The organism is Gordonia alkanivorans NBRC 16433 (genome assembly GCF_000225505.1).
In the GTDB taxonomy this organism is placed as follows: Bacteria; Actinomycetota; Actinomycetes; order Mycobacteriales; family Mycobacteriaceae; genus Gordonia; species Gordonia alkanivorans.
The window spans coordinates 1-115,343 of the sequence record NZ_BACI01000056.1 but is presented as its reverse complement, the minus strand read 5'-3'; the positions used below and the strand labels follow the sequence as shown (position 1 = coordinate 115,343).

The following is a 115,343-nucleotide window of genomic DNA, read 5'->3' as shown; positions in this document are numbered from 1 at the left end:
CAGTTCGCGGTTCAGTTGAACCGCAAGGGGATTCCGGGACAGGCGGTCTACCGTCCGTCCGGCACGCACACCTGGCCGTACTGGGAGTTCGAGATGATGCAGGCGTGGCCGCAGGCCGCGGCCGCACTCGGTCTCTCGCGCGACGCGGTGGCCTGCCGTGTCGACGGCGCCTTCCGCAAGCTCTGGGACGCCAACAAGGGCGATCTGGGCGGTTGCCTGACCCCGTCGTACGGCGTCCCCGGTGGCAAGGCCCAGGACTTCGCCAACGGCCGCATCTTCACCGGCCCGAAGGGCCCGAAGATCGTGACCGGTGCCATCGGCGGTGCCTACGTGGCCGCCGGCGGTCCGGGCGGGCGTCTCGGCAAGCCGCTGAGCAACGAGGAGCCGACCCGCGACGGCAAGGGCCGGGTCAACTACTTCGAACACGGCCGCATCACCTGGACGGCCAAGGACGGCACCAAGGTTCTGAAGTGACTGCCCAACCTCGACCGCACGTGTGCGGGCGCTGAGACTTCGCTGAGGAATCGAGGCGTTCGTGCAGGTCGCGCCGGTGGGCGGGATCGTCGAGGTGCGTGGGGACGGTAGCCTGACGGAGCGTGCGGTGCAGTGTCCGGCTGTGCCGCGTCCGGCGGGATAGAGGTTCGACAGGAAGTGGCGATGACAACGAAGTGTGCTCGGCTGGTGTTGCCCTTGGCGGGGCTCGCACTCGCGCTCGGTTCGGTCTCGGCGTGCTCCGACGACTCGACGGCCAGTGCACCGATCACCAACAACCCGGTCACCACCACGTCGCTGTACTCGGCCGCGGGATCGTCCACACCCGCGTCGGGTTCGGCGTCGGCCGAGCCGACCACCGAGGTCTCGGCCGCGCCGTCGGGCAATACCTCGAAACTGCCCGAGACCGAGCCGAACCCGAGCACCAGGGTCCCGGACAACTTCCCGGGCCCCAGCGGCGCTCCGCTCGACGCCAAGGCCAAGGCCTACCTCGCGGCGCTGAAGGCGGACAACGTCACCTTCATGGGCGACAGCGACAACTCCGTCTCGCTCACCATGGCGAAGTACGTGTGCGGCGCCAAGCAGAAGGGCACCGACCCGGGCATGGTGAAGGCCTTCGTCACCGCGTCGGTCGGACCGGGCACCAAGACCGTCGAAGAGGCGAACACCAAGGCCGACAAGGTGATCCGCGCGGCAGAACGGCACTACTGCTGACGTGATGGCCAGACGTGCCGCGGGCCGCGCTCGGAAGAGCCCCGCCCGGCGGCTGGGGAAGTTCTCCCTGTTCCTCCTCGCGCTCGCGATCATCGCGATCGTCCTCATCGTGCTGCTCATCCTGGTGTGGCTGAGGCCCGGGCCGACCCCGCCGATCGGGCCCGGGGTGCCGTCGACGCCGTCGAAGGAGCGGCCTGAGGCGCAACCCGCGGATTGTCCCGACGTGCTCACCGTGGTGATCCCCGGCACCTGGGAGTCGAGTGCGACCGACGATCCGTATACGCCCACGGCCAACCCGAACTCGTTGATGTTGCGTGTCTCGAGCGCACTGGGCAAGCAGTTCGACTCGTCGCGGACCGAGATCTACACGGTGCCCTACACCGCTCAGTTCCGGAATCCGACGAACCTCGCCGACCGGCAGGCCGACTACAACGTCTCGCGCACGCAGGGGTACAAACGCGCGGCCGGAAAGATCATCAACACCAACAAGCGCTGCCCGCTCACCGGCTACGTGCTCATGGGCTTCAGCCAGGGGGCGGTGATCGCGGGCGATCTCGCCAGCAACATCGGCAACGGCCGGGGCGTGCTCGCCGACGGTGACCAGGATCTCGTTCTCGGGGTCGGGCTCATCGCCGACGGACGACGCCAGCCCGGCAAGCAGAACGACGTGGACCCCAGCCCCGACGGCGTCGGTGCCGAGATCGCGCTGGGCGGCATGGGCAAGATCGTCCCCGGCATCACCATGACCGGCCCGCGCAACGGTGGATTCGGTGACCTCGAGGACCGCGTGCAGTCCATCTGTGCGCCAGGCGATCTCATCTGCGATTCGCCGACGGTCGTCAATCCGCTCGCCGCCGTGTCGAAGTTGGCCAATGCGGCGAGCAACCCGATCCACGCGATGTACGGCACGCCGCGGTACTGGGAGAAAGACGGGCAGACCGCGACGCAGTGGATGTACTCGTGGGCCGAGCGCCTCATCGACGAGGCCCCGCGTCCGAAGCACAGCTGACCCGTCGGCGTCCCGCGGTCGGTCAACTTGCGGTAACCCTGTCGCCAACACCACCGATTCGTTTTGCGGGGCCGTCACGCTGCATTAACGTGTTGGGCTGGCCCGGGGTTCACCCGGGCGAACGAACACACGGGATGCCGCACGGCGTCCCCGACGGCCGGACACGAGGAGAGGACAGCGATGACGCAACCCCCCAATGATGCGGGTGGCAGCTCCTCCGGTCTGCGCAAGTTCCGCTTCGGCGCGGGTGGTGAGGGCAACAAGGACGAGGGTGGTGCCCGCAAGTTCGTCAAGCTGGCCCAGACCGCCGAGGAATACGGCTACGACACCTTCGCGGTGCCCGATCACCTGGGCAACCAGGTCGGTCCGCTGGCCGCGCTCGGTGCGCTGACCCAGGCCACCAGCACGATCCGCCTCGCGACGTCGGTGCTGGCCAACGGCTGGCGCCACCCGGCTCTCCTGGCCAAGGAGGCCACCACGATCGACGTGCTGAGCAAGGGGCGACTCGAGCTCGGCATCGGCGCAGGCTGGATGAAGGAAGAGTTCGACAAGGCGGGGATCGAGTTCGAGTCCCCGGGCGTCCGTATCCGCCGTCTCGACGAGGCGCTGACCATCCTCGACGGACTCATGCGCGGCGAGACCGTCGACTTCGACGGAGAGTTCTACAAGATCAACGGCCTCGAGGGCAGCCCGCGACCCCGCCAGGGACCGCGACCGCCGATCGCGGTCGGCGGTGGCGGACCGAAGATGCTGGCGCTCGCCGCCAAGCACGCCGACATCATCTCCGTCGCCCCGGGCACCACGCCCGACGGCAAGATGAAGCTGTCGGACATGACCATCGAGAAGACGGCCGAACGTGTCGACCGCATCCGCCAGGCCGCGGGTGACCGGTTCGACGACATCGAGCTGAACTGGACCATCGCCGTCATCGTGATCACCGACGATCGCGTGGCAACCGCCGAGATGGCGCTGAAGGCCCTCGAGCAGGGCTACCCGCCGAACATCGCGCACGACACCGAGTTCACCGTCGACGACGTGTTGTCCTCGCCGTACATCGCGATCGGCAGTTTCGAGGAGATCGCGGATCAGATCCGCGAGGTCCGTCGCCGGACGACCATGTCCTACGTCGGGGTCTTCCCGACCCAGATGGACGCCTTTGCGCCCGTTCTGGCCCAGTTGAAGGGGGAGTAGGATGACCGTCTGTCTCGCGTGTGAACGACGAGGTGGTGGGTGTTGACCCGAGGGTGTACGTCGATGAACCGACGTACGCTCTTTCGAAGCTGAACTTGACGATCACAAGTTTTTCGTTGTGTAACTGGACGTGCGCTACCGTATCCCGCGGTCGGCACAGGACGTGGATGGCAGAAGCGCCGGGTGTTGTCGCCGAAGGACGTCACCGGGAACTGCACTCGCGTGGGGGAGTCCACGAGGGGGCCACAGGAGTAATGAATGCTGAAGACTGAACTCGAAGACTTTCTCGATGAGACGGGAAACATCTCCTTCACCGAGGAAGCGACGCTTGTCGACTACGTCGAACAGAACGTGCGTGAGCAGGCCGACACGCTGGCTTACCGGTTCATCGACTACAGCCGCGAGCGCGACGGCGAAGCCCAGGACCTGACCTGGGCGCAGTTCGGCAAGCGCCTGCGCGCTGTCGCCGCACGCCTGCAGCAGGTGACCAAGCCCGGTGATCGTGTTGCGATTCTCGCGCCGCAGTCGCTCGAGTACGTGATCGGTTTCTTCTCCGCGCTGTACGCCAGCAACGTCGCGGTGCCGCTGTTCTCGCCCGACGAGCCCGGCCACACCGATCGACTGCACGCCGTCCTCGACGACTGCAAGCCGACGGCGATCCTCACCTCCACCAAGTCCGCCGAGGCGGTCCGCGACTTCTTCGCGCCGCTGCCGGCCAAGGAGCGCCCGCGCGTCATCGCCGTCGACGCGGTGCCCGACTCGGTGGGTTCGAGCTGGGTCGCCCCGATCGCGGGCAAGGACCACAACAAGGACACCGTCGCTTACCTGCAGTACACGTCCGGTTCGACCCGCGTCCCCGCGGGCGTGGAGATCACCTACCAGGCGGTCGCCGCGAACGTCCTGCAGATCTCCGACACCATCCAGATCGACCGCAACGCCCGCGGCGTCACCTGGCTGCCGATGTTCCACGACATGGGCCTGCTGACGGTGATCCTTCCGGCGCTCGGCGGCCGGTACATCACGATCATGAGTCCGCAGGCGTTCGTCCGCCGGCCCGGCCGCTGGATCAAGGAACTCGCCGCGGCCGCCGACGGCGCGGAAACCTACGCCGCGGCCCCGAACTTCGCCTTCGAGCACGCCGCCGCACGCGGTCTGCCGAAGGAGGGCGAGGAACTCGACCTGTCGAACGTCATCGGCCTGATCAACGGCTCGGAGCCGGTCACGGTCAGCTCGATGAAGAAGTTCAACGAGGCCTTCGCGCCCTACGGCCTGCCGAAAACCGCCATCAAGCCCTGCTACGGCATGGCCGAGGCCACCCTCTTCGTCTCCGCGACCCAGCGTGAGAACGAGGCCAAGGTCATCTACGTCGACCGCGACGACCTGAACGCGGGCAAGCTGACCGTTGTGGAGGAGGGCACGCCGAACTCGGTCGCGCAGGTGTCCTGCGGCCAGGTCGCGGTGAGCCAGTGGGCGGTCATCGTCGACCCGGAGACGGCATCCGAGCGTCCCGACGGCCACGTCGGCGAGATCTGGCTGCACGGCCTCAACATCGGCGCCGGCTACTGGAACAAGCCGGCCGAGACCGAGGAGACCTTCCACAACAAGCTCGTCACCCCGCTGTCGGAGGGCAGCCACTCCGAGGGCGCCCCGGCCGACGGCCTGTGGATGCGGACCGGCGACTACGGCGTCTGGCTCGACGGTGAGCTCTACATCACCGGTCGCGTCAAGGACCTGGTGATCGTCGACGGACGCAACCACTACCCGCAGGACCTCGAGTACAGCGCCCAGGAGGCCAGCACCGCGCTGCGTCCGGGCTTCGTCGCGGCCTTCTCGGTGCCGGCGAACCAGCTGCCCGCCGTGGTCTTCGAGTTCGCCGGCAGCGGTCTGACCCCCGATCCCGACGACGCTTCCGAGCAGCTGGTCATCGTGGCCGAGCGCGGCCCGGGCCGCAAGGCCGACCCGCAGGAGGTCGCCGACACCGTGCGTGCCGCCGTCGCGCAGCGCCACGGCGTCATGGCCCGCGACGTCCTGCTGGTTCCCGCCGGTTCGATCCCGCGCACCTCGTCGGGCAAGATCGCGCGCCGGGCGACTCGTACCGCCTACATCGACGGCAGCCTGCGCGGCGGCTACAAGCAGACGGCGTTCCCGGACGCGGCGGAATAGCGCGTCCACAACAGTCACCCGGCACCCGGTTTCGGGTGCCGACGAGAGCAGTAGTCTGGAAGCGATGTCTGAACTGAATACCGACGAGTCACGCGGCACCGATCTGCCCGACGACTCGTCCCTCGAGACCCCCGGTTCGGTAGACGGAGCAACCGCCGACGCGACCAACGCGACGTCGAACGGTGAGGCCACACCAGGCGAGACCGCCGGTGACCTCACCGTCGACGAGCTGCGGGACTGGCTGCGCGAATGGGTGTCGCAGGCGACGGCCGTGCCGGTCGCCCAGATCGACGTCGACCGCCCGATGGAAGAACTCGGACTCTCCTCGCGCGACGCGGTGGCGCTCGCCGCCGACGTCGAGGACAAGACCGGGGTCATCCTGACCGCGACCGTGGTCTACAACCACCCGACGATCTCGTCCCTGGCACAGCGCATCATCGACGGCGACCCCGACGAAGGTCTCGACGACACCGCCGACACCTTCTGGCGGCGTGAGCGCAGCACGGACGACGACATCGCGATCGTCGGCCTGTCGACCCGCTTCCCCAAGTCCGGCACCACCCCGGAGTCGACGTGGGAGGCGCTCGTCGGCGGCGTCGACGGCATCTCCGATCTGCCCGAGGGCCGATGGACCGAGTTCACCTCCGATCCGCGGTTCGCCGAGATCCTGGAGTCCTCGAACATCAAGGGCGGCTACCTCGACGACGTGCGCTCGTTCGACGCCGACTTCTTCCAGATGAGCCCGCGCGAGGTCGAGATGGTCGACCCGCAGCAGCGGCTCGCCCTGGAACTCACCTGGGAAGCGCTCGAGCACGCCCACATCCCGCCGAGCGACCTCAAGGGCGCACCGGTCGGTGTGTTCATCGGTACGTCGACCAACGACTACCAGCTGCTCGCCACCCTCGGACTCGGCGAGGGCGCCGAGGACACCGCGGCCTACGCGCTGACCGGTACCTCGACGGCCATCGTCGCCAACCGCGTCTCCTACTTCTACGACTTCCGCGGACCGTCGATCGCCATCGACACCGCGTGTTCGTCGTCGCTGGTGGCGATTCACCAGGCGGTTCGCAGCCTGCGCACCGGCGAATCCGACGTCGCCCTCGCCGGCGGCGTCAACATGCTGATCACGCCCGCCGCGACCCTCGGTTTCGACCGCATCGGCGCGCAGGCCAAGGACGGCCACATCAAGGCCTTCTCCGCCGACGCCGACGGCATGATCCGCGCCGAGGGCGGCGGTCTCGTGGTGCTGAAGCGCATGGCCGACGCCCGCCGCGACGGCGACGAGGTCCTCGCGGTCATCGCCGGCTCGGCCGTCAACTCCGACGGACGTTCGAACGGCCTGCCGGCCCCGAACCCCGAGGCCCAGGTCGAGGTGCTGCGTTCGGCGTACACCGACGCGGCGATCGACCCGCGCACCGTCGACTACGTCGAGGCCCACGGCACCGGCACCATCCTCGGCGACCCGATCGAGGCCGACGCCCTCGGCCGCGTCGTCGGTCGCGGCCGCACCGCCGACAAGCCGATGCTGCTCGGTTCGGTGAAGACCAACTATGGACACATGGAGTCCGCTGCCGGTGCGGGTGCGATCGCCAAGGTCGTCCTCGCGCTGAAGAACGGGATCATCCCGGCGTCGCGCAACTACAGCGGTCCCAACCCGTACATCCAGTTCGACGCGACCAACCTCAAGGTGATCCCGGAGGCCACCGAGTGGCCCCGCTACTCGGGTCACGCCGTCGCCGGTATCTCCGGCTTCGGCTTCGGCGGCACCAACGCGCACGTCGTGGTCCGCGAGGTCCTGCCGAGCGACCTGAAGCCGGAGACGGTTCCGGTCGATGCCTCGGCAGCAGAGCTCCCGGCCACGGAATCCCTTCCGGGCGAGCCGGATCTCGACGATGACGAGGACGAGTACCTGACCGAGGCCGAGCGGGCCGTTCTGGCCGCGCAGGCCGCGAATGTCGAGCCGGCGCTCGCCGAGACCGCGGCCGACCCGGCCGAGGGTTTCGCGCCGTGTGCCGTCGAGGGTTCGGTCGTCCCGCTGGTGATCTCCGGCTTCCTGCCGTCGCGCCGCCGCAAGACCGCCGCCGACCTGCTCGAGTGGCTCGAGTCCGACGAGGGCCGGGCCACCCCGCTCGCCGACATCGGCCGCGCGCTCGCGCACCGCAACCACGGCCGTTCACGTGCCGTCGTGATGGCCCGCACCCATGACGACGCCATCACCGGTGTCCGGGCGATCGCCGACGGCAAGGGCAATCCCCTGGTGTACTCCTCGGATTCGCCGGATGCGGCGTCGGCCGTGTGGCTGCTGTCGGGCTTCGGTTCGCAGCACCGCAAGATGGCCAAGCAGCTCTACACCGAGAACCCGATATTCGCGAAGTACGTCGACCGCGTGGACGCGCACATCCAGAACGAGCTGGGTTACTCGATCGCCGACATGTTCCTCGACGACGAGCAGACCTACGGCATCGAGACCAGCCAGGTCGGCATCTACACCATCCAGGTCGCGCTCGCCGACACGCTGCGCCACCACGGTGCGGAACCCGGTGTGCTGGTGCCGCATTCGATGGGCGAGGCGTCGGCCTCCTACATCAGCGGCGGCCTGTCGCTGGAGGGCGCGACCCGCGTCATCTGCCAGCGTTCGCGGCTGATGGGCGAAGGCGAGTCGATGCTGCAGGGCGACGACATCCGTCTGATGGCGCTGGTCGAGTACAGCGCCGAGGACATCAACGACGTCCTCGTCGACTACCCCGACCTCGAGATCTGTGTCTACGCGGCACCGACCCACACCGTCATCGGCGGTCCGGAGTCGCAGGTCGACGCGATCGTCGAGCGGGCCGAGGCCGAGGGCAAACTCGGCCGCAAGCTGGCGACCAAGGGGGCGAGTCACACCTCGCAGATGGACCCGATCCTCGGCGAACTCGCCTACGAGCTCACCGGCATCGAGCCGCGGCGGCTCACCACTGGGTTCTACAGCTCGGTCGACCGCGAGGTGTTCTACCGCGCGGGCCACGAGCCGGTCCACACCATCGACTACTTCCTGAAGGGTCTGCGCCACAGTGTGTGGTTCAGCCAGGCCATCTCGAAGTCCGTGGAGAACGGTCACCGCACCTTCCTGGAGCTTTCGCCCAACCCGGCGGTCCTGATCTCCGTTGCGGCCGTCACCTTCTCGGCCGGCCTGCACGACGCCGAGCTCATCGAGACGCTGCGTCGCAAGGAAGACGAGAGCTTCGGTCTGGTCAACGCGCTGATGAAGCTGTACGTGCACGGCCACCCGGTCGACGTCGCGTCGCTGTTCGGCGCGGGTGGCTATGCGGCCGTTCCGCGAACCCGCTTCGAGCGCAAGGAGTTCTGGCTCAAGGCGAAGCTGTCCTCGGGCGGCTCGGCCGGTTCGGTCCCCGGATCGCATGTCGCGCTGCCCGACGGCCGTCACGCCTGGGAGGTCAATGCCGCAGCCGTCACCGACCCGCGCGCTTTGGTGCACGCCGCCGCCGCTCAGGTGCTGAAGAACGCCTCGGTGGGTGCGGCGGTGTCGCACGGTGAGGTCCCGACGACCGGCACCATCACCACCACGTTGAGCCCGCATCCGGGTGGCGCGTCGGTGAGCCTGCACGTCAAGGCGGACAAGAGTTTCCGCCTGTTCTTCGAGGCCGCTGTGACCGGCGACCTCGACGAGACCGCCGCGACGGCGTCCGCGCCCGCTGCGGCTCCCGAGTCCGGTGCCGCGGCGTTCGCCGACGACAAGGTCGTCGTCGAGGACGAGATCGTCGACGACATCGGCAACAAGTGGAATCCGGAATCCGGTGAGACCGTGGGCGATCGCCTCGCGATCATCGTCGGCGAGTCGATGGGTTACGACCCCGAGGACCTGCCGCGCGAGATCCCGCTCATCGAGCTGGGCCTGGATTCGCTGATGGCCGTGCGGATCAAGAACCGCGTCGAGTACGAGTTCGACATCCCGCAGCTACAGCTGCAGGCGATGCGCCAGGCGAACCTGGCCGACGTTCAGAAGTTCGTCGAGTTCGCGGTCACCCACCGCGACCAGCTCGACGATCTCGCCGAGAACGCCGCCAGCGGAGGCGAACTCGACACGGCAGCGCTCAACGCCTACATCGACGAGCAGAACGCCCAGGGCGCGACCCCGGGCGTGCCGGCCGTCGAGGAGTCCCCGGAGCCCAAGCAAGAGGTGGCCCGGGATGTCGTGGACGTGGAGGACGCCGTCGCGACCTCCCCGGGCACCGATCCGGAACCGGTCGCGGCCGCCAAGCCGGCCACCGACATCACCTCGCAGAAGGCGGTCGCCGAGGCCGCGGGTTCGGATGTCCCGCCGCGTGATGCGGCCGAGCGCCTGACCTTCGGCACCTACGCGGTCGTGACCAAGAAGTCCGCGGGCGGCATCTTCAACAAGCTGCCGGTCCTGTCGGAGGAGACGGCCCAGCAGCTCACCGACCGCCTCAACGAGCGCACCGGTGGCGACATCGACGTCGAGGACATCCTCGACTCGGAGACCATCGAGGAGATGTCGAACTACGTTCGCGAGCACCTCGATGCCGGGGCGTCGACCGACGGATTCCTGCGCTACCTGCGTCTGGTTCCCGAGGGCAAGAAGGTCTACGACCCCGCTGCGGGCGACCCGACCCCGATCCTGCTGTTCCACCCGGCCGGCGGCAACACCTCGGCCTACGAGGCGCTGCTCAAGCGGCTGCCCGACGACCAGCCGGTCATCGGTTTCGACCGCGGCGTCGAGGGAACGATCGAAGACCGTGTCCGCGAGTACATCCCGCGTCTGCGCGAACTGCAGCCGAACGGGCCGTACGTGCTGGTGGGCTGGTCGTTCGGCGGTGCCCTCGCCTACGGCGTCGCCCAGGTTCTCCGCGAAGCCGGCGAGGAGGTCGCCTTCGTCGGCCTGATCGACGTCGTGCGTCCTCGCGAGGACATGACCGAGACCCCCGAGACCAAGCGCGCCCGCCTGGAACGGTGGAAGGACTTCGCGATCCGCAACTACGACCTCGACCCCGAGGTGCCGATCCCGATGGAGAGGCTCGTCGAGGCCGACGACGAGGGTCAGTTCGCGATCATCATGGAAATGATGTCGATGTCGGGCACCAAGATCCCGGGCGGCATCATCGAACACCAGCGGACCTCGTTCATCGAGAACCGCGTGCTCAGCAACATCGCGCCGGAACCGTACGACGGCAAGGTCGTGCTGTACCGCGCGGACAAGATGCATGCCGGGGCGATCGAGCTCGAACCGCAGTGGGCCGAGATCGACGAGGACGGCCGGTGGGGCGAGGTCGTCGACGACCTGGAGATCATCCACATCGGTGGCGACCACCTGTCGATCGTCGACGAGCCCTACATCGCCAAGATCGGCGCCGATCTGGCCATGCGTCTCGGACGGCTTGGTAAGAAGTAGCCTCACGAGACATCGTGGTCGCGTAGAAAGTGAAGGACCGTGACTGACACCACCGCAGGCAAGCTCGCCGACCTCCGGCAAAAGCTGGAGGCCGCTCGCGAACCCGGAGGGGAGAAGGCAGTCGCCAAGCGTGCGGCGAAGGGGATCTGCTCCCCTCGCGAACGCCTGGCCATGCTGTTCGACCCCGGGACGTTCGTCGAGATCGGCGCGCTCGCCAAGATGCCGGGCGCCGCGGAGAGCGGGTACGGCGACGGTGTGGTCACCGGCCACGGCCTCGTCCACGGACGCCCCGTCGCCGCGTTCTCGCACGACCAGACCGTCTTCGGCGGCACCGTCGGCGAGATGTTCGGCCGCAAGGTCGCATCGCTGATGGAGTGGGCGGGCAAGATCGGCTGCCCGATGGTCGGCATCAACGACTCGGCGGGCGCCCGCATCCAGGACGCCGTCACCTCGCTGGCCTGGTACGCAGAAATGGGCCGACGCAACGATCTGCTCTCCGGTCTCGCACCGCAGATCTCGGTCATCCTCGGCAAGTGTGCGGGCGGTGCCGTCTACACGCCGGCCAACACCGACATCCTCGTCGCCGTCGAGGACAAGTCGTACATGTTCGTCACCGGCCCGGACGTGCTCAAGCAGGTCAACGGCGAGGAGATCTCCGCCGAGGATCTGGGCAGCGCCCACAACCAGGCGCGCTGGGGCAACATCCACCACATCGCGCCCGACGAGAAGGCCGCGTTCGACTGGGTCCGCGAGTACCTGCAGTACATGCCGTCGAGCGCGTACGAGGAACCGCCGGTGATCAACCCGGGACTCGAACCCGAGATCACCGAGTCGGATCTGTCGCTCAACGACTTCATGCCGGACAACGACAACGCCGGCTACGACATGAAGGACATCATCATCCGGCTGTTCGACGACGGTGCCTTCCACGAGGTGGGAGAACTGTTCGCGCCCAACATCATCACGGGTTACGCACGTGTGGACGGCCGGTCGGTGGGCGTCGTCGCGAACCAGCCGAGCGTCATGTCCGGTGTGCTGGACACAGATTCGTCGGAGAAGGCGACGCGTTTCGTCCGGATCTGCAACGCCTACAACATCCCGCTGGTGTTCCTCGTGGACACGCCGGGCATCCTCCCCGGCCTCGCCGAGGAGCAGAAGGGCACCATCCGCCGGTCGGGTCGCTTCCTCTACGCCTACGTGGAGGCCGACGTCCCCAAGGTCACCGTGGTGCTGCGCAAGGCCTACGGCGGCGCCTATGCGGTGATGGGCTCCAAGCACCTCGGTGCCGACGTCAACTTCGCCTGGCCAACAGCCAAGATCGCCGTCATGGGTGCCGAATCGGCCGCCGCCGTGCTGACTCGTCGTCAGACCGAAGGGCTCTCGGCTGCCGAGGCCGACAAGGTTCGTCGTGACTTCATCGACTTCTACAACACGATGATGGCCACGCCCTACCTCGCGGCCGAACGCGGCTACGTCGACGCGGTCATCGAGCCCGCCGAGACCCGCCTGCAGCTCCGAAAAGCGTTGGCGCAGTTGCGCGACAAGCAGGTCCTCAAGACCCCGCGCAAGCACTTCCTGATGCCGATCTAGCGCACCCCCACCCCTTTTCCGTAAACCCTCCCCTTCACGAGGTGGCGGGTTTACGGAAAAAGGGAGGGTTTGCGGAGGGTGTCAGTTGCCGATCGCCCGCATCGGCCCCGGTGTCCAGAGGCCGTTGTGGGTCTCGGTGGTGATGATCAGCTCCGCGTCCTTCTGCGGCAGGATCGGGGTGAGGCCCTGGAGCGAGCCCCAGTCCTTCGCCCAGTCGTTGCGCAGGTACGACGGGTAGACGCGGCCGCGCACCTCGTTCTCGATGATGCCCAACGGACCACCGGCGTCGCCGGCCATCCAGCGCTGCGAGTTCACCCGCTCGCCCTCGCGGTCGGGGGAGATCCGCCAGACCGGCGTCTCGAGGACGCCGTATTTGACCTGAGCGGGTCGCTGGCACGGGAACGCGAGTCCGGCCTCCCAGTCGATGAGGACGGGATCCTCGCTGCCCACGAGCTTGTTGAGCGTCTCCATCGACGACACCCGCGGCGGGGTGACGGCGAGCCACTGATCGCGCAGCGGAGAGGTGTCCTCGGCGAGCACGCGGACCACGGAGGCGCCCGGAGGTGCCTGATCCAGCGGGAAACGCAGGTTGCGCCACTCGGGTGCGCCACCGATGTCGAGCGGCATCATCTGACCGGCGGGGGCCACCGTGCCGTCCGGTGCGACGCGGCCGAACTGCAACCGCACATTCTGGCCCGGCCGGACGACCGCGAGATCATCGATGTACTCGACGTAGCCGGCCACGGACATGGTGATCAGCGGCTGGGCGTCGGAACGCCCTTGGGGCAGCTGGTACCAGTCGGAGGTGAGGTTCCCGGTCCCGGTGGGGGAGTTGTAGGTGCCCAGCACCGGGGTCTTGGACGGTGACAGTCCGAACGGCAGCTTCACCGTCGAGCCGTTGACGCCCGCCTGCGCGGTACGACCGCCGCTGGTGTCGGTCGACGACGTGGTGGTGTCGTCGGAGCTGCTGCCGTCCTCGGTCGGATCGGTCTGCGTGCGATCGACCTCGGCGGTCGAGGTGCCCGCGGAGTCGTCGGACTCCTCCTCGGTGTCCTCGGAGAGATCCGACGCGACGCCGTTGGGATCGAAGCCCGCCATGCCCGCGCCCGCGAGGGCCGCACCCGGCGACGGATTGTTCTGTCCGGCAACGCGTGCCGGGGCGAGGAGTCCGGCGGTCGGGTCGCTCTCCACGAGCACGGCGTCGGCGAGCGCACACGGTTCGCCCTTGAGCGCGTTCACGTTCGAGCTGAGCCACGACCACGAATTGCGCTGCGTCCAGTCTGCTTTCGCGAACGAGACCAGGGTGAACACCAGCATGATCGCCGACACGATGATGATCGACGGACTCCGCAGGCGTGAGAACAGCGACGTCGACGAGCCCGCACGGACCGCCTCGTCGACGTAGTCGTCGCGGAAGTGCTGCCAGAGGCCCAGCAGTGTCAGTGCGACCGCAACGGCGAGGATGCCGGTCCACAGCGGGATGCCCTTGACATCGGGAACGGCGTCGCGCCAAGGGATTCCGTAGCTGCCGACGTACCACCACTGGTTGCGTCCGGAGAACGCCAGGGCGAGGACGTAGGCGCAGGCGGCCGCGAACAGCGTGCGATTCCGGCGGCGCCGCATGATCGTCCGGTCCGCACACGCGGTCGCCACCGCGGCGAGCGCACCGCCGATCGCCGCGTACACACCCATCTGGTGGGTCCACTTGGTGGGCAGGAACGCCATCAGCACAACCGAACCCGCGACCATGGCCAGCAGACGCCACGTCGGTGCCGTCGCGATGCCGGGCAGATGCCGCCGGTTGAGCAGCATGATCACCACGAGGACGAAGCACGTGAACACGATCAGGACACCGAAGCGTCGGGCGATGCCGCCGTCCGCGGTCGGGTTCATCAGCATGTAGTAGCGCATCGGTTCTTCCCACCACTTGTTGGTGGGACCGACCTGACCGTTGACCGACACCGCTTCCAGGATCGGGGCGAGCGGCTGGTCGGCGAAGATCTCGAACATCACCGCCAGACCCGCGGCCAGGATCGGCAGCAGCAGCGGAAGGGCGCCATCGCGCTTGCGGCGCACCATGAACCGCTTGAGCAGCGGCCGGATACCGGCGATGAGCGCGATCGCCGCGATGACCCCGGTGGGGTGGATGGTCAGCGTGAACGCCGCCGAGATGATGGCGACCGTCAGCGGGAAGAACCGCCCGGTGGCGATGGCCCGTTCGACGCAGACCCACGTGAACAGGGTTCCGAGTGCGATCAGCGGTTCGACGCGCAGACCGTTGTTGTACGGCATCCACACGGCGAGGAAGACCAGGGCGGCGGCCCAGATCGCGGGCGTCGACTCGCGGACCGCACGACCCAGGCGGGGGATCGCGGCACGGGAGATCAGCCACCACGACGTCATCGCGAAGATGAACGGCAGCAGGCGGAGCCACGGGGTGGCCGTGCTGACGTCCATCCACACCGACAGGTACTGGTAGTGCCAGCCGAACGGATCCTGCGGCACGCCGAAGTAGCGGTAGTAGTTGTCGAGATAGCCGGCCTCGCGGGCGATCCGGCCCACCGTCACCTGATATCCGTCGTCGGCGGTGTTGCCGCCGACGAACAGCCAGATTCCCAAGATGAGTGCGACGAATCCGTCGACCGGGCGGACCCGCCACCAGCCGGCCGGGAAGATCTTGTGGTGCCCGCGGGCGTCACGGGCGTCGAGAACCGCCAGGGCGGCCAGCGACAGAATGGTCGCCGCCACGCCCAGCACCAGCAGCCAGAACTTGAGACTCGTGGGGGTGGAGACGAATCGGGTGTCGATGGTCGACCGGAAGGACAGTCCCTCGGTGGACACGGTCGACGGCAGTCCCGAGTAGACGCCGATGATCTGCGGACGCGCGTTCGGGTCCTGGAGATCGAACTCGTGGATCGCACTCGCGGTCTCGGGCACGCCCTGGATCGAGCCGCGGCTGCCGTCGGTGTCCGCGTCGACGACGATGCGGCAGTCCGGGGCGTTCTGGGCGGCCGTGCGAGGAGTGTTGAGCAGCACCACGTTTCGCTGGACGACCTGCAGGGAGTCGGCGGTGGCCCGGATGAACAGGCCGACCTTCCCAGCCTCCGCACCGCCCTCGGGCACCGTGGACAGCAGGACGCCGCCGGTGCGCGGGAGCGACGCACCCAGCGCACACGGGACGGAGACCTCCATCGACACCGGCACGAACGACACGTTCGGTGCGGCGACGTTGGCGACCGAACCCTGCTGCGGCCAGACGAGTTCGGACTTCGTGTAGTCGACCGGCAGGAACGGGCTCAGCAGCGCCAGCAGGATGCCGAGCGCGCCCGCCGCCATGGCGACGATGCGCGCCTTGCCCGCATGGCGTTCGGAGAAACTCTGCTCCCGTTTCGCCGGCGGCGAGTCGTCGTGCTCCGCTTCGATGGGAGCGTCAACGCGGTCAGTCATCTTCGGGCACCACCCTGATCGGGCCGGGTCGTGACCATCCCCATGTGGTCGCCGACCCGGTTGTCACGTCCGCCGGCCGCGCCTGCGGCACCAGCGGGTTGAGTCGCTGCAGGTTGCCCCACTCGCGATACCAGTCGTTGTCGAGATACGTCGCCACCGTCGACGGCCGGGTCAGTGCCTCGACGGTCGTCAGCAGGCCGCCGTCCTCGGCGGCCATCCAGGTCTTGGATTGCGAGTTGGCGATCCAGGATTCCGGCAGGATTCGCCAGTCGGGGACGTCGAAGACGCCCTCGTGGGCGGTCATCGGCCGCTGGCACGGGAACCAGGCGCCGGCGGCGAAGTCGATGAGAACCGGATCGGTCGAACCGACCACCTGCTGCAGGGTCTCCAGGACCGGAGCACGCGGCGGCGTGATCGCGAGCCACTGGTCGGCGTCGAGGTTGTTGTCCTTGGCGACGAGGCGCATCACCGTGGCATCGGCGGGCACGCGGTCCATCGGGATTCGGAGATTGCGCCACGGCCGGTTCGACCGCTCGGCGTCGATCGGGACCGCGGGTGCGCCGACCTCGACGAACTCGCCGTCGACCTCGCGGCCGAACTCGACCTGCAGCGTCTGCCCGAAGATCGGGACACCGTCGCGGTCGTAGGTGAACACGGCACCCGCGGCGGTGACGGCGATCAGCGGCGAGGCGTCGCGATCCGGGAGGCGATACCACCCGGTGGTCAGCGTGGCCTGTCCGTCACTGGTCTCGTGGCTGCCCATGACCGGCGTGGTGGCCGGGTCGAGGCCGTACGGGAGCGCGGCGGTGCTGCCGTTGACCCCGCGCGGGCCCACGCCGCCCGCGGTGCCGGGGTTGGAACCGTAGACGATGAAGGTCTTGGAGAGGTCCGCGGAGGTGTTCATCGCGCCGGGCTTCTGGGCACCGGCCTGCGGTGTCAGGTCGGGCTTCACGCCGTTGGGGCTGAAGCCGTGCGAGTCGCCCTCCAGGGTCTTCGACGCCGATCCGCCGTCAGCGGGGGCGAGTGTGCCCTTGTTGGGGTCCGGCTCGACGAGCACCGCGTCGGCCATGGCGCACGTGTTGCCGCGCAGGGAGTCGAGGTTGGCCGACAGCACGGTGAACGTGTCGGACCGGCTGACCGCGGCCTTGGCGAAGACCGCGAGCTCGCAGACGACGATGAGGACGGCGATCACCGCGATCGGTGCCGAGGCGACGCCGATGCGCCAACCGGCCGGAGCGGCGCCCTGGTCGTGGGACAGGCCGGTCTCGTCGACGTAGTCCATGCGCAGGTGCTGCCAGACGGCGAACACTAGCGCGACGACGGCCAGCGCGAGCAGCACCGTGGACACCTGCATCCCGGCGATGACCGGTGCCTTGTCGAACCAGGCGATGCCGAAGTTGTACGGCCACGGCCACGCGTTCTTGCCGGCCGCGGCGGCGGCACACGCCACGAGCAGGCCGGCGATCAGGATCGACAGGTTGCGCAGCGTTCGGCTCGCCGCCTGGCCGATCGCGACACAGGCGACGGCGGCCAGCGCCGCGCCGAGGCCGGCGAAGATGCCGAACTGGATCGTCCACTTGGTCGGCGTGAACGACAGCAGCAGGATCGTCAGCAACGATGCGCCCAGGACGCGCCACACGGCCCCGGGGTCGACTCCGTCGATCCGCTTGCGACGCAACATGATCGCGAGTACGAGGAACATCGACACGGCGAACAGCAGCACCGGGATGCGTCGTGCGAGTGCACCGTCGGTGTGGTTCACGGCCAGGAAGTAGTAGCGCAGCAGCTCCTGGTACCAGGCCAGCGTCGGTCCGACCGAGTAGCGGATGCGGATCGCCTCGAAGACCGTCGCCAGCGTCTGGTCGCGGAAGACGACGATGACGACGAGCGCACCCGCACCGAGGACAGGTGCGAGGAGCGGCAGCAGACCGTCTTCACGACGGCGGCGGACAAGGATGCGCAGCAACGGCCGGGCGCTGGCGATCAGCAGAGCCAGCGCGACCAGGCCGTGCGGGGCCAGTGCGAGCGTCAGCAGCGCGGTGAGCGCGGCGAGTGCTGCGGGGAGCATCCGGCGCGTCGAGACCGTGACCTCGACCGCCCACCAGGTGAGGAGCGTGCCGAGCACGATGATGCCCTCACTGCGCAGACCCGAACACATCGGCAGCCAGAACGCCAGGAACACCGCTGCACCGGTCAGCATCGCCCACTGGGACCGGCGGACGGCGCCGCCGAGACGCGGCAGCAGCACCCGGCTGAGGATGAACCAGGCGGCAAGGCCGGCGATCAACGAGGGCAGACGCATCCACAGGCCGGTGGTCGAGATCGTCGACCAGTAGGCGAGGAAGTTGTAGTACCAGTCGAACGGCGCCTCGGGGATGCCGTAGAAGCGGTAGTAGTCGGCCAGGTAGCCCGCGTCCGCGGCGTTGCGGCCCATGTTGAGGATGTAGCCGTCATCCGGCGACCCGGCACCCAGGAAGTGCCACACGACGAGCGTCAGGGTGACGCCGATGTCGGTCGGCGTCGGCCGCAGCACCTTTCCCCAGCGGAGCCTGCCGCCCACCCGGCGGTGGTAGCCGTGGATGCGGTCGAGTCGGCCCACCGCGATCAGCGCGACGATCGCCGCGACGACGCCGATGATCATGACCAGCCACTTGATCACCGACGGCGAGGAGTCGAAGCGGTCGTCGATCTCGATCCGCACGTCGATGCCCGACGCCCGGACCTGCTCGGTGGTCAGGCCGGTGAACACACCCGCGATCTGCGGATTCGACGACGGCTCGGCCAGGCCCACATCGCCGCCACCGGCGCTCGCCGCACCCGGGGGCAGGCCGACGAACTGGGCGCCGGTCGTGGTGGCGTCGGAGAAGATGCGTAGGTCGTCGCATCCCGCCAGAGCGGAACGCGGTACCGAGGCCAGGGTCTTGTTGCGGACCGACACCGTCACATTCGCGGCGTCGGCCACCACGAAGAGACCGTTCTCACGCGCCTTCGTGGCGCTCGCCGGCATGGTCGACAGCACCGTCGTGGTCGCATCGCCCGGCGTGGCCGCCAGCACCCGGCACGGGATGGTGATCTGCACATCGCGTGCGGTCTGTGCGACCAGCGGTGCGGTGACCGACGCCGACTCCGCGCCCAGCTCTTGGCTCTGCGGCCACGTGATCGACGCCGTCGAGGTGGTGACCGGCAGGAACGGGGTCAGCACACCGGCGGCGAGGGCGACCAGTCCGGCCACCGCGGCCACGATCGCCACGGGCCGCGAGGAACGATCGGAAGACTGCGCTACGGGGGTGTCGGCGCCGACGGTGGGCTCGTCTGATTCGGACACTCCAGGCGACTTCGGCACAGGCGCATCGTAGTCAGCGATGCTGTGACAATCCCAAATCGAGCTCCCGTCGGGAACTCAGGCGAACCTGGCCAGGATCGAGTGAACGGCCTGCGTGACGGTCATCCGGTCATAGGTCTGGACGAACTCGAAGGTGCGCGCCAGGTCGGGGCCGGCGTCGTGCTGGTCGCGCGCGGAGAGCAGTGCGGCGAAGTGCGGGCCGAGGACCGCGACGTTCCACTCGTTGATCAGGTCGTCCTCGGGATCGAGGGGCGCCCGGTGCACGTTGCCGTCCCGCACATCGGGGAGCCCGACGCCGTAGACGCCGGCCAGGCCGGTCTGGGTCGACATCTCCCGCCACCGCTTGGCGGTGCGGGGAGTGAAGTGCTCGGCGAACTGGAAGGTGCCCAGCACGATGGCGGCGCCCCCGATCGCGGCCTGGTGTTCCAAGGCCTTGCTCATCTCGATGAGCAGGCGCTTGTTGCCCATGCGCGGCTCGATGGAGGTCGATGCGATGCGATACGGGGTCGACTTCTCCGAGTCCGGGGTCGTCCACACCGGCATGTCGGGCAGCGGGACGATGGTCCGCGTCGCCAGAGTCGACGGGTCGGACACCGGCGGGTACAGATCGCCGATACCGAAGGCCGCGCCCATCGTCTGGGCGGTCACCCGGGACGACTCGTCGTCGACGCCCTCGGCGATCACCACGGCATGACTGCGTTCGGTGTGCGCGGCAAGGGCGTGGACGAGCTGTGCGGCATCGGCGGTGGCCTGCTTGGCGAGGAGCTCGGCACCGGTCACGATGATGTCCGGTTCGACGAGCGACAGCAGGGTGGCGGCGTGTTCGCTGCGGACCAGGCCGTCGACACAGATGATCTTGCCCGCGGCGCGGGCCCGCGCGACCCGGGCCAGCGTGCGCTGGGGACTGCGTTCGACGGAGTCGGGCAGGATCACCATGACGTGGCGCTCGAGCGTGTGAGTGGTCTCCTCGTCGAGATTGTCGATCAGTTCCAGATCGAGGTTGACCAGGAGGGGAAGGATTTTGGCCAGCGACTGCGCGCGCGGGCTGGCGGCCATCTTCCGCTTACGTTCGTCCAGCACCGGGTGCTCTTCGACGAGCCGTGCGGCCCGCTTGAGGGCGGCGGCGGTGGCGAGGCGGGTTCCGGCGGGTCCACGGAGCTGTAGTTCGACGGCAGCCAACGCTCCGTCCGACAGCCGGCACACCGGCGCGAACTGCATGTGGAGCTCCAGATCGTCGAACAGCGTGAATGATCGTGTTTCAGCCACACGTACCTCCCCGTCAGAGCGAGGGCGCCCCGATCGATCCGGCGGACGCAATTGTCTTCACATCCTGTTCACGGCCTAAGCCTGTGCCCAGAGTAACAGTGCGTCGACGGTTGGACGTGCGACAACACCCGTACCACATCGAGAGATCAACTCTCGCAACGTGTTCGGGTCAAGAGGGGGGAAACCGCGGCCGCGAGCTGGTGGTGGGGGCGGTCGCGACCGCGGTTTAAGTGCGGGACCGGGCGATGGCCCCGCACCCGGTCTAGCGGTCAGCGTGCGGCGTCGGCGGCTTCCTTCTCGCTGCTGGCGCCGGCGTGACTCAGCTCGCCCGTGTAGCTCTCGAGATGGGCGCGGACGAACCACTGGAACTTCTCGAGTTCAGCGGTCTGCCCGATCAGGACGTCCTCGGTGATCGGGTCGATCTCACCGATCTTCTCGATCGCGTCTCGGTGCGAGGTGATGAAGCCCTCGTAGACGAGGTCGAGGGCTCCGAGGTGTGCCTGTGCGGTGTCGCGACCGATGGAGTAATCGCTCCACGAGCGGTCGGTCTCGATCGCCTTGGCCGTGCCCTTGGGCGACGAACCCAGGGTCGCGATGCGCTCGGCGACGGTGTCGGCGTAGCCGCGGACGAGTTCGACCTGCGGGTCGATCATCTCGTGTACCCCGATGAAGTTCGCGCCGACCACGTTCCAGTGGATGTGCTTGAGGGTGAGATGCAGGTCGTTCAGTGCGCTGAGGCGCTCCTGCAGGATCCCGGCCACCTCATCGGCCGATTCCGTGCTGAGTCCTGGTGCCGTGAATTTACTCATGACACGACGCTAGGCCGCGGTCACGGCGGGATCGAGGGTCGCGCGGGATGAGTGACGCGACCGAGATTGGAGGTCACGGTGCGGTAACGAACGGAGGTCGCCTGGTTTCGACGAGGGTGTTGCGGGTAGCACCGCGACACCCTCGTCGGACCAGGTCAGAGCCTCAGTACCCGCTGGAACGCATCGGGGCGGGGTCGTACAGCCCCGACCGTCGTGCCTCCCCGAGTTCGATCTCGGCAGGCGGGGCCGGGATGATCTCGGTGAACCGCTGCAGGCCGCCCCAGTCGCGGCCCCAGTTGTTGCGCAGGTACGTCGGTAGCAGCGTCGGACGCAGCATCGCCTCGGTGATGCCCAACGGTCCGCCCGCGGTGCCCGACATCCAGGTCTGGCTGTTCTTCCGGGTGGCCTCGGCGTCGGGCATGATCCGCCACTTCGGCACCTCGAGTACACCGTGCCGGACCTTCATCGGCTGCTGGCACGGGAAGACCAGACCGGGCAGCCAGTCGATGAAGACCGGGTCGGTCCGGCCGACGACATCGTCCAGGGTCGCCAGCCTGCTGACGCGCGGCGGGGTGATGGCCACCCACTCCGACGACGCCGCTGCGGTGTCCTCGACCAGGATGCGCACCACGGTCGACTGTGCCGGCGAATCGGCCAGCGGGAACCGCAGGTTGCGCCAGGTCGGGACCTCACCGATGTCGATGGGGAACATCTGTCCCGTCGGCACCACCCGGCCGTCGGCGCCGACACGACCGAACTGCGCGATCACCTTCTGGCCGGCGTGGACGACGCCGATTCCGTCGACGGCCTCGACCGACCCGGCGACCGCCATGGTGAGCAGCGGGGCGTCGTCGGAACGTTCGGGCAGCTGGTACCAGTCCGTCGTCAGGGAGGCGGAGCCCGACGGCGAGCCGTAGCTGCCGAGAACCGGTGTCGCAGCTGGGTTCAGCCCGAACGGCAGACGGACCGTCGACCCGTTGATCCCGCGCGCACCCTGTCCGCCCTCGGTGCCACCCTGCGCCGACGACGAGTCGGCGGACTCGTCCGCACCGGCGCCGGTCTGCGCGGTGTTCTGGGCGGTCGTGGTGGACGAGGTGTCGCTCTCGGTCGCGTCCACCGACAGCTTGTCGGGGACGCCGTTGGGCGTGAAGCCGGTCGAGTCCGAACCCGAGAGTGCCTGTGCGACAGCGGGTGCCGGACGTCCGTTGACTGCCGCCGGAGAGAGCAGGCCGGCGGTCGGATCGGCCTCGACGAGGACATCATTGGCCAGACCGCACGAGTTGCCGGTCAGGGCACGGGCATTGGACTTCATCCAGGACCAGGAGTCCCGTTGCTCGTAGGCGCCCTTCAGGAACGAGGCGACCATGAACAGCACCATCAGGCCGGAGATCACCGGCAGCGGTGAGAACTTGAGCTTCGAGTACCACCGGTCGCCACCGAGGGTCCGGGTCTGCTCGTCGACGAAGTCGTCGCGGAAGTGGAACCACAGACCGGCCAGGGCGGTGACCACCGCAGCGAGGAGGATGAACCACGCGACGTTGATCCCGCCGACGGCCGGCGGGCGGTCCCACCACGGCACGCCGTAGCTGCCGACGAACCACCAGCCGTTGGTGCCGGCGAAGGAGATCCCGGTGATCGCGAGGACGGCGGCCGCGAAGAAGGTGCGGTTGCGACGCGACCGGAGGACGGCCGGCGCCATCATCGCGCCCGCCGCGGCGGCGATACCGGCGGCGATACCGGCGTAGACGCCGAAGTGGTGGGTCCACTTGGTCGGGGTGAACGCGATGAGGAACATGGTGCCGAGCGTGACCGCGATCAGTCGCCAGATCGGGGCCCGTGCAACGCCGTTGGGATGCTCGCGACGGAGCAGGCGCAGGAGCACGACGAACAGGCAGAGGATCATCGCCAGCACGCCGAAACGACGCGCGAGGGTGCCGTCGGCGGTCGGCAGGATCAGGTAGTAGTACCGGATCGGTTCCTGCCACCACTCCAGGGTCGGCCCCACGTCGGAGGCGACCTTGTTGCCCGCGATCAGCGGGGCCAGGGGCTGGTCGAAGAAGATCTGGAAGAGCACCGCGGTACCGGCGGCCAAGATCGGCGCGAGCATCGGCAGCAGCCCGTCGCGGCGACGCCGGGACACGAGCGTCTTGACGATCGGCCGGATGCCCGCGAGCAGCGCGGCGACCGCCATCAACCCGCCGGGGGCGAGGGCGAGGGTGAAGGCCGCGGTCACCACCGCGATCGCGTACGGCAGCAGGCGCCGCGTCGCGATCGCCCGTTCCACGCAGCACCAGGTGAGCAGCGCGCCCACGGCCTCGGCGGGTTCGGGACGCAGACCGTTGTTGAACGGCAACCAGATTGCGAGGAAGACGAACGCCGCCGACCAGACCGCGGGCGTGCTGTTGCGGACGGTGCGGCCCAGACGAGGGATCACCTCGCGGCTGATGAGCCACCAGCCGAGAAGGCCGAGCAGAAAGGCGGGCAGGCGCATGAACGGCGCGGCGACGCTGATGTGCGACATCGCCGAGATGACCTGGAAATGCCAGCCGAAGGGATCCTGCGGGACACCGAAGTAGCGGAAGTAGTTGTCCGCGTAGCCGGCCTCGCTGGTGATGCGGCCGACGGTGAAGTTGTAGCCGTCGTCGGAGGTGTTGGCGCCGGCGAACCACCAGAAGGCCAGGATCGCGAACACCGCGACGTCCGGCGGGCGGATGGTCCACCAACCGGTCGGCAGGAAACGCTTGTGCGCCCGCCCGTCCCGGCTGTCGAGAACACCGAGAGCGATGAGCGAGAGGATCGTCATCACGATGCCGATCACGATCGCCGCGAGCTTCACCGGCGTCGGCGAGGTGACGTAGCGCGTGTCGATGGTGGCGCGCAGCGACAACCCGTCGCGGGACACGTCGGCGGGCAGATCGCTGTAGATGCCGACGATCTGCGGTCGCATCTCGTGGTCGGGGATGGCGAACTCGTTGAGACCACCATCGGCGGCGTCCGGGGCGGGCAGGCCCTCGAAGCGGCCGTCGACGCCCTCACCGTCGGCGTGCATCACGATCCGGCAGTTCGGGTTGGCCTGCGCCGCCGCACGGTCGGTGTCGAGGAGCACCACGTTGCGGTCGATCATCGTCAGCGTGTCGGCGGTGGCGCGGACGAAGAGGCCGCGAGCGGAGTCGTCCTGTCCACCCTCCGGCGTCGTCGAGAGGAGGACACCGCCTTGCGCGGGCAGGCGGGCGGCCAGCGAACACGGCACGGACATGTCCATGTCGATCGGGACGAAGGCCACCAGTGGTGCGGCCACATCCGAGACCGAATCGCCCTGTGGCCATTCGAGTTCGGCGGTGGTCTGGTTCACCGGCAGGATCGGCGTGACGATCGCGAGCAGGAAACCCAGCAGGCCGGTGACGACCGCGACGATCTTCGCGGTGCGATAGTCGCGTCCGGGCCGCTCGTCGGCCTGCGGGGCCGTGCTCGTGGGGTTGGGTTCACTCATCGGATTCGGGCTCCACCCTGATCGAGCCGGCGCGTGACCAGCCCCATTGCGTCGTCTGTGCGGTGTCGATCTGTGCGTTCGGTGCGTCGGGTACCAGTGGCGTCAGCTTCTCCAGGGCGCCCCATTCGCGGACCCAGTCGTCCTTGAGGTAGGTCGACACGGCCTGGGCCGAGGTCGTCGTCTCCGAGATGGCCAGCAGGCCGCCGTCGACCCCGGCCTGCCAGGTCTTGGACTGCGAGTTGGTCAGCGGGTAGTCACCCAGGATCCGCCACTGCGGGACCTGGGCGACGCCGTGCGAGACACCCATCGGCTGCTGGCACGGGAAGTGCGAGGCCACCCCGAAGTCGATCAGGGTCGGCGCCGTCGTCCCGACGACCTCCTGCAGGGTCTGCAGCTGCGGCGCGCGCGGCGGGGTGATCCCGATGAACTGCTTGTCGCCGAGGTTGTTGTCCTGCAACGACAGTCGCATCACGGTCGCGGCCGGCGGTGCGGCCGCCATCGGCACCCGCATGTTGCGCCACGGGCGGTTGAGGATCACCGGTCCGGGGTCGATGGGCAGGATGTCCGGGCCGACCTGCTGGAACGAGCCGTCGGGGCCGGGACGGCCGAACTGCACGACCATCTTCTGCCCGAAGTTGCGTACCCCGAAGGTGTCGATGGTCGAGACGGCGCCCGCGGTGCTGAACACGAGCAGCGGCGACGCGGCACGGTCGGCGGGCAGGTCGTACCAGCCCGTCGTCAGGCGCGCCTCGCCGTTGTATCCGTAGCTGCCGAGCACGGGCGTGGTGGCCGGGTCGAGTCCGTAGGGGAGCTTGGCGTTCGACCCGTTGACGGTTTCGGGTCCGCGGCCGCCGGTGGTCCCGGAGCCGAGTCCGCCGGTGATGGCGAACGGGCGTGCCATGCTCGCCGACACGTTCATCTGGCCCGGGCGCTGGCTTCCCGGTTCGGGCTGCAGGTCGCCGGGGATGCCGTTGGGGGAGAAGCCCACCGGGTTCTCGCCGCGCAGTGCCTCGGTCGCCGACGCACCGCCGGCGGGGGTGAGCATGCCGGTGTTCGGGTCGACTTCGACGAGCACCTCGTCGGCGAGGCCGCACGGGTTGCCGCGCAGGGTGTTCAGGTTCTCGGTGAGCACCGTCGGTGCCGGATACCGGGTGACGGCGGCCTTGACGAACAGCAGCATCTCGACGACGACGAGGAGTCCGGCGATCACCGCGATCGGCGAGGACGCGAGGAACAGGCGGCGACGATCCGCGCGGGTCTCGCCGGGGCCGGTGTCGCTGTGAGCGAGTCCGCGATTGGTGACGTAGTCGAGTCGCAGATGTTGCCACACCGCCAGGGCGGCGGCGAGGACGGCGAGGATCAGGAACAGCGTCGACGCCCCGTAGCCGGCGATGACGGGCGCCCGGTCGAACCAGGAGATGCCGTACTCGTAGGCGAACGGCCAGGAGTTGTAACCGGCCATCGCCGCGGCCATCGCGAACAGCAGACCCGACACGAAGACGGTGAGGTTGCGTGCCGATCGTGCTGCGGACTGGGCGACGGCGAGGGTCGCGGCCGCGGCGATCGCCGCCGCGAGACCGGCGAGCACGCCGAACTGGATCGTCCACTTGGTCGGGGTGAACACGAACAGCAGCAGGGTCACGCCGACGGCGCCGACGAGACGCCACACCGGGCCGGGGTCGACACCGCGAATCCTGGTGCGCCGCAGCATCACCGCGACCACGACGAACAGGCCGGCGAGAAGCAGCAGCAGTGGCACCCGCCGGGTCAGCGAGCCGTCGTCGGTGACGACCGAGATGAAGTAGTACCGCAAGAACTCCTGGTGCCAGGAGATCACCGGGCCGACGGTGTAGCGGAGCTTGATGGCCTCGAGCACAGTCGCGAGCGTCTGGTCCCGGAACACGATCACCAGTACGACCATCCCGGCGGCGACGATCGGCGCGACGAGCGCCGCGGTCGACGTCCACGTCGAACCGCCGAGCTCGCTGCGTCGTCGGAGCAGGATGTGCAGCAACGCGCGGGCGGCGACGAGCAGGATCGCGACACCCACGACGCCGTGCGGGGCGAGCGCGAGGGTGAACCCGGCGAGCGCCGCGGCCAGCGCCGCCGGCAGCAGGCGTCGGGTGGAGATGGCGTATTCGGCTGCCCACCAGGTCAACAGGGAGCCGAGGACGATGATGCCCTCGCTGCGCAGGCCGCTGCAGAACGGCAGCCAGAACGCCGTGAAGGTTAGGGCGGCAGCCCAGGTCGACCACGAGCTGCGACGCACCGCCGGGCCGAGACGCGGCAGCAGCACCCGGCTGAGCACGAACCACGACACGAGGCCGGCGACGAGTGCCGGGATGTGCATCCACAGGATCGACGGCGAAATCGACGACCACATCGAGAGGAAGCTGTAGTACCAGTCGAACGGCGCCTCGGGGATGCCGTAGTAGCGGTAGTAGTTGGCCAGGTAACCGAACCCGTCGGCGGTGCGGCCCATGTTGAGGACGTAACCGTCGTCGGGCGACCCGGCACCCAGGAACAGCCAGATCAGCAGGATCGTCGTCACGACCAGGTCGGCGGCGCGCGGCTTCAGTGAGTGCCACCAGGCGTGGGTGCGGGCCCCGATCCGCCGGTGGTAGCCCTGGATGCGGTCGAGAAGGGCCAGGGCGACCAGGGCCACGATCACCGAGATCACGGCGAGGACCATCACGATGATCTTCAGGACCGTCGGCGAGGACTCGTACCGGTTGTCGATGTCGATCGAGACCGACATCCCGGCGTCGGCCGCGGCGCGGGCCTGCTCGGCACTCAGCTCGCTGAAGATGCCGGCGACCTGCGGTCGCTTCTCCGGCGGCAGGACCGTCGATTCACCGAGGCCGACGAACCGGGCGCCGGGTCCGCTCGGGGCGGAGAAGATGTGCAGCTCGCGGCAACGGTCGAGTTCGGCGCGGGCCGCGGTGGCCGCGACGCTGTTGCGGAAGGTGACGGTGACGGCCTGATCGGACTTCGTCACCCACAGCGACGAGCCCTTCGACTTCGGCGCGCTCACCGGCATGGTCGAGAGGACGATGCCGTTGCGAGCGCCGGTAAGCGTCGAACACGGGATGCGGGCGTCGAGTGTCTGCGGGGTCTGCGCGATGAGCGGCGCCATCACCGATGACGTCTCCGCCGCGAGCTCCTGACCTGCGGGCCAGGTGATGTCGGCGTCGGTGGCCTTCACCGGCAGGAGCGGGGTGAGAGCGCACAGCACGACGCCGAGAACACCCGCGACGATCGCGATCAGACGGGCGGTACGTGCGGAAACACGGGACGTCGGGGCTGTCACAGGCACGGTGCTTGATCGTATGCGACCGGCACCCGCCCACCTAGCGCCCACCCTGAGCTGCGCCGCTCCTCAGTGTCGGATCGGCGCCGGGCTCCAGAGGCCGCTGCGGGTCTGGGTGCCAGTGTCGATGTCGGCGAGGGTGTCCACGCCGCCGTACGGCTCGTAGCGCTCCAGCGCGCCCCAGTCGCGACCGATGTCGGCCATCAGGTACGTCGGCAGCGCGGTCGCCTGCTGGGAGACCTCGATCCAGCCGAGCGGTCCACCGCCGAAGCTGTTCTGCCACGCCGACACCGCTGCGGCGAGATCGGCTCCCGGCTTGATGCGCCACTTCGGGATCTCGGCGATACCCGCGTCGTGGGTGAACGGTCGCTGGCACGGGAAGCCGAGCCCCGACGTCCAGTCGACGTGTACCGGGTCGGTGCTGCCGACGACGTCCTGCAGGGTGTCCATCTGCGGAACCCGTGGCGGGGTCAGCACGATGAAGCGGTCCTCGTTGAGATTGTCGTCGGTGGCCACGATGCGGACCGCAGTGGTGTCGGCGGGCAGCTCATCGGTGTTGTACCGCAGGTTGCGCCAGGCCGGGCGCGGTCCGGGGTCGATGAGTTCGGTCTCACCGGCGGCGGTCAGGTCGGCGTCCCCGGTGTCCGGTCCGATCGGGTCGGCGGTGTATTCGAGCATCACGTTCGGGTTGTCGTACTCACCGGCCACCGACATCGTCAGCAGCGGACGGTCACGCCAGTCCTTCGGGAGCGCGTACCAGCCGGAGGTGAGGCGCGCCGGAACCTGGTCGAGCTTGGAGTAGCTGCCCATCACGGGCGTCGTCGCGGGGTCGAGGAAGAACGGCAGGGCCGCGGTGCTGCCGTTGACGCCGGGTTCGGGCAGTTCGCCGCCGCCGGTGCCGCCGGGGTTGGAGTTCAGGATCTTGGGGTCGGCCCAGACGTTGCCGGACAGCACGCCAAGCGAGCCCTCGCTGGCGGTCGACGCCAGGTCCAGCGGAACCCCGTTCGGTGAGAAGCCGGACGTGGTGGCCGACGCGCCGGGGGCGGGCGGCGGCCCGGCGAGCGGATTGGTGAGCGAGGAGTCGACCGGGCGCAGCATGTCGCGGTTCGGGTCCGCCTCGACCCACACCTTGTCGGCCATCGCGCACGGCTTTCCGGCGACCGCGGCCAGGTTGGACCGCGGTACCGAGAAGGACGAGCTCTGGTGGATGCCGGCGAAGATCGCGGTGATGATCTGGAAGACGACGACCGCCATCGCGAGGTAGGCGAGGGGGGCGGCCGCCACCGAGGCGAACAGTCGCCGATACCACCGCCGGTCGGAGGTGTCGACGGGTTCCGCGGGATGCGGATCGGTGCCGGTGAACGGTTCGCGGAAGTGGAACCACAGTGCGACGAGCAGCAGCGCGAGCGACGCGTACAGCAGGACGCTGCCCAGCATCACGCCGCCGATCGTCACCTGCTGGATGCCCCAGGGCATACCCCAGGAGGAGTAGTAGTAATAGGAGTTCGGCGCGGTGAACGCCAGACCGCCGATGAACAGGACGAGCGCGCAGAACAGGGTGCGGTTGCGTCGTGAGTGCATCGACTGCTGGCTCGCGGCGATCGCGGCGATGGCTGCCAGTGCGGCGGCGATACCGGCGAAGACGCCGAAGTGGTGGGTCCACTTGGTCGGCGTGAACATGAGGAACACCAGCGAGGCGAAGGTGATCGCGACGATGCGCCGGGTGGGTCCGATGGCCGTTCCGGGGATGCGGTTCTTGCGGATCAGGACCGCTGCGGACACCACGAGACCGAGGATCATCGCGAGGACCGCGAAGCGTCGAGCGATCGAGCCGTCGGCGGAGAAGGCGAACAGCGCCGAATAGCGACCGAGCTCGTTGTACCAGTTCATCGACGGTCCGAGCGCGGTCTTCATGCTCGACGCCTCGGAGAACGAGCGCAGGGTCAGGTTCGAGAACACCACGAAGACGACGAAGCTGCCGGCGGCCAGGATCGGTGCGATCAGCGCGACGAACGACCATCGCAGCGCGCGGGGCGAGGTCGAGTCACCGGTGATCACCCGGGCACGTTTGATCAGCGCCATGATCATCGGACGTGCGCCGGCGATCAGTGCCGCGACTGCGAGCAGGCCGGTGGGGCCGGCGGCGATGCTGAAGGCACCGACCAGGCAGGCCACCGCGGCGGGTAACAGGCGGCCGGTCGCGATGGCGCGCTCCACCGAACACCAGGTGAGCAGGGCGCCGAGGCAGATGATCGGCTCGGGACGCAGGCCGTTGTTGAACGGGAACCAGCAGGCGAGGAAGGTGAAGGCCGCGGTCCACGCGACATACGGGCGCGCGATCGCGGCGCGGCCGAGCCGCGGGATCACCTCGTGACTCACGATGAGCCACACCAGGATCCCGCAGGCGAGCGCGGGTAGCCGCATCCACGGACTGGCCACCGAGACATGGCTGAGCAGTCCGAAGACCTGGTAGTACCAGCCGAACGGCGCTTCCGGCGCGCCGTACCAGCGGAAGTAGTTGGCGGTGTAGTCGCTGTCCTGCGCGACCCGCGACATCGTCAGCAGGTAACCGTCGTCGGAGGTGTTCGGGCCGATCATGTGCCAGAGGATCAGCGCACCGATCACCACATAGTCGCGCGCGTTGAGGCGCCACCAGCGGGCCGGGAAGATGCGTCGATGACGGCGGCCGTCGGTCGCGTCGAGAGCGGCGAGTGCGGCCAGCGAGAGCAACGTCGAGGCGACACCGACGATGACGACGAGCCACTTCGAGATCGTCGGGGCCGTGTTGTACCGGGAGTCGACCGTGACGTGCGCGTCGAGACCCTCGATGGCGGCCGCGGGTCCGGACAGGTCGGTGAAGAGGCCGGTGACCTGCGGTCGCTGATCAGGCGAGTTCTTGAAGGCCTCTTTGTCCTCGGTGGTGCCCTCGAGCGGGTCGCCGGCGTCGTTGGTCATGCCGACGAACTCGGCGGTCACCGCGTCGGAATCGGCGTGGACGACGATCTCGCGGCAGTCCTGCGTGCGCATGTCCTGGAGGCTCGCGGAGATCAGCGGGACGTTGCGGATGACCACCTCGACGCCCTGGCGGTCGGCGGGGGCGGCGGCGGCGCCCGTCTTGCGGATGAACAGGCCGCGTTCGGCGGACTTCTCCGCCTGCTTCGGTGTGGTCGACAGCAGCACCGAACCACCGGGAGGCAGGTCGTCGACCGCGGCGCACGGGATGGTGACGTCGAGGTCGACGGGGGTGTAGCCGATGAGCGGGGAGGCGACGGAACCGATCTGTCCGTTCTGGGGCCAGTTGATCTCCGCGGTCTTCTGCTCGACCGGCATCAGCGGGGTGGCGAGCGCGAGCAGAAAGCCGAGCAGGCCGGTGACGATGGCGACGATCCTCGCTCGTCGGACGGTCTGCGCTGGCACAAAGAGAGATGGTAGCCGCTGAGGTGTCTCGCCCCGGTCGGCGAGGCGGCTGAGACTATGGTGAACCCATGTCCGACTCCACGTCCGATACGGCCGGTGCGCAACCGCTGCCGATCCTGCTGCTCAACGGGCCGAACCTGAACACCCTGGGTACGCGTGAGCCGGCGATCTACGGCTCCGAGACACTCGATGATGTCGTCGACCTCGCCGAGCGGACCGCGTCGGAACTCGGTTTCGGCCTGCGTGCGGCGCAGACCAATCACGAGGGACAGATGATCGACTGGATTCACGAGTCGGTCGGGAAGATCAGCGGCATCGTCATCAACCCCGGCGGGTGGACCCACACGTCGGTGGCCCTCGCCGACGCCCTGGTGGTGCCCGGCGTGCCGATCTTCGAGGTGCACATCAGCAATGTGCACAAGCGCGAGGCGTTCCGGCACCACTCCTATGTCTCACCGCTCGCGGCCGGCGTCATCGCGGGTTACGGCATCCGCGGCTATGAGTTTGCGATCCGACGACTCGCGGAGATCGTGGACTGAACCCGATTGCTGCAACCCAGGGGTTGCAAGTCACGAGCCGTGATGCAACCATTGGGTTGCATCATTCGAAGTGACCCAGGAGGCGTCATGAGTGCGACCGATCCCGAAACAGTCAGTGCGGCAACCGATGAGAACTTCGATCGGGTCGAGCGGGAGATCGCCATCGAGGCGACCGCCGAGCGCGTGTGGCAGCTCGTCAGCGAACCCGGCTGGTACATCAACGACAGCGTGATCACCGAGCACCGGATCGACCGCGACGGAGATCTGTCGACGGTGCACGATCCGGTCCACGGCGCCTTCGTCTTTCGCACCGTGAAACTCGACGAGCCGCGCTACGCCGCCTTCCGTTGGCTCGCCGACGCATCCGATCCCGACTCGGAGTCGACGCTCGTCGAGTTCTGGATCGCCGACTCCGAGTCCGGGGTGATCCTCAAGGTCGTCGAGTCGGGATTCGCCTCGCTGTCCGGTTCGGAGGCGGAGCGACGCGCCCGGTTCGACGGCAACGCCGAAGGGTGGAAGCTCGAGCTCGAACTGGCACGCACCCACCTGACGAGCAGATCCGATGCCTGAGGTTGCTCCGGTCGAGATCTTCGGCGCTCTCGCCGACGAGAGTCGCTGGCAGATCCTCGTCAGATTGGGAACCGAACCGGCGTCGGCGTCGACCCTCGCCACCGAGTTGCCGATCAGCCGTCAGGCGATCGCCAAACATCTCAAGATACTGACCGATGCGGGCCTGGTCACAGCGACCCGTGCCGGCCGCGAAATACGTCACGAGGCAGCCGGTTCGGAGCTCTCGCGCCTCGCACGACATCTGGACACGATCGCGCGCGGATGGGATCGGCGACTGGCCGGTATCAAGAAGGCCGCCGAACGCGACTGACCCGCGAGAGGTTGCTCGTGGAGAGACCTCTCAGAACGGCGGTGGACCGTCGGCCTGCTCACGTCGTTCACGTTCTCGCTGGTTGCGGGCACGTTCGGCCCGCCGGCGTGCGTGTTTGTGCGCGAGCCGGTTGCTGCTGGGCGGGGTGTCGTCCCCCGTGATGACCCGTGGGGACGGTGGGGCCTGGGGTGGCTGTTCGTAGCGGATACGACGCAGGTTGGGGAAGGAGTCCTCGAGGTTCTCGGCGTCACCAGGGATGACGACGCCTTCCGGGGTGCGGTACTCGGTGACCAGGTGGCCGTCGTCGTCGCGGTACTGGACGTCGATCCAGTCGCCGAACGTCTTGTGCAGGTGCCCGAACCGGCACTTGGCATTGAGGTTCTCACTCGATGTGGCCCCACCCTGGGCGGGATTTGTGTGGTCGTACTCGGCGACGTGGTCCAGATCGCTACCGAAAGCGGACTGGGCGCAGCCGGGTTCGGTGCAATAGCCGTCACGCACCCGCACGAAGTCAGCACACGCGGTGGTGGGCCGGTACGGGTCAGCGGCTTGCGCACCGGGATAGACGATCACGACGTCGTTCGACGGGACGTCCTCGACGACGATGCGGGCCGGTGGTGTGCGGACCGGGGTGACGGGTGTGATGGTGGAGTCCGCCCGTTCGGCGAGATCACGCACATGCTCGTCGGAGACGATCCCGTGGCCGTCGACCCAACCGATACCGGGTGCCCCGGCGAGAGTGGCGGCATCGGTGACCACGTGGATGACGACCTCGGTGCTCACCGACCGGACCACCTCGGCGGGGTCGGGGATCTCGGCGTCACAATTCTCACGCTGGCATTGGCAATCGAAAATGGTGCCGGTCAACAGCGCGAACATGGCATCGGAGTTGCGCTGGTTACGGTTCCGGCCGTCGTGCGCACACACGGTATCGGCCAACGCTTTCACCGCTCTCGCGGCGATGCGAATGTTCTCCGCGGCCATCACGCCGGTGATCTCACCGGTCCCGTCGGTGAAGTTCTCGGTCCACATACCGCGCTTGTCAAGGGCCTCCTTGCGCCGTTCCCGTACCGCGTCAGGATCGTGACGAAAGACGAGGCGATCGACCATGTCACGCAGCTTCGGCGGGGTCCACGCGCCCTTGCGATTACGCACGATGCGTTCGATCTCGGTATCGAGGTCCGCGATGACCGCGTCATCGGAAATGAGGTCGGTGCGGGAGATGACCGTCTGGATCAACTGGCGCGACAGGATGCCGTCGCGCAGGGTGGTCAGCACTTTCGGTAGCCGGTCCCGCAGGGCGAGCGCTTCACCCACCCACTGATCGGCCTGGTAGCGGGTGATGGCGGCTTCGCGGCAGACCCGGGTCACCATCTCGGTGTAGCGGTCGATGAAGAATCCGCCCTGAGTGTTGACCACGAGCTGGTCGTAGACGGTGATGATCGACTCATACCGGCACCACGCCAGATACGCCTCACCATGGCGGATCGAACCGAACCGTTCCATATGGGTTGCGGTGTCGGACAATTCGGGGTGGGCAGCATCGACCCCGGCGAGGAACCCGCTCGGAAGATCGGTCCATGCACGCGACACGCTGCCCCCACAACGTCTACAGCCCAACCTGGATGGCTGAATCTGTTACCAACCAATGTAGATCAACCCACCGACAAACGCGGGTCTTCCTCCACAAGGTCGGGAAATAGAAACGTTGTGGGGCAGACGGTTTGATCGGAATGAAGTCTGGCAGACAAGTTCTAACCTGCCGCGCGCTCCAGGATCTCCTCTATCGCCCTTGCGGTCTCGGTGGCGTGCGGAGCGCGGATCATCGAGATGTGGTCGCCGTCGATGTCGAGGAACTCGACCTTCCCCGACGTGAAGTGGCCCCAGAGGGCGGGATCGTCGGTGTTGGTGCGTGCCTTGACGACCGTGATCGGACCCGAGTAGGGGCTGGGCCGGTGCCGTCGGATCATCTTGGTGCCGAGGCGGAAGAAGACGACCCACTGCACCGGCGTCGACAACGGGACGAGTCCCGCGGTGAGAACCAGTGCCTTGAGGGCGATTTCCTGCACGACGCGCTGGACCGGTGAGCCGGTGGGCTTCTTCGCGTCGGTTCCGGTGCGGTCCGGCAGTGTCTCGCTCGTCATCGTCAGCGAGCGCAGCGAGTTGCCGATGCGCTGCACGACGTTCGGTCCGCTCCCGGAAAGGCGTTGTGCCAGAATCGGGTCGATGACCGAATCGAGCACGGCGACCGGATGGCAGGTCTCGCCGGCCCGGGTGAGGCGCGCGGCGACCTCGACGGCGATGAACCCGCCCAGCGAGTAACCGCCGATCTGATACGGGCCGTGGGGCTGCACCGACCGGATGTCGGCGATCGCCCGACGTGCCGCGGCGCGCACAGAATGATCTGCACGGCCGCGCTTTTCGACGCCACGGGACTGGATGGCGTACACCGGACGGTCGCCGGAGAGTGCACGGACGACCGGCGTCAGGCTCGTCGCGAGACTGCCCGCCCCGGCGATGAGGAAGACCGGGTCGCCGGCGCCCTTCCGCAACGGGATCAGCGTGGCACCGGTGGCGTTCTTGGAGCGCTCCTTCGCGGCCGCCTCGATCCGCTGCGCGAACTGCGCGATCGTCGGTGCCTCGGCGAGCATGGCGGTGTTCACCTCCAACTGGAGGTGGTGCTGGACCTCGGAGAGCATCTTGGCTGCGGCGAGGGAGTCACCGCCGAGCTCCACGAAGTCGTCGTGACGACCGAAGGACTGGGGTTCGAGACCCAGGATCTCGCTCCAGAAGCGGTGCAGCGCCATCTCGGTCAACCCGCGCGGACGCTCGGGCGTCGGGCGCGGTGGGGGAGGCGGCAGCGCTCCGCGGTCGACCTTGCCGCGCTCGTTGCGCGGGATCTCCGAGACCACGACGATGTCGCGCGGGATCATCCACGGGGTCAGCGTCTTTCCGAGTTCGTGCCGGATCTCCGCGGGCGACGGCGACCACTTCAACGGGTCGACGGCCACGTGCGCGGTGAGCCGGCCCTCGTCCCGATCGGCGGTGACGACGGCGTCGGTGGTCCAGGGCAGCGACCGCAGCGCGGACTCGACCTCGAGGGGTTCGACGAGATAGCCGCGGATCTTGATCGCGTCGTCGCCACGACCGAGCAGTGCGAGCTCACCGTTGTCGTCGAGACGGCCGAGATCGCCGGTGCGATAGCGTCTGCGGCCGTCCGGCAGCGAGGTGAAGCGGGCCGCGGTCAGCTCCGGATCCGCGTGGTACCCGAAGGCGATGTGTGCGGATTCGACGATGACCTCACCGGTGGTCCCCGGCGGCAGATCGTGACCGTCCTCGTCGACGATGCGGACGACCTTGTCCGATGCCGGGAGGCCGACCGGTATCGCGCCGTCGGTGACCTCGCGTTCCGGCGGGAAGAGATTGAAGGCCAGGTTGCCGACCTCGGATGCACCTGCCCAGCAACAGAACACGCCGCGGGAGAGGATGGTGTTCCGTGCGAGTTCGACATCTGCGCGATGCGCGGGCTCACCGCAGGTCGAGAGCAGGCGCAGGGAGTCGACGGCGTCCTCGGCGTCGAGCTCGCCCAGCCACGACCGGAGCAGCGACGGAGTGCAGTGCGCGGTGGTGGCACTTTCGGCGGACAGCCAGTCGCGTAGCCCGGTGGTCGTGCGGCGCCGGACATCCCACAGCAGCATCGTCGCACCGTTCAGGAGGCTCATCGCGAGCGCGTCGAGCCCGCCGCCGAAGCTCAGCGGCAGCAGCACCGCAGCGCGATCGTCGGGACCGAGCTCCATGAACCGTCGGCCGTCACGCGCGCATCGCGGGATGGCGAGCTCGAACCGTGTGCGGCGACGTAGCGGTGCATGTGTGCGATCCCGGCGTCGAACCGCCGATCGTCCGCACGACTGCGGCCAGTGGTGGGGGTGTCGTGCTCGCCAGGCATGGCGTCACCGCGTGTTCGTGGCGGCGGGTCGTACCGTCCACTGCCAGTCCGGGAACTCGGTCTCGATGCGGCGGATCCGCTCCGCCGACAACCGGCCTCTGCGGTAGTCGGCACGACGGGTGGCGACCCAAATACCGATCGGGAAGCCGTCGATCACATCCCGCTGAGGGACCTGGCTGGTCCCGTGAGCAGCAACATAGCGGCGCAGGTGAGACAGGCCGGTCTCGAATGCCGCCGCGGAGGCCTCGTCCTGAGGCAGCCACCGCCAGTCCGGAAACTCGGACTCCAGACGCGCGATCCGCTCGGCCGACAGTCGGCCTCTGCGGTAGTCAGCGCGACGTGACGCGACCCAGGTGCCGATCTCGAAACCGTCGACCACATCGCCCTCTCCGGCGTTGCTCGTGCCGTGGACGGCGGCGAAACGGCGTAGATGGGTCACGCCGACGTCGAACATCGCGTCCCGCACATTCCACACCCAGCCGGGGAACTCGGCCTCGAACCGGCGGATCCGCTCGGGCGACAGTCCACCCCGCCGGTACTCGGCACGGCGGTTGACGACCCACTGACCGATCGCGAACCCGTCGATCGTCGCGCCGCGCGGCGGCGAGCTCGAACCATGCACGGCGGCGTAGCGGTGCAGGTGGGCGATCCCGGCCTCGAACCGCGGGTCGAAACTACTCATCGCAGCTCGTCGCTTGCTCCATCAGCACCGATGTCACGTCACAGGTTGTCTGTTTCGCTGCGCCACAGCGCATTCGCATGCTCGACACGAGTCGTCAGCTCCCCGAGATCCCTGTCGCGGAGGTCGATCGCCAGTAGCGAGTCCTGCCAGACGCTCGCCAAATACAGCTTGCCGGCGTTTTCGACTGCGCCGGTGGCGGTGTCGAACGAGGGATGCACACCCCGCACCTCATCGACCACCCGGCCGTCGGGGTCGACGCACACCGCCCAGACGATGGTTTCCGGATTTGGGCGCATGATGTCCGGCAGCTGCCAGATAGCTGACCGTATGAAACCGGGCCATGTCGCTGACCGGTCGAGCACAGCGTTGCGGGGGTTGGTCATCGCGATCCACGATCGGCCGCCGGCGAATCGCGACATGTTGTCGGGGAACCCGTGCATGTTCGACAGCAGCACCTCGACCTCGCCCTGACGGGGCCCGGCCAACCACAACCGGGACAGGCTGGAGTTGCCCGTCTCGGTGAACAGCAACGAACGCCGGTCTGGTGCGAGGGCAACCCCGTTGGGGAAGTAGAGGCCACCGAGGACCGTCGTCACGGTCCCGTCCGGGTCGCGGCGGAAGAGCCGTCCCGACGGCCGGTGCTCCAGGAGCGCACCCATGTAGTGCTCGAAGTCGAACCGGTTAGTCGACTCGGTGAACCACACCGTGCCGTCCGGGCCGGCGGCGGCGTTCGAGCAGAACCGCAGCCGAACGCCATCGACCTGGTCGACCAGCGTCTCGACCGCGCCCGTGAACTGATCCACCTGCAGCAACCCCTTGTGCGCATCGCACACGATCAGTCTACCGTCGTCGCACACCTCCAGACCCAGCGGCCGACCACCGGTGTCCGCGATGGTGCTCCGTTGCCCAGTGGAGGGGTCGATTCGAACGATCGCACCACCGGTGACGCCGCAGATTAACGCCCCATCCAGGCCCACCACCACGTCTTCTGCGGTTCCCGCGTCGAGCGAGTGAAGTGCTGTCGTCGCAGATAGCTCCGATGGGCGCAGATCGCCGTGGGGAGGTCGAACCTGCCGCCTGGCGGGGGAAAGTCCCGGTTTCCGCTGTCGCACGACCACGGAGTGTAAACCGCGCTTGGCGGTCCGCGGCGCATCGAACGACTCCCGCAGAGCGTGGCGACACGCTCTGCGGGTCGACGTCCGTTGTCACGGTGCATAAGGCAGGACGTACCGCAATCAAGCCAGATCAGCGATATGACAGCCGACCCGAGACAAATAGCTGGTAGTTGAGACAGGCTCATCGCGACCGAACGACGCCCCCGTGAATTGAGGTGACCGTCAGCGGAACGGTGTCTGACCAAGCGACGTTCTCAGCCGCCGTCACGAATCGTTGCGGTGCAGGAACCCACGGACCGGACGGTGGGCGCGCCGCCGGCATCGGTCATGATCGTGATGTGCCAGCGCATCTAGAGCGGATGATTTACGTCGACGACTCCGGGCACCCCGCGAGCGGCCTCCACGTCTACGGGTGGATCGAGTTTTCCCCGGATCACTGGAGCTCGGTGCTCGCCTCGTGGCTCGACACCCGAAAGATGCTGTGGCGCGAGTACAGGATCGCGGTCACCAAGGAGCTACACACCACCGAGTACGTGAATGGTCGCGGCCGTATTTCGAAGGGCGTCCCCGACCGCCACGTCCATGCCGGCGTTGAGTATTGGAAGGATTTCGGCCGTGAGGTCGCTGAGGTCTGTCTGGAGACCCTGCGCTGCACGGAGGGCCTGCGGGTAGGTGCCGTCTACCGTCGCGGCGACCCTGGCGAGATTGCCACAACCAAGCGAGATCTGTATGCGGACCTCGTCGCCCGAATTGAGGTCGAGCTCGCTGCCAGCGGCGGCCTCGGGCTGGTGTTCATGGACGGCGACGGCAACGATCCGACGTACCGAACCACGCATCGAGGACTCGACCTGCGTAGGAGACGACTCATCGAAGATGCCGTGCATATCGACTCCGCCACCTCGCAGCTGGTGCAGATGGCCGATCTGGTCGCCTGGTCGGCAAATTCGCACGTCGATCGTCATGCTCACAACGAGTTCGCGTGGCAGTGGTATGAGAAATTTCTCTCCGAGCGAGACCCTTCCCGCGTCCCGCAGAAAATAGAATCCCCCCTAGATACAGCGAGACCCCCTTATCCACAGGTGTGGGGGGGTCTGCAACAGCCACATTACGCCCCGACCCAGGTTTAATCAATATCGGGACACCGCAAAGTGCTGCCTGGCCCCTGACCTCGGCCTTTCTTAATCGGCCGCTAGGGTCGGCATCCCCGGCCGCGCACGGCGGATTGTCTATCGGCTGGCCTCTACAACGCTTACCGTGGGCCGGTCTGTCGATCTCTTCCCGACCACGGCCCCTTGGGGTCGGGGAGGGTCGAGAGGTTTGCCGAGGTCGATCATGGCCTGCGCCGCGCCGCTGACGCAGTCGACCGCGAGATACGCCACGCCATCTTTCTGACCCACTGAGCGCCGTCGATCGCGCCAGTGGACACGCCGACTAGGGCGACACGCCTACCGCGACCACGGAATCTCACGAATGTTATTCGCATGCTGTTGTGTCGATGGTATGGGCGATAGACTGGCCCAGAACGACAAGATCCCGAACGGGATCAACCTCGTCCGGGTTCTGTCTCACAGTTGGTCGCTGTAAGGACAGGCTACAACGCGGGTTCTCGGGCTACAACAACTCGGGGGTAGGGGTTCCATCGTCGTTCCCAACGACAGGAGCACCCTGTGCAACACACCGTTCACGACCTCGGCCATCAGCAGAAGGGCGCGACCGCAGTTGTCACGCTCGACAGTCAGGCCAACGTCCAGCTGATGACGCAGTCCGAGTACCGGAATTACAAGTCCGGTCGCCGCTACCGATACACCGGTGGTCTCGCGAAGCGGTCGCCGGTCCGGCTGACGATCCCGAGCTCTGGCCGGTGGGTCATCGTTACCGACCTCGGTGGTTACGCAGGTCGTTACCGCGTGGGGGTCGGTGTTGAGCCCGCACCCCGCGGCGCTCTTCCCACGATCCGCGAAGACAATCCGGCTCGGCGGGTCGAGGTTCGCGACGACATTGTTGAGCCGCCTTCGGACGACATCATGGCTGGCCAGACGTGGGACGTCTTTCTCTCTCACGCGTCCGAGGACAAGCTAAGCGTTGCGATACCGCTCCGTGACGCGCTTGCCACACGCGGCGTCCGTGTCTGGCTGGACGTTGCAGAACTTCGCATCGGTTCGAGCCTCCGGCGGCGTATCGATCAGGGCATCCGGTCGAGCCGGTTCGGTCTCGTGGTGTTGTCGCCGTCGTTCTTCGGGAAAGGCTGGCCGAACCACGAACTCGACGGGATCGTCACCCGCACGAACGCGGGCGAGCAGTCAATCCTTCCGATCTGGCACGAGGTGGGTGCGGACGAGGTCCGCGCCTACAGCCCGTCCCTCGCCGACAAGGTGGCGTTGTCCACGGCTACCCATGAGATCGAGGCGATCGCCGACGAGATCGCGGCTGTGGTGATCGGGGACAAGGCGGCGTGAGATCCCGCGGCCGACCCAGTCTCGCACCAGCAGGTCTGGGTCGGCCCGCTCTGACCGCCGGTGGACGGGGGAGAAGCGCCCTCTCGGCATGACACCGGGTCCTGCAGAAGCAGGAACTCAGCTTAGGTATCCCCGATAACAGGCCGCACCTGCGGTCAGCTTATGAAACCGACTCGGGGACAGTAGGGTTCATGTCGGTCTGACATTGAGATGGGGGACTCGGAATCTCGCCGCCTGACCGAACCGCTCATCGGTCCGGTTGCCGGTGCACGCGCCGAACGATCGATCGCGCCAAGGGCGGAGTTAGCTTCCGCGGCCGAGTACTACACAGCCAGGCACGGCGTTAACCTTTAAAGCAGAAATGCGGATAGATCATCCACCCGAGATCGGAGGAAGAATGGCGATCTCGTCGTCGTCGCCGACGAGCACCGAGTAGGCATCGGCGCCTGGATGTTCACCGTTGACCCATACCCGCGAGTACGCGAGAACGTCGGCGAATGTGGTGCCGTAGCGGTTGGTCGCGGCGTCGAGAACGGAGCCCAGCGTCGTGCCGTGGACGAGGTCGGTACCGCGCCCCGCGGCTTGCCGCGCGGCCGCGAACATCACCAGGGTGGCCATCAGCGAGCCTGCTCGCGGGTAAACCAGGCGCGCGCTGCCGAGGCGACATCGGTGATGTCGGCACCGTCGAGCATCGGCGCACTTTGACCGCCGCGGTGCTCGTGCTTCCAGACCGGCACGCACTCTTTCACGACGTCGATGCAGAACCGCGCGGGATCAAAGGCCGACGTGCGATGCGCGGCCGACACCACGACCACCACACTGGACTCAGTCAATGGGACGAGTCCGGTGCGATGCCACAACACGATCCGGCCGAGTTCCGGCCAGCGGTGCCGAGCTGCGGCGGCGATCTCCGACATGCGGGTCACGGCGTAGCGCGGATGCGCCTCGTAGTCGATCGCCGTCACGCCCTCACCGTCGTGCGAATGATTACGCACGATGCCCTCGAAAGCGACCACGGCGCCACAGTCTGCGACCGAAGCCCACCGCGTCGCGGTGGCAAGGTCGAGCGGTTCGGAAGATAGCGCAACCCAGTCGGTGCCGATCGGATCAGTGCCGACCGGTGAGGGCTCCAGGGCAGGGGCGTCGATGGTCGTCATGCGTCGTCCTTGACGCGCATTGGTAGAGCCGCAACATCCGGGTGATCGGTACCGAACTCGGGCCCGAACTCGCCTGATTCGTAGGCATCTGCGTTAATCCCCTTGTACTGCTTCGCCCCGTCGGGGAGGTTGTTGTCGAGGAATATCGCGCCCTGTGGGCATACCGGCTGGCACGCACCGCAGTCGATGCAGAAGTCAGGGTTGATGTACATCATCCGCTCACCCTGCTCGATGCAATCAACCGGACACTGCTCGATGCATGCGCGGTCCATGATGTCGACGCACGCGTCGGTGATGACGTATGGCATGAAACTTCTCCTCATTCGGTGGTGCGACGCCGGGGGGCTGACCGGCGCCGAGGGGATCGGGTCAAGCTGACACCGCGGTGGCAATTTCCACGAGCCGGCGGTGATCGGTGATCTTCTTTCGGTTGCATCCGAACTCGGTTCCGAGGACGACTTCGGCGTTGTCGATCCGCTGCCAGCCCTCCCAATCAACGGGCGAGCACTTCGTTCGCAGGTCTGCGAGCAGTCGCTTGCGTGCGTCACTGCGGTCGACATCCTGGTCCGCTGCGGAAAGGTCTTCGAGCAGTACTCGCATCGTCTCGCCCGCACACGCTTTGTTCGCGCCGACAACCCCCGTCGGTCCGCGTTTGATCCAACCGGCGACGTAGGTCCGATTGCCGGCACGACCCAGTTCGTTGGGGACGACAGACCGTTCGTGATCGAACTCGAGTCCGGGGATTGGTTCGCCTGCATATCCTATCGAGGTGATGACGGCATCGACGCGGATCGTACGAGTGGGCGCCAGTTCGTGGCCGCTCTGAGTCAGAGTTAGTTCGGAGACGCGGTTCACGCCGTCGATGCGGCTGGGAGTGACGCCGAAGTGGAAAATGAGCCGCCGGTCTGCGCCGGTCGGCTTGCGTGTCGCCCACCTAGAGAACAGATCCCACCGTTGCTGAGCGGTCGGATCGGCCAGGTCAGCTGCCGTGGGTTCTGAACGCAAGTCGGCGTCGTAGATTGTGACGTCGAGGTCCTCCTCAGACATCCGGTCAAATTCCTGCAACTCCGGCAACGTAAACCGTACGTCCGCGGCACCGCGACGCACGATGATGTGAACCTCGTCGACCGACGCGTGGGAGTCCAGCGCGGCAAGAACCGACTCCGGAACATCGGTGTCGGAGAGCCCTGCTCGCCCCTTCAGCAGAATGCGGGCGATGTCGAGCGATACATTGCCCGCACCGACGATCGCGACGGTGGACTTCTCACCGGGTTCAGAGATGCGCATCTCTGAGCCTCGCAGAGGGTGACCGTTGTACCAGGGCACGATATCGGCCGCGGAGTAGTTGCCGATGAGATCCTCACCCGCGATACCGAGTGCGCGAGAACCTGTGGAACCCGTGGCGAACAGGACAGCGTCATACGCCTCGTGGAGAGCGCCAACGGGGATGTCACGCCCGTATTCGACGTTGCCGAAGAACCGAACTCGTTCGGCACCAAACGTTTTCGACAGCACTCGGGTGACCGACTTGATCTTCACGTGGTCTGGCGCCACACCGTAGCGAATGAGGCCAAACGGCGTTGGCAGTCGATCGAAGACGTCGACCGACACGTCGGGGTTCTTGACGGCGGCGGCCGCGGCGAAGGCTCCTGAGGGTCCTGCCCCGACAATTGCGATGTGCGACATCGTCCCTTCCTTTCTGAGTGCTACCGGGCGAGTGACCGGCGACGAGTGCTACCAGCGGATGACCGGCGAGTCAGATGAGTCCCAGCTGTTGCGCGGCCACGACGGCCTGCACGCGGGTGTGTGCGTCGAGGCGCGCCATGAGGTCTTGGGTGTAGCTGCGCACGGTGTTGACGGTGAGGCCGAGTTCGGTGGCGATGGCCTTTGTCGTCATACCGCGACCGATGAGCCGCAGCACCTCGACCTCACGTGGCCGCAGCAATCCCGGCGCCTCGGATTCGTCGAGGAGGGTTTGGGCAACGCGCAGGTCCTTCTCCACGCCGCGATCGACCACGATTTGCCCGGCCACCACCTCACGCAGTGCTTGGGAGAGATCGAGATCAAGCGTGCCCTTGAGCAGAACACCGGAGGCCCCGCTTTCCAGGCATTGGCGCAGGCGGGCACGGTCGCCAAAAGCGGTGAGCATGACGACGCGGATGCCAGGCACCTCGGTGAGCATCCGCTGGCAAATGTCGGCGCCGTCCTCGTGCCCGAGTCGGAGGTCGAGGATCGCGATGTCGGGGCGGAGTCGTCGCGCGAGGTTGAGCCCTTCGAGACCGGAATAGGTGGTTCCGACAACGCGGAAGTCGCCGGTCCGATCGATGAGGCGCTCGATGCCCTGTGCCACTACCGGATGGTCGTCGACCACGATGACCTCGGTGACAGCGGTCCTGATTGGTGCGGTGCCGGTCATCGGGTGCCCCACGGGATGAAGACGCGGACCGTGGCTCCGCCGTCGTCGTTGTCTGCGATATCGAGCGTGCCGGCGACACCGGCCACCTTCTGTGACAAACCGGAGAGCCCAAGTCCGGCGCTTCTTCCGGGTATTGGATGCAACTCGAACCCCGGTGGGAGGCCTTTGCCGTCGTCCACAACGACGAGGCCGATGCCGTTGGGGCGATAAGTAAGAGAGACGAACACCGCGTCCGCGCCGGCATGCTTTGCGACGTTGTGCAGTGCTTCACGCATGGCTGCGAGCAGCACCGTCTCGCGCGCCGGAGAGCCGGCCACGGGGGTTCCGAAGACAGCGAGTTCGGTTGCTATGCCGGTTCGCGAACCGAAGATGGCCGCGTCTCGCCGCATCGTGACAGGCAGGGCGGTGGCGACAGGCAGCAGACGACCCATCGCAGCCCGCAGATAGGAGGACGCCTCGGCGGCATCAGTTTCGATGGTGCGGGACAGGTCGATGACGTCTTCGTGTTCGTGCGCGGACTGACGGAGCTCTCGCGCCGACATCGAGATCTTGAACAGGAGCTGTCCCGCGGTGTCGTGCAGGTCCTGGGCGATGCGCTGACGCTCTACCTCGACGGCCTGCTCGCCGGCGAGCTGTGCGCGTTGCGCGTTGACCAGTAGCGGAGCGAGGGATGCGGCGAACTCGCTGAGCAGCAGCGTTACTCGGGGGCTGACCCGAGTGTCGCTGATCCCGGCGTACATCACCCCGAGGAAATGATCATCGAGCATGATTGGAACGGCTGCGAATCCTTGCATGCCGGCCCGCCGGGCCGCGGCGGCGACCGTGTCGGTGGTGGCGAGCTCGGCGCAATCGCCGGTAGTGACTGGCATTTCACGGTCGAGGCAGCGCCAACCCATGCCGCCATCGTTGCGCGGGATAACCGTGTCGGAGAGGTTTTCTTCGGTTCCGACCCAGGAGATGATTTCCAGGTTGACGTCGTCGTGCACCAGCGCGATCATCGACAGGTCGACCCCTGTCAACTCGTGCATCCGTCGGCAGGCCTTGGCGGCCAATGACGTCGGATCGGTCAGCACCGAGAGCCCGCGGCTAGCGACCACCAGGCTTCGGACATCTTCAATGGATTTCACGTTGTAGCACATGAGCGATGCCGACTTCCGGTGATGAGTTGTTGCGCGACGGCGGGTTGCGCCGCGCCCGAGCGTGCATCAGACACCACCGGATCGGGTATCGGGGAGGTGTCTCCGAGATACCCGACCGCGATGGACTCACGCATGGTGTTGGACTGTCCTGATCTCTGGCCGCCGAGGGCCGCGAACAGACATGGGGGACATGTCCTAGCCGCTGATCACGAAAAGCTTCTTGAAGGACTCGGTCACCGTCCAGGTGGACTTGGTGCCCTTCGTGAAGGATGCGATGTCGCCAGGGCGAAGGACGACCTTCTCACCACTCTCCAGATCGACAACGAGTTCGCCCTCGAGTGCGTAAATGGTCTCGTCCGCGTTGAACGGGTACGGGAAGGACTGCGGCTCGCTGCGCCACAGGCCTACGGAGAGCGTGGCGCCCTCGGCGCCCTCGGTCCGCACCCAGTGGACCTCGCCGACAGCTTCGCCGCCGACGATGAAGGGCTCATAGCTCTCCGCCTCGGCGATCGAGCGGCTGTACTCGGGTGTGGTTGTGACGGACATGTAATTCAAACTCCCTATCGATTGGAGACACGAAGTGCAGGTGATCTCACCAGTTCCGTGACTCATGGCGAACTGTAGGTGATTGCATCGCGTCATCTGATGCGAAGCCACCGACACCGCAAAACAGTAGGCCGTTTCGAAGGCCAAGGTAATACCTGATTCTGCAGGTGTCACTATGACGCGCAGGCCCCTGAGCAGGCAATTTAAGTAAACATAACAGAGATGAGAAACAGAGTTTTCGTTCCGCACCTACATTTACAGGTGCACGTGACTAGAGTGGATTTGATCGGTATGTACCGTCACGCCGATTTAATCGTCCTGAAATAGCGGCGTCATTCTTCTTGGGCTGACTGGAAGTTCCATAAGCCAATCCCAGCGCCAGCCCGCAGAAGGATTCACCATGACGCTTGCAGCACCCCGGCCGACCGACGGCACCAAGGAACTCACAATCGTCCGTGGCGCGTGTCCCCATGACTGTCCCGACACCTGCGCGATGCTCTACCACGTCGCCGACGGCAAACTCGTCGAAGTCAAGGGCGACCCCAACCACCCGATGACCAAGGGTGGCCTGTGCGCGAAGACCAACAACTTCCAGGAACACCACTACCAAGAGGGTCGCCTGATGTACCCGATGCGGCGGGTCGGGCCCAAGGGCACGGGCGAGTTCGAACGCATCACCTGGGACGAGGCCCTCGCCGAGATCAAGTCGCGGTGGACCTCGATCATCGCGGAGTACGGCAGCGAGGCAATCATGCCGCATGCGTACTTGGGCCACCAGGGCGTCATCAACGGACTGACCTCGGGCGATGCCTTCTTCAACCGACTAGGTTCGACCGTTGCCGAGAAGACCTACTGTGAATCCGGATCGTCCACCGCATGGCATATGACGGTCGGTGCCACTGGCGGCCTCGACGTAGAGTCCATGGCCCACTCGAAATACATCATCGTGTGGGGCATGAATATGACCAGCACCAACCTGCACGGTTGGCCATTCATCCTCGCCGCCAAGAAGAAGGGCGCGAAGGTAGTCGTCATCGATCCGGTGCGCACCCGGACCGCGCGTCAGGCAAGCTGGCACATCCCGATTCGCCCGGGCACCGACGGCGCGCTCGCGCTGGGCATGATCAACGAAATCATCGTCCAGGGCCTGGTCGACACCGACTATGTCGAGAACTACACCATCGGATTCGACGAACTCGCTGAACGCGCGGCCAACTTTCCCGCCGAACGCGTGGAGGAAATCACCGGCATACCCGCCGAGGATGTTCGGACACTCGCTCGCGAGTACGCGACGAGTCAGCCGGCCGCCATCCGCCAGGGCGTGGCACTGGAGCGTAATCGTGGTGGTGGACAAGCGATCCGGGCCATAACATGCCTGCCCGCACTGGTCGGCGCGTGGCGACACGTGGGCGGCGGAGCCATGGAGATGCCGATCTGGGAGTTCCCGACCAAGTTCGACGAGATCTGCATGCCGCAATGGATTCCGGAGGGGACCCGCGTCATCAACGAACTCGACTTGGGTATGGCGCTGACGGGCGAGATGCAGCTCGACCCGCCGATCAAGTCACTGTTCGTGTACAACTCCAACCCGGTGTCGCAGGCTCCGGCGCAGCAGAAAACGATGACCGGTCTCATGCGGGACGACCTGTTCACCGTAGTCAGCGACCACTTCATCACCGACACCGCTAAGTTCGCCGACATCGTGCTGCCGGCCACGATGCAGGCCGAGCAACTCGACATCATGGTCACCTGGGGTCACCTCTACCTCTCCCTGAACCAGCCGGCGATCGAACCGCCGGGGGAGTGTGTGCCGAACTCGGAGCTCTTCCGACGACTCGCCAAGACGATGGGCTTTACTGACTCGTACTGGGATCGCACCGACCGCGAGATGCTGATCGACTTCCACGACTGGGACGCCCCCGCTTTGCAGGGCATCACCTTCGAGAAGCTCGAAGAAGTGGGCTGGATGCGACTGAATGTCGGTCTGCCCCACGAGCGTGCGCCACACGCCGAGGGTAACTTCCCGACGCCGTCGGGCAAGTGCGAGTTCAAGGCGAGCCTGGCCGAGGGCGGCAACTTCGTGGTGCCGGTGTGGCGTTCGATGTACGAGGCCTTCCAACCCGGTGGCTATGTGGACCCGCTGCCCGACTTCATCCCGCCGTTCGAGTCGCCGGAGTCCAATCCCGAACTGGCGAACAAGTTCCCCTTGCGCATCGTCACCCCGAAACCGCACGCCTTCCTGAACACCCAGTACGGGAACGCCGTCGACAAACAGGAGACGCAGGGCGCCCAGCGGGTGTTCATTCATCCCGTCGACGCGGCTGATCGCGGGATCATCGACGACGAACTCGTGCGGGTTTACAACGAGCGCGGGTCGTTCCAGGGCCCGGCCGTCATCGACAAGTCGGTGATGCAGGGGCTCGTGATGTCCAATGTCGGCCACTGGCAGTACAAGAGCCACGGATCGACAGTCAACTCCATCACCGCAGACCGTCACTGCGGGCTCGGGAACGCAGGTGTGTACGGCGACAACCTGGTTCAGGTCGAGAGGATCGGCGAGCAGGCTTCAGCGGGATAGCCCCACCGCACCCACCGGCCCATCCCGCCCCGGGATGGGCCGGTCTTACCGCGATAAATGGAGACCTCAGTGACCATCGAACTGTCCCAGCCCCGCATCCTTGATCGCACTGCCATCACCGACGCCCGGGGGCGGGTGTTCCGGGATCTGCGCATCTCGCTGACCGACCGCTGCAACTACCGCTGCACCTACTGCATGCCCCGGGAGATGTTCGGCGCCGACCACAATTTCCTGAATCGATCGGCGATGCTCTCCGACGACGAGGTGGTCCGACTGGTCGAGCGGATCGTCGGTCTGGGCGCCAGGAAGATACGCCTCACCGGTGGGGAGCCGCTGCTGCGGCCCGGCATCGTCGATCTGGTGCGTCGGATCGCACAGTTCGACGTAGACCTCGCGCTGACCACCAACGGCTCGTTGCTGCCGCGGTTGGCCGAGCCGTTGGCTGCGGCCGGGTTACGCCGGGTGACGGTGAGCCTCGACTCCCTCGACGAAGAGGTCTTCGCCGCGCTGACCGACACACGCTTCGGGGTGCGCGACGTACTGGCAGGCATCGCCGCCGCGGAGGCTGCTGGACTGAGTCCAGTCAAGGTGAACACGGTGGTGCAGCGGGGTGTCAACGATGGCCCAGGTCTACGCCACCTGCTTGACCTCGCCGAACACTTTCGTGGGACCCCTCAGATCCTGCGGTTCATCGAGTACATGGATGTCGGCACCACCAACGGATGGTCGGAGGCCGATGTGGTGCCGTCGGCCGAGATCGTCGCCGCAATCAATGCCCGCCATCGGATCGAGCCCGTTGACCCGGTGGCGGTCGGTGAGGTCGCCGACCGCTATCGCTATATCGACGGCGGCGGCGAGATCGGTTTCATCAGTTCGGTGTCGGCACCGTTCTGCGGCGACTGCTCACGTGCTCGGTTGTCCGCAGACGGCCAACTGTTCACGTGCTTGTTCGCCAGTCGTGGAACGGATTTGCGTGGTCCTCTGCGTGCCGGCGCATCGGATGACGACCTTGATGCGTTGCTCAGCAACCGCTGGCGGGAGCGTGCCGATCGGTACTCTGAGACACGCGGCTCCGGATCAGACGGCGGACCGCGAATCGAGATGTCCTTCATTGGTGGTTGATTTGATCAGTGACTGATTCCATTCGTGTGCGCGGAGCGCGCGAACACAACCTCCGAGACATCGACGTCGACATTCCCCGAGTCGGACTGGTGGTCGTCACCGGGGTGTCGGGGTCGGGGAAGTCGTCGTTGGTGTTCGACACGTTGTTCACCGAAGGGCAGCGGCGACTCCTGCACACCATCTCCCCCTATGCGCGCCGAGTCATCGACCAACTGGCCCGACCGCGGGTTCGCTCCATCACCGGCCTACCTCCGGTGGTAGCGGTATCCCAGCGGCACAATGTGTCCGGCCGTGCAACCGTGGGTACCACGACGACGGTGTCGGATGGTCTGCGCCTGCTGGTGTCGCGTCTGGGCGATTATCCGCCGGGAATCGAACCCATGGAGGCCGAGGCGTTCTCGGCCGCCACCCACGCCGGTGCGTGCGCAGGGTGCGAGGGCACCGGCCGCCGCTACGACGTGTCAGAGCGCAGTCTGGTACCCGATCCCACGCGAAGTATTCGCGAGGGTGCGATCTCCGCCTGGCCAGGTGCGTGGCACGGAAAGAATCTTCGAGACATACTGGACGCGTTGGGAATTGATATCGATACGCCCTTCTCCGAACTCGACGAGGAGACCAGACGCTGGATTCTTTTCACCGATGAGCAGCCGGTGGTGACGGTGCACCCAGAGCGGGACGCCACCACGGTGCAGGGGTCCTACCAAGGCACCTACATGAGTGCCAGACGCTACGTTTTGCACACCTTTGCCACCACCAAGAGCGCGGCGTTGAGGGGAAAGGCCGAGCGCCACCTTGAGATCACCCGATGCCCCGGGTGCGGTGGCACCGGACTGTCCGCGTCGGCTCGGGCAGTCACCTTTGCCGGTCATACAATCATCGATCTTGAGGCTATGCCCCTCGCCGACCTGGACCAGGTTCTAGCAGCCGGTACGTCTACCGACGATGTTGCTCGCAACACGGTCGACCGGGAGATCATCGGTGATATTCGTGCCAGTGTCACCCCGCTGCTCGACCTCGGGCTCGGCTACCTTGCGCCCAGGCGGGGAGTGCGCACCTTGTCGGCGGGCGAGTTCGGTCGTGTGCGTCTTGCCCGTCAGGTCACCGACGGGCTGTCCGGCCTGCTCTACATTTTCGACGAGCCGTCGGCAGCGCTCCATCCCGACGACCTGCCGAACTTGTTGTCCCTCTTCGATCGTCTGCGTGCCATGGGTGGGTCGGTGGTTGCCGTTGACCACAATCCGACGATCATGCGTGCCGCGGACTGGCTCGTCGACCTCGGCCCGAAGGCCGGTGTCGATGGTGGCCATCTCGTCTACTCGGGACCACCCGGGGGTGTCATCGACGTTGCTGAGTCACTGACCGGAGCGGCGTTACGCACGGCAGTACAGTCGAAGGACGCGGGCAAGACTGATCGGCAACCACGCGGCCATCTGTGCCTCACTGCCACCGACGGCGTGGCCAGCCGACTACCCCCTACGCGGATCCCGCTGGGAGTCGTCACCGCAATCACGGGCCGCTCCGGCACCGGTAAGACACGATTCCTGGTCGATGCGCTGATTCCCGCCGCCAGCGACAGCACACGGACCAGCGTGCACCGGGTGATCGAGCTCGATCAGCGTCCGATCGGTCGAACCCCACGTTCTGTGGTCGCCACCTATGTGGGAATTTTCGACGAGATTAGACGCGTCTACGCGGCTACCGACACGGCGCGAGCCCACGGATTCGGTGTCGGTGCTTTCTCGTTCAACGTTGCCCAGGGGCGGTGCCCGGGATGTGGGGGAGAAGGGTCTCGCGAACTCGACCTGCATTTCCTACCGTCGGTGCGAGTGGAGTGCGACGAATGCGACGGCGCCCGCTATCGACCAGAAGTGCTCGAGGTGACCGTCGATGGTCGCACGGTGGCTGACGTACTGACGTTGAGCGTTGGCGATGCCGTCGAGGTATTCGCCGACAACGCCACCCTTCGCCGCGGGCTGGACGCACTGCTCACGGTGGGGCTGGGCTATTTGACACTTGGGCATTCCGCGATGGAGCTGTCCGGTGGCGAGGCGCAGAGGGTGCGACTCGCCAACGAGCTACAAAGGCCGTCGCGCGGCTCAACGATGTATGTGCTCGACACTCCTTCGACCGGTCTGCACCCCTGCGACATCGACCGCATCCGCATGGCGCTGCAGGGTCTGGTGGCGCGCGGCGACACCGTGGTGATCGCCGAACATGACCCCCAGCTGATTGCGATCGCGGAGCACCGCTTGGACATCGTGAGCGCGCCCGGGGCGTCCGTCGTGGAGTTCGCGGACTGATGTTCGTGTGCCCACTGCGCCAGGACCAACGCGAACGGCTTTCGCGGTCGCACTTGTGTAGTGGTCGGATGGGGCCATGACGTTGTGGCGGTAGTAGGCGACGACGACGAACGGACGAGAAAGCCGACGCGGTCCACCTGAAATCGAGTCGCAGGCAGCGTCATCACGGCTGCGCGGTGTTGGGCACTGTCAGGGTCCGCGTTCAGATCCGGATGACCTCGATCTCATCGCCAGCCGCCAGGTCGACTGCGTCGGCCGGGATGTCGACCAATACGTCGGCGTGCGCGAGATTGCTCAGATGGTGCGATGCCGGCGGTCCGATCGGTGTTATCCACGGTCCATCCGGTCGGTCGACAAAGACACCGCGTTGAAACTGACGTTTGCCGGGGGGTGAGGTGACCGCCGTGTCGAGCCGGGCGCGTATCCGATCACGTCGAATGGGGAGCCCCATCGCGGCCCGAAGCGGTTCGCGGATGAACACCTCGAAAGAGACCATTGAGCTGACCGGGTTCCCCGGCACCGTGATGATCGGAATCGATTGACCGTCCGCGAAGCGGAATCGACCACACCCCTGGGGTTTGCCGGGTTGCATGGCCACCTTGACGAACTCGACGCCGCCGACTTCAGTCAATGCTTCTTTGACCACCTCATATGCTCCGGCGCTGACGCCGCCGGAGGTGATGATGAGATCTGCATCGACAGAGATCTCGCGCAGTCGCCTCAGGAACTCGCCGATGTCGTCGGGAACGAAGTGCATGTGCTGAGCCTGCGCGCCTGCCTCAATGCAGGCGGCGGTGAGCATGGCCCCGTTGGATTCGTAGATCTGACCTGGCAGCAACGGGCTGCCCGGTCTGACGAGTTCGGATCCGGTGGACAAGATCGCGACACGTTGTTGGGCGTATACCGGAACCTCGGTGAAGCCGAGCGCCGCGAGAATCCCGATCTGAGCGGCACCGATCACAGTGCCCGCGGCCAAGACCGGTGCTCCTGCGGTGATGTCGGACCCGACACGCCTGATGTTGCGACCCGCGGGAAGCGCCGAGCTGATCGTCACGGCCGATTCGGCCGATCTGGCGGGGGGCCGACTCATGCCTAGGGCGGATTGTGCCGCTTCCACCGGGATCACCACATCGGCACCACTCGGCACCGGGGCCCCGGTCATGATGCGATGCGCTGTTCCCGCCGCAAGCACGGGAACATCCGTGCGGCCCGCCGGTATGTCGTCGGTGACGGGGAACGTCACCGGGTGTTGGGGGCTTGCATCCACAAAATCGGCGCTGCGCACGGCGAATCCGTCCATAGCGGAATTGTCAAAGGGTGGCAACGAAATCGGTGCGACGATCTCGCGGGCGAGAGCAGCCCCGTGCACGTCCGTGAGTGGACGGAGGACGGGTCGTGGGTTGCCGAAGAGCGCCGCCACTGCCTGCTGATGTTCGACGACCGAACGAATCTCAGGAGTCGCGTCGTGACTACAGTCGTCATACGCATGCATGTGCAGACATCCCCTGTCTTTGGTGCCAGGCCCGTGGGGCCTTCTCGGCGGTCGCCGCCCACACGTCGGTCAGTGTGGTCTGATCGAAGCCGGGCCGTCGGCGTCTTCCGGACCTGTCGGCCGGGTCTCAACTCTAGGTCGAATTCCCAACTGCGGCATCTGCAGTCAGAAGCACGACTGAGAAGAGTTTGTCAAAACGACGGAACCCGGCCAGGCTTGACGATCCGCCTGCGCGGTCGATGCGAGATCGGCCAGGTCGGCGCGTGCCTCAGAAAGGCACGGTCGGCAGGTACTTGCCGTCCAGCGTGATGACGGCGCGTTCCCCACCGGCGGGGTCCGCGACCTTCTTGACGTCCAGCCGGAAGTTGATGGCGGAGATGATGCCGTCGCCGAACTGCTCGTGGACAAGGGCTTTGAGGGTGGTCCCGTAGACCTGCACCATCTCGTAGAAGCGATAGATGGTTGGATCGGTGGGCACGCCACCGGGGATGGAGCCGCGGGTGGGGATGGCTTGAAGTAGCCGCACCGCGTCGTCGTCCAGTCCCAACAGGGCACAGACTGCCTTTGCCGATGCTTCCGGCAAGGCGTGTTGGCCGAGAACGGCTGCAGTGGTGAAGGCCACGGAGAGGCCGGCGGCATTGCGAGTTGATGCCAGGACAAATCCTTGAGGGTTTTGGCCTCTACGGCCGCTGCGGCGAGGAGTTGACGGGCGGTGGGATCGAACTGGGATTGGATCATGATCGTATTCTTCTCTTGAGGGTGTCGAGTGGGGTCACGCTGACAGTGGCTGATTGGCGGCGTCTAGTTCCTCGATTTGGCCGGTTGGTATGTCGAAGACCCAGCCGTGCAGGGAGAGGGCTCCCTTGGCCAGCGCGTGAGCGATCGATGGATGGGTCGCCAGGTTCGCGAGTTGTGCGCGTACGTTCTGGCGGACCAGCGATGAAACGTCGCCGGCGGCGGCAGTCCGCGCCAGTGAGGCATCCGCGTGCCGAAGCCAGGCGGCAACCGCGGGGGTGTGGCTGAGATCGTGCCCGTGGGCGAGCGCAGTCATGGCGCCGCAGCCGGAATGGCCGCAGACCACGATGTCCTGCACTGCCAGCGCAGCAACGGCGTATTCGATGCTTGCCGCCACACCTTCGGCCCCCGGAGTGTAGGCGGGCACCAGGTTGCCGGCGGTACGAATGACGAACAGGTCGCCGGGCTCGGTGGCGGTGATCAATTCGGGAACAACGCGAGCATCGGAACAACCGATGAACAACGTAGTGGGTTCGTGGTGGTTGGCTAGCTGGGCGAACAGCTTTGCTTGCTTGGGAAGACCTCCTGCTGGAAGCGGGTGACGCCCTCCTGAAGTGCGTGCATGATGACTCCTCATCTAGTGGCGGCCGGTCGTGATTGGACCGGCCGCCGTCCGGTCCCGATAGTCCAACGACACCGTGATCCCGGTGGGCGACAGTGACGATGGCGTAGAGCCAGAGATCACGAAACTGCTCGTAGACGGAGCAGATGCGTCATGCCGGCGTAGGCGAAGGCCGTCAATGGCCGCCGTGTGCGTCCGACCTCTAGGTCTTCGATCGTGAACGTCTCGGGTCACGTCGTGATTAGGGCTGCCGGATGAACGCGAGAATGTCGGGGTTGATGGTCTCGGCGTTCACGGTGAGCAACCCGTGGGATGTGGTTGACGGGTGTGCGCTGGGCGAGTACGACCCCCTTGGGGGTGCCGGTGGAGCCGGAGGTGAACAGGAGAACTGCAGGGTCGTCGGGTGCGGGTTCGGCGTAGGGCGTCGCGGCCTGGTCGAGCGGCGCGAGCTGACCGACGGTCGCCGGGGTGAGGAGGTGCGCCCCGGACAGTTCCAGGATGTTCGCGCGGCGGTCCTCGGGCAGGAACGGGTCGACCAGTACGAGCGGACGTCCGGCGCACCAGACCGCGAGCATTGAGAGCACCGAGTCGACGTCGGACTCGATCTCGACGGCCACCGGGTTGTCCGTCGGGGTCGTGTCGAGGATTGCGCGGGCGAGGTCGTCCACCCGCGCGGCCGCCTGCGCGAAAGTGATCGACTGCTCCGGAGTGCGGATCGCGGCCGAGTCGCCACCGCTGCGGGCGATGGCTCGCCATCGGGCGGCGACGGTCCCGGCGGACTCGGATGATCCGGCCGTGGCAAACGGACTGTGATCCAGGTATCTGGCGCCGGTCATGTCCTCGAACTCCCCAGGTGGCGGGGGGGACCACGGTTGCGGGCGGGCCGCGGCTCTCGACCCGGACGGCGCCGTTCCGTGCGGGACGCGGCCCCTCCTCCGGCCCCGGAAACTACTCAGGTAACGCTACCCTTTGTTCGGCTCATCGGCAGTGTTGGACGGCGAGAACGTGGCGCGGGTAACAGTAGGGTGAAGACAGATCGGTAGGCCCGATGGCCCGACGAGAGGGAACGATGCAGTACGACGACGTGATCCTGGGCCGGCGCAGCATCCGCGGTTTCACACCGGAGCCCGTGCCCCGAGAACTGATCGAGGAGATCCTCGCGCTCGCCATGCGTGCTCCGTCCTCGATGAACACCCAGCCCTGGAACTTCTACGTGATCACCGGTGAACCACTCGATCGCATCCGTGCGGGCAACACCGAGCGCAACCTGGCCGGTGTACCGCACTCTCGCGAGTTCCGGACCGGGGCGGAGAAGTTCACCGGTGTCCATCGTGATCGCCAGGTCGGCGTGGCCAAGCAGCTGTTCACCGCGATGGGCATCGCTCGCGAGGACATGGAGATGCGGCAGGACTGGGTCCTACGGGGATTCCGCCAGTTCGACGCCCCGGTCTGCGTGATCGTGACTTACGACCGCATCCTCGACGGCAGCGACGACACACCCTTCGACTGCGGTGCGGTCTCCACCGCGTTGGTGAACGCCGCCTGGTCCCGGGGTCTCGGTGCGGTGATCAACAGCCAGGGCATCATGCAGTCACCCGTCGTTCGGGAACATGCCGGAATCCCGGATGACCAGGTGATCATGAAGAGCATCGCGCTGGGCTGGCCGGATGAGACGTTCCCCGCCAATGCCGTGATCTCCGAACGCAAGACGGTCGAGGAAGCCACCACGTTCGTGGGGTTCGAGTAGGGGCTAGAGCGAGAGCGCTCGGAGGGCCGCGTCGGCGACGCTGCCTCGATACAGCGGTCCGTGTCCGGCCAGCAGCAGCTCGGCGTCGAGTTCGATGAACCGTTCGACGCTCCGACGCGCCGTGGCCTCGTCGTGCTGGAAGGGGGACGGAATGCATTGTGGCCCGGCGATCGCCGACACCTCATGGCCGCTGACCAGCGCATCGCCGGAGACCAGGGCGCGTCCGTCGCCGACCAGGTAGGAGCTGTGGCCGTCGGTGTGGCCGTGGCTGGCCACCGGGATCGGTGAACCCGGCAGATCCAGCGGCTCGGAGAACGGTGCTGCCGCCGGCAGTCCCGCGCGGCTCAACACCCCGAGTGGTGTGGTCTTGGCCAGCCACGACCAGAGTCGTCGGTGTCCGGCGAGCGGTGCGAGGTCCAGGGCGTTGGCCTGCTGGAGATGGTGCCGCAGGGCGTGGTCGACCTCGACGGGATCCATGTAGACCGGGAATCCGTACCGCGCCTGCAGTTTCGCGAGTCCGCCGAGATGGTCGACGTGCGCGTGTGTCAGCAGCGCGCCACGGATGTCCTCAGGGCGGCGACCGATCCGATTGATCGATTCGATCACCTGCCCGGCCTGTCCGGGGTAACCGCCGTCGATGAGGGTGAGCTCGCCGTTCTGCTCCAGCAGCACCCAGTTCACGACGTCGGTGTGGACGAAATACGTTGTCGCCGAGTCAGCGTCGAGGCGCGTGATCTCCATCGGCCGGGCGGTGCGGAAGGAGGGACGCATCGCTCACTTCCGGACGACGAGGACGAACGGGCCCACCTCGGTGACCTCGAACCGCGGGTCATCGAAGACCGAAGGATCGAAGGTGACGGTGTAACGCTTCACGTTCGGGTCGTTCGGGTAGACGTCCTCGGCGAGGCGGAGCGAGTACCCGTCCGAGCTGTATCGGAACAGGAAGACGTTCGGCGCCTTCCACGGCGACTCGTCGAGGTGTCCGACCAACTGATCGGCGTCCTCCGACTTCGCCCACCGTGCGATGGCCGCGGCGCGCTTGTCGAACTCGGCCAGCGGGTTGGCGTAGTGCGAGGTAAGTCCCTGGAAACCCCAGTACGGATAGATCGACAGGAACCCGAAATCGGCGGTGAGGACGACGTTCTCGGTCGGCGGCCGGCCGGTCTGCTCCCCGATCAGTTTGTCGATCTCGGCGAAGTACGACTCGGCGCCGGCCGGACGTGCATCGGCGCGCTTGCCGTAACCGTCGGTGTCGGTGTAGGCGGTGGTGATCTCCGTACCGAGATGACCGGGGATGCTCTGTGCCGCTGCGATTGCGGCGAGCACGGCCACCGCGCCGACGACGACGCGTACGTCACCGAACCTGCCCACGGCCCAGCGGCCGATGTCGACGACACCGAAGACGCCGGCCGCGGCGAGCGCACACACCAGGATCGGCTCGAGCCGGAAGGACAGCAGGGTGGTGCCCATCGCGGTCATGAGCATCGACAGTAGACAGAAGAGGTACACCGTGATCACGGTGGCGCCCATGGCAACCGCGACGGTGCGTGTCCGGAAACGCAGGAGAATCCACAGCAGGCCGATCATGGTGATCGCGCCGACGAGGTTGACCCCGAACATCGGCAGCGGGAACACCGCACCGCGCTCCGGGAGGTAGTGCTCGGCGGTTCCGCCGCTGGCCGGGGCGCTGGACAGCCGCTTCAGCAGATAAGGCGCCCAGACCAGCAGGGCGATTCCTCCGGCGATGACGCCCACCGAGACGAGTCGGCCGGCGACGGCGACCATGATCTCGCGGCGGTGCGCCTTGACGGTCCGGGTCGGTGTCGCCTTGTTGGTCGCCGCGATCCAGCCCTGGGCGAGGAAGTAGCAGGCAAGCAGGATCGCGGTGAGTGCGAACAGGCCGGTGTAGAGCGTGTAGGTCGCGGCCGAGATGCCGAGGAAGACACCAGCACCGACCACCGCAGGCCAACTGGTCGCACCCCGCAGTGGTCCGGCCGGACCATCGGCGGCACGCGTGCGACCCCTCAGCGCGTAGGTGAGGACGATCATCATCGGTACACCGATGATCACGAGGATCGCGGCGTACGGCTCGGGTGAGGCGTACAGCAGGGCCATCGTGGTCACCGCGAGTCCCAGTGCCACACCACGATCTGCGCCGAACATCCGGTTGAACAGGATCACGCCGACGGCCGCGGCCACCGCCATCGACACGATGGCCCACGGCTTGTAGGCCTCCCAGCCGGGCTGGCCGAGCAGATTCGCGAACCGGCCGCCCCACCAGAACCAGCCGGCCGGGTAGTACGGGGGCAGATCCGGGTAGGTCATGTCCGCCAGGCGCGGACTCGACGTCATCCGCGTCAGATACTCGGTGCGGAACTCCTGGTCGACGGACAGGCCGAAGAGGTAGAGACGCGTTGCCCCCAAGGGCATCCCGATGGTGACCGTCACGAACGCCGCCGTCGCCGCCGCCGACAGGAACGGGATGAAGACCCGTCCCTTGCCGTAGCGGTACAGCAGCGCGACGACGACGAGCACCGCGATCGCGAGGACCTGACCGGCGGTCGTCAGCGACCGGGTCACGTTCGACGAGTTGAAGGCCGGCCAGTTGACGGTCTCGATCGCCTTGAGGCCGACGATCGACACCACCGCACCGACCACCACCGCCGTCAGCAGGAGCAGCACCGTCCGGCCGAGGCGTGAGGCCGTGGTGGGACCGGAGTCCGTTTCCTGAGGCGCGGTCGTGGGGTCCTGGCGGTCAGCGCTCACCGAAGTCGTCATCGCTCGCAATCGCAGTCGAGGGCTGCTAGACGGGCAGCTTGCGGAAGATCGGGCGCGGGATGTGGCGCAGGACCATCATGATGTAGCGGAAAGGTCCGGGGACCCAGACGATTTCCTTGCCCTTGGTGGCCGCGGCGACCGCGAGACGTCCCACGTCTTCCTTCTCGACGGTCAGCGGCGCTTCCTTGACGTGCGCCGACAGTCGCGTGCGGACCTGGCCCGGGCGGATAACGAGGACGCGAGGACCGAAGGGGCGCAATGCCTCGCCGAGTCCGAGGTAGAAACCGTCGAGTCCGGCTTTGGTGGAGCCGTAGACGAAGTTGCTGCGACGGACGCGCTCACCGGCGACCGAGCTCATCGCGATGATCTGGCCGTGGCCCTGGGCGCGCATCTTCTCGCCGAGCAGGACGCCGACGGAAACCGCTGCGGTGTAGTTGATCTGGGCTTCGGCGACCGCGAGGCCGTGGTCCTGCCAGGCCTGCTCGTCGTCGCCCTGGATGCCGAAGGCGACGATGGCGACGTCGACGTCACCGTCGGCGAAGGCCTTTTCGATCACGTCGCGGTGGGTGTCGGTGGCGCGAGCGTCGAAGTCGATGACACTGACCTCGGTGGCACCGGCCTTCTTGGCCTTCTCGACCGCGGCCTCGACGGACGGGTCGCCCGGCAACGCGGCGAGGATGACCCGGGCCGGGCCCTTGCTCAGGTACTCGGCGGTGATGGCGAGCCCGATCTCCGAGCTCCCGCCCAGGACCAGGATGGACTGTGGGACGCCGACGGCGTTCATCATCTTCGGTCTTCTCGCTTTCGGTGGTCTGCGGCCGGTCGGGCCGCAGAGGTGGTATGGAGGTCGGAACCGGTTGTGGGTCAGGCGAGTTCGAGTCGGCGGCCCATGTCGGACATGAACACGCGGTTGGGGTCGATCCGCCGACGCGTGGCGATCCACTCGTCGATGCGCGGGTACATCGAGTGGAAGGCCGCCGCCGACGTCCGCGAGTCCTTCGCGGTGTAGAGGCGTCCGCCCATCGCCATCACGCGTCGGTCGAGGTCGTTGAGGAACTCGGCGAGTCCGGCCTTCACCGGGAAGTCCAGGCAGACGTTCCAGCCCTTGAACGGGAAGCTGAGCGGCGCCTTGTTGCCGTCGCCGAACAGCTTGATCACGTTGAGGAAGCTGACGTGCCCCGACGCCTGGATGTGCTCGATGAGGTTGGTGAACTCGGCCTCGTTACCCGTGGGCACGATGAACTGGTACTGGCAGAACCCGCCGCCGCGGCCGTAGGCGTTGTTCCAGTCACCGAACACGTCGAGCATGTGGTAGAACTGCGCCAGATTCTTGACCTTGCCCTCGCTGGGCGGGCCGATCCGATAGTACGCCTCGCCGACCGCGGAGAAGCTGAGCTTGTTGGCCAGCCCGCGCGGGAACACGTCCGGGAAACGGACGAGGGGCTTGTTGTTGAAGGACAGCGGGTTGTCGCGGTACTTCTCCGGCAGCTCGTCGACGCGCGCGAGGTTGCCACGCGAGAACGTGCCGCGGCCGAGCTTCGGCGGTGCGCTGATGGTGTCGAACCAGCCCGAGGCATACTCGTACCCGTCCTCGAAACCGTCCTGCAGGTGCAGATCGAGCGTTTCCTGCAGCGAGCCGGTGCGCGCGGTGTCGGCGATGAAGTAGGCACTCTCGGTGCGCTTCATCTGGATCTTCGCGCGCAGCACGATGCCGGTGAGGCCGATGCCGCCGACCGTCGCCCAGAACAGTTCGCCGCTCGGGTCGTCGCCGGAGCCGTCCGGGGTGAGCGTCAGGATGCGACCGTCGGCCACGAGCAGCTGCATCTCGACGACGTGGTTGCCGAAGCTGCCCTGGCTGTGGTGGTTCTTGCCGTGGATGTCGTGCGCGATCGCACCGCCCACGGTGACCTGGCGGGTACCCGGGAGCACCGGCACCCAGAGGCCGTACGGGAGCGCGGCCTGCATGAGGGTGTCGAGGGAGACGCCGGCGTCGAGGTCGACCGTCGCGGTCTCGGAGTCGATGGCGTAGATCCTGGTCAGCGGGGTCATGTCGATCGTGAGACCGCCGCTGTTCTGGCCCGACTCGTTGTAGGAGCGGCCCAGTCCGCGGGCGATGACACCGCGCTTGAGGTAGTCCGGCTTGTCCGCGTTGTCGTCGGCGACGCGGGCCACCGCCTCGGCGATGACCTCGGGATACGGCGTGGACAGGACGTGGCCCTCGATCGGGGTGGTGCGAGACCAACCCACCAGCTTGCGGGTCGTGATCGGCAGCAACTCTTCAGTAGACATCGCTGAAGAGAGTACTCGGCCGCGGTGGGCCGGCGATGAGAGACGACGTGCGACAGGTGTCGCACTTTCGCGAGGCTGTGGCGTCGGGCTACCGCAGCACGCCGAGTTCGGCCCGTCCCAGCACGGCGGCCGCCGCGTTCCGGCCGGGGATGCCGCTCACACCCCCGCCGCGTCGTGCGCCGGCGCCGCACAGCAGCAACCGCGGATGGCGGGTCTCGACGCCCCAGGTGCCGACCTCCGACGCCGTTTCCGCCCACGGCCACCGCAGCGACTGATGGAAGATATTGCCGCCGGGCAGCCCGAGCATGTCCTCGAGGTCCTGCGGGGTCTTCGTCTCGATGCACGGGCGGCCGTCGAGGTCGTGGGCGATGACGTTCTGGATCGGCTCGGCGAGCAGCATGTTGAGCGAGGCGAAGGTCGCGCCCACCGCGTGCTCGACGGCGCCCGGCTCGTCGAACACGTCCGGTGGCATATGCAGACCGAACAGCGTGAGCGTGTGCTTGCCGTCGAGTTCGGGTCCGAGGATGGACCGGTCGGAGAGGGTGTGGCAGTAGATCTCGCACGGCGGCAGCTCAGGGACCTCGCCCCGGGTGGCCTGCCGCCAGGCGTCGTGGAGCTGACTCGCGGTCTCGTTGATGTGGAAGGTGCCGGCGAACGCGGCCTCGGGTGTCACCGACTCGTCGCGGAGGCGGGGGAGACGGTCGAGGAGGAGGTTGATCTTCAGCTGCGAGCCGCGGGGATGGGCCTCGCAGACGATCGGATCGTCGAGCAGTGTGTTGAGGACCTGCGGTGCGCAGGCGGCGTAGAGCATCGAGCCGCGTGCGTTGTGCGGCGTGCCGCCCGAATCGGTGAACTCGACGGTCCCGTCAGCCGGATCGACGCCCGACACCGTGACCCCCGTGCAGATGTCGGCACCCGCCGACGCCGCGGCCTGGTACAGCGCGCCCGAGACCGCCCCCATGCCCCCGACCGGGACGTCCCAGTCCCCGGTCCCGCCGCCGATCACGTGGTAGAGGAAGCAGATGTTCTGCCGCAGCGACGGGTCGTCGAGGTCGGCGAACGTGCCGATCAGACCGTCGGTGGCGGCGATGCCGCGCAGCAGGTCGTGGTCGAAGTACTGGGCGAGCAGCGTGCCGAGCGGCAGCGTGGTGAGCGCCTCCCACAGCTCGGCGTCGGAGGTGTCGGTGCCGACCGCGAGTTCGTGCATGTCGGCGGCGGTGCGGAGGGGCTCGGTCAGGGTCGGGAAGACGCGCTGCGCGATGGTGCCGACACGGCGGTAGAAGGACTGCCACGCCACGAAACCGGCGTTGGAGAATCCCACGGCGTCGGCGCCGACGCGGTCGGCGCGCAACACCCGCCGGAACGTTTCCGCGGTCGCGTCGTCGTCCTGGGTGTCGATGAGGATGCCGCGCGTCGGGTCCGACGGGAGCGGCGTGTACGAGGAGTAGCGGCGTCGGATCAGCGAGATGTCGAGGTCGAGGTCGGTGATGATCTCGCGCGGCATCAGCGAGACCAGATACGAGAACCGCGACAGCTGGGCCGCGAGACCGGGGAAGGGCATCGCCGAGACGGTCGCCCCGCCGACATGATCGGCCTTGTCCAGGACGAGGACCCGACGACCGGCGCGCGCGAGATAGGCGGCGGCGGTCAGACCGTTGTGCCCAGCGCCGATGATGACGTCGTCATAGAAAGCAACTGCGGTGCCCATCGGTCCTGTGCCCATCGTTCAAAGGGTCTCAGATCGATGGACACCGCAGCGGTGATTTCGGGTCAGCGCAGGATGCGGGCCACGAACGGGGTCGAGTCCTTCATCGAGGCCAGAACCGCGCTGGAGTGGTCGTCCTCGGGGTAGACGAACAGCTCGACGGGCTGGTTGTTGGCCTTCATCTGTGCGTAGAGCGACAGCGCCGACGGTGCCGGCACATCGACGTCACGCAGGCCCTGTCCGAGGAAGATCGGGCGGTCGTAACCCTTGTACGGAGTCGCCATGTACTCGTGCAGTGCCGGGCTCAGACCCGGGATCGACATGAGCGGTGCGCGGAACCAGGTCCGCACGTCGTCACCGGCGAGTGCCTTCTTGAGGATCGGGTAGCAGGTGGTGCGACCCTCGGCCAGGCGTGCGATGCCCTTGGGCGTCATGACCTTGGTGATGTTCATGTCGGGACGGGTGTCGTTGAACCCGGCCAGGATGTAGGCGGTGTAGGCGTTCAGGCCGCCGGGCAGGTTCACCGGCGGGACGGCCGGTCCCAGGTTCTGGTACAGGTACTCGAGGTTGGCCGGGATGCCGGTGGCGACGACGCCGCGGTAGTCCAGACCCGAGCCACGGCTGAACTCGGTGGCGTAGCGGGCGCCGTTCAGTGCGGCGGCCGCACCCTGTGACTGTCCGATGATGGCCCAGCGCTTGGCGAACGGCAGATCCATCTGATGCGACGCTACGACGATGTCGACGATCGCGTGCGCCGCGGTGACGCCGTTCAGGTAGGCCATCAGGCCCGGGGTGCCGAGACCGACATAGTCGGCGGCGACGACGGCGTAACCCTGCTGGAGCCAGTGGCCCAGGTACTTCTGGTCGCGCTCGCTGCGCGGGAACGCCGACGGCGTGCAGTCGTCGTTCATGCCGACGGTGCCGTGCGCCCAGGAGATGATCGGCCAGCCACCGGCGGGTGCCTTGCCCTTGGGCAGGAAGACCGCGCCGGTGCCCGTCGCCATCTTGCCGTGCTGGTTCAGCGACGAGTACTGGATGCGGTAGGCGTCACCGGCCGCGGGGAGGTTGAGCTCCGCGGCGAGCGGGACCCGGGAGATGAGGGTGCCCGCCTTGGCCGGGATGGGGCCCGAGTACTCGGTGACGTCCAGGCCCGACCAGTTCGGGATGCCGACGGAAACCGCGTCATCCGCGTGTGCCGGGGCGGTCGATCCGAACGCGAGCAGGACCATGCCGAGGCCGGTGATGACGGAGACGAGTGTTCGCGTGGTGCGCGACACAGGTGATCTGGACGTGAGGGCAGACATGTTCAGAACAGTAAAGGTACTCATGTGCCGCGTACACCTCAGGACGGTGAGTATTCGTGCCGTACCGGAGCGGTTTCCGTGCCCCCCTCGGTTTCCAGTTTGGTCTCGGCGGAGCGAACGGGGGTCGCGGCCGACCTATCCTTGTCGGGTGGACATCCCCTCGGTCGAGCTCAGCAACGGTCGGTCGATTCCTCTCGTGGGACTCGGCACCTACAACATGCTCGGCCGGCCGTGCATCGGCGCGGTCAGCGCCGCACTCAAGGCTGGATACCGACTCCTCGACACCGCTCCCCGCTACAGCAACGAGCTCAGTGTCGGCATGGGCGTGCACGGTTCGGGCATCGCTCGTGACGAGGTCATCGTCCAGACCAAGCTCAGCGGCGGTGACCAGGGTTTCGACGAGGCGATCAACGCCGCCAAGGAAAGCGCGCGTCGGCTCGGTGTCGGCTACATCGACGTCTATCTGATCCATTGGCCGTGCCCGAGTCTCGGACGCACGGTCGAGTCGTGGAAGGCACTGCTGACCCTGGCCGACGAGGGTTACGTCCGCACGCCCGGTGTCTCGAACTTCAAACCTCATCAGCTCCAGACGCTGTTCGACGAGACGGGGCGCTGGCCGGTGCTCAACCAGATCCAGTGCTCACCGGCACTGCCACGGACCGAGCTCCGTGAGTTCATGGCGGAGAAGGGGATTCACGCACAGGCGTGGCATCCGACCGGCCGTAAGGAAGGTGTCCTGGGCGACCCGGCAATCCTGCGGATCGCCCGCAAGTACGGCAAGTCGCCGACTCAGATCGCGCTGCGGTGGGCGGTGCAGCACGGCATCAGCGTCGTGCCGAAGTCGTCGCACGCCGGCCGTCAGCTCGAGAACGCGGACCTCTTCGATTTCGCCCTCGACGACGCGGACCTCGCCGACCTCGCCTCGCTGGACCGCGGCGAACGCGCCGCCCGGGACTCGGACGTCGACGAGGAGTTCTAGCTCGTCCGCTAGGGTGTCAGCGTGTCTCGACCCGACTCCGGCAACGACGAACCCGCAGGTGACGTCCCTCACGATCACCACGAGGACTTCACGACGCGGCATGCGCCGATGCCGATCGAACTGCCCTTCGACGACGAAGAGGCGTCGACCGATGTCGACCTGAAGACGCAGCTGATCCGCTTCGTCGTCACCGGCGCCGGGTCGGCGGTTCTCGACTTCGGGCTGACGCTGTTCCTGCAGTACATCGTCGGGACCCCGGACTGGGTCGCCAAGGCATTCGGCTTCATCCTCGGCACCACCGTCGCGTACCTGATCAACCGGCGCTGGACGTTCCGCGCCGAGCCGAGCGCCGCCCGCTTCACCGCGGTCGTGCTCCTCTACCTGGTCACCTTCGCGGTCAACGTCGGTCTGTACAGCTGGTTGTCGTCGCTGTGGGACAAGACGGCCCTCTACTCGGCGATCGCCTTCGTCATCGCGCAGGGCACCGCGACGGTCATCAACTTCGTGGTCCAGCGGGCGGTCATCTTCAAGATCCGCTGATCGCGGCTACCGTGGCGGCATGCGAAGAGCCGTCGTAGTCGGAGCAGGACCCAACGGACTCGCGGGCGCGGTCCGGCTCGCCCAGGCGGGTCTGGAGGTGACCGTGCTGGAGGCCGCAGACGAGATCGGTGGCGGCACACGCAGCGCGGAGCTGCTCGAGCCCGGCATCGTGCACGACATCTGTTCGGCCTTCCACCCGCTCGGTGCGGCGTCTCCATATCTGCGAACCCTCGGGCTCGAGCAGTACGGCCTGCGCTTCCTCCGGCCGGAGATCGACGCCGCGCATCCCCTCGACGACGGCACCGCCGGCCTGTTCTACCAGTCGGTCGAGAAGACCGCCGCCGGGCTCGGCGCCGACGGTCGACGGTGGCGCGCGATCTTCGGGCCCGTGGCGAAACGCTTCTCCGCCGTCGCCGACGATGCGCTCGGGCCCATGCTGCGAATCCCGCGACATCCGCTGGGTTTCGCCGGCTTCGCAGCGCGTTCGGGACTACCGGCGACCCTGCTGGCCCGGGCCTTCTCCACCCCGCAGGCACGCGCGTTGTTCATCGGTATCGCCGCGCATCCCTTCGTGCGGTTGAACCGCATCGGCACCGCCGCGGGCGGCGTGATGCTCACCGCGGCCGGCCACGTCGAGGGTTGGCCCGTGGCCGAGGGCGGCTCTGCCGCGATCACCCGGGCGCTCGCCGCGAAGCTGGCCGATCTCGGCGGCCGGATCGAGACCGGCACCACCGTGACCAGCCGCGCCGACCTCGATGCCGACATCGTCCTGCTCGACACCGACCCCACAGCGGCGCAACGCATCCTCGGCACCGAACAGCCGTCGCGCACCGCCCGGACCTATCGTGGGCATCGGGGCGGACCGGGGGCGTTCAAGGTGGACTATGTCGTCGAGGGCGAGGTCGGGTGGACCGCCCCCGGATGCGACCGCGCCGGCGTCGTCCATCTCGGCGGCACCATGGAACAGGTGGTGAGAGCGGAGAACACGGTCCTCGACGGCCGGATGCCCGACGATCCGTTCGTCCTCATCGGCCAGCAGTGGCTTGCCGACCCCTCCCGGGCGATGGGTGATCGGAAACCGTTGTGGGCCTACGCCCATGTGCCGCGCGGGTACACCGGCGACGCGACCGAGGCGGTCACCGCGCAGATCGAGCGCTTCGCACCGGGATTCTCCTCGCGCATCCGCGCGTCCCGGAGCATCGGTCCCGCCGAGCTCGAGGTCGAGAACCCGAACTACGTCGGCGGCGACATCGGCGGCGGCCGAAACGACCTGTGGCATCTCGTCGCCCGGCCCCGCCTGTCGCCGAATCCGTACGCCACGGGCGTCGACGGCGTGTACCTGTGCTCCTCGTCGACCCCACCGGGCGGGGGAGTGCACGGCATGTGCGGGTTCCGCGCCGCGGAGGCCGCGCTGCGCGGTTAGGTCACGCCCGCTGCGGGACCTCTGGCGGGATCGCCGCGAGAAGGTCTCGCGTGTAATCGGTTTCGGGATCGTGCAGGATCTGCGACGCCGGGCCTGCTTCGACGACCCTGCCGTTCTGCATCACCGCGACGGTGCCGCTGATCTGCTCGACGACGGCGAGGTCGTGCGCGATGAACAGGAAGGTCAGACCCTTCTCGCGCTGCAGCCCCCGCAACAGTTCGAGTACGCCCGCCTGCACCGACACATCGAGCGACGCCGTCGACTCGTCGAGGATGAGGATCTCCGGTTCGGAGGCCAACGCCCGTGCGATGCAGACGCGCTGGCGCTGACCGCCGGACATCTCATGCGGATAGCGACCGAGGAACGACGAGTCGAGGCTGACGTCTGCCAGCAACTGCTCGGCACGGCTGCGCATCTTGTCGCGACCGGAGGCCGGCCCCTGTGCGCGGAGCGGTTCGGCGATCGACGCGGCGACCGTCATCCGCGGATCCAGTGACGCGGTCGGGTCCTGGAAGACCATCGCGACCCGGCGTCGGAGGAGCGCCTCGTCAGCACCTCGAACACCCACCGCCTCGACCTCGCGCCCGTCGATCGTCACCGTCACGCTGCCGGTCACCGTCGTTCCCTGACCCGAGGTGATCAGACCGGTGACAACGCCGGCGACCGTCGACTTTCCCGATCCCGACTCGCCGACGATGCCGAGAGTCCGGCCGCGCGCCACCTCGAGGTCCACCCCGTCGATCGCGTGCACAATGCTCCGGCCCGTCGGTCCGCGCACCACGTACTCGACGCCGAGCCCGCTCACCTGCAGGACGGGTTTCTCGGCGACTTCCTTCGTCAGCCCCCGGTCGGCGTCGCGTTCCTCGACCTTGCTCAGCAACGGCCGCGAGTCGAGGAGCTTCTTGCTGTACTCGTCCCGCGGGTCGTCGAAGAGTGCTGCCACGTCGCGGCTTTCGACGATGCGACCCGAACGCATGACCATGACACGGTCGGCGATCCGACCGATCACCCCGAGGTCGTGGCTGATCCACACCACCGCCATGCCGCGTTTGCGCTGGAGGTCGGCGACGAGATCGATGATCTGCGCCTGGGTGGTCACGTCGAGGGCCGTGGTCGCCTCGTCGGCGATGAGCAGGTCGGGGTCGCAGGCAAGGGCGATCGCGATCATCACGCGCTGGCGCTGGCCGCCCGACAGTTGGTGCGGGTATGCGCGCAAACGGCTTTCGGGGTCGGGCAGATTGACGTCGCGCAGCAACTGGAGTGCGCGGTCATGTGCCTCGGCGCGACCGAGGCCGAGGTGTCGGCGCGGTCCCTCGGTGAGCTGCTGCTCGATGGTGAGAAGCGGATTGAGGCTCGACGACGGGTCCTGGAAGACGAAGCCCACTCGTGTTCCGTGAAGGGCACGCAGCGTCGACGGGGTGGCGCCGACGATCTCGGTGGTACCGAGTCGAGCCGATCCGCGCACGTAGGCGCTCGGGGCGTCGAACAGACCCGTTGCGGCGAGCACGCTCAACGACTTTCCCGAACCGCTCTCGCCGACGATGCCGAGAGTCTCGCCGCGTGCGACCGTGAAGCTGATGCCGTGCACGATCTCCCGCGGTCCGACCCCGACGATGAGGTCTTCCACGTCCAGCACCGAATCCTCGGCGACTGCGCGTGCCGGCTTCGGCGTCGCCGTCGCGACGGTGACGGACGTGCGGTCGTATCCCCGGTTGCGCAGCAGCGTGCGCTGCCGTGGGTCGAGCACGTCGCGCACCCCGTCGCCGACCAGGTTGAACGCGAACACGGTGAACAGGATCGCGAGACCGGGGAAGACGCCCATCCACCATGCGGTGGTGATGAAACCCTGCGCATCGAAAAGCATGCGGCCCCATGACGGATCGGGCGGCTGGACACCGAGGCCCAGGAAGGACAGTGCGGCCTCCGACAGGATGGCGAACGCGAGAGAGATCGAGGTCTGCACGATGACCGGCCCCGAGATGTTCGGCAGCACATGGCTGAACAGGATGCGGGAGGTACGCACCCCCATCGTCCGGGCCGACTGCACGTACTGGGTCTGCCGCACCCGCAACGTGTCCGCGCGGGCGACCCGAGCGAAGATCGGGATGTAGACGACGCCGATGGCGATCATCGCCGATGTGACCCCGGGCCCCAGGACCGCGACGATCGCCAGTGCCAGGAGGAGCACGGGGAACGAGAACACCACGTCGACGATGCGCATGAGCGCCGTGTCGAGCACCCCGCCGGCGAAACCCGCGACCATCCCGAGGATCACGCCGACCGTGAGGGAGATCGCCACGGCGATCACCGCGACCCGCAAGCTCACCGACGCCGCGAGCACGACCCGGGAAAAGACGTCGCGACCGAGGTCGTCGGTGCCGAACAGATGCGACCAACTCGGTGCCTGCAGCGCGTTCGGCACGTCGATCGCGTTGGCGCCGTACGGGGCGATCAGCGGACCGAAGATCGCGGCGACGACGACGACCGCGATGATGACCAGGCCCGCGACCGATGCGCGATTGCGGAGCAGCAGGCGCCAGGCCGAATCCGTGGCGGCGGGAGGGTCGGGTGCGGTGGGTGTCATGACAACCGGATCCTCGGATCGATGACGGCGTCGAGGATGTCCACGACGAGGTTCACGAGCAGGAAGATCACCGCGATCAGCAGGATGGCTCCCTGCAGCACCGGGTAGTCGCGGGCCGCGACCGAGTCGTAGACCAGCAGTCCCAGGCCCGGCCAGGCAAACACGACCTCGACGACGATGACGCCACCGAGAAGCCCCGCGAACTGGATACCGGATATGGTGAGGACGGGCACCAGGGCGTTGCGCCCGACGTGATCGAGCATGATCTTCTTCTTGCTCAAGCCCTTTGACTCAGCAGTGGTGACGAACGGTGTGTTCACGACCTCGAGCACCGACGACCGGACGTACCGCGTCATGATCGCGCCCGTCACGACCCCGACCGTCACCGCGGGCAGGACGAGATGCTCGAACCAGCCGAGCGGCCCGTCGGCGAACGGCTGGTATCCCGCCGACGGCAGCCAGCCGAGCGCGGTCGAGAAGAGACCGATCAGCAGGATGCCCATCCAGAAGTCCGGGACCGAGATGCCGAACTGGCTGATGACGCGAATGACGTTGTCGGCCAGTCGGCCTTCGCGGAGAGCCGCCCACGACCCCAGCGGGATCGCGATGAGCAGTGCCACCACGATGGCGGCGAGGGCGAGCGTGATGGTGGCGGGCAACCGGTCGAACAGCATGGTCGTGACGGGTTCGCTGTTGCGAAAACTCACCCCGAGATCGCCGGTGAAGGCATTGCCGACGTAGGCGAACAGTTGGTTGGCGAGCGGCTGATCCAGGCCGGATGCACTGCGAAGCGCCTCATACGATTCCGGCGTGTAGCGCGTGCCGAGTGCGATGCGCACCGGGTCGCCGGGCACGATCTGGATCAGGAAGAACACCGCGACGATCACCCCCAGCAAGACAGCGACGGTGTAGGCGAGCCGGATGAGGATGAAGCGCAGCAGCGGGGAACGGAGCGAGGTCACGTCAGCCCCTCTCCAGCCGGGCGGAGCGGAACCGGACGGCTTTGTCGGACCGGACCGTGTATCCGTGGAGCTCCTTCGAAAACGCCTGCGTGGCAGACGGGTTGTAGAGGTACAGGTAACTCACGTCGTCGGCGATCCGGCCGGCCGCGTCGGCGTAGATGCCCTTGCGGGTTTCGACGTCGAGTTCGGTGCGTCCCCGGTCGAGTAAGGCGTCCACCTGCGGGTTCGAGTACTTCTGCGCGTTCGACGTTCCCGCCGAATGATGCTGGGCGTAGTAGAAGTCGTCGGGGTCGATGTTGCCGAGCCAGCCGAGCAGCAGGGCGTCGAAGTCGCCGGCGGCCTGCCGGTCGAGCCACGCGCCGAAGTCGAGTTGCTCGATCTTGACGGCGATGCCGACGTCGGACAGGTTCGACGCGATGACCTGCGCCGCGGTCACGGTCTCGGGGTACTCGGTGGTCACCATGAGCCGCATGTCCATCGACCGGATACCGGCCTGGCGCAACAGGTCTTTCGCCTTGTCGACGGCTTGGGCGCGGTCGAGGCCCGCGGTGTAGCGGTCGTAGGGGGCAAACCAGGGGCTGGTCGAGGGGATCGCGAGTTCGTTGGGTGTGGCGGTGCCGTATCCGACGACCTGCGCGATCGATGGTCGGTCGATGGCGTAGGCGACGGCCTGGCGCACGCGGGTGTCCTCGAACGGCTTGGCGTCGAAGTTCATCGTGATGTACCAGTAGTCGTTGGCCGTGACGGTGCCGACTTCTAGGGTGTCGTCCCGCGACAGGATGTTCAGCTGCTGCGCGGGAATCGCGTCCGTCCAATCGATCTCGCCGGAGCGCAATGCCGACACCGCCGTCGTGCCCTGCGAGATGAAGCTGTAGTTCACGCCGTCGATCGCCGGCGGCCCACCCCAGTAGTCGGGGTTGGCCTTCAGCACGATCGACGCGCCGGGGGAGCGCGAGACGAACGAGAACGGGCCCGTGCCCACGGGTTTCGTTGCGATCTCCCCGGATTCGACGTTGCGCCGGTTGACGATCGCCAGTCCTTTGAAGCCGCCGATGTTGGTGAGTAGGTTCGGGGTGGGTTCGCGGACGGTGAACTGCACGCGGCGGTCGTCGAGCGCGGTGATCGATTCGATGGCCTCGAGTTTCCAGGCGTTGGACAGCTCCTCGTCGAGGATGCGTCGGAACGAGAACTCGACGTCGGCGGCGGTCAGCGGATCGCCGTTGTGGAACGTGACCCCCGGGCGCAGGAGGAAAGTCCACTGCCTGGCGTCGGGGCTCACCTCCCAGCTCTCGGCGAGAGATGGTTGCATCTGCAGGTTCTCGTCGGGTTCGACGAGGGTGTCGAAGACGTTCTCGAGTACCTCGAAGGTGAAGTACGAGCTGGATTTCTGCGGATCGAGCTGATCGGGTTCGCCTGCGATGGCGACCCGCAAGGTATTCGGCGAGACGGACGACCCGCCGCATGCGGCGAGTGCCGAGGCGCCGAGAAGCGCGGTACCGGTGACCCCCGCGGCCTTGAAGAAGGTACGCCTGTTCAGGCGAGACGAACCGTTCACCCGACCGGAACCCTGCGTCGACCACGAGGCCGACCCACCGGGTGAATCGGTCATCGCTGTCCTCCCACCCGGTGATTGCTCACACCTGGGGTCTGCATTGTCCGTGTCTGCAGTCTGCCCCAGGGGGAGGTGCCGTGCAACAGCGCCGACCGGTGCCCCCCAGTGGCAGCATCGAAGCGCAGTTGCTGGGCGACACCAGTCGCCTGATCCGAAAGCGGCACTCTCAGAAGGACAATCATGACCTCGGAGGTGATCGCGAAGTCGCATGATGTCGGACAGCATGGGCCTCGCCGTCTTTCCGCGGATGCGAGGCGAGACTCGCCGGCCTGGCCTGGGCCGGGTGCTCAGCGCGTGCGGAGGCCGCTCAGTTTCCTGTCACCGACTCAGCAGCTGCCGCGTGGTGTCGTCCGCGGGTACGAAAGTCTCGAGATGGAGCCCACGGAGGGTGACGTCTGATGCACTCTCGATCTGGCTGGTCACGCTGAAGAGCCGGAGTACATCGTCGCCTACCTCGATCTCCATCGGGATGACAGGGTCGACCAGCGATCGGGCGGGTGGAGTTCCGTCGGAGGGGTAGGCGGTGACGTCCTCCAGGAGTGAGACCAGGTCGGGGTCACCGCCGGTGTGGGCGATGCGCTGCTCGAGTTGGTGAATCAGGTGTGTTCGCCAAGCGGGCAGGTTGCGGATGCGCGGCGCGAGTCCTCGCGGGTGCAAGCAGAGCCGGATCACGTTCAGCGGCGGCTCGATCAGACCGGGATCACAACCGGTGACCAGCGCATCGACGGGCTCGTTGGCATCGACGACGTCCCAATGGTCATCGAGGAGCAAAGCGGGGTACGGCGCGTGGGCGTCCAACAAGCGCCGCAGTCCGGCCATCACCGGCGCGAGCGCCTTGTCGTCGGTGGCACGGTGCGGATAGCGAGGAGCGTAGCCTCCGGCGAGCAGAAGTCGATTCTGCTCGCCCATGGGTACCCGCATCACCTCTGCCAGACGGACAATCATCTCCGGTGTCGGCCGGGACCGTCCGTTCTCGACGAAGCTCAGATGCCGGGTGCTCACCTCCGCCCCCTGCGTGGCGAGGGCGAGCTGGCTGAGGGATCGCAGCTCGCGCCAGCGGCGCAATTCATTGCCGACCGATGGAGTTGTCGCCGTCGAAGTCATGCCCCGAGCGTAGGCAGTCCGGATCAGGACGACCATGACCTCGCGGGTAATCGACCGCCGGTCGACCAGCGGTGAGACTTCGGGTGCAGCTCATTCGAGAAAAGACAAGGAAGACACCATGAAAGAAATTGTCACCCGTTACCTCGACACCTGGAACGCCACCGACGAGGCGGCACGCGCCGAACTTCTCGCCGATCACTGGTCCGAGGATTGCGCGTACGTCGACCCGCTTGCCGAGGTGCAGGGCCGCGAAGCCGTCGGAATGACCATCCAGGCCGTGCATGCCCAGTTCCCGGGCTTCGTGTTCACCTCCGTGGGCGAGGTCGATGCCCACCATCAGCAGGTTCGTTTCCAATGGGGTCTGGGCCCGGACGGCGAGGAGCCGGTCGTCGTCGGTTTCGACGTGGTGGTGGTCGACGCGGACCAGCGCATCCGTGACGTTCGCGGCTTCCTCGACAAGGTGCCTGCCTGACAGCTGGTCGAGGGCCGGCCGCAACGTCGGGGACTGTCACGGAGACCGCTGCACAACCGAATCAGTCGTTGACCTTCGCGATCACGTTGTCGGCGTACCAGTTCAGATGGTCGATCTTGGTCTGCAGCGGTTCGGTGTCCTCACCCATCACGTAGGGCAGGCGGAACCCGACGATCACATCGGTGATCCCCTTGTCCTCCAAGCGCTTACATCCATCGACCGTGTAGGCGTCCATCGAGATCACGTGAATCTCGAACGGATCGTCGGCCTTGCCCTCCGCCTTGCGGATCTCGTTGATGCGCTCGAGGAGTGCGTCGAGCTCTTCGGGCGGGCCGCCGCCGTGCATCCAGCCGTCGCCACGGATCACCGCTCGTTTGAGTGCGGCGTCCGCGTGGCCGCCCACGAGCAGCGGGATGGGCTCGGTGGGCGCGGGCGTCATCTTGATCTTCGGGATGTCGTAGAACTCGCCGTGGAACTCGAAGTACTCGCCCGTGGTGAGGCCGCGGATGATGTCCATACACTCGTCCATCCGCTTGCCGCGGCGGCGGAAGTCGACACCCATGAAGTCGTAGTCCTCGGGCCACGGGCTCGTGCCGACGCCGAGGGCGAGGCGGTTACCGGTGAGGAAGGCGACCGAACTGGCCTGCTTGGCGACCAGGGCCGGCGGACGGACGGGAAGTTTCAACACGAACGGGGTGAAGCGGATAGTCGAGGTGACCGCGCCCAGTGCCGCGGCCTGGATGAAGGTCTCGATGAACGCCTTGCCGTCGAGAAACTCGCGATTGCCGTCGGGGGTGTACGGGTATTTGGCGTCCGATTCCTCGGGATAGGCGAGCGAGTCGGGGATGGTGAAGCCGGCGTACCCTGCCATCTCCGCGGCCTGCGCGAGCGGCGCGTAGTACGACGGGTCGGTCATGGCCTCGGCGAAAGTGAACCGCATCATGCTCCTCAAGGACGTCCAGACGGAACTCTCCCCACAGTAGAACACGTTCTAGTTTGCTCGGGAAGAGTCCGCCATCGACGCAGCTGGGAGCTATCGATGCAACCCGGAAAGCGGGTTGTTCTCCCGCGCGCCCGGCCCCGGGCGAACGCGGAGGTCGGCGAGTTCGACGTGCTCGCCGCAGACCGAGCAGTGCGGCTCGACGGTCATCGTGTCGCCGCAGGTGTGCGTCGACTCCACCGGCGCGCCGTCGTCGGTGGTCCACTTGTCGCCCCATTGCCGTAGCGCGGTGACGACGGTCCACAGGTCACGCCCCTTGTCGGTGAGGCGGTAGTCGTAGCGGACCGGGTTGTCCTGGTAGGGCTCCTTGGTCATCACGCCGTGCTCGACGAGGGTGTCGAGACGCTGGGTCAGGACGTTGCGGGCGATACCGAGCCGCGTCGAGAACTCGTCGAACCGAGTCACGCCGAACAGGGCATCGCGAACGATGAGCAGGGTCCACCACTCGCCGACGATCTCCAGGCTCTGGGCGACCGAGCAGTTCATGTCGGTGAAAGAGGCGCGGCGCATGCCCTCGACGATAGTGGGTTGCGTGAAGCAACTCAACCTGCTTGCATGAGTTGCATGAAACAACTCATCAGGCAGTGGAACTCTGCCGGTGGTCTGGCGGGACAATTCGGGGCGTTGCCGGTCGGTTCGGGGAGGTGGGCGGCAACCATCGACGAGAGTTGGTGGGGCTGGTCGGGCCCGTTCGGCGGGGCGATCGTCGCGCTCGCCGTACACGTCGCAGCCGATGCGGTGCCGGGGGCGTCGGTCCGCGCGGTGGACCTGCGGTTCGTCGGCAAACCGGCCGGCGGCGAACTCATCCTGACGCCGTCGGTCCGTGAGGTCGGCCGGCACACGCGGATCGTCGACGTGGCCGTCACGCAGGGAACCGCCGAGATCGCGATCGCCTCGGTGACGGCGGGGCGGGTCGGCGACCGCCGCTGCCGATGACATCGTCGACTTCACGGCGGCCGTGCCGGGTCCGGAAGGGCTCGCGCAGTTCGACATCCCGCCGGAGGTCGTCCCCATGGGCGGTCACCTCGACCTTCGCCCGGTCGATGGCCCGCTGCCGCTGACCGGCGCCGACGACCCGTGGATGCGTGCGTGGATCTCGACGCGCGCCCCCATGGCGCTCGACGCGGCCTACCTCGGCCTGCTCGCCGATTGTCTGCCGCCCGCGGTCTTCCCCACACTGACCGCACCCCTGGCCATCCCCACCGTCGCCTTCTCGATGCACATCACCGCAGCGCTCGACGATCCCGAACCGGCGCCGGTCCTCGTGCACACCCGCAACATCTCCACGTCGGGCGGCTGGTCCGTCGACGACACGACCCTCCGTGACCGCAACGGGCGGCTCCTCGCTTCCGCGCGCCAGAGCCGCCGCGTCGTGGGGTGGTCGGCCCGATGACCTCCACACCCGCCGAAACAGACTCGCCGTCAACGGTTTTCGCCCGGCCTGGGCTAAGGCTGCTCATCTTGTCCGGCGCCGCGTTCATGGCCAGCCTGGACGTGTTCATCGTCAACGTCGCGTTCGACGACATCAGTGCCGACTTCGACGGCGCGAGCCTGTCCGCGATGTCGTGGATCCTCAACGCGTACGCGATTCTCTATGCGGCGCTCCTCGTCCCGGCGGGCCGGATCGTCGATCGCTATGGCCGTAAAGGTGGGTTCCTTCTGGGTCTCGCACTGTTCACCGTCGCCAGTGCAGCCTGCGCTGCAGCACAGGGTGTTTGGTGGCTCGTCGCATTCCGTGCGCTGCAGGCCGTCGGTGCGGCGATCCTGACGCCGGCAAGCCTCGGGCTGGTGGTGTCGACATTGCCGCCGGAGCGTCGTGCGCGCGGTGTGAAGATCTGGGCGGCCACCGGTGCGCTCGCCGCTGCTTTCGGTCCCGCTGTGGGAGGCGTGTTGGTGGAGGCGTCGTGGCGGTGGGTGTTCCTGGTGAACATCCCGGTGGGCATCGCCGCTCTCATCGCGGGTGCGCTCGTTCTCGTCCGCTCCCGAAACGATTCTGTGACTGCGTTTCCCGATGCTCTCGGCGCCGGTCTGCTCGTGGTGGCCGTGGGTGGGCTGACCTTGGGTCTGGTGCAGGGGAGTGAATGGGGCTGGTCGGATTCCCGCATCATCGGTGCATGGCTCGTTGCGCTGGTGGCGTTCGCCGGGTTCGTGCTGAGTTCCCGACGCCACGCCGAACCGGTCATCGACCCCGCGTTGTTGCGGGTTCGGGCCTTCTCCTACGCCAACGTGGCCATCCTGCTCTTCTCGATTCCGTTCGCCGGCGCGCTGCTCGCCAACATCCTGTGGTTACAACAGGTCTGGGGGTTCTCGGCGATCACGACCGGGTTGGCGGTGTCCACCGGACCGCTGATGGTCCCGATCTTCGCGGCGGTCGCCGATCGCCTCAATGCGAGGATTCCGGTGGGCGTCATCGTGGCCGCGGGCTGTGTCCTGTTCGCGGTCGGAATCGCGATGGTCGCGTCATCGGTCGACGCCACCCCGGACTTCGCCACCGAGATGCTGCCCGGCTGGCTCATCGGCGGTGCCGGTGTCGGATTCGCGCTGCCGTCGATCCTGTCCTCCGCGACGGCCGACCTACCCGCCCATCAGGCGGCGACCGGCAGTGCGGTGGTCAGCATGAACCGCCAGATCGGAATGTCGTTGGGTGTCAGCGTGTTCGTCGCGATCGTCGGCACCGCGGTTCTCTACGACGACGTGCACGACGGGTTCGTCTCGGCGTGGTGGGTGCTCGCCGGAATCGGGGTGGTCGGTGGTGTCGCCGCGCTCGGCATGACCCCGCGCGCCGGGCTCTGAAAAAAGTTGCGGCACTTGGTACCGGAATACGGGACCGACTGCCGCAACAATTCGCGCCGACTCAGGGCCTTGTGAACCGCTCCCGACGACCCAATCCGCGCAGTCGTACCCACTCGGCGAACGCCTTCGGGTCACGTTGCTGCACAAGGAAGAACCAGCCGAAGCGGGCGTACTCCTGGGGGAGCAGCTTGCGCATACCGGGCTGGCTCATGAGGTAGCCGCGGTTGCGGTAGGTGAAATAGCGCTTGGTGTCGTTGTCCGGGTACTGGGTGTGCATGCGGCCACCCAGGATCGGGCGGAACTCCGCGGAACCGTCCGGATGCAGGTAGCCGGCTCGCAGGCAGGTACCGAACTTCACCCCGGAGCGAACCAGACGGCGGTGCACCTCGACCTCGTCGCCGCGGAAGAACAACCGGAGATCGGGGACGCCGACCTGCTCGAGGCATTTCGCCGAGAACAGCGCGCCGTTGAACAGCGACGCGATACCGGGCAGGAGATCGTCAGACTGGGCCTCACCGTCGGCGAAGAGCTCAGAACGCTTGCGGCGCCACACGAGCCCGCGTCGCAGCGGGAAGGCAAGGGTGTCCGGGTCGTCGAGGTTGGCGACCACCGGCGACACCTCGTCGAGGTCGTGACGCTTCGCGCAGTCGAGCAGTGTGGAGAGCACCGACGATCCGTCGGGCCGGCCGTCGTCGTCGGCGCACCAGACCCAGTCGGCGCCGAGCGCGAGTGCGTGCAGCATGCCCAGCGCAAAACCGCCGGCACCGCCGAGGTTGCGGTGCGACCCCAGGTACGTGGTGGGAACAGGCTGAGACGCAACGAGTTCGGCGACCGCGGGTTCGTCGGCGTTGTCGACGACGATGAGGTGGTCGACGGGCCGGTCCTGACCGGACACCACCGCGAGGGATTCGGCGAGCAGTTCGACGCGACGGTGGGTCACCACCACCGCGATCACCTTCTTCGGCCGGGAACCGCTCACTCGGAAGCCTTCTGCGAATCGGCCTGGACCTGGGCGATCACCTTGCGGACGTGGGCTGCGGCGCCCGGGCCCTCATAGGCCTCGACGACCTCTTCGATGCCGCCCTCCATGCGGACCTCACCCTTGTCGATCCACAGCGCGCGATCGCAGAGCTGGGCGAGGAACTCGTTGGAGTGGCTGGCGAAGACCAGGATTCCGGAACGCTCGACGAGCGCCTGCAGACGACCACGCGCCTTCTTCATGAAGTCGGCATCGACCGCGCCGATGCCCTCGTCGAGGATGAGGATCTCCGGGTCGATCGACGTCACGACGCCGAGTGCGATGCGGACGCGCATACCGGTGGAGTAGGTGCGCAGCGGCATCTGCAGGTAGTCGCCGAGTTCGGTGAACTCTGCGATGTCGTCGATCTTCTTCAGCATCTCCTTGCGGGTCATGCCCAGGAACATGCCGCGGATGATGATGTTCTCGTAGCCCGAGATCTCGGGGTCCATGCCGACGCCGAGATCGAAGACCGGGGCGACGCGACCATGCACCCGGCAGGCGCCGCGGGTCGGTTCGTAGATACCCGACAGCAGGCGCAGCAGCGTCGACTTGCCGGCGCCGTTGTGGCCGACGAGACCGATGCGGTCGCCGTGTTTGAGGTGCAGGTTGATGTTCTTGAGAGCCTCGACGACCACCACGTTCGACGCGTTGGATCCGATGACACCGCCGGCGGCGCCGATGACGGACTTCTTCAGCGAACGCGTCTTGGCGTCGAAGATCGGGAAGTCGACGCAGGCATCCCACGTGTCGACGCGGACCCGGTTGTCCTCGAGGTTGTTGTTTCTGGCCATCAGTTGAGTCCCTACACCCAGTACGCCACGCGGGCGCGATAGTTGCGCATCACCAGCATGCCCAGAACCCAGCCGACGGCGGTGCATCCGAGGACGACGGCCCAGTGGTAGAACTCCACCGGTTCGCCGAGCAGCGGTCCGCGCGCGATCTCGAGGTAATGGAACATCGGGTTCAGCTCGACCAGCTTCAGCCGCGACGACGTCTCGCCGGTCGCGCTGCTCAGGCTCGACGTCGTCCAGATGATCGGCGTCATGAAGAACACCAGCTGCACCGCGGTGGTCAGGAGCTGACCGATGTCGCGGAAGCGGGTGGACAGGATACCGAAGACGATCGTCACCCACACCGCGTTCAGCACGTACAGGCCGATGGCCGGGACGATGAGGAACACGGTCCAGTTCAGCGGCGGTGTGAAGATCGCGAAGATGATCACGATGATCACCACGTTGTGCGCGAAGATGATCAGCGACCGCCACACGACCCGGTAGACGTGGACGCTGACCGGGGCCGGGAGCTGTTTGATCAGGCCTTCGTTCTTCGCGAACACCTCCGCGCCGTCGAGGATCGAGGTCTGGATGAAGTTCCAGAAGATGAAGCCCAGCGCGACGTACGGCAGGAACACCTTGATGTCCATGCCGAACAGTTCGCCGTACAGCAGGCCCATCGCGGTCGCGGTGACGCCGGTGGCGATGGTGATCCAGAGCGGGCCCAGCACCGACCGGCGATACCGCTGCCTGATGTCCTGCCAACCCAGATGGAACCACAGCTCGCGGCTGGCGAGACCGTCGCGGAGGTCCTTGACCGCACGCGCGAAGGTGCGTGACTCAGAACTCTCGGGACGCGCGGGTATCGCGTCGTCGTCTACTACCGCTGACACGAGGAGTCAGCGTACCCGCGCCGGGACTCAGAGGTACTGGCCGGTGCTGTGGCCAGGGCCACCGCCGGGTCCGGGCATGCCCGGGGGCAGTGCACCCTGGCGCATCTGTTCGAGCTGGGCGCGGGCCGCCATCTGCTGGGCGAACAGTGCCGTCTGGATTCCGTGGAAGAGGCCTTCCAGCCAGCCGACGAGCTGGGCCTGCGCGATCCGCAGCTCGGCGTCGGACGGAGTCTGATCGTCGGAGAACGGCAGTGCGAGGCGCTCGAGCTCTTCGCGCAGCTCGGGCGCGAGGCCCTCCTCGAGTTCGCGGATCGACGACTCGTGGATCTCGCGTAACCGGTTGCGCGAGGCTTCGTCGAGAGGTGCGGCCCGCACCTCCTCGAGCAGCTGCTTGATCATCGTGCCGATCCGCATGACCTTGGCGGGCTGCTCGACCATGTCGGCGACGCTCGTCGACTCCGACGACTCGTCGCCGGATTTCGGGCCGTCCACGCCCGCGCCCACCACGATCACGTTCTCGGAGTCGCCGGCGCCGAAGGGGCTGCCGGGCGTCGAACCGGGTCCTGGAGTGCCATCGATTGCCATGGCTCCCATTGTGCCCATCCAGATCGACCGAGACCTCGCCGGGCGCGGATCGTTCGGGTACCGGCACTCACCAGAGAGGCGGTGAACGGCGCGAGTAAGGGCGTCTATCCTCGTGCCATGGCTTTCGACGTCGCCTATGTGCGTGGATTGATTCCATCGCTCGGCGACGGCTGGATTCACCTCGACCCTCAGGCGGGTATGCAGGTTCCGGATTCGGTCGCCACGGCGGTGACCACCAGCTTCCGTCATCTGGCGGCGGCTCCCGGTGGCGTGTACCCGTCGGCCCGCGCCTCCGCGGATGTCACCGACAGCGCTCGACGCGCGATCGCCGATCTCGTGGGCGGCGACGCCGCGGGCGTGGTCCTCGGTCCGTCGCGCTACTCGCTGCTGGCCTGCCTGGCCGAGGCGCTCTCCCCGCACGCGTTCCTGCGCGGCGATGTGGTGGTGACCCGGCAGGACGACGAGCCGAACATCGTTCCGTGGGTCCGAGCCGCTGAGCGGTACGCCGGTCGGATCAGGTGGGCCGAGGTCGACGTCGAGAGCGGGGCGCTGCCCGCATGGCAGTTCGGTGATCTCATCACTCCGGAGACCGAGGTCGTCGCCGTGACCCTCGCCTCGTCGACGACGGGTGCCATCACCGACATCGGCGAGATCACGCCGCTGGTCCGCGAGGCGGGCGCGCTGTTCGTCGTCGACGCCACCAATGCCGCGCCGTACCTGTCGCTGGACATCCACGAGCTCGGGGCCGACGTCCTGGTGGTCTCCGCCGACCGCTGGGGCGGCCCGCGGATGTCGGCGATGGTGTTTCGCGAACCCCAGGTCATCGACCGGTTACGACTGATGTCGATGGACCCGGGCGCCAAGGGGCCGGCACGACTCGAACCGGAACCCCACCAGGGGTCGATGCTCGCCGGACTGGTGGCCTCGGTCGAACACATCGCGGGACTGGACGAGGATGGCATCGGAAAACGCCGGCGCCGTCTGATCACCTCCCTCGACGGCGTCTACGAGTACCTGCAGCGGCTGACCTATTACCTGGTCACGACGCTGACCCAGCTCAATCACGTCAATGTGGTCGGCACCGAGGAGAACCGGGTGCCGCTGGTGAGCTTCACCGTTGACGGGGTGAGCGCCGACAAGGTGGTGCGTCGCCTCGCCGACAACGGGGTGTGTGCGCTTGCCGACGTCCCTCACCGAGCGCTGGTGCGGATGGGCGCACCCGAGTTCGGGGGTGCCGTCACCGTGGGTCTCGCACCGTATTCGACGCCGTACGAGGTGGACCACCTGGTCCGAACCCTGGGTTCACTCGCCTGAACAGAGGACAGCGCAACCCCGCACGGTATTCACTATTGCGCGTCCCGAATTAACAACAATGTATGTTGTCCTGTTGTGTCGGGAAACAAGGATGATCGAGCATCAGGTCCTCCGCGGTCACTCACCTCTGCCGAGGCCGAGAGTTGGTTCTACCTCGTCGACGGTGGATGGGCGTTGTTCGCGCGCGTCAACGACGAGTTCGTAAGGCGCGGCCTGTCGCTGTCGGACCTGCGCATCCTCGAGGCGATCTCGCAATCGCCGAAGCTGGGTGTCAGCGAGGTGGCCGACACCGTGCACATGCGCGTCAGCACCGTGTCGCGCATGATCGCGCGACTCAGCGAGGTCGGCGACGTCGAACGACTCGAGTCGAAGGCGGACGGGCGCCATCGACTTGTTCACCTCACCGATCAGGGCCGCGAGACTCTTGCCACCCACGTCCATCTCCGCGACCGGGTCATCCGGAGGTTCGTCGTCGACGCGATGAGCCCGGATGAGTTCGCCTGTCTCGGGATCGCGTTCCGCAAGATCAAGGAGGCGGTCGCCGCCGCCGACGAGGAGTCGGCCCCCGCTCGCTGACCTACTCCAGCGTCAGCAGGACCTTTCCGATGGCGTCACCGCTGTTGAGGTGGTCGTGCGCCGCGGCGGCGTCGGCCAGGGGGAAAGTGCGGTCGACGACCGGCTCGACCTTCCCGGCTTCGATCAACGGCCACGTGCGGGCCATGGTCGCCGCGACCACCTCGGCCTTGCCGCCCGGCCCGTGAACGGGACGGGCGCGCAGCGTCGTGCCCATCACCGACAGCCGCTTGGCCAGCAGCAGGCCGATCGGGAGTTCGGCTTTCGTGCCGCCCTGCATCCCGATGATCACCAGACGTCCGTCGGTGCTCAACGCCTTGATGTTCGACGACAGGTACTTGGCGCCGATGATGTCGAGGATCACGTCGGCGCCGCCGTTGTCCTTGAGGATCTGGGCGAAATCGTCTCGCGTGTAGTCGATCAGGATCTCGGCGCCGTATTCGCGGCACCGGTCGAGCTTGGCCTGGGTGCGGGCGGTGACCGCGACCCGGGCGCCCATCGCATGCGCGAGTTGTGTCGCATGGGTGCCGATGCCGCTCGATCCGCCGTGGATGAGAAGCAGCTCGCCCGTGCTCAGGTGCGCGGTGTCGAAGACGTTCGACGACACGGTGCACGCGACCTCGGGGAGCGCGGCCGCCGACACCAGGTCGACGCCACGCGGGACCTGCATGACCTGCTCGGCGGGAACCGCGACCTTCTCCGCGTAGCCGCCGCCGGCCAGGAGTGCGCACACCTCGTCGCCCACCGCCCAACCGGACACCTGGTCACCGAGCGCGGAGATCCGGCCGGACACCTCGAGACCGAGCGTCTCCGAGGCACCGGGCGGCGGCGGGTAGTTCCCGGCTCGCTGGAGGATGTCGGCACGGTTGACACCGGCCGCGACCACGTCGATCACCACCTCACCGGCAGCCGGCGACGGGTCGGGCACGTCCTGCACGGACAGGTTCTCGGATTCGACGACGATGGCTTTCACCCTGTCGATGGTTCCACATGGGGCACCAGAACCACGGTGTCCCGCGACGTCCCGGGCCGAACCGGTGTCCGCCCGACCTCGGTGGGCGGACAATGGGCTCATGTCCACTCTGTTCTGGATCATCATCACCGTGGTTGCCATCGGCACGATCGCAGGCGGGTTGCTGCGCATGCAGGCCTGGCTGCGGAAGCCGGCTCCACCCGAGGTGATCGAAGCGGCGCGGCGGGAGCGCGAAGCCGAGGAGGACTGACTCGGAGCCGCCTACCACCAGATCAGCGCGGCGCAATGGGGTGCTGACGGCCGATGTCCGTGTTTGACGTACTCTTGCTGGTCAGGGAAGCGTGGCAGAGCGGCCGAATGCACTCGCCTTGAAAGCGAGCGTGGGTAAAACCACCGGGGGTTCAAATCCCTCCGCTTCCGCCAGGATCGCCGTGTGGCGCCTTCGCGAATCTGTACGTGAGGCACGACACGGCACGCGGCGTCCTAAGATCTTCGCCGTGCAGTTCTCGAGGTTCGTCGCCATCGGTGACAGTCAGACGGAGGGTCTGGGAGACCCGCACCCGGAGTACGAATTCCGCGGGTGGGCCGATCGCCTCGCCGAGCGGATGGCGGTACTCAACCCGGATCTGCAGTACGCCAACCTTGCGATCCGTGGGAAGCGGACGCGGCAGGTTCTCGAGGATCAGCTCGAACCGGCGCTCGCTCTCGAACCGGATCTCGTCGCCGCACCGCTCGGTATGAACGACGTGATCGGCCGCTCTGACCTCACCCAGGTGCGCGCCGACCTCGATGCGATCTATCGGCGACTCGCCGATTCGGATGTCACGGTGATCGTCTCGACCTTCCCGAACATCGTCCGCACCATCCCGTTCGCCGCCCGAAAAGAGCACCGGTTGCTGGAGCTGAACGCGATGAATCGCGAGTTCGCCGCGACCTACGGTTTTATCCTCGTCGACCTCCACGCCGCACCGGTGTTGACGGACCCGCGATCGTGGTCGTCGGACCGCCTGCACGCCTCGCCGTTCGGGCATGAGAGGTTTGCCGACGCTGCCGCGCATGCCCTCGGTCTCCCCGACGCGACCGACGACTGGGGCAATCCGCTGCCACCCGCACCGGTTTCGCATCCGGTGGCCGCCCTCGTTCGCGACACCCGGTGGGCGGTCGAGTTCTTCACGCCGTGGCTCATACGCAAGCTCCGCGGGGTCTCCCTCGGCGACGGCCGCGAGCCCAAGCGGCCGTCACTCACCTCGATCGTCGTTCGGGATGTCTGAGGTCGAGGGAGCCGGATTCACCGTCGCGTCGTTCAACGTCAACGGGATTCGGGCGGCGCGTCGGCGCGGCTTCGACGTCTGGCTGGCACAGCGCGATCCCGATGTCGTGGGCCTGCAGGAGTTGCGGTGCGGCATCGACGATGTCGGTGAGTTCGCCGGTTACACCGCGGCAGTCGACGTCGGCACGATCCCGGGACGAAACGGCGTGGCGATCCTGACCCGCACCGCGCCCGCCGCAGTGCGTACCTGGCTGACGCATCCACCGAAGGCGCTCGGGCTGAACGCTTTCGCGCTCGAAGGGCGGTATGTCGAGGTCGATCTGGCCGACCGGCCCCTCACCGTCGCGAACATCTACCTACCCAAGGGCGGTCTGCCCGCGGAGTTGCAGCGGCCCGGTTCGATGCGGGAGAAGCCCGATGGCGGCACCAAACATGCACGCAAACAACGGTTCTTGGCGGCGTTCGCCCGCGAACTGCAGCGCAGCCGGCTCGCGGCACGCCGCGCCGGGCGGGAGTTCCTTCTTCTCGGCGACCTCAACGTCGCCCACCTCGAACACGACGTCACCAACTGGCGTGCGGCCCGCAAGATGGAGGGCTTCCTGCCCGAGGAACGAGAGTGGTTCGGTGAGATCACCGGGTCGCGCCGGCTCGTCGACGTGGTGCGTGCGTTGCACGGCGACCGGCCGGGCCCGCTCACCTGGTGGAGCTGGGCGGGGGAGTCCTTCGTCAAGGACGTCGGGTGGCGCATCGACCACCATCTCGCGACACCCGGGCTCGCGCGTCGGGCGCGGTGGGTCGAGGTCGACAAGGAACCGACGCCGGATGTCCGGCTCTCCGACCACGCGCCCCTCGTCGTCGAATACGCCGAGGTCAACGACGGGGAGAAGGGGTCGTCAGACGGTCCGCGACCCGCAGGTACTCAGCTGGGCTGATGATCTCCCGCCGGTGACAAGCTCTGCTCCGACCACCCGCGACGGCCTGGGTGCGCGCCTCCTGTTCACTCTGGCGCTCCTGTCGGCGACCGCACCGATCGCGACCGATCTGTACCTGCCCTCGTTCATCGACGTCCAGGACGCTCTGCACACGGACGCCACGCACGTGCAGTTGACGCTGACCGCGTTCCTGATCGGTGTGGGTGTCGGCCAGGTCATCTGGGGTCCGATCTCGGACCGGTTCGGTCGGCGTCTCCCGCTGATCATCGGCTCTGCCGGCGCAGTCATCGCCGGTGTGGTGGTGGTCGCGGCACCGAACATCGAGGTGCTGATCGGCGCCCGGTTCGTGCAGGCGCTCGCGGCGGCGTCCGGCATGGTCATCGCCCGCGCCGTCATCGCCGATCTCCTCCGCGGATTCGCCGGCGCCCGGTCGATGACGCTGATGATGAGTATCCAGAGTCTCGCACCGGTCATCGCACCGCTCGTGGGAGGTGTTCTCGCAGGACATGTTCCGTGGCGCGGCATCCTCGCGGTGATCCTGGCTACGGCCGTATTGCAGCTGATCGGTGCGGTGACCTCGGTGCCGGAGACCCTGCCGCAGGAGCGTCGTGCACCGCGACTTCGGTTCGGGGACCTACTCGGTCGGCTGAAGCGCCCGGCGTTCATGGCCTACGTACTGACGCAGGCCTTCGCGTTCGGCGCGCTGATGGCCTACATCTCGAGCTCGTCATTCGTGTACCAGAACGTCATCGGAACGTCGGAGCTGGTGTACGGCTGCGCCTTTGCGGTCAACGCGCTGGGGATGATGGGTGGAGGACTGATCTCGTCGAGGTTGGCGCGTCGGCAGGTCCATCCCGCGACGACCATCAAGCGCAGTCTTCCCGTGTTGATCCTCGCCGCGTGCGGGGTGCTCGGCGCGGCGGTGTCGTCGGTGCCGGTCCTGCTGGTTGTCCCGCTGTTTCTCCTCGCCACGGCCATCGGCTTCATCTTCGGCAACGCGGCCGCCCTGGCCATGGAGCACACCCACGACGCCGCGGGCGCCGGCAGTGCCATGCTCGGCGGGATCATGTTCCTCGTGGGTGGCGCGTTGTCCCCGCTGGGCGGCCTCGCCGGCGACGACACCGCCGTACCGATGGCCTGCATCATGATCGTCTCGTCGATCCTCACCGCGGTCTGCTTCGCTATCGGCCGGCGCTACGTCGCGCGCAACCCGGAATCGGAGGCGGCGTTCGCGCACGCGTGACCCGCGCCCGGGCACAATCGCTGGTTCCGGCCAGAAGCGCCAGCCGGAAGTGGCGCATCTGAGGGGAAGTCGCGATTGTGCCACGCGGCGGGGACGGGGCTCACACGACGGTGAGCACAGCCTGCAGGTACTCCCACTCCATGCGGCCGTCGGTGATGTGCCGGTCGGCTAGCTCGGCGATGGCGGAGTCGAGTTCGGCGACGCGGGTCGGGTCGTCGGCGATGTTGCGGAAGGTCACGATCGTCGGGCCGTAGTGGGCCTTGAAGAAGTCCCGGAACGCGGCGCCGTCGGGGAACTTGTCGATCTCCACCGTCGTGGTGGTGAACCGGTGATCGGTCACGCGGCCGTCGAACAGCGATCGCACATGGTCGGTGCTGCCCCACAGCGGTCCGGGCTGTGCTCCGGGAGGTGGCGGCGGTGCATACGGCTTCATGACGCCGAACAGTTCGCCGATGAAACCCGTTGGCGTCCAGTTGATCAGGCCGATCCTGCCGCCGGGTCGAACGACGCGGACGAGTTCGTCGGCGCACCGCTGGTGGTTGGGTGCGAACATGACGCCGACGCAGGAGGTCGCGATGTCGAAGTCGTCATCGTCGAACGGGAGGTCCTCGGCATCGGCGGTGCGCCAGGTGATGCCGAGATCCTTGTGCCGCGCCTCGCCGGTCTCCAGCAGCTCGGGGGTGAGGTCGGTGGCGACGACGTGCCCACCGGCCCGAGCTGCCGGCACCGCGACGTTGCCGGCGCCGGCGGCGACGTCGAGAACCTTGTCGCCGGACCGGATGTACAGCGCGTCGACGAGGCGCCTGCCCAGCGGGGCGATCAGATCGGCGACGGCGGGATAGTCGCCCGCTGCCCAGAGCTTGCGGTGCTTGGCCTTGATCTCGGCGTCGAACGGGGTGGGGTGGATCGTGGTCATGATGGGAATCCTCGTGCTCGTTGGAGTCGTGTTCATCTGGCGGACCTCTCGAGCATCCACCGTCCACGGCGCATCCCTCCAGACCAACATCTGTACCGGAACCGGTTCACATTCTGTACTGGTCATCGACGTGCCGCGGGTGTGTACTGGGATTCAACGACGCAAGGGAGGATGCGATGACGTCGTATGGACAGTTCTGCCCGGTCGCCAAGGCCATGGAGCTCCTGGATGAACGCTGGACGATCCTGATCGTCCGCGAAATGCTCTTGGGCAGCCGTCATTTCAACGAACTACGACGCGGCGTACCGAAGATGTCGCCGGCGCTGCTCACCAAGCGGCTCCGCAGTTTGGAACGAGCCGGGGTCATTCGGCGTTCGGACATCGGTGGTCGTTCGGTGTACTCACTGACCGACATGGGCCAGGAGCTGACCACTGTGGTGGAGGCGTTGAGCCAGTGGGGGATTCGCTGGGTCGGAGAACTCGGAGACGCCGACCTCGACCCTCACCTGCTGATGTGGGACATGCGCCGCACCATCGCCGTCGAACGATGGCCACGGCGACGGACCATGGTGCAGTTCAGGTTTCGCGATGTCATCGGTAGGTCGGGAACCTGGTGGCTCGTCGTGTCGGGCGACGACGCGCAGGTGTGCGATTTCGATCCCGGTTACGAGGTCGACGCCACCATCGTGACCGATTTGAGAACCCTGACCGAGATCTGGCGCGGCGACATCGACTGGCGGTACGCGCTCAGCGCCGATCGAGCCGAGGTCCACGCCCCGGCGGAGATCGCCCGCGAGATCCCGTCGTGGATCGGGCAGAGCCTCTCGGCGGCCATCCCGCGTCCCGCGTGAATCAGCGCAGTCCGATCGAGCGCATCAGGATCGGCCAGGACACAGCCAGTTCGTCCTTCCAGTAGCCCCACTTGTGGGTGCCGCTGGGTCGCAGGTTGGAGGTGTAGGGGATGCCGAGTTGCTTCAAGCGGTTGCTCATCTGTCCGGTGCAGGTCCAGCTGCCGAACTCGCCGATCATGCCCTGGAAGGTCTCGTCGATCGGGTCGGAGAGCAGGTTGTTGTACTTCCCGGGGAGGCCGTTTCCCGACGACATGTAGATGGTCTTGCCGCGCAGCTCCTCCGCGTTCACGTAGGGATCGTGGGCGCTCCACTCTGGGTCGCCCATCGGGCCCCACATGTTGTTCGCGTTGCCGCCGCCGCGGCTCACGTCCCATCGGGTGAGCAGCTGGTTCTGGGGGCTCGAGATGTTGGCGCAGTCGCTGTACCCGGCCACCCCGCGGTACAGCGCGGGGCGTCGGGTGGCGAGGGTCAGGGCCGCGACCCCGCCCATAGACGCCCCGGCGATGGCGTTGCGACCGTTGCCGCCGAACTCCTCGTCGATCAGCGGGGGCAGTTCCTCGGTCAGGAACGTCTCGTACATGTACTTCTTGCCGACGCCGGGATCGACTGCGCGCCAATCGGTGTAGTAGCTGTGCGGATCGCCGACCGGCGTCACGACGTTGAGCTTCTCGCCCGCGGCCAGCTGCTGCAGGTTCGTCATCGCGTACCAGCCGGACTCCTCGTCGTGTGCTTCGGCGCCGTCGAGCATGTACAGCGTCGGTCGCTTGGTGTCCCCGGCCGGATGCTGGACGTCGACGGTGATCTCGCGACCCATCGACGGCGACCAGATCTTGAGGCGCTCGCGTCCGTCGAAGGCGGTGGTCGAGACGATGCGGGCGGTGTCCTGGTCGGCGACAGCGGACGGGACTCCCGGGGTGAGTGTCAGCGCGACGAGTGACACCCCGACCGCCACCAGTGCCCCGGTCAGCGTTCGGTGTCGTCGCATGCGGCATCCCCTCGTCGTGGGTCGAGTAACCCGTCGAGTATGGGGCAGATGTGACGGATGGGACAGGTGTTGTGACCGGATTGCAACGACGGGCTCGGCATACGCCCCGTTGATGCGGGAGCTAAGCGATGTCGCGTCGCAGCGTGGTGTACCGCCCGATCACCGCGAACGCGGCGATGTACACCAGCATCACGAGAGCACCGGCCCACTGCGGGAGCAGATCCCCGGCGCCCTCACCCATGCTGGCGTAGAAGCTCGTGCCGACCAGGGCGTCGGCCGCCGACCCGGGCAGGAACTTCGACACCGACGTGGTGGCGTCGAAGGAGGCCAGCGCGATCCGGGCGATCGGTTCGACGAGCTGGGTGAACGCCAGCAGGATGACGATCGAGGCGACCTGATTTGAGACCACCGCCCCGAAGGCGACGCCCAGCGCCGTCCACAACACCATCACGAGCATCGACAGGACGATGACCTCGATGGTCGACGTGTCGCCGAGGAAGGCGCCGTCCCCGAGGAGCGCGAGGACCGGCGCGGCGGTCGCCACCACCGCGAGCGTGCCGAGGATGCCGTACAGCGCGCCGATCGGAATACCCGCGACCAACTTGGCCACCAACAGGATTCCGCGTCGCGGTTCCACCAGGAGGCTGGCGGTGATGGTCTTGTGCCGGAACTCGCCGGTCACCGCCAAGCTGCCGATCACCAGCGCGAAGACATATCCGATCGGTGAGGTCAGTGCGTAGATCGACCGCGCGAGGTCGCCACCCGAGAGCAGCACCGGCTGATTCATCGCATCGTCAGCGGTCATCGAAAAGGCAAGGACGGCACCGATGAACGCCAGGTATCCGACCATCGCGATGAGCAGCACCCACCACATCCTGGTGGAGACGAACTTGCGGTATTCCGCGACCAGCGCCGCCTTCATCGCTCAGCTCCCATCGACGGCGTGGCCGAACCGGTAAGTTGCAGGAAGACGGTCTCGAGATCGGCTCCGGCGTCGGTGAGTTCGTGCAACTCGATCCCGGCGCCGAATGCCGCGGAGCCGACGGTCGCGGTGTCGACGCCGTGGATGCGGAACCCCCCGGGGGCGTCCTCGATTCGCCAGTGGCGTTCGCGCGCCAGGGCCACAAACGACGCGGGGCTCGGCGTGCGGACCCCGACCGCGTGAACCGCGAGGTCCTCGAACTCGGTCAGGGTGGACGCGCGGACGAGTCGACCGTTGCTGATGACCACCACGTCGTCGACGGTGCTGCGTACCTCTGCCAGAACGTGACTCGACAAGAGCACCGTGCGCCCCTCGTGGGCCAGCGATCGAAGGAGTCCGCGCAACCAGACGATGCCCTGGGGATCGAGACCGTTAGCCGGTTCGTCGAGCAGGATGACCCCCGGGTCGCCGAGAAGTGCGGTGGCCAGCCCGAGTCGCTGGCGCATGCCCATCGAGTAGCCGCCGACCCGCCGGTCCGCGGCCGCGGTGAGCCCGACGAAGTCCAGCATCTCGCGACAACGCGCCTTCGAGACCCCGACCTGCGGGGCCAGCGTCGTCAGATGTCCGAGACCGGTGCGGCCCGGATGGAAGCTCGACGCCTCGAGTGCAGCCCCGACCTCCTGCGCCGGTCGCCGGATCTGCAGGTACGGGCGGTCACCGATGAGTGCTCGTCCCGCCGTCGGCTCGACGAGCCCCAGCAGCATTCGCAGGGTGGTCGTCTTGCCCGAACCATTCGGTCCGAGGAAACCCGTCACGCGCCCCGGCGCGACCGTGAAGGACAAGTCGTCGACCGCGGTGACCGCACCGAAGCGCTTGGTCAATCCATCGATCGTGATGGCGGGGGAGTTCAACGTCGGGTCACAACCAATCGCGGCGTCGGAAGGTGATGTAGAGGCCGAGCACGATTACAACTATCAGAGAGATGCTCATGATGAAGCCGGAGGTGGCGAGATACCCCGGATACGGCACATTCTGTCCGTAGAAACCGGTGATGGCCGTCGGAATCGCGATGATCGCGGCCCAGGCCGTCAGCTTCTTCATCACCGTGTTCAGCCGCGCGTCGGCGAGCGTCAGGTTCGTCTCGAAGACGGTCGTGATCATGTCCCGCAACGACTCCGTCCACTCGGACGCGCGGAGGGCGTGGTCGTACAGATCCGAGAAGTGGGGATCGAGTTCGGGCGGCGCGTGGTTCTCGAGACGGCGCCGCTGGATGCCGGCGATCACCTCACGCATCGGCAGGACCACCCGCCGCAGCACGACCAGGTCCTTGCGCAGATCGTAGGTGCGGCGCTGGAGTTCCCGGCCCGGGACCCGTTCGTCGAAGAGCAGTGCCTCGAGGTCCTCGATCTCGTCGTCGAGTCGCTGGACCGCGTCGAAATGTCCGTCGACCACGACGTCGAGCAGGCCGTGGACGAGCGCGCCCATGCCGTGTTGCGTCGCGCCGCTCTCCGACCAGCGCCGGACCACCTCGTCCATGTCGAAGTCCGGGGTCGGGCGCACAGTGATCAGAACGTTCCGTTTGACGAAGATCGAGATCCGGTGCAGGTCGAACATGCGGGCGCGCCCGTCCGACGACGCCCGGAAGTCGGTCCCCGACGCGTTCTCCGCGACGTCGTCGGACGTGGTCTCACCGGCGGCGCCGTCGTGCAGGGCGATCGCGTAGACCATGACGAACGTGTGGCCGGAGTACATGACCGTCTTCACGCGTTCGGCCGCCGCGACGGTGTCCTCGACCGCGAAGGGATCGAGGTCGAGCTCGGCGGCGACCCTCGACAGGGTCTCGTGGGTGGGGCATTCGAGGTCGGCCCAGATGAGGGTGTCGGGATCGTCGGTGTCGAGGCAGTCCGAGATCGCGTCGATGTCGAAGCCGTCCACGGCTTCGCCTTCGCGCCAGAGCTGGCCGCGTACCCGCTCGTTCGCGTGCCGTTCGGTACCGGCCTCGGCGGAATCGGTCATGCCCACATCGTGACAGCACGAACGCCTCGGGCGAGCCCGGGTGAGGAGATCGCGGTCACCCCGGCGTGTCGGAAACCGCGGGTAGCATCGAAATCGGTGTTTGCGGAAACGGGGGCGCATCGATCTCCCAGGTAAGGCGGCAGTGGCATGGTCGACAAGGGCTCGGAAGGGCAGGGCTCGAGAGGGTCGGGGCGGATGCCTGCGCGCAGCAGCGAGCAGATCCGCGAGTGGTGCGACCGGTCGGCACTGCCGGGTGAGCGTCGCGAACTGTCCGACACTGCCGCGCTGCTCGTCGCGGCCGGTTACCTGACTCCCGGGGGCCGCGCGATCGTGGTGCGCAGGATCTCCACCGGCCGCCCGATGCCGACGGTCCCCGCCGGGTTCGGCGACCTGCGCCGCCTGCAGCGCGCGATCGTCCAGCTCGAACACCAGCTGTCCAACCCGGTCGTCCCGAGCGTCGTCGGCGCCGTCATGCGCAACCGGCTGAACGGTCTCCAACGTCGCCGCGACGACGCCCGGAAGCACATCGTGACCGCCAAGGGCGTCCTCGCCTCGGGAACGCGCGCGATCCGTCGCGAGCGTCGCGAGAACATCTACCTCGAGATCGAGGAACGCGAGCGGCTCTTCTCCGGCCTGCTGTGCACGCCGACCCCCAACGTCAACTCCTCGGGCTATGTCCGACGCGCGGGCACGGCGGCCATCGACCGCATCGCCGGCGTCGTCGGACAGGTCGCCGCGAAGTCGGGCAACCCGCAGGCCGGGCAGTGGGCCGATCAGCTCCTGACCACCAGCCGCGACGCGGCACAGGCCGGCGCCCCGCGATCGGCGACCTTCGTCGACGGTTACGAGACACTGCTGTTCATCGCGGGCCACTATTACGACCGCATCGTCGGCAACCCCGCGTGGCGTTCGGACCACTTCGAAGTGCAGCGCACCCAGGTCAACCTCCACGCCGAGCTGGCCGAGATCGCCGCCGACGTGATCGGCCTGCGAGCTGTTCGCATCGACCTCGACCGCGCGAAGCGCAACGGCGGATTCGACCGCACCTTCGCGGCCCAGATAGACCAGCGAGAGACGACGCTCCGCCCGGTGTGGAGTGAACTCATCGATCGCGTCCAGGCACTCGGCGAGGTCGCGCACGTCGTCGAGTCGGCCGCCGTCGAACTCCAGGTGCTCGCCGAATACAACAAGGCGATGACGTTGGACGACCGCATCGACGCGCTGATCGCGCGTTCGGGAGATCGGGAGATCTCGGTCGACAACACCATGCGTCTCACCGAGCAGGTGCGCAGCGGCGAAGAGCAGCTTCGGATCTACCGGGATGTGTTGCAGGGCAACATCGCCCGGATATCACCGGCCGTACCGCGGGAGCTACCGGCTCGCTACGAGCCGTCGTGACCAGGCCTTGAGGTAGTCCTTCTCGCCGGGGCTGAGACGCCGGAGAGTGTGTTTCTCCACGTCGACGACGGCCATCTGGGTGCTCGCCACACACGCCGGGCGGCTCACCGGGTCGGCATGTGCACCGCGGATCTCGTAGCCGATGGTGAAGTCGACCGACCGGAAGTTCTTGATCCACATGCCGATTCGCAGTGGCGAGTCGTCGTGTCTGAGTTGGGCCTGGTACCGGATGTCGACGTGGACGATCATCGCGCTGGTGATCAGCGGGGTGTACTCCTCGCCGGCGCTCAGGAGCCAGGCGATGCGCGCCTCCTCCATGAGGGTGACCATGCGCGCGTGGTTGACGTGCCCGAAGGCATCCATGTCCGACCACCGGACCCCGACCTCCGCGACGAACGCGTACGCGGAGTCGTCGAGCCCGCCGTCCTCGAGACCGGTCTTCGCTGCGTTCATCGTGACTTTCGCTCGGGGACAGAGATTGTGTGGCGATTGGTATCGGATCGGCCACTTCCGCGGCGTCTCGCCCTGCCGACCAGCAGGTAGTCTGACAGTCTAGATGTCCGCCACGTGTCCGGTTGTCCGGTGCGGTGCAGTTACATGACGAACGGTGACTTCCGGTGCGGTCGGGGTTTTGCCGGGTAGGGAGTTTGACGTGATTTCGAGGCGCTTGATCGCGGGCCTTGCCAGTGTGCTGATGACGGCTGCATTGACCCCGGTGGTGGCCCACGCGGCACCGCGGACGACCGAGCCGAAACCCGTCGCACGTATCGCCAAGACCGTGAAGATGAGTGCCCTGCGCACCGATGTATGGGTGTACTCCCCGGCCATGAAGGACCGCATCCGCGTGTCCGTCCTGACCCCGCCGGGGGCGACGGGTCCGCGATCGACGGTGTACATGCTCGACGGTGCCGGCAACTACAAGGACGTCAGCGACTGGATCACCAAGGGTCGCGCCGGCCGGTTCTTCGCCGACAAGAACGTCAACGTAGTACTTCCCGCCGGGGCGTCGGGCACCTTCTACACCGACTGGAAGAAGCGCGACGCGAAGCTCGGCAAGCCCATGTGGGAGACATTCCTGACCAAGGAGCTGCCCCCGCTCGTCGACGAGCGGTTCAACGGCAACGGGCGCAACGCGATCATCGGTCTGTCGATGGGCGGGCAGGCGGCGTTCGCGCTCACCGTCCGGAACCCGGCGATGTACACCGGCGTCGCGTCGCTCAGCGGCTGTCCGCCGGTGTCGGGGCCGTTCAACGAGGCGTATGTGCGCTCGACGGTCGGCCGTGACGGCGGCGACGCGACCAACATGTGGGGACCGTTCGGCTCGGCCGGATGGCGCGCTCACGACCCGACTCACCATCTGGACAAACTCCGCGGGAAGAACATCTTCCTCTCCGCCGGGTCCGGGGCCATCGGTCCCCTGGACCTGCAGCGCCGGATCGACCCCGAAGAGGGCACCCGCGACGTCGTGACGGCTTCGTCGTCCGCGCTCGAACTGGGCGCCTACCGCTGCTCCCTCGAGTTCGCGGTCACCCTGCGCGCCGCACGCATCCCGTACACCGACGGCTTCCGGCTCATCGGTACCCACACCTGGGGTTACTGGGAGCGCGACCTCGAGGTCGCGTGGCCGACCATCGCGCGCGGTCTCTAGGCGCGGGGTCCGCCCCAGTTCTCGGCGAACGCCAAGAAGACGTCACCTTCGACGGCGTTGGTGACGGTCACGCGCACACCGTCACCGTCGAACGGTCGGATCACCACACCGGCGTCGACGCCGGCCCGCGCGAACTCCATCGCCGCGTCGCCCAGATCGAGCCAGACGAAGTTCGCTTGCGATTCGGGCACTCGGTAGCCGGCGGCCCGTAGCCGCTCGGTCACGCGGGCACGTTCGGCGACCACGGCGTCGGTCCGTGCGACGAGCTCGTCCGCGGCCTCGAGGCTCGCGAGCGCGGCCGCCTGGGCGACGCTGCTCACCGAGAAGGGCACGTGGACCTTGCCGAGCGCAGTGATGACCTCGGGGTCGGCGATCGCGTAACCGACGCGGAGACCGGCGAGGCCGTACGCCTTGGAGAAGGTGCGCAAGATCACGAGATTCGGGAACTCGCGACGCAGTTCGAGTGCGTCGTAGGCCTGGCTCTCCGGCAGGCGCAGGTACTCGAAGTACGCCTCGTCGAGCACGACGAGGATGTCCGACGGCACCTGCTGCAGGAACGCGCGGAGGTCGGCCGCCTCGACGACGGTGCCGGTCGGGTTGTTCGGATTGCACACGAACATCAACCGGGTCCGGTCGGTGACAGCCGCAGCCATCGCGTCGAGGTCGTAGGTGAGGTCGCCGGTAAGCGGCACCTGCACCGGCGTCGCCCCCGCCACACGCGTGGCCAGCGGGTAGGTCTCGAACGACCGCCAGCCGAAGACCACCTCGTCGCCGGGGCCGCTGGTGATGGTGATGAGGTTCTGGCAGAGGATCACCGATCCGCAGCCCACCTGGACCTCGTCCTCGGTGACGCCGAGTTTCTTCGCGAGCGCTGCGGTGAGTTCGACGATGCCGTTGTCGGGGTAGCGGTTGACTCCGGCCGCGGCTGCGGCGATGGCGTCGACGACGCTCGGCAACGGACCCTCGGTGACCTCGTTGCTCGCGAGCTTCACGGCCCCGGGAAACGTCTTGCCCGGAACGTAGACGGGAAGGGTGTCGAGATCGGGGCGGATTCGCAGGCTCACCAGACCAATGTAGGCCGACCCGTCAGAGGGGCAAAAACCGGCTCTGACCAAACGGTTTGCTTGTGGACGCGGCGGGTGTGTAATCTTTCGTCCGGCAGTTCGAAAGGACTCCGCCAAGGAGGCGTGCCAGAGCGGCCGAATGGGACTCACTGCTAATGAGTTGTCTCGCTAAAACGGGACCGGAGGTTCAAATCCTCTCGCCTCCGCCACCGCAGTCGGCCGACGGCGGTACAACTGAATAACACGCGCCCGTAGCTCAACGGATAGAGCATCTGACTACGGATCAGAAGGTTTGGGGTTCGAATCCCTACGGGCGCACAGAAAATGAACCCGCCACCGGCTCCCGGTGGCGGGTTCATTCGTCGGCGACGAACGTGATCTACGTGTCTGTGGTGAGCACCACCAATTCGTTCGTCGCCCGCGTCATCGCCACATACCGATCCACGGCACCTTCGATCCCCTCGCCGAACGACTCCGGATCGACGAGCACCACGAGATCGAACTCGAGCCCCTTGGCGAGGGTCGGGGTCAACGACCGGACCCGCTCGTTCTCGGCGAAGCCCGGGTCGCCGATGACGCAGACCAGTCCTTCGTCATGCGCGGACAACCATTCGTCGACGACCCCCGCGAGCTCGGATCGTCGTCCGTAACGGACGGGCAAGCCGGTGCGGCGTACCGAGGTCGGGACGTTGGCGTCGGGCAGCGCGGCGCGGATGACCGGTTCCGCGGCGCCCATGATCTCCTCGGGCGTGCGGTAGTTGATGGTCAGCCCCGCCAGGGCGACGTCGCCGAACCCGACCCGCCGCAACCTCTCCGACCACGACTCGGTGAATCCGTGACGGGCTTGTGCACGGTCGCCGACCACCGTGAAGCTCGTCGACGGGCAGCGGTCGAGGAGCATCTGCCACTGCGCGTCGGTCAGCTCCTGCGCCTCGTCGACGACGATGTGCGCGAATGGTCCGGCCAGCGGGTCCGCGGTGCCGGTGTCGGCCACGACGCCGTCGTCGAGCGCGTTGCGCAGATCCTCCCCGCGGAGCATGGTCATGAGGCCCTCGCCGTCGTCGTGCACCCCGGCTGCGATCAGGTCGTCGACCACCTGGTTCATGCGATCGCGCTCGGCCGCGACGGTCGCCCGACGGTGGCGTCTGCGCAGGGCGGCTTCGGGGTCCCCGACCCTGCGTCGCGCAGCGTCGAGCAGCGGGAGGTCGGCGTCGGTCCAGGCGTCGGGGATGTCGCGCTGTAGGGCACGCACCTCGTCAGGTGTCAGCCACGGCGCACACCGGCGCAGATAGGCGGGCACCGACCACAGATCGCCGACGATGTCCGCCGGTTGCAGAACCGGCCACGCGCGATTGAACGCCGACGTGAGCTCGTGGTCGGTGGCGAGCGCACGCCGCAGTGCGCCGAAGGGAACATCGTCGTCGTGCTTCGAGGCGATGATCGAGACGAGTTCCTCCCACACCTCGTCCCGGCCGTCGTTGTGCGGCGTGCCGGGCTCGGGCACATCGAACGCCTCGGTCCAATCCGATGCAGTGAGAGTGACTTCGGCCCAGGGCGTTTCGACGACAAGCGGCGTCGTCGGTGGTTGCTCGTAGAACTCCACCGCCGGCTCGACAGCCCCGACCATCCGCGCCGACGACTTCAGTCGTGCCACGCGATCGTCGGATTCCGTTGTCGCCGAATCCCCTTCGACGACGAGATCGGAGAGCGTGCACGTCTGCACGCTCTCCTCGCCGAGGCTCGGCAGCACATCGGCGACGTAGGCGAGGTACGGGCGATGCGGACCGACGATGAGGAGCCCTCCGCGGTTACCGGCGAGTCGAGGGTCGGCGTAGACGAGATAGGCCGCCCGATGGAGGGCCACCACCGTCTTGCCCGTCCCGGGGCCGCCGTCGACGACCAGCGCGCCGTGGGAGCCGGCACGGATGATCGCGTCCTGATCGGCGGCGATAGTGCCCAGCACGTCCCGCATCCGCGGCGAACGGACGGCGCCCAGGTCGGCGATGAACGCCGACTGGTCGTCGAGAGCTGCGTGACGATCAAGAGCAGCCGGGTCGTCGACAAAGACCTCATCCCAGTAGTCGGTGATCCGCCCTTGCGTCCAACGGTAGCGGCGTCGACTGACCAGTCCTGCGGGATCACGCAGGGTCGCGGCGAAGAAAGGTGCCGCCACGGGTGTACGCCAGTCGACGAGAAGGGTTTGGCCGGCGGCATCGGTGAGACCGAGCCGGCCGATGTAGAGCACCTCACCGTCGGCGCCGACGATGCGCCCCAGGCAAGCCTCGAGGTCGAAGCGTTTCAGAGCCCGCACGCGGGACAGGGTCTCGTGAATCTCCAGATCCCGATCCAGGGCTCGACGTCCGCCGCCGCCATCGGATCGGCGAAGCGCCGCGATCCGGGAGTTCGCGTCGGCGATGCTCTCGGCGAGGCTCGTGGCGATCGAGGCGAAGTGTCGCTCGTCGTCGGCGATGAGAGCGGGGTCAGCCTTGACGGACAGCCTGGGCGGCAGGTCGAAGACAGTGCTGGGTTCAGGGGCGAGCGGGGCGGACGGCACGGACAAGGCGGCTCCGATGGTGCGATGCGGGTAGGACTTCCGGCAGGTGGGAAGGCGATTCTGCACCCGGTAGGGGGTCTTGCGGCAAGGCCCCGTCCAGCGCTTATGGTGAAGAGGGAAAAACTTTCGGACACCGAGCGGGTCACGGATGACGACGCGCCGGCGCCCATCTGTTGCACGCTGTTTCCAGTTGTGTGAAGGTGGCATCAGTTCACTCGGTGAACTATTTCGGCGGGGCCTGTCAGGGGGCTGCCGCCCCCAGATACTGGGGGTAGGGGCGGCAGCGCGGCATCGGTCGAGGACGCCTCGACCCCCAGAGGCCGGCTGTCCGCGCGTGGGAAGTCATTTCGAGAAGCAGCCGATTTCATTTGGTCAACCGGATCCGCGTCGGATCGAACCCCAAGCGACCTGTATTTCCGGACCGCGCGGGGTCACTACCATCGCGACCCGCCGTAAGGTCGAAGACAGACGACACTTCGACCGGAGGCCGACGATGGGACAGCCGTACGGCGGGCCGAACCGCGACGCCCGCGACCCGCGGGATCACGGCAACGATCCGTATACGCAGACATCCGCGTCGCCGCAGCTGTACCCGCCGCTCGGCTACGCCCCGGACGGCACCGCCCTGTTCACGCCTGGCCAGCCGACGAACACCGAACTCCGGATCGCCGAGCAGGCCGAACGCGAAGAGGGTCGGGCCGCCGCCGAGTCGACAGCCGGGGCGGACGACGAGTCCCGCATCCCGAAGGTGTCCACGACGTCGCTCATCGTCTGTCTCGGACTCGTCGTGCTGGTGGCGGTGGCGATCATCGGGTTCAGCGGCATATTCCGGAACGAGCCCACCGAGCCGCCGCTCGCCGACCCGCCCACCACGATCGACACGGTCCCGCTTCCCCGCACGTTCGAGCCGCCGCGGCTGACCCCCGACGGTCCCGGCCGGTCGGCGCCCGGCGGACCCGATGAGCGCGTCAACCCGCAGGACAAGCCGGTGACCTACGAGGTCGCCATCGACGGCCAGGCGACCATCCTCTACGTCGACTCGATGGGCCTGCGGTCGGAGTTCGCGCCGTCGAATCCGTGGAGTGTCGAGTTCACCGGCAGCGACAATCCGTTGCGCCTGCTCGTGATCGCCGGGACGGGGAGCGGCGCCAAGTGCTCGATCACCGTCGACGGCGAGGTGGTCGTGGAGGACACCGTGACGGCGTCGTCGGCCCGACGCACCGCCTCCTGTATCGCCTGACCGGCGTCTCCACGGTCGTCCACTCGGTGGAGTGACCAGCACGTCCGATGTGTGATCGGTCCGTCGGCTCGCTACCGTAGACGTGTGAGTTCCCCGCAGACAGCCCCCGAGAGCGGGCAGTCCTCCGCCACCACGGACGAGTTCAAGACAGTGCTGACGTGGCGTGGTGAGGACACCGATCGACTCGAACAGGTGCGCCTGGTCGTCTCCGGCACGCGCATGAAGGCCTACGGCCGGATCATCGCCGCCAAGACCGACGACCATGAGGCCTTCTCAGCGTCGTACGAATTGCAGACCACGGAGTCCGGCGTCACCAAACGCCTCACTGTGCACCTCATCTGCGAAGCGGGGGAGACCCAGTTCGGCATCACCCGCGACAACGAGGGCACCTGGCTCATCCGGCGCCCCGACGGCGAGATCATCCGGTCGGACTTCGACGGTGCCGAAGACGTCGACCTCGCCCTCTCGCCGATGTTCAACGCGCTTCCGCTGCGCCGCAAGGCATTGACCGAGGCAGACGGGGCCGTCGACGTCCCGGTCGTGTACATGTACCTGCCGAGCGGCGAGGTCAAGGCGGCCACGATGTCCTACACCGCCACCGCGAAGGGCATCGACCTCGTGTCGCCACTGGCCACCACGACCCTCACGCTCGATGACAACGGGTTCGTCACCGACTACCCGGGACTCGCCCGACGGGTCTAGCTAACCCACCCAGACCCTGCCCTGGTGCGCCTGGCGGCGGAGTTCCTCCTGCCAGCCCGGCTCACCGATGGTCACCCCGCTGATCGGCTCCGGCTCGCCATCGTGCAGTCGCTCGTATGCGACGCGTGCGCGATGCCCGTCGTCGACCAGGATCTCCGCGGTCCCGTGGTCGCGCAGCTCGTCGCGCGCGGCGATGAGCCGGTCGATGGTCTCGCTGAGCACATTCAGGACGGCGATGCTGTTGGCCTCGATCATCGCCCGCTGCAGCGCGGGCGCGGTACCGGCTACCCGGGTGCCGTCGCGGAAACTGCCGGCGGCCAGACGCAGGGCCAGGTCGCTCTCGCCGGCACCCACAGCCGCGGTCGCGGCCGCCGTCAGATGCGGCATGTGCGAGATCGCGGCAACGGCACGGTCATGTGCGTCGGGCGCCACCGGCACGACCCGCGAACCCGCCATGCGGGCGATCGACGCGACGGCCAGCCAGTCGTCGGCGTCGGTGTGATCGGTCGTGGTGACCGCCCACATCGCCCCCTGGAACAGCGTCGGATCGGTTGCCGACCAACCCGACCGGCTCGTCCCGGCCATCGGATGGCCGCCGACGTACCGCGCACCGGGATGCGCCCGCGCGATCACCTTCTCCACTTCCTGCTTGACGCTGATCACGTCGGTCAGCAACGCGCCGGGCGCATGTTCGGCGATGGCCGAGAGGATCGGCTCGATGGTCGTGACCGGCGTCGCCAGCACCACGACGGCACCCGTCTCGGCCGCCCGGCGCAGGGTGGCGACGAGATCTGTCGACGCCTGGTACCCGTCGGCGGTCGCTGCCTCGACGGTCGCCGACGAGCGGTTGTAGCCGAACGTCTCGTGGCCGGCGTCGTGCAGGACGCGCAGCAGCGAGCCGCCGATCAGACCCAGACCCAGCACGCACACCGGCGTCGTGGGCACAGAACGCGAGGACGACGAGTCAGCAGTCACGCCGACAACGTTCCCATACCTTGATCGCTGCTTGTCCCGGGACTTGGGACTGCCGGTGATAGCGGCTACGGTTTCTCCCATGGCCGGTGCCGGATTTGGGAAGTCGGGGTCGAACGCGCAGGACGTGGACGACGACATCGACGGTTTCGCCGTCGCGGTGGTCCGTGACGAGAGCGGATGGAAGGTCTCTGCGCTCAAGCCGTCGGCGCTCTCCGATCTCGAGGACGCCGAGAGGCAACTCCGCGAGCTCCGTTCCGCCGGTGCGGTCTTCGGACTGCTCGACGTCGACGACGAGTTCTTCATCGTCATTCGTCCCGCGCCGACGGGTGCTCGTCTGCTGCTCTCCGACGCGACCGCGGCGATCGACTACGACGTCGCGGCCGATGTCCTCGACGCCCTGAACCTCGACGTCCCCGACATCGACCCGGACGAGCTCGACACCGTCGACCCGTGGGAAGAGGGAGACCTGGCGGTCCTCGCCGACCTGGGCCTGCCCGACGCGGTCATGAGCATCATCGTCGGCGACACCGACCTCTACGCCGACGAACAGCTCGGCATGATCGCCGCCCGACTCGGCTTCGCCGACGAACTGGGCAAGGTTCTCGACTCGCTCGGACACTGACCGGCTCCTGATGAGCGCCCCCGCCTGGGAGAACATGGTCCGCGCGGCGCTCGACGCCGCATCCTTGTCGGGTACCGACGACGTCCCGATCGGTGCCGTGGTCTTCGACCCCGAGGGCGTCGAACTCGCGCGCGCGGCCAACCGCCGGGAAGCCGACGGTGACCCGACCGCTCATGCCGAGGTTCTCGCCCTGCGCGCCGCCGCCCAGGCGTTCGGTGACGGCTGGCGACTCCCCGGCTGCACGATCGCGGTGACCGTCGAACCGTGCACGATGTGCGCCGGTGCCATCACGCTCTCGCGCGTCGACGCACTCGTGTTCGGGGCATGGGAGCCCAAGACCGGGGCGGTCGGGTCCCTGTGGGACGTCGTGCGGGACCCGCGACTCACCCACCGCCCCCAGGTGAAGGGCGGGGTACTCGAGGACGAGTGCCGGGCGCTGATGGTCGACTTTTTCGCGACGAAGCGCGAGCGCTGAGGGCGGCTGTCAGGGGCCGGAGACAAAAAGATCGGTGGGATCTCAGGGTCGCGACCGATGGTCGGCGCTGTGCTGCTCTGGCAGATTGGACTGGTACCGACCAGATCCTCGAGGAGAAGCCATGTCCGACCCGGCCGACAAGGTCACCGCAGCCTTCGACACCGCCAAGTCCAAGATCAACGAACTGGCCGAGAGCGGCAAGGTGCAGGAAGCACTGGGCACCGCCCGCGACAAGATCGACGAGTTCGTCGAGAGCAAGCAGGTCCAGGATGCGCTCGGCACCGCCAAGGACAAGCTGAGCGAACTCGCCGAAAACGAGAAGGTCCAGGAGGCCGTGACCACGGCCAAAGACAAGATCACCGAGGTCGCCCAGAAGTTCAACAACCGATGATCGTCCTCTGACCTGCGGTTCTGCAGGCCGGGGAATGTCTGTGGCACGGTGGGAACCAGGAGTCAGCTCCTTCGAGCGACGCCCGCGTCGAGCCACCGGCGCGTGAGGTCGCCGAGTTCTTCCACCTCGGCCGGCACCAGGCCGCGCCGAACCTCACCGAGGAGGCTTCATGGGAACCACTGACGACGCCAAGAACAAGGCCGAAGAGTTGAAGGGCCGTGGCAAGGAAGCCGCCGGCAGCCTCACCGACGATCAGAGTCTGAAGAACGAGGGCAAGGGCGATCAGGCCCACGCCCAGGGCAAGCAGAAGATCACCGAGGCCGCCGACGCCGTCAAGGGCAAGATCGACGACGTCAAGGACAAGCTCACCGGCCACTGATTGTCCGCTGCACCCGGTTTTATGGCTCTGACCAGCTGATTTAAGACTCAACGCCCTGCTGCGGTACAGTCTTTCGCGGTGGCGTGTCCGAGCGGCCGAAGGTGCAGCACTCGAAATGCTGTGTGCGGTAACCCCGTACCGAGGGTTCAAATCCCTCCGCCACCGCCAGAAACACCCCCTCATCTTTCCAGGTGAGGGGGTGTTTTGCTGTCTACGGCGTGGTGTCCGAGGTGCCGTCTGCCCACACTTTGCCCACACTCTGCGGCGAGTACCGCTGATTGAGAGTGACCGCGACGGCGTCGAGGTCGTCGTCGAAGAGATCGGCGTACACGTCGAGAGTGACCTTCGCCGACGTGTGCCCGAGCATCCGAGCGAGCGCGAGGACGTTGACGCCCGCCGACACCGCCAGGCTCGCCGTCGTGTGCCGGAGGTCGTGCGGGGTGATCGTCTGGACCTTCGCGCGTTTCACCGCGCCGGCGAACCAACCGCGGGTCGACTTCGGCCTCGCGAGGTAGCCGCCACCCGGACCCGGGAACACCAGATCGTCGAGGGCCTTCCCTCGGCAGTGAGCCGACAGCTCGTCCAGGATGAACTGGGGGACCGGCACCGATCGGGTCTTGCGCGACTTCGTGCGGCCGACGGCGTGGTCGACGCCGAGCTGAACCGCGTTGTCGTGGACTGTCAGCCGGCGTCGTAGGAACTCGACGTCGCGGACCCGTAGCGCGACCAGCTCACCCCACCGCAGACCGCAGTAGGCGAGCACGAGCACCAGGACCCGGTTCGTCTTCGCCTCCGTCGCCAGTCGGTCGACATCGGCGGCCGAGAGGTACACGTGCCGTTTGCGGTCCTTCTTCGGCAGATTCTCGACACCGCGCGCAGGGTTGGCGGCGAGGCGCCGCGACTTCACCGCGTCGTCCAGGACCCCGGCCAGCACGCCGTACGCCCGCAGGACCGTGGTGGCGCCGGCCCCCTTTGTGATCACCGTGCCGTCACGATCGGTCACCGTGCGGCCCATCTCAGCGATCCACCGCTCGACCTCGCCCAGCTCGACGTCGGCGACGCGACGATGCCCCCACTTCGGCTCGACGTGAATACGCCACGCTGACTCAAGGGTTCGGTAGTTCGACGGTGCGACATCGGATTCCTTGCGGCGCAACCAGTCCGGCGCCAACTCGGCGACCGTGATCCGCCCGAGAGTAGGCGCGATGTAGTTCCCGGTGAGCTTCTGCACCTCGACGGTCGCGGCGAACGCCTCCGCCTCACGCTTCGTCGTGAACCCACGCTTGTCGGTCTGCCGATGGTCCGGCGTTCGGTACCGGACTCGGTACCGCCGGCCAGACTTCGTCGAGTACGCGCTAATCGTCGCCATCGAAGCGCCTCACGATTCGCTGCAACTGGTGCGAGAGATTGCGAATCTCGTCGATCTGAGCCTGATCCGCGATGCCGTTCACCCAATTCGGCCGGCCGAGGATCCACCCCAGGTCCGCATCGGGATCGGCGACCGGAGATTCGGCGAGCCGTTTCGTGATGGGGAACCGCTCGGCGCGCAACCAGTCCCAGAGGTCCCGGGCCTCGACGTCCCCGAGCCCGGTTGCCGTTACGGTCTCGCTGCCGCTCTTCGTCCTATCGGTCAGCAGGACAATCGGTGAAACATTCAGCGCCACAGCAAGGCTCATCAAGTCATCGACGTCGACACGACGCGCTCCGTTCTCGATCTGACTGAGCGTGGTGTAGCTCATCGGCCTGTCCGTTTCTGCGAGCAGGTCCGCCAACTGCCGGAGCGTGAGTCGCTGATCTTGACGTGTCCGGGCGATGTTCCGTCGAACGGTGTCTCCGGTGGGACCTATCTCGACTCGTCTTGTTGCCATGATCGAAACAGTAGTTCGGCACTTGTCAACAGTCGAGGTGTGCTGTACTGATTGAACATAACCCAAACACCTTGGGTAGGAAACCACAACAACGAATCGAGAGAGAATGCCCGAACACGAACTCGCGACGCCGAGCGAGGTCGCTGACTATCTACACACCACCGCCGCCGCTCTCGCCCAAGACCGTTACCTCGGCCGTGGACTCCCGTACACCAAGCATGGCCGCAAGGTCCTCTACAGATGGGCCGACGTCGACGCCTACCTCGCGGCGAACACCGTGAATCCGGGTGCGGCGTGATGCGGTACGCCGATCTCGAATCGCACGGAGACCTCGGCCTCGGGGCCGAAGAGCCCGGGATGCGGCGCTTCACCCGACCGTCGGAGCGGATCGAACCGACGCCTGTCGACTCGTCGAACATCGAGCTGGACGACCCGAGCGGGATGGACCTCGGCGGCATGTTCGATGCGATCGAGGCCGGTCGCTGCTCGGGCGAAGACCTCATCCGTACCGAAGCGCTCGAGCGTCTCGAGCAGCGGATCGCTCACAACTGGCGGGTATGGGAGGGCCTCACCGAGGGCCAGACCCGGGACAACCTCGCGCACTTCATCCACGACCTCGAAGACCGAGCCGACGCGCTCACCGAAGACCTCCGGGCAACACAGCTCGGACAGAAGAAAGGCCCCGGCGGTGCGCCAACACCGTCCGAGGGCGAAGTTCCTACCCCCACCAAAGAGGAGAACTGATATGAACCGTACACCCCGACGCCGACAGGCCACAGTCCCTGTCGGTCCGATGATCACCCCGCTGGCCGAAGACGACGACCTCATCGTCGACCTGCTCCACGAGGCCCTGGGCGTCATCGAGCCCGAGGACATCAGCGATCTGCTCGACCTGGCTGACCTTATCGGCGACGTCGACGAAAAGCGCATCACCGCGCAGACAATCGGGGGTGTGCGGTGAGCGCAATCCCTCTGCCTAAGGCCACACATGCGTCGTCGGTCCTCACATGCGAGGAGTGCGGCGCGGAGGTGCAGGTCCTCGGCCTGGACGGGCCGGATGTCGCCGAGACAGTCGAGCAGTGGAACCGTGAGCACGCCCGGTGCGGCAGCGACCCGACATCGGTCGCGTGGCAGGACCTCGTGCAGCGCAGCGAAGCCCAGCTGTATGTGGACCCCGACGACGATCTGACGAAGCTGTCACCGATCCCGCGTCCCTCGTGGGCGCCCGTCGAACGTGACTCCATCCGCAAGGCAGTGTGGGCGTCCGCCTATCGGTCGGAGTCGGTCGCGATTCCGTTGGCGCACAACTTGTTCAGCGAGCACCGTGATGGATCGACTCTGCCGTCACGGTTCGAGGTGGCGGCCAAACGTTCGGGGTTGGGCGACGACCTGGTCGGGATCACGCTTTGCAAGATCATCGACGGCGAGTGGACCTGGCACGGAACGAACATGACGCTCGACGAGGCGCGACGTCTCGCGGAGGTCATCACCGCTGCATGTGACCTGGCGGTGACTCCGTAGGTGTCCGAGTACGCCGTCACCTGGGATCCGGTCCACGCCTTCGTGGGCCGGGTCCTGGGTGGCCGCACCACCACAATCGTCGCCGGCACCCCGGAGTGGTGTGCGCTCGACGACAACGACCCCGCCAAGATCACCGCGCTGCTCATCGCCGGGTCTCGGTGGTGCCTCGAGGAAGAGATCGCGCAACTGCACGCGAGTCGTGACGCCGAGAAGGCCGCGGCCGTCGAAGTGGTCGAGGCGGCCGACTGGACTGCAGTCGCCCGTCGCATCAGAAACAGAGACATTGCCCTGCGCACCGGTGCGCACATACCGAGGAGAACTGCATGAGCGAGCCCACCGACCCGCGGGTCTTCACCTGGACCAGTGGGTCTGAGGTGACGCCGGTACAGGTCGACTGGTGGGAGCGGCACCTGATCCCGCGGGGTTGTCTCACGGTGGCCGCCGGTCGCGGGAACGCCGGCAAGTCGACCACTTGCGCCGCCTGGGCGGCTGAGGCCACCAACCGCGGCGAGGTCGTCGCCTGGCTGCACTCCGAAGAGGACCGGTCGATGCACATCGTGCCGAAGCTCCTCGCAGCCAACGCCGACATCGACCTGGTCAAGTTTCTCGACGTCGGGATCCGCATGGACGACGGCGAACTCAGTGAGACCTCCCTGCAACTGCCCCGGGACCTCGACCGCCTCGAGGAGGGGCTTGTCGAGCTGGGTTGCCGGTTCCTGGTCTTCGACGCGCTCACCTCGTTCAAGTCGTCGAGGATGAGCGCGAACTCAGGTGACGACGTGCGGGCGTTCCTCGAGCCGATCCAGCGTATGGCCGGCCGTCTTAACGCGGTGGTCCTCGGTATCGCCCATCTGGGGAAGGATGCCGAGCGCAAGGCCCGCGACTCGGTGAAGGGTGCATCGGAATGGACCGACGTTCCGCGTCAGGTGCTCGTCTTCCATCGCGAGGACGCCGAGACCGAGGGCGTCATCTCCGACGTCAAGGGCAACCTCTCGCCGGCGCCGCGCTCCATCGGCTACCGGTTCGAATCGATCGAGCTACCCGAGCACGCCATCACCGAAGTCGGGCGGGTCGTGTTCACCGGCGACGTCGAAACGAGCGTCGATGAGGCACGTCGGTCGTCTCTCGCCGACGACGATCAGGACGACCGGAGCGCGGCGCTCCGGTGGGTCGAGGACTACCTCGAGGAGAACGGGGAGACCGACGCCGCGACGATCAAGCGCCTCGGGGTCAAGGAGCTGTGCACCAGCGTCCGCACGATCGAGCGGTCGATCCGGGCCAAGGGCTCGCGCGTTGTATCGGTGTCCAAGGGCTTCCCCCGGAAAGCGTTCTGGAAGCTCGTCGACATTGTCGACGGCGAGGTGATCAGTAGCGACACGACCCCCTCAGCCGACAGTAGCGACACCCCTATCACCTCTGCGAGTGTCGCTACTGTCGCTACTGGGCCTGACCAGCGGATACGCGATGTCGCTACTGTTGTCGCTACTGGCGAAAACCCCAGTAGCGACAACCCCCAGAACAGTGTCGGTACAGAGCCGGTCACCGCTCGCCCGACCGCCTGCCGGATGTGCAACATCACTCTGCCCCAGACCGCCGCCACCGACGCCTGCGAAGACTGTGCAGACCCCGCACACCGTGCCCCCGACCGCCAGGCCGAGCGTCAGTTGCGCGTGGTCCACAACGGCGACGCCAAGCGCGGCGAGATCCGCATGTGCCCTCACTGTGACGAGCAGCTGATCTACGGCGACGACATCCGCGACGGCTTCCACACCAGCAAATCGAAGTGTGTCCGTGCGCACAGAAAGGAGACAGCGTGAGTCACGCGAAGACCTTGGAACCCGGCGTTGTGAGTCTTCTGTCGGAGGTCCTCGCCGGTCAGCCGAACCTGTCCGGCGCGGCGTGTGTCGATGCGGATCCGCGCCTGTTCGATGGCTGGCTACCGCGCGAGCGCACCGAGTCTTTCGACGCGGCGAAGGCCCGCCAGGAGCGCGCGGTCGCGGTTTGCGGTCGGTGTCCCGTCCGGGCCGACTGCCGCACGTGGATCAACGACCAACCCGACCGACATCTCGCCGCGATGGTCGTCGGCGGACGCCGCCCGAACCTCCCCGGCCGCAAGAAAGGAACCACCGAACGATGACCGCTCACGAACCGCCCATCGAACGACCCGCCGCGGTGACGCGCGCCGAGATTCGCGCCCAACGTGCAGCCGCCCAACTGGCCGTCCACACCCACGCGAGGGACGTCGCCGGCCGAACCGCCGCCCTCGGCGACTTCGTCAACGCCCTCGAGGACACCGACCCCTACGTCGCCGTTGCCGCGATGGCGTGGGCCTGGGGCCGACTACCGGTAGCACCGGACGACACCCCGACCGCGTTGCTCGACTTCCTGGCCGTCACCTCCGGGGCTGTCGACGACCGATGAGACGCCCCGACGGCCTGCAGCTCGACCCGAACGAAGTCGCATTCCTCGACGCGCTCCTGTTCTCGCTGGTGCGGAGGTGCGCGGCCGGCGGATGGACCCCGTCACCGGCCGCAGAGTCGTTCATCCGCCTTATCCGTTCCGTCGCATCCAGTTTGGCCGAACACAACCGTTCCGCAGACGCCACAGACGCGTCAGGGGAGGTCGTCGAGGAGCCACCTTCGGTGCATGACCTCGTCGACACACGCGAAGCCGGGCAACTCCTCGGCATCACCCCTGCGGGTGTTCGCCAGCTCATTCGACGCGGTCAGCTCACCGCCTATCAGCTCAACGGCCGGTGGGTCGTGGCCGCTGCCGACGTCGTCGCACGCGCCGAACGCCGCGCCGGCTGAACGCGTCACCATCCCGAGTGTCGAGGTCGCGCGCGTCGGATCATTCGAAGCGTCCACCGGCCCAGCCACTTTCACCGCCGACGACTTCGCCTCCGCGGTCGCAGCACTCGCCGCCGGCGTCATCCACCGCCCGGTCCTGAAACTCGGACACGAAGACCCCCGGTTCGACGGCGCCCCCTCGGTCGGGTGGGTCGACCACCTCCGCGTCAACGGCCCGGTCCTCGTCGGAGACCTCGCCGGTGTGCCGCGCTGGCTCGCCGACGCGATGCCGACGAGCTGGCCGAACCGCAGCCTCGAAGGCGTCGTCGGCTACACCGACGCCGACGGCCGCGTCTGGCCGTTCGTGCTGACCGGGCTCGCGCTGCTCGGCGCCACCGCACCCGCGATCGGCAACCTCGCCGAACTCCGCGAGTTCGTCGCCGCCTCCCGCGGCACCCGCACCGCTCAATCGGCCGTCACCGCCGCTAAAGCTCGCCGCACTCGCAGAGCCCGAAACATCATCTAGCACAGGAGAACACAGTGGGAACTGTCCAGTACACGCCGCGCGCGTACGCCAACGGCGACAACGTCACCGTCACCGCGAAGACCCCCATCGACGCCGGGCACCTCGTCGTCGTCGACGCCACCAGCGCACCAGGTGCGCTCGTCGCCGAACACGCGTCCGCGTCCGCGCCGACCGTCCTCGGTGTCGCCTGGGCCGACGCGCCGGCCGCGGGTGACCTTGTCGCCATCGCCTGCACCGGCATCGTCCGCGTCGTCGCCGGTGCCACCATCACCGCCGGCACCCGCGTCGCCGCCGGCGCCGGTGGTGTCGTCGTCCCGGCCGGCGCCAATCCGGTCGTCGGCTACGCCCTCACCGGCGCCGCCAGCGGCGGCCTCGTCGAAGTCCAGCTCTAGAAGGAGACCACCCGTGCCCACGCCCACCACATCCATGCTCCTGCCGACCCTGACCGGTTCGAGCCTCACTGTCGACGCGTTCCTGAAGAACCCGACCCGAATCACCGCCCGGGTTGCGCAACTCACCGACAAGCAGCTCATCGCGCCGTGGCTGTTCCACACCATCGGCCAGCCGGTCGTCGGTGGCGGCGTCCTGTGGGCCTCCCTGCAGAAGGCCGACCAGTTCGCATCCGGCGACATCGGCCCACGCAGCCCCGGAGCCGAGTACCCGCAACTCCAGGCCGTCTCGCCGGAGCCTCAGCTGTCAAAGGTCGAGGACTACGGCGGGACACAGGAGATTCCCGAAGAGGCGATCAAACGCAACGACCTGCCCTTCCTCGATCAGTGCGTCACCCAGCTCGCCAACGACGTCGCGATGAAACTCGACCGCCGGGCGTTCGAGACTCTGAACACAGAGATGACGCGCATCGGGTCGGAGCTCGACGTCCTCGCCAACGCCGCATGGGACACAGTGCAGCTCGACGGCGCGACGCCCACCGACCCGATCAGCCGGCCCACCGCGTCGTTCGCGAAGGCGCTCATGTCCTTCGAGCTGGACGAGCTCGGTGTCATCGGCGACACCCTCATCGTGCATCCCGAGCAGGCCGCTGTGCTTCGCACCGTGTACGGCTCCGACCTGACTGATGTCCTCGCATCGTTCGGACTCACCATGGTCAGCAACCCGCGAGCCACCCCCGGCACCGCGCTCGTCGTCCAGGCCGGAGAGTGCGGCGTCATCCAATTCGAAGAGCCGCTGACCACTCGCATCATCCAGAACGAGATCAACCGAACCGTCACCATCCAGGTGTTCGCGGTCCCGGCGTTCGCACCCAACTTCGCGCGCGCCGCCCGCCGCATCACCGGCACCGCCACCCCGTAAGGAGACGAGCATGGCTCCCAAGACCAAGACCCGCAAAGCCGCCGCGCCGGCCACCCCACCGCCGGCCGATCAGGCCGTCGAACCCGTCGACCCGCCAGAGATCGACGGCGAAGAGTGGGCATCCCTCCTCGGTGCACTCGGACTCACCTCCGACGCCACCTTCGACACCGTCCTGACCACCGTCACCGACCTCGTCACCGACGAAGCCGCCACCGACGGCGCACCCGCAGCGATCGCAGCCGCAGCAGGACGCCGAGGACTCGTCGTCATGGACGAGGCCACCGCCGACGCCCTCAAGACGGCCGCCGCCGAAGGCGCACAGGTCAAGCTCGCCGCCGCCGAACAACACCGCGAACAGGTCATCCTCGCCGCGATCAAACGCGGTGCAATCACCCGAGGCCGCTCCGACCACTGGCGCACCCTCCTCGAACACGACCCCGGCATGGAAACCGTGCTCGCCAAGATCCCCGACGAGACAGCCATCCCCATGAAAGAGATCGGCCACGGCGTCGACAACCAAGACCTCAGCAACTCCGAACCCGGTAGCACCTGGTTCCGCTGACCTCGGTGGCCCCACGAGGTACCCACCCCGCGGGGAGGGAGAAAAGGGGCGGAGGTTACCCGGCCGAACCACTCGCTCCTCCAGTGAGCGGCCGGCGCGGCAGACCTGGCCAGCGACGACCGGACCCCAATGGACCGGGGCCAGCACCGCACACCACCACCCCTTACCACCGAAGACGAGACCCCCGGCAACCCGTGCTCCAGCGGACCACCGGGGGTCTCCGTCGTCACACCACACGCGAAGGGACACGCAATGACCAGACGCCAAACCACCACCAGCCGCGGCCTCGGCTGGCACCACCAACAGACCCGCACCCGCCTGCTCAACCGCCACCGCAACGGAACACCCTGCTGGTGGTGCGATCGCCCCATGTACCGACAACCCGACGACAACTTCGACCACGCACCCCTCGAAGCCGACCACACCATCGCCCGCAGCCAAGGCGGCCGCACCGCCGACCGCCTCCTCCACATGACCTGCAACCGCGAACGCGGCAACGGCACCCGCGACCACCTCAGACCCGCACTCACCGGACACTCCACACCACCCGCCACCGACGAACCCGAAGACCTCCGCATCATGAACTGGCCCTGGTAGGACCCCCGGCCCGAAATATCCGACCCCCCCGGGGTCCCTGACTGCCGAGGTAGTTAGGAGTTTTTTTACGGCGGGCTCGAGCGAACGGGGCGACCAGGCTCATGCTGGTGAATCATGTTGCCCTGCAGGGCTTTTGAGTGCGGCAATCGGGTTGCATCGCAACGGTTTTCGGCGTATCGGAGTGGTGGGAACTCGGGGACGATATCGCACCGCGCATATGAGCATTGCTCGGTCGATGTCGTTGCGTCCCGATAACCTCGCGGTGCGTCGATTCACACCAACTGGAGGAGACACGAATGGCGAGCGACCTAACTCACGGGAATGTGCACTACGCGGGCCAGCTGTACACGCTTCCGCTCCGGGCACTCGAGGAGATCGAAGACATCATCGACGGGCTGGACCGGCTCGGCGGCAGCCATCTGTATCGGATCGGCGGTGGTGGCGACGACACGCAGATCGCGTTGTGGATTGCTCCGGGAGTCCCGATCGTGCTGCAGTACCCGAACGGTTATGTGACACCTGACGACCACGAGGACTACGTCGAACGCCGCCTCCTGATCCGTGCGCGCCACCAGCTCGGCCTGCCCCTTGATGGAAGCGGGGACAATGCCGGCTGACAGGCGAGCGTGCCCACCTTCTGCCCACACTTGCCCACGATTCGCATTGATTTGCGGTGACATAGCATGACCTGTAAAGCCTGGTGAGAGCCAGTTTCGGGGTCTGAACTGGTGGATCGATTAGGGTTCAAATCCCTCCGCCACCGCCAGGAATGACCCCCTATCGATT

General features: G+C 67.1%; 100 protein-coding genes, 4 tRNA genes and 2 pseudogenes (1 of these 106 running past the window's edge). 56 read left to right on the top strand and 50 right to left on the bottom strand.

Going from position 1 to position 115,343, the window contains the following annotated elements; translation table 11 throughout:
- The 7 genes from GOALK_RS10565 to GOALK_RS10535 form a co-directional block, all read left to right on the top strand.
- A protein-coding gene (locus GOALK_RS10565; RefSeq protein WP_081474333.1) for an alpha/beta hydrolase-fold protein crosses the window boundary here: on the top strand, nt 1–474 show its end. Its footprint begins 1,002 nt before the window's first position; only the last 474 of its 1,476 coding nucleotides appear in the window; its start codon lies beyond the left edge, outside the window; its stop codon occupies nt 472–474.
- 183 nt (nt 475–657) lie between these two features.
- Complete coding sequence (locus tag GOALK_RS10560; RefSeq protein ID WP_035754250.1) at nt 658–1,206, top strand: DUF732 domain-containing protein; 549 nt, start codon at nt 658–660, stop codon at nt 1,204–1,206.
- A 1-nt stretch (nt 1,207) separates the two neighbouring features.
- Nucleotides 1,208–2,215 (top strand): cutinase family protein, encoded by a 1,008-nt coding sequence (locus GOALK_RS10555; RefSeq protein ID WP_006358801.1) that lies wholly within the window; start codon nt 1,208–1,210, stop codon nt 2,213–2,215.
- Between the two features lie 180 nt (nt 2,216–2,395).
- On the top strand, nt 2,396–3,406 hold the full coding sequence (locus GOALK_RS10550) for an LLM class F420-dependent oxidoreductase (protein WP_006358800.1): 1,011 nt from the start codon (nt 2,396–2,398) through the stop codon (nt 3,404–3,406).
- Between the two features lie 258 nt (nt 3,407–3,664).
- Complete coding sequence (gene fadD32 / locus GOALK_RS10545; RefSeq protein ID WP_006358799.1) at nt 3,665–5,569, top strand: long-chain-fatty-acid--AMP ligase FadD32; 1,905 nt, start codon at nt 3,665–3,667, stop codon at nt 5,567–5,569.
- Nucleotides 5,570–5,633: 64 nt separating this feature from the next.
- On the top strand, nt 5,634–10,979 hold the full coding sequence (gene pks13 / locus GOALK_RS10540) for a polyketide synthase Pks13 (protein WP_006358798.1): 5,346 nt from the start codon (nt 5,634–5,636) through the stop codon (nt 10,977–10,979).
- A gap of 39 nt (nt 10,980–11,018) precedes the next feature.
- Nucleotides 11,019–12,569: an acyl-CoA carboxylase subunit beta gene (locus GOALK_RS10535; RefSeq protein WP_006358797.1), complete on the top strand. Its 1,551-nt coding sequence runs from the start codon at nt 11,019–11,021 to the stop codon at nt 12,567–12,569.
- An 81-nt stretch (nt 12,570–12,650) separates the two neighbouring features.
- Here the strand turns inward: GOALK_RS10535 and GOALK_RS10530 are convergent, their stop codons facing one another.
- The 7 genes from GOALK_RS10530 to GOALK_RS10500 all read right to left on the bottom strand — a co-directional run bounded on the left by GOALK_RS10530 (nt 12,651) and on the right by GOALK_RS10500 (nt 31,651).
- Nucleotides 12,651–16,016, bottom strand: a complete 3,366-nt coding sequence (locus GOALK_RS10530; RefSeq protein WP_006358796.1) for an arabinosyltransferase domain-containing protein — start codon at nt 16,014–16,016, stop codon at nt 12,651–12,653.
- Nucleotides 16,009–19,266 carry an arabinosyltransferase domain-containing protein gene (locus GOALK_RS10525; RefSeq protein ID WP_081474336.1) on the bottom strand — a complete coding sequence of 1,086 codons (3,258 nt, stop codon included), beginning with the start codon at nt 19,264–19,266 and terminating at the stop codon, nt 16,009–16,011. Before GOALK_RS10525 ends, GOALK_RS10530 begins: the two co-directional genes overlap by 8 nt.
- A gap of 150 nt (nt 19,267–19,416) precedes the next feature.
- The gene (locus tag GOALK_RS10520; protein ID WP_006358794.1) at nt 19,417–20,625 is read right to left on the bottom strand and encodes a DICT sensory domain-containing protein; all 1,209 of its coding nucleotides are present in this window, start codon (nt 20,623–20,625) and stop codon (nt 19,417–19,419) included.
- Nucleotides 20,626–20,894: 269 nt separating this feature from the next.
- Nucleotides 20,895–21,434 (bottom strand): Dps family protein, encoded by a 540-nt coding sequence (locus GOALK_RS10515; protein ID WP_006358793.1) that lies wholly within the window; start codon nt 21,432–21,434, stop codon nt 20,895–20,897.
- Nucleotides 21,435–21,597: 163 nt separating this feature from the next.
- A complete protein-coding gene (locus GOALK_RS10510; RefSeq protein WP_006358792.1) occupies nt 21,598–24,924 on the bottom strand; it encodes an arabinosyltransferase domain-containing protein in 3,327 nt (1,108 codons plus the stop codon).
- Entirely contained in the window at nt 24,917–28,240 is a 3,324-nt protein-coding gene (locus GOALK_RS10505) for an arabinosyltransferase domain-containing protein (protein WP_373278713.1), read from the bottom strand. The genes GOALK_RS10510 and GOALK_RS10505 overlap by 8 nt, the downstream gene beginning before the upstream one ends.
- Nucleotides 28,241–28,303: 63 nt before the next feature.
- Complete coding sequence (locus GOALK_RS10500; protein ID WP_006358790.1) at nt 28,304–31,651, bottom strand: arabinosyltransferase domain-containing protein; 3,348 nt, start codon at nt 31,649–31,651, stop codon at nt 28,304–28,306.
- A gap of 68 nt (nt 31,652–31,719) precedes the next feature.
- Here GOALK_RS10500 and aroQ point away from each other — a divergent pair, with 68 nt between their 5' ends.
- The 3 genes from aroQ (at nt 31,720) to GOALK_RS10485 (ending at nt 33,070) form a co-directional block, all read left to right on the top strand.
- Nucleotides 31,720–32,190 (top strand): type II 3-dehydroquinate dehydratase, encoded by a 471-nt coding sequence (aroQ, locus tag GOALK_RS10495; protein ID WP_006358789.1) that lies wholly within the window; start codon nt 31,720–31,722, stop codon nt 32,188–32,190.
- A gap of 87 nt (nt 32,191–32,277) precedes the next feature.
- On the top strand, nt 32,278–32,760 hold the full coding sequence (locus GOALK_RS10490) for an SRPBCC family protein (RefSeq protein WP_006358788.1): 483 nt from the start codon (nt 32,278–32,280) through the stop codon (nt 32,758–32,760).
- Nucleotides 32,753–33,070: an ArsR/SmtB family transcription factor gene (locus GOALK_RS10485; protein ID WP_006358787.1), complete on the top strand. Its 318-nt coding sequence runs from the start codon at nt 32,753–32,755 to the stop codon at nt 33,068–33,070. The genes GOALK_RS10490 and GOALK_RS10485 overlap by 8 nt, the downstream gene beginning before the upstream one ends.
- A 30-nt stretch (nt 33,071–33,100) precedes the next feature.
- Here the strand turns inward: GOALK_RS10485 and GOALK_RS10480 are convergent, their stop codons facing one another.
- From GOALK_RS10480 to GOALK_RS10465, 4 genes are all read right to left on the bottom strand, one after another.
- Entirely contained in the window at nt 33,101–34,663 is a 1,563-nt protein-coding gene (locus GOALK_RS10480) for an HNH endonuclease signature motif containing protein (RefSeq protein WP_006358786.1), read from the bottom strand.
- A 161-nt stretch (nt 34,664–34,824) separates the two neighbouring features.
- Complete coding sequence (locus GOALK_RS10475) at nt 34,825–36,867, bottom strand: alpha/beta fold hydrolase (RefSeq protein WP_006358785.1); 2,043 nt, start codon at nt 36,865–36,867, stop codon at nt 34,825–34,827.
- Nucleotides 36,868–37,020: 153 nt separating this feature from the next.
- Nucleotides 37,021–37,698 carry a helicase associated domain-containing protein gene (locus GOALK_RS10470; protein ID WP_006358784.1) on the bottom strand — a complete coding sequence of 226 codons (678 nt, stop codon included), beginning with the start codon at nt 37,696–37,698 and terminating at the stop codon, nt 37,021–37,023.
- A gap of 38 nt (nt 37,699–37,736) precedes the next feature.
- Nucleotides 37,737–38,675, bottom strand: a complete 939-nt coding sequence (locus GOALK_RS10465; protein WP_157139148.1) for an SMP-30/gluconolactonase/LRE family protein — start codon at nt 38,673–38,675, stop codon at nt 37,737–37,739.
- Nucleotides 38,676–39,028: 353 nt separating this feature from the next.
- On the opposite strand from GOALK_RS10465, the gene GOALK_RS23440 reads away from it, so the two are divergent.
- The gene (locus GOALK_RS23440) at nt 39,029–39,940 is read left to right on the top strand and encodes a DUF3800 domain-containing protein (protein WP_198136076.1); all 912 of its coding nucleotides are present in this window, start codon (nt 39,029–39,031) and stop codon (nt 39,938–39,940) included.
- Between the two features lie 540 nt (nt 39,941–40,480).
- Nucleotides 40,481–41,269: a DUF1883 domain-containing protein gene (locus tag GOALK_RS10455; RefSeq protein WP_006358781.1), complete on the top strand. Its 789-nt coding sequence runs from the start codon at nt 40,481–40,483 to the stop codon at nt 41,267–41,269.
- A gap of 372 nt (nt 41,270–41,641) precedes the next feature.
- Here the strand turns inward: GOALK_RS10455 and GOALK_RS10450 are convergent, their stop codons facing one another.
- The 7 genes from GOALK_RS10450 to GOALK_RS10420 all read right to left on the bottom strand — a co-directional run bounded on the left by GOALK_RS10450 (nt 41,642) and on the right by GOALK_RS10420 (nt 46,527).
- Entirely contained in the window at nt 41,642–41,887 is a 246-nt protein-coding gene (locus GOALK_RS10450; protein ID WP_006358780.1) for a MoaD/ThiS family protein, read from the bottom strand.
- Entirely contained in the window at nt 41,887–42,426 is a 540-nt protein-coding gene (locus tag GOALK_RS10445) for a molybdopterin synthase catalytic subunit (protein WP_006358779.1), read from the bottom strand. Before GOALK_RS10445 ends, GOALK_RS10450 begins: the two co-directional genes overlap by 1 nt.
- A complete protein-coding gene (locus tag GOALK_RS10440) occupies nt 42,423–42,734 on the bottom strand; it encodes a ferredoxin family protein (RefSeq protein ID WP_006358778.1) in 312 nt (103 codons plus the stop codon). Before GOALK_RS10440 ends, GOALK_RS10445 begins: the two co-directional genes overlap by 4 nt.
- A 61-nt stretch (nt 42,735–42,795) precedes the next feature.
- Nucleotides 42,796–44,112: an FAD-dependent oxidoreductase gene (locus tag GOALK_RS10435; protein ID WP_006358777.1), complete on the bottom strand. Its 1,317-nt coding sequence runs from the start codon at nt 44,110–44,112 to the stop codon at nt 42,796–42,798.
- Between the two features lie 70 nt (nt 44,113–44,182).
- Complete coding sequence (locus GOALK_RS10430; protein WP_006358776.1) at nt 44,183–44,842, bottom strand: response regulator; 660 nt, start codon at nt 44,840–44,842, stop codon at nt 44,183–44,185.
- Nucleotides 44,839–45,981, bottom strand: coding sequence for a GAF domain-containing sensor histidine kinase (locus GOALK_RS10425; protein ID WP_006358775.1), 1,143 nt, complete (start codon nt 45,979–45,981; stop codon nt 44,839–44,841). The genes GOALK_RS10430 and GOALK_RS10425 overlap by 4 nt, the downstream gene beginning before the upstream one ends.
- 195 nt (nt 45,982–46,176) lie before the next feature.
- Nucleotides 46,177–46,527 carry a cupin domain-containing protein gene (locus GOALK_RS10420; protein ID WP_006358774.1) on the bottom strand — a complete coding sequence of 117 codons (351 nt, stop codon included), beginning with the start codon at nt 46,525–46,527 and terminating at the stop codon, nt 46,177–46,179.
- A gap of 400 nt (nt 46,528–46,927) precedes the next feature.
- Between GOALK_RS10420 and GOALK_RS10415 the strand changes: the two genes are divergently transcribed.
- The 3 genes from GOALK_RS10415 (at nt 46,928) to GOALK_RS10405 (ending at nt 52,527) form a co-directional block, all read left to right on the top strand.
- Entirely contained in the window at nt 46,928–49,105 is a 2,178-nt protein-coding gene (locus tag GOALK_RS10415) for a molybdopterin-containing oxidoreductase family protein (protein ID WP_006358773.1), read from the top strand.
- A 69-nt stretch (nt 49,106–49,174) separates the two neighbouring features.
- Nucleotides 49,175–50,227 carry a GTP 3',8-cyclase MoaA gene (moaA, locus tag GOALK_RS10410; protein WP_232283161.1) on the top strand — a complete coding sequence of 351 codons (1,053 nt, stop codon included), beginning with the start codon at nt 49,175–49,177 and terminating at the stop codon, nt 50,225–50,227.
- An 8-nt stretch (nt 50,228–50,235) separates the two neighbouring features.
- Entirely contained in the window at nt 50,236–52,527 is a 2,292-nt protein-coding gene (locus GOALK_RS10405; protein ID WP_006358771.1) for an excinuclease ABC subunit UvrA, read from the top strand.
- A 202-nt stretch (nt 52,528–52,729) separates the two neighbouring features.
- Here the strand turns inward: GOALK_RS10405 and moeA are convergent, their stop codons facing one another.
- The 4 genes and pseudogenes from moeA to GOALK_RS10385 form a co-directional block, all read right to left on the bottom strand.
- Complete coding sequence (gene moeA, locus GOALK_RS10400; protein WP_040004134.1) at nt 52,730–53,977, bottom strand: molybdopterin molybdotransferase MoeA; 1,248 nt, start codon at nt 53,975–53,977, stop codon at nt 52,730–52,732.
- Between the two features lie 310 nt (nt 53,978–54,287).
- Nucleotides 54,288–54,757 (bottom strand): annotated as a pseudogene (gene cynS, locus GOALK_RS10395) (cyanase).
- 34 nt (nt 54,758–54,791) lie between these two features.
- Nucleotides 54,792–55,238 (bottom strand): carbonic anhydrase, encoded by a 447-nt coding sequence (locus tag GOALK_RS10390; RefSeq protein WP_232283160.1) that lies wholly within the window; start codon nt 55,236–55,238, stop codon nt 54,792–54,794.
- 368 nt (nt 55,239–55,606) lie between these two features.
- Complete coding sequence (locus tag GOALK_RS10385) at nt 55,607–56,212, bottom strand: AMP-binding protein (protein WP_006358767.1); 606 nt, start codon at nt 56,210–56,212, stop codon at nt 55,607–55,609.
- A 233-nt stretch (nt 56,213–56,445) separates the two neighbouring features.
- Between GOALK_RS10385 and GOALK_RS10380 the strand changes: the two genes are divergently transcribed.
- Nucleotides 56,446–57,123 carry a nitroreductase gene (locus GOALK_RS10380; protein WP_006358766.1) on the top strand — a complete coding sequence of 226 codons (678 nt, stop codon included), beginning with the start codon at nt 56,446–56,448 and terminating at the stop codon, nt 57,121–57,123.
- 3 nt (nt 57,124–57,126) lie between these two features.
- On the opposite strand, the gene GOALK_RS10375 is transcribed toward GOALK_RS10380, so the two are convergent.
- The 6 genes from GOALK_RS10375 to GOALK_RS10350 all read right to left on the bottom strand — a co-directional run bounded on the left by GOALK_RS10375 (nt 57,127) and on the right by GOALK_RS10350 (nt 65,199).
- Complete coding sequence (locus tag GOALK_RS10375) at nt 57,127–57,894, bottom strand: MBL fold metallo-hydrolase (protein WP_006358765.1); 768 nt, start codon at nt 57,892–57,894, stop codon at nt 57,127–57,129.
- A 3-nt stretch (nt 57,895–57,897) separates the two neighbouring features.
- Nucleotides 57,898–59,901, bottom strand: coding sequence for a galactan 5-O-arabinofuranosyltransferase (locus tag GOALK_RS10370; RefSeq protein ID WP_373278712.1), 2,004 nt, complete (start codon nt 59,899–59,901; stop codon nt 57,898–57,900).
- Between the two features lie 25 nt (nt 59,902–59,926).
- Nucleotides 59,927–60,688, bottom strand: a complete 762-nt coding sequence (dprE2, locus tag GOALK_RS10365) for a decaprenylphospho-beta-D-erythro-pentofuranosid-2-ulose 2-reductase (RefSeq protein ID WP_005199206.1) — start codon at nt 60,686–60,688, stop codon at nt 59,927–59,929.
- A 77-nt stretch (nt 60,689–60,765) separates the two neighbouring features.
- Nucleotides 60,766–62,190 carry a decaprenylphosphoryl-beta-D-ribose oxidase gene (dprE1, locus tag GOALK_RS10360; protein ID WP_006358762.1) on the bottom strand — a complete coding sequence of 475 codons (1,425 nt, stop codon included), beginning with the start codon at nt 62,188–62,190 and terminating at the stop codon, nt 60,766–60,768.
- Nucleotides 62,191–62,278: 88 nt separating this feature from the next.
- Nucleotides 62,279–63,898, bottom strand: coding sequence for a phytoene desaturase family protein (locus GOALK_RS10355; protein WP_006358761.1), 1,620 nt, complete (start codon nt 63,896–63,898; stop codon nt 62,279–62,281).
- A 62-nt stretch (nt 63,899–63,960) separates the two neighbouring features.
- Nucleotides 63,961–65,199 (bottom strand): alpha/beta hydrolase family protein, encoded by a 1,239-nt coding sequence (locus GOALK_RS10350; protein WP_232283159.1) that lies wholly within the window; start codon nt 65,197–65,199, stop codon nt 63,961–63,963.
- A 148-nt stretch (nt 65,200–65,347) separates the two neighbouring features.
- Here GOALK_RS10350 and GOALK_RS10345 point away from each other — a divergent pair, with 148 nt between their 5' ends.
- The 3 genes from GOALK_RS10345 to GOALK_RS10335 are packed head-to-tail and all read left to right on the top strand — an operon-like array spanning nt 65,348 to nt 68,141.
- Entirely contained in the window at nt 65,348–66,178 is an 831-nt protein-coding gene (locus GOALK_RS10345; protein WP_006358759.1) for an aldo/keto reductase, read from the top strand.
- 21 nt (nt 66,179–66,199) lie between these two features.
- Nucleotides 66,200–66,718: a GtrA family protein gene (locus GOALK_RS10340; RefSeq protein ID WP_081474330.1), complete on the top strand. Its 519-nt coding sequence runs from the start codon at nt 66,200–66,202 to the stop codon at nt 66,716–66,718.
- Between the two features lie 19 nt (nt 66,719–66,737).
- Nucleotides 66,738–68,141: a phytoene desaturase family protein gene (locus tag GOALK_RS10335; RefSeq protein ID WP_040004116.1), complete on the top strand. Its 1,404-nt coding sequence runs from the start codon at nt 66,738–66,740 to the stop codon at nt 68,139–68,141.
- A 1-nt stretch (nt 68,142) separates the two neighbouring features.
- Here the strand turns inward: GOALK_RS10335 and GOALK_RS10330 are convergent, their stop codons facing one another.
- The 4 genes from GOALK_RS10330 to GOALK_RS10315 form a co-directional block, all read right to left on the bottom strand.
- Nucleotides 68,143–70,725: an ABC transporter ATP-binding protein/permease gene (locus GOALK_RS10330; protein ID WP_006358756.1), complete on the bottom strand. Its 2,583-nt coding sequence runs from the start codon at nt 70,723–70,725 to the stop codon at nt 68,143–68,145.
- Entirely contained in the window at nt 70,722–71,687 is a 966-nt protein-coding gene (locus GOALK_RS10325; protein ID WP_006358755.1) for an ABC transporter permease, read from the bottom strand. Before GOALK_RS10325 ends, GOALK_RS10330 begins: the two co-directional genes overlap by 4 nt.
- A gap of 1 nt (nt 71,688) precedes the next feature.
- Nucleotides 71,689–73,296 carry an ABC transporter substrate-binding protein gene (locus tag GOALK_RS10320; protein WP_006358754.1) on the bottom strand — a complete coding sequence of 536 codons (1,608 nt, stop codon included), beginning with the start codon at nt 73,294–73,296 and terminating at the stop codon, nt 71,689–71,691.
- 321 nt (nt 73,297–73,617) lie between these two features.
- On the bottom strand, nt 73,618–74,403 hold the full coding sequence (locus tag GOALK_RS10315) for a helix-turn-helix domain-containing protein (protein ID WP_040004133.1): 786 nt from the start codon (nt 74,401–74,403) through the stop codon (nt 73,618–73,620).
- A gap of 118 nt (nt 74,404–74,521) precedes the next feature.
- Between GOALK_RS10315 and GOALK_RS10310 the strand changes: the two genes are divergently transcribed.
- A complete protein-coding gene (locus GOALK_RS10310; RefSeq protein ID WP_006358752.1) occupies nt 74,522–74,875 on the top strand; it encodes a nuclear transport factor 2 family protein in 354 nt (117 codons plus the stop codon).
- A gap of 61 nt (nt 74,876–74,936) precedes the next feature.
- Here the strand turns inward: GOALK_RS10310 and GOALK_RS10305 are convergent, their stop codons facing one another.
- Together GOALK_RS10305 and GOALK_RS10300 are read right to left on the bottom strand one after the other, a co-directional pair.
- Nucleotides 74,937–75,815, bottom strand: coding sequence for a TIGR03619 family F420-dependent LLM class oxidoreductase (locus GOALK_RS10305; RefSeq protein WP_006358751.1), 879 nt, complete (start codon nt 75,813–75,815; stop codon nt 74,937–74,939).
- 93 nt (nt 75,816–75,908) lie between these two features.
- Entirely contained in the window at nt 75,909–76,385 is a 477-nt protein-coding gene (locus GOALK_RS10300) for a winged helix-turn-helix transcriptional regulator (RefSeq protein WP_006358750.1), read from the bottom strand.
- Between the two features lie 54 nt (nt 76,386–76,439).
- Between GOALK_RS10300 and GOALK_RS10295 the strand changes: the two are divergent.
- Nucleotides 76,440–77,268: pseudogene (locus GOALK_RS10295) on the top strand (acyl-CoA thioesterase).
- Nucleotides 77,265–78,668 (top strand): DHA2 family efflux MFS transporter permease subunit, encoded by a 1,404-nt coding sequence (locus GOALK_RS10290; protein WP_006358747.1) that lies wholly within the window; start codon nt 77,265–77,267, stop codon nt 78,666–78,668. Before GOALK_RS10295 ends, GOALK_RS10290 begins: the two are co-directional and overlap by 4 nt.
- Nucleotides 78,669–78,729: 61 nt before the next feature.
- Here GOALK_RS10290 and glfT1 read toward each other — a convergent pair whose 3' ends face one another.
- The 4 genes from glfT1 to GOALK_RS10270 are packed head-to-tail and all read right to left on the bottom strand — an operon-like array spanning nt 78,730 to nt 81,940.
- Nucleotides 78,730–79,647, bottom strand: a complete 918-nt coding sequence (glfT1, locus tag GOALK_RS10285) for a galactofuranosyltransferase GlfT1 (protein ID WP_006358746.1) — start codon at nt 79,645–79,647, stop codon at nt 78,730–78,732.
- On the bottom strand, nt 79,644–80,480 hold the full coding sequence (gene wzt / locus GOALK_RS10280; RefSeq protein WP_006358745.1) for a galactan export ABC transporter ATP-binding subunit Wzt/RfbE: 837 nt from the start codon (nt 80,478–80,480) through the stop codon (nt 79,644–79,646). The genes glfT1 and wzt overlap by 4 nt, the downstream gene beginning before the upstream one ends.
- Before the next feature lie 11 nt (nt 80,481–80,491).
- Nucleotides 80,492–81,355 carry a galactan export ABC transporter permease subunit Wzm/RfbD gene (gene wzm / locus GOALK_RS10275; RefSeq protein ID WP_006358744.1) on the bottom strand — a complete coding sequence of 288 codons (864 nt, stop codon included), beginning with the start codon at nt 81,353–81,355 and terminating at the stop codon, nt 80,492–80,494.
- A 27-nt stretch (nt 81,356–81,382) separates the two neighbouring features.
- On the bottom strand, nt 81,383–81,940 hold the full coding sequence (locus tag GOALK_RS10270; RefSeq protein ID WP_006358743.1) for a bacterial proteasome activator family protein: 558 nt from the start codon (nt 81,938–81,940) through the stop codon (nt 81,383–81,385).
- 117 nt (nt 81,941–82,057) lie between these two features.
- Here GOALK_RS10270 and GOALK_RS10265 point away from each other — a divergent pair, with 117 nt between their 5' ends.
- Both GOALK_RS10265 and GOALK_RS10260 read left to right on the top strand, forming a co-directional pair.
- Nucleotides 82,058–83,254, top strand: coding sequence for a cysteine desulfurase-like protein (locus GOALK_RS10265; protein WP_040004132.1), 1,197 nt, complete (start codon nt 82,058–82,060; stop codon nt 83,252–83,254).
- 75 nt (nt 83,255–83,329) lie between these two features.
- Nucleotides 83,330–83,830, top strand: a complete 501-nt coding sequence (locus tag GOALK_RS10260; protein ID WP_006358741.1) for a MarR family winged helix-turn-helix transcriptional regulator — start codon at nt 83,330–83,332, stop codon at nt 83,828–83,830.
- Between the two features lies 1 nt (nt 83,831).
- Here the strand turns inward: GOALK_RS10260 and GOALK_RS10255 are convergent, their stop codons facing one another.
- Nucleotides 83,832–84,800 carry an NAD(P)H-quinone oxidoreductase gene (locus GOALK_RS10255; RefSeq protein ID WP_006358740.1) on the bottom strand — a complete coding sequence of 323 codons (969 nt, stop codon included), beginning with the start codon at nt 84,798–84,800 and terminating at the stop codon, nt 83,832–83,834.
- Between the two features lie 100 nt (nt 84,801–84,900).
- Between GOALK_RS10255 and GOALK_RS23725 the strand changes: the two genes are divergently transcribed.
- The 5 genes from GOALK_RS23725 (at nt 84,901) to GOALK_RS10235 (ending at nt 88,245) form a co-directional block, all read left to right on the top strand.
- Nucleotides 84,901–85,050, top strand: a complete 150-nt coding sequence (locus GOALK_RS23725) for a hypothetical protein (RefSeq protein WP_006358739.1) — start codon at nt 84,901–84,903, stop codon at nt 85,048–85,050.
- Nucleotides 85,051–85,135: 85 nt separating this feature from the next.
- Nucleotides 85,136–85,223: transfer RNA gene (locus GOALK_RS10250), tRNA-Ser, on the top strand.
- 74 nt (nt 85,224–85,297) lie between these two features.
- Nucleotides 85,298–86,071, top strand: a complete 774-nt coding sequence (locus GOALK_RS10245; protein WP_040004113.1) for an SGNH/GDSL hydrolase family protein — start codon at nt 85,298–85,300, stop codon at nt 86,069–86,071.
- Nucleotides 86,064–87,002, top strand: a complete 939-nt coding sequence (locus GOALK_RS10240) for an exodeoxyribonuclease III (RefSeq protein WP_006358737.1) — start codon at nt 86,064–86,066, stop codon at nt 87,000–87,002. Before GOALK_RS10245 ends, GOALK_RS10240 begins: the two co-directional genes overlap by 8 nt.
- A gap of 13 nt (nt 87,003–87,015) precedes the next feature.
- Nucleotides 87,016–88,245: a multidrug effflux MFS transporter gene (locus GOALK_RS10235; protein ID WP_006358736.1), complete on the top strand. Its 1,230-nt coding sequence runs from the start codon at nt 87,016–87,018 to the stop codon at nt 88,243–88,245.
- Between the two features lie 100 nt (nt 88,246–88,345).
- Here GOALK_RS10235 and GOALK_RS10230 read toward each other — a convergent pair whose 3' ends face one another.
- Nucleotides 88,346–89,161, bottom strand: coding sequence for a class I SAM-dependent methyltransferase (locus GOALK_RS10230; protein WP_006358735.1), 816 nt, complete (start codon nt 89,159–89,161; stop codon nt 88,346–88,348).
- Between the two features lie 176 nt (nt 89,162–89,337).
- Between GOALK_RS10230 and GOALK_RS10225 the strand changes: the two genes are divergently transcribed.
- Nucleotides 89,338–90,012 carry a winged helix-turn-helix transcriptional regulator gene (locus GOALK_RS10225; RefSeq protein WP_006358734.1) on the top strand — a complete coding sequence of 225 codons (675 nt, stop codon included), beginning with the start codon at nt 89,338–89,340 and terminating at the stop codon, nt 90,010–90,012.
- Between the two features lies 1 nt (nt 90,013).
- Here GOALK_RS10225 and GOALK_RS10220 read toward each other — a convergent pair whose 3' ends face one another.
- From GOALK_RS10220 to GOALK_RS10205, 4 genes are all read right to left on the bottom strand, one after another.
- Nucleotides 90,014–90,997: an alpha/beta hydrolase gene (locus GOALK_RS10220; protein WP_006358733.1), complete on the bottom strand. Its 984-nt coding sequence runs from the start codon at nt 90,995–90,997 to the stop codon at nt 90,014–90,016.
- A 121-nt stretch (nt 90,998–91,118) separates the two neighbouring features.
- Complete coding sequence (locus tag GOALK_RS10215; RefSeq protein WP_006358732.1) at nt 91,119–91,919, bottom strand: ABC transporter permease subunit; 801 nt, start codon at nt 91,917–91,919, stop codon at nt 91,119–91,121.
- Entirely contained in the window at nt 91,916–92,830 is a 915-nt protein-coding gene (locus tag GOALK_RS10210) for an ABC transporter ATP-binding protein (RefSeq protein ID WP_006358731.1), read from the bottom strand. The genes GOALK_RS10215 and GOALK_RS10210 overlap by 4 nt, the downstream gene beginning before the upstream one ends.
- A gap of 7 nt (nt 92,831–92,837) precedes the next feature.
- Complete coding sequence (locus tag GOALK_RS10205) at nt 92,838–93,935, bottom strand: magnesium transporter CorA family protein (protein ID WP_006358730.1); 1,098 nt, start codon at nt 93,933–93,935, stop codon at nt 92,838–92,840.
- Nucleotides 93,936–94,082: 147 nt separating this feature from the next.
- On the opposite strand from GOALK_RS10205, the gene GOALK_RS10200 reads away from it, so the two are divergent.
- Nucleotides 94,083–95,333: a hypothetical protein gene (locus GOALK_RS10200; protein ID WP_006358729.1), complete on the top strand. Its 1,251-nt coding sequence runs from the start codon at nt 94,083–94,085 to the stop codon at nt 95,331–95,333.
- On the opposite strand, the gene GOALK_RS10195 is transcribed toward GOALK_RS10200, so the two are convergent.
- A complete protein-coding gene (locus tag GOALK_RS10195) occupies nt 95,307–95,786 on the bottom strand; it encodes an acyl-CoA thioesterase (RefSeq protein WP_006358728.1) in 480 nt (159 codons plus the stop codon). The genes GOALK_RS10200 and GOALK_RS10195 overlap by 27 nt on opposite strands.
- Nucleotides 95,787–96,027: 241 nt before the next feature.
- On the opposite strand from GOALK_RS10195, the gene GOALK_RS10190 reads away from it, so the two are divergent.
- Nucleotides 96,028–96,981 carry an alpha/beta hydrolase gene (locus tag GOALK_RS10190; RefSeq protein ID WP_232283158.1) on the top strand — a complete coding sequence of 318 codons (954 nt, stop codon included), beginning with the start codon at nt 96,028–96,030 and terminating at the stop codon, nt 96,979–96,981.
- Here GOALK_RS10190 and hisC read toward each other — a convergent pair.
- Nucleotides 96,978–98,045 carry a histidinol-phosphate transaminase gene (gene hisC / locus GOALK_RS10185; protein ID WP_006358725.1) on the bottom strand — a complete coding sequence of 356 codons (1,068 nt, stop codon included), beginning with the start codon at nt 98,043–98,045 and terminating at the stop codon, nt 96,978–96,980. The two genes, GOALK_RS10190 and hisC, sit on opposite strands and share 4 nt — an antisense overlap.
- Nucleotides 98,046–98,162: 117 nt before the next feature.
- On the opposite strand from hisC, the gene GOALK_RS10180 reads away from it, so the two are divergent.
- Nucleotides 98,163–98,254 (top strand) — tRNA-Ser (locus GOALK_RS10180).
- A 36-nt stretch (nt 98,255–98,290) separates the two neighbouring features.
- Nucleotides 98,291–98,363, top strand: a tRNA-Arg gene (locus GOALK_RS10175).
- A 61-nt stretch (nt 98,364–98,424) separates the two neighbouring features.
- Here GOALK_RS10175 and helR read toward each other — a convergent pair.
- Nucleotides 98,425–100,605, bottom strand: a complete 2,181-nt coding sequence (gene helR / locus GOALK_RS10170) for an RNA polymerase recycling motor ATPase HelR (RefSeq protein ID WP_081474335.1) — start codon at nt 100,603–100,605, stop codon at nt 98,425–98,427.
- 487 nt (nt 100,606–101,092) lie between these two features.
- Here helR and GOALK_RS10165 point away from each other — a divergent pair, with 487 nt between their 5' ends.
- Together GOALK_RS10165 and GOALK_RS10160 are read left to right on the top strand one after the other, a co-directional pair.
- Nucleotides 101,093–101,839, top strand: coding sequence for a hypothetical protein (locus GOALK_RS10165; RefSeq protein ID WP_040004111.1), 747 nt, complete (start codon nt 101,093–101,095; stop codon nt 101,837–101,839).
- 51 nt (nt 101,840–101,890) lie between these two features.
- Nucleotides 101,891–102,541, top strand: a complete 651-nt coding sequence (locus GOALK_RS10160; protein WP_006358722.1) for a putative glycolipid-binding domain-containing protein — start codon at nt 101,891–101,893, stop codon at nt 102,539–102,541.
- On the opposite strand, the gene GOALK_RS10155 is transcribed toward GOALK_RS10160, so the two are convergent.
- Nucleotides 102,542–103,516, bottom strand: a complete 975-nt coding sequence (locus GOALK_RS10155; RefSeq protein WP_006358721.1) for a prephenate dehydrogenase — start codon at nt 103,514–103,516, stop codon at nt 102,542–102,544.
- Between the two features lie 79 nt (nt 103,517–103,595).
- On the opposite strand from GOALK_RS10155, the gene GOALK_RS10150 reads away from it, so the two are divergent.
- The 5 genes from GOALK_RS10150 to GOALK_RS10130 all read left to right on the top strand — a co-directional run bounded on the left by GOALK_RS10150 (nt 103,596) and on the right by GOALK_RS10130 (nt 105,551).
- On the top strand, nt 103,596–104,138 hold the full coding sequence (locus tag GOALK_RS10150) for a tRNA adenosine deaminase-associated protein (protein ID WP_006358720.1): 543 nt from the start codon (nt 103,596–103,598) through the stop codon (nt 104,136–104,138).
- A 10-nt stretch (nt 104,139–104,148) separates the two neighbouring features.
- Nucleotides 104,149–104,613: a nucleoside deaminase gene (locus GOALK_RS10145; RefSeq protein ID WP_006358719.1), complete on the top strand. Its 465-nt coding sequence runs from the start codon at nt 104,149–104,151 to the stop codon at nt 104,611–104,613.
- Nucleotides 104,614–104,734: 121 nt separating this feature from the next.
- A complete protein-coding gene (locus tag GOALK_RS10140) occupies nt 104,735–105,004 on the top strand; it encodes a hypothetical protein (RefSeq protein WP_006358718.1) in 270 nt (89 codons plus the stop codon).
- 169 nt (nt 105,005–105,173) lie between these two features.
- Nucleotides 105,174–105,383, top strand: a complete 210-nt coding sequence (locus GOALK_RS10135) for a CsbD family protein (RefSeq protein WP_006358717.1) — start codon at nt 105,174–105,176, stop codon at nt 105,381–105,383.
- Nucleotides 105,384–105,460: 77 nt separating this feature from the next.
- A tRNA-Ser gene (locus GOALK_RS10130) sits at nt 105,461–105,551 on the top strand.
- A 43-nt stretch (nt 105,552–105,594) separates the two neighbouring features.
- Here the strand turns inward: GOALK_RS10130 and GOALK_RS10125 are convergent.
- Nucleotides 105,595–106,752 (bottom strand): site-specific integrase, encoded by a 1,158-nt coding sequence (locus GOALK_RS10125; RefSeq protein ID WP_006358716.1) that lies wholly within the window; start codon nt 106,750–106,752, stop codon nt 105,595–105,597.
- Nucleotides 106,739–107,251, bottom strand: coding sequence for a helix-turn-helix domain-containing protein (locus GOALK_RS10120; RefSeq protein ID WP_050918677.1), 513 nt, complete (start codon nt 107,249–107,251; stop codon nt 106,739–106,741). The genes GOALK_RS10125 and GOALK_RS10120 overlap by 14 nt, the downstream gene beginning before the upstream one ends.
- Nucleotides 107,252–107,357: 106 nt before the next feature.
- On the opposite strand from GOALK_RS10120, the gene GOALK_RS10115 reads away from it, so the two are divergent.
- From GOALK_RS10115 to GOALK_RS10055, 15 genes are all read left to right on the top strand, one after another.
- Nucleotides 107,358–107,549, top strand: a complete 192-nt coding sequence (locus GOALK_RS10115) for a helix-turn-helix domain-containing protein (RefSeq protein ID WP_006358714.1) — start codon at nt 107,358–107,360, stop codon at nt 107,547–107,549.
- Complete coding sequence (locus GOALK_RS10110) at nt 107,549–107,995, top strand: hypothetical protein (RefSeq protein WP_006358713.1); 447 nt, start codon at nt 107,549–107,551, stop codon at nt 107,993–107,995. Before GOALK_RS10115 ends, GOALK_RS10110 begins: the two co-directional genes overlap by 1 nt.
- A gap of 1 nt (nt 107,996) precedes the next feature.
- Nucleotides 107,997–108,212, top strand: coding sequence for a hypothetical protein (locus tag GOALK_RS23885; protein WP_006358712.1), 216 nt, complete (start codon nt 107,997–107,999; stop codon nt 108,210–108,212).
- Nucleotides 108,209–108,772 (top strand): hypothetical protein, encoded by a 564-nt coding sequence (locus GOALK_RS10105; protein WP_006358711.1) that lies wholly within the window; start codon nt 108,209–108,211, stop codon nt 108,770–108,772. The genes GOALK_RS23885 and GOALK_RS10105 overlap by 4 nt, the downstream gene beginning before the upstream one ends.
- Nucleotides 108,773–109,099 (top strand): DUF2742 domain-containing protein, encoded by a 327-nt coding sequence (locus tag GOALK_RS10100; protein ID WP_006358710.1) that lies wholly within the window; start codon nt 108,773–108,775, stop codon nt 109,097–109,099. It abuts the gene before it with no gap.
- A complete protein-coding gene (locus GOALK_RS10095) occupies nt 109,096–110,589 on the top strand; it encodes an AAA family ATPase (RefSeq protein WP_006358709.1) in 1,494 nt (497 codons plus the stop codon). The genes GOALK_RS10100 and GOALK_RS10095 overlap by 4 nt, the downstream gene beginning before the upstream one ends.
- Nucleotides 110,586–110,909, top strand: a complete 324-nt coding sequence (locus GOALK_RS10090; RefSeq protein WP_006358708.1) for a WhiB family transcriptional regulator — start codon at nt 110,586–110,588, stop codon at nt 110,907–110,909. The genes GOALK_RS10095 and GOALK_RS10090 overlap by 4 nt, the downstream gene beginning before the upstream one ends.
- A complete protein-coding gene (locus GOALK_RS10085; protein ID WP_040004109.1) occupies nt 110,906–111,193 on the top strand; it encodes a hypothetical protein in 288 nt (95 codons plus the stop codon). The genes GOALK_RS10090 and GOALK_RS10085 overlap by 4 nt, the downstream gene beginning before the upstream one ends.
- Nucleotides 111,190–111,582 (top strand): helix-turn-helix domain-containing protein, encoded by a 393-nt coding sequence (locus tag GOALK_RS23435; RefSeq protein WP_006358706.1) that lies wholly within the window; start codon nt 111,190–111,192, stop codon nt 111,580–111,582. The genes GOALK_RS10085 and GOALK_RS23435 overlap by 4 nt, the downstream gene beginning before the upstream one ends.
- Nucleotides 111,473–112,087, top strand: a complete 615-nt coding sequence (locus GOALK_RS10080; RefSeq protein WP_006358705.1) for a hypothetical protein — start codon at nt 111,473–111,475, stop codon at nt 112,085–112,087. Before GOALK_RS23435 ends, GOALK_RS10080 begins: the two co-directional genes overlap by 110 nt.
- A 14-nt stretch (nt 112,088–112,101) precedes the next feature.
- On the top strand, nt 112,102–112,479 hold the full coding sequence (locus tag GOALK_RS10075) for a capsid cement protein (RefSeq protein WP_006358704.1): 378 nt from the start codon (nt 112,102–112,104) through the stop codon (nt 112,477–112,479).
- A gap of 13 nt (nt 112,480–112,492) precedes the next feature.
- Nucleotides 112,493–113,398: a major capsid protein gene (locus GOALK_RS10070; RefSeq protein ID WP_006358703.1), complete on the top strand. Its 906-nt coding sequence runs from the start codon at nt 112,493–112,495 to the stop codon at nt 113,396–113,398.
- A 10-nt stretch (nt 113,399–113,408) separates the two neighbouring features.
- Nucleotides 113,409–113,960, top strand: coding sequence for a hypothetical protein (locus tag GOALK_RS10065; RefSeq protein ID WP_006358702.1), 552 nt, complete (start codon nt 113,409–113,411; stop codon nt 113,958–113,960).
- A gap of 252 nt (nt 113,961–114,212) precedes the next feature.
- On the top strand, nt 114,213–114,557 hold the full coding sequence (locus GOALK_RS10060; protein ID WP_040004108.1) for a hypothetical protein: 345 nt from the start codon (nt 114,213–114,215) through the stop codon (nt 114,555–114,557).
- Nucleotides 114,558–114,853: 296 nt separating this feature from the next.
- On the top strand, nt 114,854–115,174 hold the full coding sequence (locus GOALK_RS10055) for a hypothetical protein (RefSeq protein WP_006358700.1): 321 nt from the start codon (nt 114,854–114,856) through the stop codon (nt 115,172–115,174).
- Nucleotides 115,175–115,343: the final 169 nt, after the last annotated feature.

Coding starts and splice junctions, on each gene's coding strand:
- GOALK_RS10450 (WP_006358780.1), bottom strand. CDS start 41,887: ATGGCCACCCTGGTGATGTTCGCGGCCGCGCGGCAAGCCGCGGGGCGC.
- GOALK_RS10475 (WP_006358785.1), bottom strand. CDS start 36,867: ATGGAGCTCGGTCCCGACGATCGCGCTGCGGTGCTGCTGCCGCTGAGC.
- GOALK_RS10425 (WP_006358775.1), bottom strand. CDS start 45,981: ATGTGCTACAACGTGAAATCCATTGAAGATGTCCGAAGCCTGGTGGTC.
- GOALK_RS10370 (WP_373278712.1), bottom strand. CDS start 59,901: ATGACGACTTCGGTGAGCGCTGACCGCCAGGACCCCACGACCGCGCCT.
- GOALK_RS10135 (WP_006358717.1), top strand. CDS start 105,174: ATGGGAACCACTGACGACGCCAAGAACAAGGCCGAAGAGTTGAAGGGC.
- GOALK_RS10200 (WP_006358729.1), top strand. CDS start 94,083: ATGGTCGACAAGGGCTCGGAAGGGCAGGGCTCGAGAGGGTCGGGGCGG.
- GOALK_RS10085 (WP_040004109.1), top strand. CDS start 110,906: ATGACCGCTCACGAACCGCCCATCGAACGACCCGCCGCGGTGACGCGC.
- GOALK_RS10315 (WP_040004133.1), bottom strand. CDS start 74,403: ATGACTTCGACGGCGACAACTCCATCGGTCGGCAATGAATTGCGCCGC.
- GOALK_RS10190 (WP_232283158.1), top strand. CDS start 96,028: ATGACGGCTGCATTGACCCCGGTGGTGGCCCACGCGGCACCGCGGACG.
- GOALK_RS10265 (WP_040004132.1), top strand. CDS start 82,058: ATGGCTTTCGACGTCGCCTATGTGCGTGGATTGATTCCATCGCTCGGC.
- GOALK_RS10560 (WP_035754250.1), top strand. CDS start 658: ATGACAACGAAGTGTGCTCGGCTGGTGTTGCCCTTGGCGGGGCTCGCA.
- GOALK_RS10230 (WP_006358735.1), bottom strand. CDS start 89,161: ATGACCACGATCCACCCCACCCCGTTCGACGCCGAGATCAAGGCCAAG.
- GOALK_RS10310 (WP_006358752.1), top strand. CDS start 74,522: ATGAAAGAAATTGTCACCCGTTACCTCGACACCTGGAACGCCACCGAC.
- pks13 (WP_006358798.1), top strand. CDS start 5,634: ATGTCTGAACTGAATACCGACGAGTCACGCGGCACCGATCTGCCCGAC.
- GOALK_RS23725 (WP_006358739.1), top strand. CDS start 84,901: ATGTCCACTCTGTTCTGGATCATCATCACCGTGGTTGCCATCGGCACG.
- GOALK_RS10240 (WP_006358737.1), top strand. CDS start 86,064: ATGTCTGAGGTCGAGGGAGCCGGATTCACCGTCGCGTCGTTCAACGTC.
- GOALK_RS10270 (WP_006358743.1), bottom strand. CDS start 81,940: ATGGCAATCGATGGCACTCCAGGACCCGGTTCGACGCCCGGCAGCCCC.
- GOALK_RS10140 (WP_006358718.1), top strand. CDS start 104,735: ATGTCCGACCCGGCCGACAAGGTCACCGCAGCCTTCGACACCGCCAAG.
- GOALK_RS10110 (WP_006358713.1), top strand. CDS start 107,549: ATGCGGTACGCCGATCTCGAATCGCACGGAGACCTCGGCCTCGGGGCC.
- GOALK_RS10445 (WP_006358779.1), bottom strand. CDS start 42,426: ATGACGACCATCGACGCCCCTGCCCTGGAGCCCTCACCGGTCGGCACT.
- dprE1 (WP_006358762.1), bottom strand. CDS start 62,190: ATGTCTACTGAAGAGTTGCTGCCGATCACGACCCGCAAGCTGGTGGGT.
- GOALK_RS10375 (WP_006358765.1), bottom strand. CDS start 57,894: ATGCGTCCCTCCTTCCGCACCGCCCGGCCGATGGAGATCACGCGCCTC.
- GOALK_RS10115 (WP_006358714.1), top strand. CDS start 107,358: ATGCCCGAACACGAACTCGCGACGCCGAGCGAGGTCGCTGACTATCTA.
- GOALK_RS10150 (WP_006358720.1), top strand. CDS start 103,596: ATGGCCGGTGCCGGATTTGGGAAGTCGGGGTCGAACGCGCAGGACGTG.
- GOALK_RS10510 (WP_006358792.1), bottom strand. CDS start 24,924: ATGAGTGAACCCAACCCCACGAGCACGGCCCCGCAGGCCGACGAGCGG.
- GOALK_RS10470 (WP_006358784.1), bottom strand. CDS start 37,698: ATGAGTAGTTTCGACCCGCGGTTCGAGGCCGGGATCGCCCACCTGCAC.
- GOALK_RS10120 (WP_050918677.1), bottom strand. CDS start 107,251: ATGGCAACAAGACGAGTCGAGATAGGTCCCACCGGAGACACCGTTCGA.
- GOALK_RS10490 (WP_006358788.1), top strand. CDS start 32,278: ATGAGTGCGACCGATCCCGAAACAGTCAGTGCGGCAACCGATGAGAAC.
- GOALK_RS10435 (WP_006358777.1), bottom strand. CDS start 44,112: ATGTCGCACATCGCAATTGTCGGGGCAGGACCCTCAGGAGCCTTCGCC.
- GOALK_RS10430 (WP_006358776.1), bottom strand. CDS start 44,842: ATGACCGGCACCGCACCAATCAGGACCGCTGTCACCGAGGTCATCGTG.
- GOALK_RS10320 (WP_006358754.1), bottom strand. CDS start 73,296: ATGACCGATTCACCCGGTGGGTCGGCCTCGTGGTCGACGCAGGGTTCC.
- GOALK_RS10355 (WP_006358761.1), bottom strand. CDS start 63,898: ATGGGCACCGCAGTTGCTTTCTATGACGACGTCATCATCGGCGCTGGG.
- GOALK_RS10125 (WP_006358716.1), bottom strand. CDS start 106,752: ATGGCGACGATTAGCGCGTACTCGACGAAGTCTGGCCGGCGGTACCGA.
- GOALK_RS10145 (WP_006358719.1), top strand. CDS start 104,149: ATGAGCGCCCCCGCCTGGGAGAACATGGTCCGCGCGGCGCTCGACGCC.
- GOALK_RS10420 (WP_006358774.1), bottom strand. CDS start 46,527: ATGTCCGTCACAACCACACCCGAGTACAGCCGCTCGATCGCCGAGGCG.
- fadD32 (WP_006358799.1), top strand. CDS start 3,665: ATGCTGAAGACTGAACTCGAAGACTTTCTCGATGAGACGGGAAACATC.
- GOALK_RS10055 (WP_006358700.1), top strand. CDS start 114,854: ATGGCGAGCGACCTAACTCACGGGAATGTGCACTACGCGGGCCAGCTG.
- GOALK_RS10195 (WP_006358728.1), bottom strand. CDS start 95,786: ATGAACGCAGCGAAGACCGGTCTCGAGGACGGCGGGCTCGACGACTCC.
- GOALK_RS10550 (WP_006358800.1), top strand. CDS start 2,396: ATGACGCAACCCCCCAATGATGCGGGTGGCAGCTCCTCCGGTCTGCGC.
- GOALK_RS23885 (WP_006358712.1), top strand. CDS start 107,997: ATGAACCGTACACCCCGACGCCGACAGGCCACAGTCCCTGTCGGTCCG.
- GOALK_RS10530 (WP_006358796.1), bottom strand. CDS start 16,016: ATGACTGACCGCGTTGACGCTCCCATCGAAGCGGAGCACGACGACTCG.
- GOALK_RS10300 (WP_006358750.1), bottom strand. CDS start 76,385: ATGCGCCGCGCCTCTTTCACCGACATGAACTGCTCGGTCGCCCAGAGC.
- GOALK_RS10165 (WP_040004111.1), top strand. CDS start 101,093: ATGGGACAGCCGTACGGCGGGCCGAACCGCGACGCCCGCGACCCGCGG.
- GOALK_RS10415 (WP_006358773.1), top strand. CDS start 46,928: ATGACGCTTGCAGCACCCCGGCCGACCGACGGCACCAAGGAACTCACA.
- GOALK_RS10205 (WP_006358730.1), bottom strand. CDS start 93,935: ATGACCGATTCCGCCGAGGCCGGTACCGAACGGCACGCGAACGAGCGG.
- GOALK_RS10330 (WP_006358756.1), bottom strand. CDS start 70,725: ATGACACCCACCGCACCCGACCCTCCCGCCGCCACGGATTCGGCCTGG.
- GOALK_RS10515 (WP_006358793.1), bottom strand. CDS start 21,434: ATGAGTAAATTCACGGCACCAGGACTCAGCACGGAATCGGCCGATGAG.
- GOALK_RS10095 (WP_006358709.1), top strand. CDS start 109,096: ATGAGCGAGCCCACCGACCCGCGGGTCTTCACCTGGACCAGTGGGTCT.
- GOALK_RS10305 (WP_006358751.1), bottom strand. CDS start 75,815: ATGCGGTTCACTTTCGCCGAGGCCATGACCGACCCGTCGTACTACGCG.
- GOALK_RS10225 (WP_006358734.1), top strand. CDS start 89,338: ATGACGTCGTATGGACAGTTCTGCCCGGTCGCCAAGGCCATGGAGCTC.
- GOALK_RS10485 (WP_006358787.1), top strand. CDS start 32,753: ATGCCTGAGGTTGCTCCGGTCGAGATCTTCGGCGCTCTCGCCGACGAG.
- GOALK_RS10220 (WP_006358733.1), bottom strand. CDS start 90,997: ATGCGACGACACCGAACGCTGACCGGGGCACTGGTGGCGGTCGGGGTG.
- GOALK_RS10290 (WP_006358747.1), top strand. CDS start 77,265: ATGACCTCCACACCCGCCGAAACAGACTCGCCGTCAACGGTTTTCGCC.
- GOALK_RS10060 (WP_040004108.1), top strand. CDS start 114,213: ATGACCAGACGCCAAACCACCACCAGCCGCGGCCTCGGCTGGCACCAC.
- GOALK_RS10385 (WP_006358767.1), bottom strand. CDS start 56,212: ATGACCGGCGCCAGATACCTGGATCACAGTCCGTTTGCCACGGCCGGA.
- GOALK_RS10380 (WP_006358766.1), top strand. CDS start 56,446: ATGCAGTACGACGACGTGATCCTGGGCCGGCGCAGCATCCGCGGTTTC.
- GOALK_RS10335 (WP_040004116.1), top strand. CDS start 66,738: ATGCGAAGAGCCGTCGTAGTCGGAGCAGGACCCAACGGACTCGCGGGC.
- aroQ (WP_006358789.1), top strand. CDS start 31,720: ATGTCCGACTCCACGTCCGATACGGCCGGTGCGCAACCGCTGCCGATC.
- dprE2 (WP_005199206.1), bottom strand. CDS start 60,688: ATGATGAACGCCGTCGGCGTCCCACAGTCCATCCTGGTCCTGGGCGGG.
- GOALK_RS10065 (WP_006358702.1), top strand. CDS start 113,409: ATGGCTCCCAAGACCAAGACCCGCAAAGCCGCCGCGCCGGCCACCCCA.
- GOALK_RS10440 (WP_006358778.1), bottom strand. CDS start 42,734: ATGCCATACGTCATCACCGACGCGTGCGTCGACATCATGGACCGCGCA.
- GOALK_RS10215 (WP_006358732.1), bottom strand. CDS start 91,919: ATGAAGGCGGCGCTGGTCGCGGAATACCGCAAGTTCGTCTCCACCAGG.
- GOALK_RS10350 (WP_232283159.1), bottom strand. CDS start 65,199: ATGTCTGCCCTCACGTCCAGATCACCTGTGTCGCGCACCACGCGAACA.
- GOALK_RS23435 (WP_006358706.1), top strand. CDS start 111,190: ATGAGACGCCCCGACGGCCTGCAGCTCGACCCGAACGAAGTCGCATTC.
- wzt (WP_006358745.1), bottom strand. CDS start 80,480: ATGGCCAGAAACAACAACCTCGAGGACAACCGGGTCCGCGTCGACACG.